Annotated in this window: 124 protein-coding genes, 1 tRNA gene and 2 pseudogenes (1 of these 127 cut by a window edge); 57 read left to right on the top strand and 70 right to left on the bottom strand. The window is 58.2% G+C overall.

Annotated features, from left to right (window positions below):
• The 6 genes from lepA to H5T64_05000 all read right to left on the bottom strand — a co-directional run.
• Positions 1-1,431: the 5' portion of an elongation factor 4 gene (lepA, locus tag H5T64_05025; GenBank protein ID MBC7263705.1), read on the bottom strand. 369 nt of this gene lie to the left of the window's left edge; only the first 1,431 of its 1,800 coding nucleotides appear in the window; its start codon is at positions 1,429-1,431; its stop codon lies off the left edge, out of view.
• 176 nt (positions 1,432-1,607) lie between these two features.
• Positions 1,608-2,459, bottom strand: a complete 852-nt coding sequence (locus H5T64_05020; GenBank protein MBC7263704.1) for a lysophospholipase — start codon at positions 2,457-2,459, stop codon at positions 1,608-1,610.
• 12 nt (positions 2,460-2,471) lie between these two features.
• Positions 2,472-3,623: an AI-2E family transporter gene (locus H5T64_05015; protein MBC7263703.1), complete on the bottom strand. Its 1,152-nt coding sequence runs from the start codon at positions 3,621-3,623 to the stop codon at positions 2,472-2,474.
• A 54-nt stretch (positions 3,624-3,677) separates the two neighbouring features.
• Complete coding sequence (locus tag H5T64_05010; protein MBC7263702.1) at positions 3,678-5,702, bottom strand: glycosyltransferase family 39 protein; 2,025 nt, start codon at positions 5,700-5,702, stop codon at positions 3,678-3,680.
• Complete coding sequence (locus H5T64_05005; GenBank protein MBC7263701.1) at positions 5,699-6,433, bottom strand: glycosyltransferase family 2 protein; 735 nt, start codon at positions 6,431-6,433, stop codon at positions 5,699-5,701. The genes H5T64_05010 and H5T64_05005 overlap by 4 nt, the downstream gene beginning before the upstream one ends.
• Before the next feature lie 18 nt (positions 6,434-6,451).
• Positions 6,452-7,585 carry a DegT/DnrJ/EryC1/StrS family aminotransferase gene (locus tag H5T64_05000; GenBank protein ID MBC7263700.1) on the bottom strand — a complete coding sequence of 378 codons (1,134 nt, stop codon included), beginning with the start codon at positions 7,583-7,585 and terminating at the stop codon, positions 6,452-6,454.
• Positions 7,586-7,960: 375 nt separating this feature from the next.
• Here H5T64_05000 and H5T64_04995 point away from each other — a divergent pair, with 375 nt between their 5' ends.
• From H5T64_04995 to H5T64_04985, 3 genes are all read left to right on the top strand, one after another.
• Positions 7,961-8,704 carry a hypothetical protein gene (locus H5T64_04995; protein MBC7263699.1) on the top strand — a complete coding sequence of 248 codons (744 nt, stop codon included), beginning with the start codon at positions 7,961-7,963 and terminating at the stop codon, positions 8,702-8,704.
• A 148-nt stretch (positions 8,705-8,852) separates the two neighbouring features.
• The gene (locus H5T64_04990) at positions 8,853-9,446 is read left to right on the top strand and encodes a GNAT family N-acetyltransferase (protein ID MBC7263698.1); all 594 of its coding nucleotides are present in this window, start codon (positions 8,853-8,855) and stop codon (positions 9,444-9,446) included.
• A gap of 133 nt (positions 9,447-9,579) precedes the next feature.
• On the top strand, positions 9,580-9,765 hold the full coding sequence (locus H5T64_04985) for a hypothetical protein (GenBank protein MBC7263697.1): 186 nt from the start codon (positions 9,580-9,582) through the stop codon (positions 9,763-9,765).
• Positions 9,766-9,822: 57 nt separating this feature from the next.
• On the opposite strand, the gene H5T64_04980 is transcribed toward H5T64_04985, so the two are convergent.
• Complete coding sequence (locus H5T64_04980) at positions 9,823-10,200, bottom strand: hypothetical protein (protein MBC7263696.1); 378 nt, start codon at positions 10,198-10,200, stop codon at positions 9,823-9,825.
• A gap of 128 nt (positions 10,201-10,328) precedes the next feature.
• Here H5T64_04980 and H5T64_04975 point away from each other — a divergent pair, with 128 nt between their 5' ends.
• The 5 genes from H5T64_04975 to H5T64_04955 all read left to right on the top strand — a co-directional run bounded on the left by H5T64_04975 (position 10,329) and on the right by H5T64_04955 (position 15,251).
• Entirely contained in the window at positions 10,329-11,231 is a 903-nt protein-coding gene (locus H5T64_04975) for a prenyltransferase (protein ID MBC7263695.1), read from the top strand.
• Between the two features lie 4 nt (positions 11,232-11,235).
• Positions 11,236-12,579 carry a radical SAM protein gene (locus H5T64_04970; protein MBC7263694.1) on the top strand — a complete coding sequence of 448 codons (1,344 nt, stop codon included), beginning with the start codon at positions 11,236-11,238 and terminating at the stop codon, positions 12,577-12,579.
• On the top strand, positions 12,576-13,550 hold the full coding sequence (locus H5T64_04965) for a polyprenyl synthetase family protein (GenBank protein MBC7263693.1): 975 nt from the start codon (positions 12,576-12,578) through the stop codon (positions 13,548-13,550). Before H5T64_04970 ends, H5T64_04965 begins: the two co-directional genes overlap by 4 nt.
• Before the next feature lie 270 nt (positions 13,551-13,820).
• Complete coding sequence (locus tag H5T64_04960; GenBank protein ID MBC7263692.1) at positions 13,821-14,813, top strand: M23 family metallopeptidase; 993 nt, start codon at positions 13,821-13,823, stop codon at positions 14,811-14,813.
• A gap of 12 nt (positions 14,814-14,825) precedes the next feature.
• Positions 14,826-15,251 (top strand): polymer-forming cytoskeletal protein, encoded by a 426-nt coding sequence (locus H5T64_04955; GenBank protein MBC7263691.1) that lies wholly within the window; start codon positions 14,826-14,828, stop codon positions 15,249-15,251.
• A gap of 316 nt (positions 15,252-15,567) precedes the next feature.
• Here H5T64_04955 and H5T64_04950 read toward each other — a convergent pair whose 3' ends face one another.
• Positions 15,568-15,801 (bottom strand): hypothetical protein, encoded by a 234-nt coding sequence (locus H5T64_04950; GenBank protein MBC7263690.1) that lies wholly within the window; start codon positions 15,799-15,801, stop codon positions 15,568-15,570.
• A 26-nt stretch (positions 15,802-15,827) separates the two neighbouring features.
• Between H5T64_04950 and recJ the strand changes: the two genes are divergently transcribed.
• The 11 genes from recJ to H5T64_04895 all read left to right on the top strand — a co-directional run bounded on the left by recJ (position 15,828) and on the right by H5T64_04895 (position 28,911).
• A complete protein-coding gene (recJ, locus tag H5T64_04945) occupies positions 15,828-17,531 on the top strand; it encodes a single-stranded-DNA-specific exonuclease RecJ (GenBank protein ID MBC7263689.1) in 1,704 nt (567 codons plus the stop codon).
• Between the two features lie 18 nt (positions 17,532-17,549).
• Positions 17,550-18,986: a tetratricopeptide repeat protein gene (locus tag H5T64_04940; protein ID MBC7263688.1), complete on the top strand. Its 1,437-nt coding sequence runs from the start codon at positions 17,550-17,552 to the stop codon at positions 18,984-18,986.
• An 11-nt stretch (positions 18,987-18,997) separates the two neighbouring features.
• Complete coding sequence (locus H5T64_04935; GenBank protein MBC7263687.1) at positions 18,998-20,182, top strand: MFS transporter; 1,185 nt, start codon at positions 18,998-19,000, stop codon at positions 20,180-20,182.
• Positions 20,183-20,227: 45 nt separating this feature from the next.
• Positions 20,228-21,592, top strand: a complete 1,365-nt coding sequence (locus H5T64_04930) for a winged helix-turn-helix domain-containing protein (protein ID MBC7263686.1) — start codon at positions 20,228-20,230, stop codon at positions 21,590-21,592.
• A 163-nt stretch (positions 21,593-21,755) separates the two neighbouring features.
• A complete protein-coding gene (locus H5T64_04925; protein MBC7263685.1) occupies positions 21,756-22,430 on the top strand; it encodes a PspA/IM30 family protein in 675 nt (224 codons plus the stop codon).
• 66 nt (positions 22,431-22,496) lie between these two features.
• Positions 22,497-22,718 carry a hypothetical protein gene (locus H5T64_04920; GenBank protein ID MBC7263684.1) on the top strand — a complete coding sequence of 74 codons (222 nt, stop codon included), beginning with the start codon at positions 22,497-22,499 and terminating at the stop codon, positions 22,716-22,718.
• Between the two features lie 170 nt (positions 22,719-22,888).
• Positions 22,889-24,073, top strand: coding sequence for a substrate-binding domain-containing protein (locus H5T64_04915; protein MBC7263683.1), 1,185 nt, complete (start codon positions 22,889-22,891; stop codon positions 24,071-24,073).
• Between the two features lie 10 nt (positions 24,074-24,083).
• Positions 24,084-25,748, top strand: coding sequence for a VWA domain-containing protein (locus H5T64_04910; protein ID MBC7263682.1), 1,665 nt, complete (start codon positions 24,084-24,086; stop codon positions 25,746-25,748).
• A 41-nt stretch (positions 25,749-25,789) separates the two neighbouring features.
• Positions 25,790-26,635: a hypothetical protein gene (locus H5T64_04905; GenBank protein ID MBC7263681.1), complete on the top strand. Its 846-nt coding sequence runs from the start codon at positions 25,790-25,792 to the stop codon at positions 26,633-26,635.
• A 55-nt stretch (positions 26,636-26,690) separates the two neighbouring features.
• On the top strand, positions 26,691-27,827 hold the full coding sequence (locus H5T64_04900) for a branched-chain amino acid ABC transporter substrate-binding protein (GenBank protein MBC7263680.1): 1,137 nt from the start codon (positions 26,691-26,693) through the stop codon (positions 27,825-27,827).
• A gap of 193 nt (positions 27,828-28,020) precedes the next feature.
• Entirely contained in the window at positions 28,021-28,911 is an 891-nt protein-coding gene (locus H5T64_04895) for a sugar kinase (GenBank protein ID MBC7263679.1), read from the top strand.
• On the opposite strand, the gene trpS is transcribed toward H5T64_04895, so the two are convergent.
• Entirely contained in the window at positions 28,886-29,866 is a 981-nt protein-coding gene (trpS, locus tag H5T64_04890; protein MBC7263678.1) for a tryptophan--tRNA ligase, read from the bottom strand. The genes H5T64_04895 and trpS overlap by 26 nt on opposite strands.
• 64 nt (positions 29,867-29,930) lie before the next feature.
• On the opposite strand from trpS, the gene H5T64_04885 reads away from it, so the two are divergent.
• Both H5T64_04885 and H5T64_04880 read left to right on the top strand, forming a co-directional pair.
• On the top strand, positions 29,931-31,112 hold the full coding sequence (locus tag H5T64_04885) for a phosphopentomutase (protein MBC7263677.1): 1,182 nt from the start codon (positions 29,931-29,933) through the stop codon (positions 31,110-31,112).
• Positions 31,113-31,238: 126 nt separating this feature from the next.
• Entirely contained in the window at positions 31,239-32,177 is a 939-nt protein-coding gene (locus H5T64_04880; protein MBC7263676.1) for a hypothetical protein, read from the top strand.
• Positions 32,178-32,243: 66 nt separating this feature from the next.
• On the opposite strand, the gene H5T64_04875 is transcribed toward H5T64_04880, so the two are convergent.
• Both H5T64_04875 and H5T64_04870 read right to left on the bottom strand, forming a co-directional pair.
• Complete coding sequence (locus H5T64_04875; GenBank protein ID MBC7263675.1) at positions 32,244-32,627, bottom strand: phage holin family protein; 384 nt, start codon at positions 32,625-32,627, stop codon at positions 32,244-32,246.
• Positions 32,628-32,751: 124 nt separating this feature from the next.
• Positions 32,752-33,750, bottom strand: coding sequence for a GNAT family N-acetyltransferase (locus H5T64_04870; protein MBC7263674.1), 999 nt, complete (start codon positions 33,748-33,750; stop codon positions 32,752-32,754).
• 261 nt (positions 33,751-34,011) lie between these two features.
• Between H5T64_04870 and H5T64_04865 the strand changes: the two genes are divergently transcribed.
• From H5T64_04865 to H5T64_04845, 5 genes are all read left to right on the top strand, one after another.
• Positions 34,012-35,085 carry a hypothetical protein gene (locus H5T64_04865; protein ID MBC7263673.1) on the top strand — a complete coding sequence of 358 codons (1,074 nt, stop codon included), beginning with the start codon at positions 34,012-34,014 and terminating at the stop codon, positions 35,083-35,085.
• A 256-nt stretch (positions 35,086-35,341) separates the two neighbouring features.
• A complete protein-coding gene (locus tag H5T64_04860; protein MBC7263672.1) occupies positions 35,342-35,578 on the top strand; it encodes a DUF4160 domain-containing protein in 237 nt (78 codons plus the stop codon).
• Positions 35,559-35,873: a DUF2442 domain-containing protein gene (locus tag H5T64_04855; GenBank protein ID MBC7263671.1), complete on the top strand. Its 315-nt coding sequence runs from the start codon at positions 35,559-35,561 to the stop codon at positions 35,871-35,873. Before H5T64_04860 ends, H5T64_04855 begins: the two co-directional genes overlap by 20 nt.
• A gap of 339 nt (positions 35,874-36,212) precedes the next feature.
• Complete coding sequence (locus tag H5T64_04850; GenBank protein MBC7263670.1) at positions 36,213-36,494, top strand: BrnT family toxin; 282 nt, start codon at positions 36,213-36,215, stop codon at positions 36,492-36,494.
• Positions 36,472-36,717: a hypothetical protein gene (locus tag H5T64_04845; GenBank protein MBC7263669.1), complete on the top strand. Its 246-nt coding sequence runs from the start codon at positions 36,472-36,474 to the stop codon at positions 36,715-36,717. Before H5T64_04850 ends, H5T64_04845 begins: the two co-directional genes overlap by 23 nt.
• Positions 36,718-37,238: 521 nt before the next feature.
• On the opposite strand, the gene H5T64_04840 is transcribed toward H5T64_04845, so the two are convergent.
• On the bottom strand, positions 37,239-38,420 hold the full coding sequence (locus H5T64_04840) for a deoxyguanosinetriphosphate triphosphohydrolase (protein MBC7263668.1): 1,182 nt from the start codon (positions 38,418-38,420) through the stop codon (positions 37,239-37,241).
• 71 nt (positions 38,421-38,491) lie between these two features.
• Between H5T64_04840 and H5T64_04835 the strand changes: the two genes are divergently transcribed.
• Complete coding sequence (locus H5T64_04835) at positions 38,492-39,664, top strand: DNA polymerase IV (protein MBC7263667.1); 1,173 nt, start codon at positions 38,492-38,494, stop codon at positions 39,662-39,664.
• 69 nt (positions 39,665-39,733) lie between these two features.
• On the opposite strand, the gene H5T64_04830 is transcribed toward H5T64_04835, so the two are convergent.
• Positions 39,734-40,360: an MBL fold metallo-hydrolase gene (locus H5T64_04830; GenBank protein ID MBC7263666.1), complete on the bottom strand. Its 627-nt coding sequence runs from the start codon at positions 40,358-40,360 to the stop codon at positions 39,734-39,736.
• A gap of 142 nt (positions 40,361-40,502) precedes the next feature.
• On the opposite strand from H5T64_04830, the gene H5T64_04825 reads away from it, so the two are divergent.
• The 3 genes from H5T64_04825 (at position 40,503) to H5T64_04815 (ending at position 43,611) form a co-directional block, all read left to right on the top strand.
• Positions 40,503-42,248 carry a proline--tRNA ligase gene (locus H5T64_04825; GenBank protein MBC7263665.1) on the top strand — a complete coding sequence of 582 codons (1,746 nt, stop codon included), beginning with the start codon at positions 40,503-40,505 and terminating at the stop codon, positions 42,246-42,248.
• Positions 42,245-43,117 carry a VIT1/CCC1 transporter family protein gene (locus H5T64_04820; GenBank protein ID MBC7263664.1) on the top strand — a complete coding sequence of 291 codons (873 nt, stop codon included), beginning with the start codon at positions 42,245-42,247 and terminating at the stop codon, positions 43,115-43,117. The genes H5T64_04825 and H5T64_04820 overlap by 4 nt, the downstream gene beginning before the upstream one ends.
• Before the next feature lie 74 nt (positions 43,118-43,191).
• Complete coding sequence (locus H5T64_04815; GenBank protein ID MBC7263663.1) at positions 43,192-43,611, top strand: GNAT family N-acetyltransferase; 420 nt, start codon at positions 43,192-43,194, stop codon at positions 43,609-43,611.
• A gap of 99 nt (positions 43,612-43,710) precedes the next feature.
• Here the strand turns inward: H5T64_04815 and H5T64_04810 are convergent, their stop codons facing one another.
• Positions 43,711-44,565, bottom strand: a complete 855-nt coding sequence (locus H5T64_04810; GenBank protein ID MBC7263662.1) for an MBL fold metallo-hydrolase — start codon at positions 44,563-44,565, stop codon at positions 43,711-43,713.
• Positions 44,566-45,001: 436 nt separating this feature from the next.
• Here H5T64_04810 and H5T64_04805 point away from each other — a divergent pair, with 436 nt between their 5' ends.
• From H5T64_04805 to H5T64_04740, 14 genes are all read left to right on the top strand, one after another.
• Complete coding sequence (locus H5T64_04805) at positions 45,002-46,273, top strand: PTS sugar transporter subunit IIC (protein MBC7263661.1); 1,272 nt, start codon at positions 45,002-45,004, stop codon at positions 46,271-46,273.
• A 102-nt stretch (positions 46,274-46,375) separates the two neighbouring features.
• A complete protein-coding gene (locus H5T64_04800) occupies positions 46,376-47,740 on the top strand; it encodes a 6-phospho-beta-glucosidase (GenBank protein MBC7263660.1) in 1,365 nt (454 codons plus the stop codon).
• 17 nt (positions 47,741-47,757) lie between these two features.
• Positions 47,758-49,005 (top strand): PTS sugar transporter subunit IIC, encoded by a 1,248-nt coding sequence (locus tag H5T64_04795; GenBank protein ID MBC7263659.1) that lies wholly within the window; start codon positions 47,758-47,760, stop codon positions 49,003-49,005.
• A complete protein-coding gene (locus H5T64_04790; protein ID MBC7263658.1) occupies positions 49,002-49,853 on the top strand; it encodes a carbohydrate deacetylase in 852 nt (283 codons plus the stop codon). Before H5T64_04795 ends, H5T64_04790 begins: the two co-directional genes overlap by 4 nt.
• A gap of 32 nt (positions 49,854-49,885) precedes the next feature.
• The gene (locus tag H5T64_04785; protein ID MBC7263657.1) at positions 49,886-50,209 is read left to right on the top strand and encodes a PTS sugar transporter subunit IIB; all 324 of its coding nucleotides are present in this window, start codon (positions 49,886-49,888) and stop codon (positions 50,207-50,209) included.
• Positions 50,210-50,231: 22 nt separating this feature from the next.
• The gene (locus H5T64_04780; GenBank protein ID MBC7263656.1) at positions 50,232-50,579 is read left to right on the top strand and encodes a PTS sugar transporter subunit IIB; all 348 of its coding nucleotides are present in this window, start codon (positions 50,232-50,234) and stop codon (positions 50,577-50,579) included.
• A gap of 70 nt (positions 50,580-50,649) precedes the next feature.
• The gene (locus H5T64_04775) at positions 50,650-52,098 is read left to right on the top strand and encodes an NTP transferase domain-containing protein (protein MBC7263655.1); all 1,449 of its coding nucleotides are present in this window, start codon (positions 50,650-50,652) and stop codon (positions 52,096-52,098) included.
• A gap of 13 nt (positions 52,099-52,111) precedes the next feature.
• Entirely contained in the window at positions 52,112-52,891 is a 780-nt protein-coding gene (locus H5T64_04770; GenBank protein ID MBC7263654.1) for a YhfC family intramembrane metalloprotease, read from the top strand.
• Between the two features lie 44 nt (positions 52,892-52,935).
• Positions 52,936-53,607: an SUMF1/EgtB/PvdO family nonheme iron enzyme gene (locus tag H5T64_04765; GenBank protein ID MBC7263653.1), complete on the top strand. Its 672-nt coding sequence runs from the start codon at positions 52,936-52,938 to the stop codon at positions 53,605-53,607.
• On the top strand, positions 53,604-53,963 hold the full coding sequence (locus H5T64_04760; protein MBC7263652.1) for a PTS lactose/cellobiose transporter subunit IIA: 360 nt from the start codon (positions 53,604-53,606) through the stop codon (positions 53,961-53,963). The genes H5T64_04765 and H5T64_04760 overlap by 4 nt, the downstream gene beginning before the upstream one ends.
• Entirely contained in the window at positions 53,960-55,228 is a 1,269-nt protein-coding gene (locus H5T64_04755) for a 6-phospho-beta-glucosidase (protein ID MBC7263651.1), read from the top strand. The genes H5T64_04760 and H5T64_04755 overlap by 4 nt, the downstream gene beginning before the upstream one ends.
• A 204-nt stretch (positions 55,229-55,432) precedes the next feature.
• On the top strand, positions 55,433-56,368 hold the full coding sequence (locus H5T64_04750; protein MBC7263650.1) for a site-specific DNA-methyltransferase: 936 nt from the start codon (positions 55,433-55,435) through the stop codon (positions 56,366-56,368).
• Positions 56,334-57,275, top strand: a complete 942-nt coding sequence (locus H5T64_04745; protein MBC7263649.1) for a hypothetical protein — start codon at positions 56,334-56,336, stop codon at positions 57,273-57,275. The genes H5T64_04750 and H5T64_04745 overlap by 35 nt, the downstream gene beginning before the upstream one ends.
• 127 nt (positions 57,276-57,402) lie before the next feature.
• A complete protein-coding gene (locus H5T64_04740; protein ID MBC7263648.1) occupies positions 57,403-58,347 on the top strand; it encodes a haloacid dehalogenase-like hydrolase in 945 nt (314 codons plus the stop codon).
• 23 nt (positions 58,348-58,370) lie between these two features.
• Here the strand turns inward: H5T64_04740 and H5T64_04735 are convergent, their stop codons facing one another.
• From H5T64_04735 to H5T64_04690, 10 genes and pseudogenes are all read right to left on the bottom strand, one after another.
• Positions 58,371-59,051, bottom strand: a complete 681-nt coding sequence (locus tag H5T64_04735) for an LON peptidase substrate-binding domain-containing protein (protein ID MBC7263647.1) — start codon at positions 59,049-59,051, stop codon at positions 58,371-58,373.
• Positions 59,052-59,147: 96 nt separating this feature from the next.
• On the bottom strand, positions 59,148-59,861 hold the full coding sequence (locus tag H5T64_04730) for an ABC transporter ATP-binding protein (protein ID MBC7263646.1): 714 nt from the start codon (positions 59,859-59,861) through the stop codon (positions 59,148-59,150).
• Positions 59,862-59,883: 22 nt separating this feature from the next.
• Positions 59,884-60,675, bottom strand: a complete 792-nt coding sequence (gene cbiQ, locus H5T64_04725) for a cobalt ECF transporter T component CbiQ (GenBank protein MBC7263645.1) — start codon at positions 60,673-60,675, stop codon at positions 59,884-59,886.
• A 54-nt stretch (positions 60,676-60,729) separates the two neighbouring features.
• Positions 60,730-61,664, bottom strand: a pseudogene (locus H5T64_04720) (energy-coupling factor ABC transporter permease).
• Positions 61,665-61,863: 199 nt separating this feature from the next.
• Positions 61,864-62,481: a flavodoxin family protein gene (locus H5T64_04715; protein MBC7263644.1), complete on the bottom strand. Its 618-nt coding sequence runs from the start codon at positions 62,479-62,481 to the stop codon at positions 61,864-61,866.
• Entirely contained in the window at positions 62,478-62,669 is a 192-nt protein-coding gene (locus H5T64_04710) for a hypothetical protein (protein MBC7263643.1), read from the bottom strand. Before H5T64_04710 ends, H5T64_04715 begins: the two co-directional genes overlap by 4 nt.
• Before the next feature lie 86 nt (positions 62,670-62,755).
• Positions 62,756-63,541, bottom strand: coding sequence for a DJ-1/PfpI/YhbO family deglycase/protease (locus H5T64_04705; GenBank protein MBC7263642.1), 786 nt, complete (start codon positions 63,539-63,541; stop codon positions 62,756-62,758).
• 11 nt (positions 63,542-63,552) lie between these two features.
• On the bottom strand, positions 63,553-64,761 hold the full coding sequence (locus tag H5T64_04700; GenBank protein ID MBC7263641.1) for an NAD(P)/FAD-dependent oxidoreductase: 1,209 nt from the start codon (positions 64,759-64,761) through the stop codon (positions 63,553-63,555).
• An 18-nt stretch (positions 64,762-64,779) separates the two neighbouring features.
• Positions 64,780-65,289: a ferritin family protein gene (locus tag H5T64_04695; protein MBC7263640.1), complete on the bottom strand. Its 510-nt coding sequence runs from the start codon at positions 65,287-65,289 to the stop codon at positions 64,780-64,782.
• Between the two features lie 183 nt (positions 65,290-65,472).
• Positions 65,473-65,910 (bottom strand): hypothetical protein, encoded by a 438-nt coding sequence (locus tag H5T64_04690; protein ID MBC7263639.1) that lies wholly within the window; start codon positions 65,908-65,910, stop codon positions 65,473-65,475.
• A 420-nt stretch (positions 65,911-66,330) separates the two neighbouring features.
• Between H5T64_04690 and H5T64_04685 the strand changes: the two genes are divergently transcribed.
• From H5T64_04685 to H5T64_04675, 3 genes are read left to right on the top strand one after another with little or no spacing between them, the layout of a single operon-like run.
• Positions 66,331-68,601: an ABC transporter permease gene (locus H5T64_04685; GenBank protein MBC7263638.1), complete on the top strand. Its 2,271-nt coding sequence runs from the start codon at positions 66,331-66,333 to the stop codon at positions 68,599-68,601.
• Positions 68,598-69,761 (top strand): efflux RND transporter periplasmic adaptor subunit, encoded by a 1,164-nt coding sequence (locus H5T64_04680; protein MBC7263637.1) that lies wholly within the window; start codon positions 68,598-68,600, stop codon positions 69,759-69,761. The genes H5T64_04685 and H5T64_04680 overlap by 4 nt, the downstream gene beginning before the upstream one ends.
• Positions 69,762-69,765: 4 nt before the next feature.
• Positions 69,766-74,094 (top strand): ABC transporter permease subunit, encoded by a 4,329-nt coding sequence (locus H5T64_04675; protein MBC7263636.1) that lies wholly within the window; start codon positions 69,766-69,768, stop codon positions 74,092-74,094.
• A 12-nt stretch (positions 74,095-74,106) separates the two neighbouring features.
• Here the strand turns inward: H5T64_04675 and H5T64_04670 are convergent, their stop codons facing one another.
• Together H5T64_04670 and H5T64_04665 are read right to left on the bottom strand one after the other, a co-directional pair.
• On the bottom strand, positions 74,107-74,676 hold the full coding sequence (locus tag H5T64_04670; protein ID MBC7263635.1) for a macro domain-containing protein: 570 nt from the start codon (positions 74,674-74,676) through the stop codon (positions 74,107-74,109).
• 53 nt (positions 74,677-74,729) lie between these two features.
• Positions 74,730-75,186, bottom strand: a pseudogene (locus H5T64_04665) (phage integrase N-terminal SAM-like domain-containing protein).
• Between the two features lie 250 nt (positions 75,187-75,436).
• Here H5T64_04665 and H5T64_04660 point away from each other — a divergent pair.
• The 8 genes from H5T64_04660 to H5T64_04625 all read left to right on the top strand — a co-directional run bounded on the left by H5T64_04660 (position 75,437) and on the right by H5T64_04625 (position 86,077).
• Entirely contained in the window at positions 75,437-76,072 is a 636-nt protein-coding gene (locus H5T64_04660; protein MBC7263634.1) for a hypothetical protein, read from the top strand.
• A 158-nt stretch (positions 76,073-76,230) separates the two neighbouring features.
• Positions 76,231-76,989, top strand: coding sequence for a hypothetical protein (locus tag H5T64_04655; GenBank protein MBC7263633.1), 759 nt, complete (start codon positions 76,231-76,233; stop codon positions 76,987-76,989).
• Positions 76,990-77,008: 19 nt separating this feature from the next.
• Positions 77,009-77,494: a ribonuclease HI gene (rnhA, locus tag H5T64_04650; GenBank protein MBC7263632.1), complete on the top strand. Its 486-nt coding sequence runs from the start codon at positions 77,009-77,011 to the stop codon at positions 77,492-77,494.
• Positions 77,475-77,705, top strand: a complete 231-nt coding sequence (locus tag H5T64_04645; GenBank protein ID MBC7263631.1) for a hypothetical protein — start codon at positions 77,475-77,477, stop codon at positions 77,703-77,705. Before rnhA ends, H5T64_04645 begins: the two co-directional genes overlap by 20 nt.
• A gap of 13 nt (positions 77,706-77,718) precedes the next feature.
• Positions 77,719-77,955, top strand: coding sequence for a DUF2283 domain-containing protein (locus H5T64_04640; GenBank protein MBC7263630.1), 237 nt, complete (start codon positions 77,719-77,721; stop codon positions 77,953-77,955).
• Positions 77,956-78,109: 154 nt separating this feature from the next.
• Entirely contained in the window at positions 78,110-79,351 is a 1,242-nt protein-coding gene (locus H5T64_04635) for a hypothetical protein (GenBank protein ID MBC7263629.1), read from the top strand.
• Between the two features lie 205 nt (positions 79,352-79,556).
• Complete coding sequence (locus H5T64_04630; protein ID MBC7263628.1) at positions 79,557-80,879, top strand: PQQ-binding-like beta-propeller repeat protein; 1,323 nt, start codon at positions 79,557-79,559, stop codon at positions 80,877-80,879.
• A gap of 479 nt (positions 80,880-81,358) precedes the next feature.
• Complete coding sequence (locus H5T64_04625) at positions 81,359-86,077, top strand: DEAD/DEAH box helicase (protein MBC7263627.1); 4,719 nt, start codon at positions 81,359-81,361, stop codon at positions 86,075-86,077.
• A 28-nt stretch (positions 86,078-86,105) separates the two neighbouring features.
• Here H5T64_04625 and H5T64_04620 read toward each other — a convergent pair whose 3' ends face one another.
• A complete protein-coding gene (locus tag H5T64_04620) occupies positions 86,106-86,624 on the bottom strand; it encodes a flavodoxin domain-containing protein (protein ID MBC7263626.1) in 519 nt (172 codons plus the stop codon).
• A gap of 245 nt (positions 86,625-86,869) precedes the next feature.
• Between H5T64_04620 and H5T64_04615 the strand changes: the two genes are divergently transcribed.
• The gene (locus tag H5T64_04615) at positions 86,870-88,591 is read left to right on the top strand and encodes a hypothetical protein (protein MBC7263625.1); all 1,722 of its coding nucleotides are present in this window, start codon (positions 86,870-86,872) and stop codon (positions 88,589-88,591) included.
• Between the two features lie 115 nt (positions 88,592-88,706).
• Here H5T64_04615 and H5T64_04610 read toward each other — a convergent pair whose 3' ends face one another.
• The 9 genes from H5T64_04610 to H5T64_04570 all read right to left on the bottom strand — a co-directional run bounded on the left by H5T64_04610 (position 88,707) and on the right by H5T64_04570 (position 95,861).
• On the bottom strand, positions 88,707-89,387 hold the full coding sequence (locus H5T64_04610) for a hypothetical protein (GenBank protein ID MBC7263624.1): 681 nt from the start codon (positions 89,385-89,387) through the stop codon (positions 88,707-88,709).
• Positions 89,384-90,331 carry a YncE family protein gene (locus tag H5T64_04605; protein ID MBC7263623.1) on the bottom strand — a complete coding sequence of 316 codons (948 nt, stop codon included), beginning with the start codon at positions 90,329-90,331 and terminating at the stop codon, positions 89,384-89,386. Before H5T64_04605 ends, H5T64_04610 begins: the two co-directional genes overlap by 4 nt.
• A 405-nt stretch (positions 90,332-90,736) precedes the next feature.
• Positions 90,737-92,515 carry a hypothetical protein gene (locus H5T64_04600; protein ID MBC7263622.1) on the bottom strand — a complete coding sequence of 593 codons (1,779 nt, stop codon included), beginning with the start codon at positions 92,513-92,515 and terminating at the stop codon, positions 90,737-90,739.
• A gap of 85 nt (positions 92,516-92,600) precedes the next feature.
• Positions 92,601-93,119 (bottom strand): PH domain-containing protein, encoded by a 519-nt coding sequence (locus tag H5T64_04595; GenBank protein ID MBC7263621.1) that lies wholly within the window; start codon positions 93,117-93,119, stop codon positions 92,601-92,603.
• Positions 93,120-93,258: 139 nt separating this feature from the next.
• Positions 93,259-93,966 carry a thermonuclease family protein gene (locus tag H5T64_04590; protein MBC7263620.1) on the bottom strand — a complete coding sequence of 236 codons (708 nt, stop codon included), beginning with the start codon at positions 93,964-93,966 and terminating at the stop codon, positions 93,259-93,261.
• A gap of 196 nt (positions 93,967-94,162) precedes the next feature.
• A tRNA-Arg gene (locus H5T64_04585) sits at positions 94,163-94,236 on the bottom strand.
• A 75-nt stretch (positions 94,237-94,311) separates the two neighbouring features.
• Complete coding sequence (locus H5T64_04580) at positions 94,312-94,695, bottom strand: hypothetical protein (protein ID MBC7263619.1); 384 nt, start codon at positions 94,693-94,695, stop codon at positions 94,312-94,314.
• 32 nt (positions 94,696-94,727) lie between these two features.
• Positions 94,728-95,000, bottom strand: a complete 273-nt coding sequence (locus H5T64_04575; protein ID MBC7263618.1) for a TMEM165/GDT1 family protein — start codon at positions 94,998-95,000, stop codon at positions 94,728-94,730.
• Between the two features lie 57 nt (positions 95,001-95,057).
• On the bottom strand, positions 95,058-95,861 hold the full coding sequence (locus H5T64_04570) for a TlyA family RNA methyltransferase (protein MBC7263617.1): 804 nt from the start codon (positions 95,859-95,861) through the stop codon (positions 95,058-95,060).
• Positions 95,862-95,973: 112 nt separating this feature from the next.
• Here H5T64_04570 and H5T64_04565 point away from each other — a divergent pair, with 112 nt between their 5' ends.
• Positions 95,974-96,843, top strand: coding sequence for a decaprenyl-phosphate phosphoribosyltransferase (locus tag H5T64_04565; GenBank protein ID MBC7263616.1), 870 nt, complete (start codon positions 95,974-95,976; stop codon positions 96,841-96,843).
• Between the two features lie 161 nt (positions 96,844-97,004).
• Here the strand turns inward: H5T64_04565 and rpsI are convergent, their stop codons facing one another.
• The 34 genes from rpsI to tuf all read right to left on the bottom strand — a co-directional run.
• Positions 97,005-97,397, bottom strand: a complete 393-nt coding sequence (rpsI, locus tag H5T64_04560) for a 30S ribosomal protein S9 (GenBank protein MBC7263615.1) — start codon at positions 97,395-97,397, stop codon at positions 97,005-97,007.
• 12 nt (positions 97,398-97,409) lie between these two features.
• Positions 97,410-97,850, bottom strand: a complete 441-nt coding sequence (gene rplM / locus H5T64_04555; protein MBC7263614.1) for a 50S ribosomal protein L13 — start codon at positions 97,848-97,850, stop codon at positions 97,410-97,412.
• Positions 97,851-97,872: 22 nt separating this feature from the next.
• The gene (truA, locus tag H5T64_04550) at positions 97,873-98,637 is read right to left on the bottom strand and encodes a tRNA pseudouridine(38-40) synthase TruA (GenBank protein MBC7263613.1); all 765 of its coding nucleotides are present in this window, start codon (positions 98,635-98,637) and stop codon (positions 97,873-97,875) included.
• A 23-nt stretch (positions 98,638-98,660) separates the two neighbouring features.
• Complete coding sequence (gene rplQ, locus H5T64_04545) at positions 98,661-99,002, bottom strand: 50S ribosomal protein L17 (protein MBC7263612.1); 342 nt, start codon at positions 99,000-99,002, stop codon at positions 98,661-98,663.
• Positions 99,003-99,062: 60 nt separating this feature from the next.
• Positions 99,063-100,049, bottom strand: a complete 987-nt coding sequence (locus tag H5T64_04540) for a DNA-directed RNA polymerase subunit alpha (GenBank protein ID MBC7263611.1) — start codon at positions 100,047-100,049, stop codon at positions 99,063-99,065.
• 69 nt (positions 100,050-100,118) lie between these two features.
• Positions 100,119-100,754: a 30S ribosomal protein S4 gene (rpsD, locus tag H5T64_04535; GenBank protein MBC7263610.1), complete on the bottom strand. Its 636-nt coding sequence runs from the start codon at positions 100,752-100,754 to the stop codon at positions 100,119-100,121.
• A gap of 28 nt (positions 100,755-100,782) precedes the next feature.
• Positions 100,783-101,175: a 30S ribosomal protein S11 gene (rpsK, locus tag H5T64_04530; protein MBC7263609.1), complete on the bottom strand. Its 393-nt coding sequence runs from the start codon at positions 101,173-101,175 to the stop codon at positions 100,783-100,785.
• 35 nt (positions 101,176-101,210) lie between these two features.
• Positions 101,211-101,594 carry a 30S ribosomal protein S13 gene (rpsM, locus tag H5T64_04525; protein MBC7263608.1) on the bottom strand — a complete coding sequence of 128 codons (384 nt, stop codon included), beginning with the start codon at positions 101,592-101,594 and terminating at the stop codon, positions 101,211-101,213.
• Between the two features lie 92 nt (positions 101,595-101,686).
• The gene (gene rpmJ, locus H5T64_04520) at positions 101,687-101,800 is read right to left on the bottom strand and encodes a 50S ribosomal protein L36 (protein MBC7263607.1); all 114 of its coding nucleotides are present in this window, start codon (positions 101,798-101,800) and stop codon (positions 101,687-101,689) included.
• A gap of 24 nt (positions 101,801-101,824) precedes the next feature.
• The gene (map, locus tag H5T64_04515) at positions 101,825-102,571 is read right to left on the bottom strand and encodes a type I methionyl aminopeptidase (GenBank protein MBC7263606.1); all 747 of its coding nucleotides are present in this window, start codon (positions 102,569-102,571) and stop codon (positions 101,825-101,827) included.
• Positions 102,568-103,242: an adenylate kinase gene (locus tag H5T64_04510; protein MBC7263605.1), complete on the bottom strand. Its 675-nt coding sequence runs from the start codon at positions 103,240-103,242 to the stop codon at positions 102,568-102,570. The genes map and H5T64_04510 overlap by 4 nt, the downstream gene beginning before the upstream one ends.
• A gap of 49 nt (positions 103,243-103,291) precedes the next feature.
• Positions 103,292-104,707, bottom strand: coding sequence for a preprotein translocase subunit SecY (secY, locus tag H5T64_04505; GenBank protein ID MBC7263604.1), 1,416 nt, complete (start codon positions 104,705-104,707; stop codon positions 103,292-103,294).
• A 31-nt stretch (positions 104,708-104,738) separates the two neighbouring features.
• On the bottom strand, positions 104,739-105,218 hold the full coding sequence (gene rplO / locus H5T64_04500; GenBank protein MBC7263603.1) for a 50S ribosomal protein L15: 480 nt from the start codon (positions 105,216-105,218) through the stop codon (positions 104,739-104,741).
• A gap of 34 nt (positions 105,219-105,252) precedes the next feature.
• Positions 105,253-105,444: a 50S ribosomal protein L30 gene (gene rpmD / locus H5T64_04495; GenBank protein MBC7263602.1), complete on the bottom strand. Its 192-nt coding sequence runs from the start codon at positions 105,442-105,444 to the stop codon at positions 105,253-105,255.
• The gene (gene rpsE, locus H5T64_04490; protein ID MBC7263601.1) at positions 105,437-105,991 is read right to left on the bottom strand and encodes a 30S ribosomal protein S5; all 555 of its coding nucleotides are present in this window, start codon (positions 105,989-105,991) and stop codon (positions 105,437-105,439) included. The genes rpmD and rpsE overlap by 8 nt, the downstream gene beginning before the upstream one ends.
• 56 nt (positions 105,992-106,047) lie before the next feature.
• Positions 106,048-106,419 (bottom strand): 50S ribosomal protein L18, encoded by a 372-nt coding sequence (locus tag H5T64_04485; GenBank protein MBC7263600.1) that lies wholly within the window; start codon positions 106,417-106,419, stop codon positions 106,048-106,050.
• A 36-nt stretch (positions 106,420-106,455) separates the two neighbouring features.
• A complete protein-coding gene (gene rplF / locus H5T64_04480) occupies positions 106,456-107,007 on the bottom strand; it encodes a 50S ribosomal protein L6 (protein MBC7263599.1) in 552 nt (183 codons plus the stop codon).
• Positions 107,008-107,035: 28 nt separating this feature from the next.
• Positions 107,036-107,440 carry a 30S ribosomal protein S8 gene (gene rpsH / locus H5T64_04475; protein ID MBC7263598.1) on the bottom strand — a complete coding sequence of 135 codons (405 nt, stop codon included), beginning with the start codon at positions 107,438-107,440 and terminating at the stop codon, positions 107,036-107,038.
• A 49-nt stretch (positions 107,441-107,489) separates the two neighbouring features.
• Positions 107,490-107,672, bottom strand: coding sequence for a type Z 30S ribosomal protein S14 (locus H5T64_04470; GenBank protein ID MBC7263597.1), 183 nt, complete (start codon positions 107,670-107,672; stop codon positions 107,490-107,492).
• A 31-nt stretch (positions 107,673-107,703) separates the two neighbouring features.
• Entirely contained in the window at positions 107,704-108,246 is a 543-nt protein-coding gene (gene rplE / locus H5T64_04465) for a 50S ribosomal protein L5 (protein MBC7263596.1), read from the bottom strand.
• A 23-nt stretch (positions 108,247-108,269) separates the two neighbouring features.
• Positions 108,270-108,647, bottom strand: coding sequence for a 50S ribosomal protein L24 (gene rplX / locus H5T64_04460; protein ID MBC7263595.1), 378 nt, complete (start codon positions 108,645-108,647; stop codon positions 108,270-108,272).
• 32 nt (positions 108,648-108,679) lie between these two features.
• On the bottom strand, positions 108,680-109,048 hold the full coding sequence (gene rplN, locus H5T64_04455) for a 50S ribosomal protein L14 (protein MBC7263594.1): 369 nt from the start codon (positions 109,046-109,048) through the stop codon (positions 108,680-108,682).
• Complete coding sequence (gene rpsQ, locus H5T64_04450) at positions 109,045-109,296, bottom strand: 30S ribosomal protein S17 (GenBank protein MBC7263593.1); 252 nt, start codon at positions 109,294-109,296, stop codon at positions 109,045-109,047. The genes rplN and rpsQ overlap by 4 nt, the downstream gene beginning before the upstream one ends.
• Complete coding sequence (gene rpmC, locus H5T64_04445; GenBank protein MBC7263592.1) at positions 109,293-109,505, bottom strand: 50S ribosomal protein L29; 213 nt, start codon at positions 109,503-109,505, stop codon at positions 109,293-109,295. The genes rpsQ and rpmC overlap by 4 nt, the downstream gene beginning before the upstream one ends.
• Positions 109,506-109,510: 5 nt before the next feature.
• On the bottom strand, positions 109,511-109,933 hold the full coding sequence (gene rplP, locus H5T64_04440) for a 50S ribosomal protein L16 (protein ID MBC7263591.1): 423 nt from the start codon (positions 109,931-109,933) through the stop codon (positions 109,511-109,513).
• Positions 109,934-109,981: 48 nt separating this feature from the next.
• Positions 109,982-110,653, bottom strand: a complete 672-nt coding sequence (gene rpsC, locus H5T64_04435) for a 30S ribosomal protein S3 (GenBank protein ID MBC7263590.1) — start codon at positions 110,651-110,653, stop codon at positions 109,982-109,984.
• A gap of 13 nt (positions 110,654-110,666) precedes the next feature.
• Positions 110,667-111,011 (bottom strand): 50S ribosomal protein L22, encoded by a 345-nt coding sequence (rplV, locus tag H5T64_04430; protein MBC7263589.1) that lies wholly within the window; start codon positions 111,009-111,011, stop codon positions 110,667-110,669.
• Between the two features lie 36 nt (positions 111,012-111,047).
• On the bottom strand, positions 111,048-111,332 hold the full coding sequence (gene rpsS, locus H5T64_04425) for a 30S ribosomal protein S19 (GenBank protein ID MBC7263588.1): 285 nt from the start codon (positions 111,330-111,332) through the stop codon (positions 111,048-111,050).
• Between the two features lie 28 nt (positions 111,333-111,360).
• Positions 111,361-112,197 carry a 50S ribosomal protein L2 gene (gene rplB / locus H5T64_04420; protein MBC7263587.1) on the bottom strand — a complete coding sequence of 279 codons (837 nt, stop codon included), beginning with the start codon at positions 112,195-112,197 and terminating at the stop codon, positions 111,361-111,363.
• Between the two features lie 2 nt (positions 112,198-112,199).
• On the bottom strand, positions 112,200-112,487 hold the full coding sequence (gene rplW / locus H5T64_04415; GenBank protein ID MBC7263586.1) for a 50S ribosomal protein L23: 288 nt from the start codon (positions 112,485-112,487) through the stop codon (positions 112,200-112,202).
• Between the two features lie 11 nt (positions 112,488-112,498).
• Positions 112,499-113,122: a 50S ribosomal protein L4 gene (rplD, locus tag H5T64_04410; protein ID MBC7263585.1), complete on the bottom strand. Its 624-nt coding sequence runs from the start codon at positions 113,120-113,122 to the stop codon at positions 112,499-112,501.
• 11 nt (positions 113,123-113,133) lie between these two features.
• Complete coding sequence (gene rplC, locus H5T64_04405; protein MBC7263584.1) at positions 113,134-113,757, bottom strand: 50S ribosomal protein L3; 624 nt, start codon at positions 113,755-113,757, stop codon at positions 113,134-113,136.
• Between the two features lie 169 nt (positions 113,758-113,926).
• A complete protein-coding gene (rpsJ, locus tag H5T64_04400; GenBank protein ID MBC7263583.1) occupies positions 113,927-114,238 on the bottom strand; it encodes a 30S ribosomal protein S10 in 312 nt (103 codons plus the stop codon).
• A gap of 66 nt (positions 114,239-114,304) precedes the next feature.
• A partial coding sequence (tuf, locus tag H5T64_04395) for an elongation factor Tu (protein ID MBC7263582.1) occupies positions 114,305-114,442 on the bottom strand: 138 nt, incomplete at its 5' end.

The raw sequence follows: 114,442 nt of genomic DNA, 5'->3' as shown, positions 1-114,442 counted from the left end.
CTCGGCGAAGACGTAGTCCAAGGAGGCATAACCTCGTGTGCGCGATTTCAACTGATCGTAGAAGTCCACGATGATCTCGGAGAGAGGGATGAAATAGGTGAGCAGCACCCGTTTTTCGTCCAGGTACTCCATTTTGTCGAACTCGCCGCGCCGGTTGGTCACCAACTCCATGATGGGTCCAATGTACTCGGCGGGGGTGAAGATGCTGATGCGCATCCAGGGCTCGGCGATTTCCTCGATTTCCCCTTCTGGTGGCAACTCAGCAGGGTTATCCACCTCGATGATCTGGCCATCGCGCTTGCGCACCCGGTAGGCCACGCTGGGAGCAGTGGCGATGAGGTTCAAGCCGTATTCGCGCTCCAGCCGTTCCTGCACGATCTCCATGTGCAGGAGGCCGAGGAAACCACAGCGGAAGCCGAACTTGAGGGCCTGGGAGGTCTCCGGTTCATAGACCAGGGCAGCGTCGTTCAGGCGCAACTTGGCCAGGGCATCGCGCAACAGATTGTAGTCCTCGCCCTCGACGGGGTAGAGTCCGGCGAAGACCATAGGCTTGGCCGGGCGATAGCCCTCCAGCGGCTGGGCGGCGGGCTGGTTCAGGCTGGTGATGGTGTCGCCCACCGAGGCCTCGCGCACGTCCTTGAGTCCGGTGGCCACGTAGCCCACCTCGCCGGCCGACAACTGCTCCACCGGCGTCATCTTGGGGCGGAAGACACCGATCTCCACCGCCTCCACCGGCACGTTGTTGGACATCAGTTTCAGCGGCTCGCCGGTCTTGAGGACGCCGTCCACCACACGCACGTAGGCCACCACCCCCTTGTAAGCATCATAGTGGGAGTCGAAGATCAGGGCACGCAGTGGTTCGCGGACCATGCCCCGGGGCGGAGGGATATGCCGGACAATGGCTTCTAACACGTCCACCGTGCCGATGCCCTCTTTAGCGGAGGCCCGAATGACCTGCGCCGCAGGGATGCCGATCAGGTTGTCGATCTCCTGGGCCACCTCGTCGGGGCGGGCAGCGGGCAGGTCTATCTTGTTGACCACCGGGATGATGGTCAGGTCGTGGTCGAGGGCCATGTAGAGGTTGGCCAAGGTCTGAGCCTCGATGCCCTGGCTGGCGTCCACCACCAGGATGGCTCCCTCGCAGGCAGCCAACGCCCGCGAGACCTCGTAGGTGAAGTCCACGTGGCCGGGCGTGTCAATCAGGTTGAGTTCGTATTCCTGCCCGTCCTGAGCGCGATAGAACATGCGCACGGCTTTGGCCTTGATGGTGATGCCCTTCTCGCGCTCCAGGTCCATCTGGTCGAGCACCTGCTCGGACATCTCGCGCGGACTGATGGTGCCGGTATATTCCAGCAGCCGGTCGCTGAGGGTGCTCTTGCCGTGGTCAATGTGGGCGATGATGCAGAAATTGCGGATGTGACTTTGATCCATCTCCACTCGCGCCGGGGCACAAGTGTTCTGGCCCCGGTGGAGCATAGTATACCGTATTTGGCGCAAAAGGGGGAAAATAAAGAGCGGTTTGAAACCCGCCCCTACCGTTTTGCGGGCCTATCTACGAGGGTCCAAATCGAACGAGGTGAGATCTCACTCAACAATTCCGCAGGTTGTTATCTCACCCTCTTCTCCACCCACGCTCCCACATCCCGCAGGACGGTTGCCTTCTCCACCTCGTTGAACAGTTCGTGGTAGAAGCCGTCATATACCTTGAGGGTCCGATCCTCCACCCGCAATCGGCCGAAGAATTCGACCGTGGCAGCGGGCAGAACCAGTTTGTCACCACTCGCCACCAGAAGCAGGATGGGGAGGCGGAAATCCCCAGCGTTTTCCACCACATCCGCTGCGGCACGCACGATCTCGGTGAAAGCGCGGGGCGTGATGGTATGGTGCACCAGGGGATCCGCCTCGTAGGCCCCGGCCACGGCCGGGTCGTGGGAGAGATAGTTGGGGTTCAGGCCATTGTGCATCGGCAGGGTCGGGAGAAGTGCGCTCAGGGGTTTGGCGAAGAGCGCGGACAGGAATCTCTGGACGGGGGGCAATTCGGCTGCGTTTGCCTCAATCCACGGCGAGGAGACGACCATGCCCCGCAGTCCCTCCGGATGGCACAGGCCATAGGACAGGGCGATCAACCCGCCCAGGCTGTGGCCGACCATGAAAGTGGGCACGTCCGGCTGGCTACCCTGCACCAATCCCACGAAGCGGCGCAAATCCTCCACGTAGTGCGCGAAATCCTGGACGTGACCGCGTGGGCCTTCCGAACGCCCGTGTCCGCGGAGGTCGAGGGCACAAATCCCATAGCCCCGCGGGACGAAATAGTCCACCACATTGCCGTAGCGCCCGCTGTGCTCGCCCAGGCCGTGGACGATGACCAGACGGGCGACCGGCGATCCGTCGGGCTGCCAGGTCTGGTAGTACAAACGCAATCCATCGGCGCTCTGAAAACTGCTCTCTTCGTGCTTCATTCGCATTCCTCCTCAATGAGAATTCTGTGCTGGCAGGTCAATGCCAGACGCGAGTCTCAGGGCCTGTTCGGGTGAGACACCCTCATCGGAAAGCCGGTGCCGGGCATAGCGTAACAGGTCGCGGGTCAGTGCGGTAACTGGCACGGCCAGCAGCAGGCCCCACACTCCCCACAACGCACCGCCGACGACCAAAACCATCATCACGATGGCCGGGTGCAACCGCACGCTTCTCCCCATCACTCGGGGCACGAGGATCAGGTTCTCCGCCTGCTGGACAATCAGGAAGGCGATGATGACGGCGATTGCTTTGCCCAGCGAATCGGGCAGAGCCGCAAGAACCGCCGGTATCGCGCCCAAGACAGGGCCCAAGTTGGGCACAAGTTCCAGGATACCCGCGAGGATGCCCAATAACAGGGCGAAATCCACATCCAGGATCACCAGGATGACCATCGCCATCACCCCTACCGATATGCAGAGCACTAACTGCCCGCGCAGGAACGAACTGAACGTGCGATCCACGAGTGTCTGGATGCATTGTAGATCTGCGCGATAGGCCGGGGGCAAGGCATTATAGATAGACCGGCTTATTCTCTGTTCGTCTCGCAGGACGAAAAACATCCACACCGGAACAAGCAGGGTGGCGAATACCACGCTGATCGTGGCCCGGAAGACGCCCGCGGCCCGCAGAATGCCCTGCTGCATCACCAAGAACAGGGTTTGGGTCAGGTTCTGCAGGTAATCTTGGAGGGATTTCTGGATATCGAGCGGGATACGCTTTTGATATTGTAACAGCCACTCCTGGCCATGCTCTTCCAAAAATTGTTGAAACATAGCAGCATAGAGCGGCAGGCTGCGCCCCAACAGGCTGATCTGGGCAGCGATGGCAGGGATGGCGAAGGCCAGCACTATGATAATCCCCAGCAAGATGATGAGGTAGGTAACCAGGATCGCCAGGTGGCGGGCATAGCGCCCTAAGAAAGGGCAAAGGCGCCCGATACCCCGGTGGAGCGCGTTCACCAGCGGGAGGATAATATAAGCAATGATTGCGCCAAAGAAAAATGGCAAGAGGGCCCCTCGAGCATTGTAGGCGATGAGAAACAGCCCAAGGAGCACTCCTACAGCCAGCAGAATTCGCAGCCGTCGCGTAGTCCAGAACTCAGCCACACTCACCTCCATCCATTAAGACGCATCACGCCCCACTCAGTTCCGCAAACCCCCTCACGGACCGACGTGGAACGGGCCCAGTGCCACGTGGTCTTCCATCGGGGAGCCCGCTTCATCGAGTACAGCGACCCGGGTTCCATCGCGTAAGGAGTACAGTCCCACCCACAGCCAGTAATCCCCTGGCGGTGCATCGGGGCTGACTGGGACGTCGTAGAACTGCGCCAGCACATCACCCTCGCGCCAGTCGGCGCTGGCCAGACCAAAGCCATCCTGCTGACCCCACTTCCGCCCCTCCGCATCCATTAGGTGATGGAAGGCGGTGTAGTCTGCCGCGCCGACTTCGCCGCTGAGCCCGCGAAATGTCCAATATGTGGCGAGCCGAAGGGTCTCCCCCGGCGTAACAACGTCCGGCCCATCATAGCCCATTAGCACCGCGCCATTGGCAAAGCGAACCCCCAGCGGGACGGCAGGCCGGGCTAAGATTTCCTCCAAGGGTTGGGCCGGGAGCACATAGACCGACAAAGCGCCAGCATCACCGGGCAGCGGCACCTGCGCGTTAACGTCGCCCCATGTCTCCAGCACCTCTTGGATAGCGCGGTCATCTCGCGTGGTCAGGTAAACGAGCGGCTGGCCCGCCGGAAGCAGCAAAGCGCTCACCCCACCCCGCCCCAAGAAGCGCGGCTCCACTTCCGGCCGCAACAAGCAATTCAGGATAGCGGGGCACTCTTCCCAATAGGGCACCGTGCCCTCGGTCACGACAGCCACCTGGCTCGCCCCAATCTCCTGCGCCGCGCGCAAGGCTGCCTCCCGCGCAGCCAGCCATGTCTCCAGAGGCACACCGAAGCCGCCGCTTGTGTCATAGGCGCGCACGTGGTCGTAGAGAGACCACACCGCGAACGCCTGCGTGCCTGCCAGCAAGAGGATTACGGCAAAGGTCACTATAGCCACAGCCCGAGAATGCCCGGCCACCCAGTCGGCAGCCAACCCCAGCACCAGAAAAACCGCCGGGAAGAGCACGGTCATATAATGCAGGTAAACCGGCGCCGGGCGCACCGTCAAGAGCAGGAGCGGGCCAAAGAGCCAGAGCAGGGCGATAAGGTATGCCTCCCAACCCTCTTCGCGCCGCCAAACCGCCCGGGCAGCCAGTGCCACGCCGAGCACCAGAAATGCAGATATCACATAATGGATATACAACAGGGCTTGAGAGACCCATGCGAATCGCCCCGCCGACACCCCCAGCAACGCCTCCAGGTTGAAGCCAGAAGCAATCCAGGTGACAAAGCGCCAGGCTTGGGCATCCACTTGCCACCTGCCACCCAGCGGGCTACGTGTTATGGCTGCCTGGGCGGCGGATACCTGCGAGAACATGTGTGCCAGATAGGGCAGCGATACCACGATGGCCAGCCCCAGGCCCAACCAGAATGGCCGTCCGGCGATGCGTTTACGGAAAACGAGCAGACTCAGCGCCGCGGCGGGGAGAAAGAGCACCGCCAGCAGATGCGTTTGTCCCTGGAGCCCGAGCAGGAACAGGAAGCCGGCGATTGCCCGGGACTGGCGCTGCTTCGGGCTCTGGAAAGCCCTCCCACATACGGCCTCGCACAGGAACCAGAGCATCAGGACGGTCAGAAGCGGCTGGACGTGCACCCAGGCTTTGCGCCCGTAGATCACCGCCCAGGGAGCGGCGGCATAGAAAAGGGCCGCGAAGAGGGCGGCCCGCCGGTTGAAGAACCGCTCTGCCAAAAGATAAGTGCCTGCCACCGCCAGCAGGTTCAGGCCAGCCACAAAGAGAACGGCGGCGAGGGGGTTGTCTGAGAACAGCGGGGGCAGAGCGTAGAGATACACGTCCAGCGCCGGGTCTGGAAGGCCGAAGGACATATTGCCGTCGGCCAGTGGAAATTCTTGCCCCGTCGCAATGCGCTGGGCATATGAGCACGCCTCGGCCTCGTCGAACTTGAACTCGGCGATGCCGGGCTGGCCGAAGCGCAGGACAGCAGCCAAAACGAGGATCAGGATCAGGGGCAAACATCGAATGGCGGACTTCCACGTAGAGGCTTCGCGGAGGGGCCGGGATCCTATCATGGCTTCGCAGTCTCGGCGGGGCGGCGCACAATACGCGAGCCGACCAGTTGCCACCACAGTCTGGTGAGATCTATCCCCACCCGTGCAATGCGCCCGAAGTTGAAGAACTGCGACTTGCCATAGGCGCGGTGATAGTGGTGCACGGGCACTTCGGCGAACTTGAACCCGGCATCCTGGATCTTCTTCACCATCTCCACGCAGATCACGCCGGAGTTGGATTCCAGTTTCACTTTGTCGAAGACGCGACGGCGTATGAGGCGGAAATCGCAGTCTACGTCGCGGACCTTGAGGCCGAAGGCGATCTTCACCGTCCAGTGATAGATGCGCCCGATGAGGGTGCGGTACCAGGGGTCGGAGCGGCTGATCTTGTAGCCCTGCACGATGTCCACATCGTCAGTCATCTTTGGGTAAAGGATGGCCAGTTCGCGGGCGTCGTATTGGGCGTCGCCGTCGGTGTAAAAGATGAGTTCCTTCGTGGCGTTGGCGAAGCCCGAGCGCAAGGCCCCACCGTAGCCACGGTTTCGCTCATGGGTGATGACCCGCAGTTCGGGATAGTGTTGCGCCAGTTCGGCCAGCACCTCTCCGGTGTAATCCTGGCTCCCATCGTTGACCACGATCACCTCGTAGTCATCGGTCAACTGGCGCAGGGTCATAATCGCGGTGAGCACCATACTGGGGATGGTGCCGCCATCATTGTAGGCCGGGAAAAAGACGCTGATGCTTTTGGACATATCGCTCCTGACTCCAATCTACGGGACCCAGCGGTGGATCACCTCGGCCACGTACTCCACCTGCTCATCGGTCAGTTCAGGGTAGATGGGCAGCGAGAGGATCTCCTCGGCCGCCCGCTCGGCCACCGGATAATCGCCGCGCTTGCCGCCCAGGAACCGGTAGCATCCCTGGAGGTGCAGCGGGATGGGGTAGTGCACCTGCGTGCCCACGCCGTGCGCCTCCAGATGGGCTTGCAAGCGATCCCGGGCGGGAGAGCGCACCACGTAGAGGTGATAGACGTGCTTGCCGTAAGCCATCTCCACGGGCGTGGTCACCGGGCTGTGGGCCAGCAATTCATCGTAGCGGTGGGCGATGCGCCGCCGCGCGTCGTTCCACTCATCCAAGTGGCGCAACTTGGCGCGCAATAAGGCTGCCTGCATCTCATCGAGCCGGCTGTTGATAGCCAGCATCTCATGATGATAGCGCTTCGACTGGCCGCCGTTGCGCAGGAGCCGCAGCCTCTCAGCCAGGGTCGGGTCGCTGGTCACGCACAGACCTCCATCGCCGTATGCCCCCAGGTTCTTGCTGGGATAGAAACTGAAGCAGCCGATGTGGCCGATGCTCCCCACCCGCCGGCCCTTGTATTCCGCCCCGTGGGCCTGGGCCGCATCCTCGATCACATACAGTCCACGGTGCTCCGCGATCTCCATGATAGGATCGAGATCTGCGGGCTGGCCGTAGAGATGGACGGGCATGATAGCCTTGGTGCGCGGCGTGATCTTGGCCTCGATCTGCTCCGGGTCCATGTTGAAACTATCGGGCTGGATGTCCACGAAGGTGGGAGTTGCGCCGGTGGCGGAGATGGCCAGGGCGGTGAAGCAAGCGGTCAGCGGGACGGTGAGCACCTCGTCGCCGGGGCCGATGTCGAGGGCCATCACTGCCAGTTGCAGGGCGTCGGTGCCGTTGCCGACGCCGATGGCATAGCGAGCGCCCACGTAGGCGGCGAATTCCTCCTCGAAGGCAGCCACCTGCTGGCCCAGGATGAACCAGCCACTATCGAGCACCTGCTGGAGGGCGGAGTCAATCTCCTCACGCATCGAGTCGTACTGCAAGCGCAGGTTGCCGAAGGGAACGTTGGTCACCGCCCACCTCCTCGCTAAAGTTAGCGTCATTATAGCCCAATCTGGGATATCAGGCAACAGCGAGATGTTTTGGTGGGAGAGAAGAGGGGGCGGGTCCGCAGTGAGGCGCCTTGGCAGAGCATCAATTGTCGACCCGGTGGATGAGGCTGTTGGTCGTTTGCATTGACCCAAGGGAGATTCTGTGATATGATCTATGTAAAGTCAGGGTGTAGAGATAGCGGTTTGCTTGATGATGAGCTGAAACCCCCAAGGAAAGATGAGCAATACCATAGCGAAGGGCACGTCAAACGCCCGCAAATGCGTATCAATGACGAATCGCCCAGATGGGTCATTTAGGAGTTCAGATGGACACCGCCTGCGTCCTGTTAGCCCCTACTCGATAAAGACGCAAAGGAGGCACGGGAAATGCAACTCTCGTCCAGTGACCAACTTCTTGCGAGTGCAGCTCGTTTCTTAATTGAGGGGCAGGAAGAAGATGCAGCTAGTGTTCTACTTTCCTGCTCCTTAGATGTTTGGGAGTCTGGTGACACCTGGTATGTAGGTGACGAGGTTCATTACGCTTTACACATCACTCTGACAGGCCCTCGTGCTGCTTATGATATCCTTTGCAACGACCACCACCCGATTACAAAGGCTATCACCCGAGCTCTCAACGCTGTGTTACCCGAAGATACCTACATAAAGCACTTCACTCCCAAAGCAGAACTCATTGACATTGATCCCGACTGGCGCAGTGAGTTGCTAGAGATCGCGCGTGGCAGGGGTGTGCACAATCAAGCCGTTGAGGCTATATCAGCCAGGATGTGGAGCAACTTGCGTTTCCGCTCCGAAAGCGAAATCCGAATCGCAAAGGCGCTCGATCAAGCAGGCGTTCTCTTCCTTCCCAACTGCAAGGCTCGCCTTGGTTCTCTCGAAAACCGACGGAATCGCGAAGCAGACTTCTTAGTTTGCTGCGAGGGCAAGTGGGGCATTCTGGAGGTGGATGGTGAGCCATTTCATCCTCCCTCTCGCACCGCTGAGGATCACGAGCGAGATCGACTCTTTCGTGCTCATGGAATACTCGTTGTCGAGCATTTTGATGCCAGTGAATGCTTCGAGAACCCGGCTGGCGTAGTGCAACGATTTTTGGAGATTCTAAAGAGGGCTTAGTGGTTAAACCACGCATTGGAGGCTGTTCTGTATTTTGCAGTCCGCCTCGTTCGCTCAAACTCCTTATACTTCGCAAAGCACAAAACTGCTGGGCATCATTTCAGGCAAAGCGAAAAAGGATTCTGCAACAAACCGTTTGAGAAAAGTCATGCCTTGTAAAACGCCATCGCCGCCAACTCTACACTTCCACCCCCTCACACCCGAGCGCTGGGCGGACCTCGAAGCCCTCTTCGGCCCCCGGGGAGCCTGTGGCGGCTGCTGGTGTATGTGGTGGCGGCTCACGCGCTCTGAATTCGAGAAGCAAAAAGGCGGTGGCAACAAGCAGGCGATGAAGACGATCGTGGATTCGGGCGAAGTCCCCGGCCTTCTCGCGTATGCGGATGAGCAACCCATCGGCTGGTGCGCTGTGGCCCCACGGGAAAGGTTCCCCGCTCTGGAGCGGTCTCGGGTGCTGAAGAGGGTGGACGATCAGCCCGTCTGGTCCATCGTCTGCTTCTTCGTGGCCAAGTTGTACAGGCACCGGGGTGTTTCGGCGAAGTTATTGCGGGCCGCCGTCGAATACGCCGGGGAGAATGGGGCCACGATTGTCGAGGGGTATCCGGTGGAACCGAAGAGGGCCAGCATGCCCGACGCTTTCGCCTACACTGGTCTGACGTCTGCCTTCCGCAAGGCTGGGTTCGTGGAAGTGCTGCGGCGCTCCGAGACCCGACCGATCATGCGCTACTATATCGCAGGGCGATAGAGCCACAGCACATTAGGCTCCTCGCGTGAATGCCCCAGGCCATAAAACAGCGAATTGCACAATCAGCGAATTCACGCTATACTCCCCTCAAACAACATTAGGAAATGTCAATCCAACGAGGAGGCATTCACACATGGCGGAGAAAAAAGACCTTCTCTCGGCGGGCAATATCGCCAAGGAGTTAGGGGTTCCCGAAGCCAAGGTCAAGAAGGCGATCAAAGAACTGGGGATCGAACCAACAGCCAAGAGAGGAGTGTGCAATCTCTACTCCCTGGAAGCGCTGGCGAGAATAAAGGAGGCCCTGAAAGCAGGGGGCTGAAAGCGCTCCTTCGCCATCCCGCTGAAGAGCAAGGCCACGCATCCAAGTGCCAGCCCATCATTCGAGTCCTTGCCTGTGACGGAGCAGTTCCCACATTTTGATGAGACTGCGAACCAGTCGCTCACCGATCAGACCGGACGTCCCGAAAGCCAGAGGGAACCATAGGGGGATGCCCAGGAGGGTGGGATTGGTATAGCGCCAGACGCCGAAGTGCACGAACACCACTTCCGCCAGCGATCCCAGCACGGCGATGACCAGGAAGAAGCACAGATCGTACCGGTCGTGCCAGAGAAGAAGTGCGGTTAGGCTCTCGACCAGCACGACTATGAAAAGAAGCGAGTTATCTTTCCACAACCACACAATGGACGCAGTCAATATAGAGAAGGCCGTCAGTTCCCCGAGAAGCCCACTCCACAGTCGTGTCGAACGCTTCATGACCATGCTCCACCAAACTGACCACTCTCGTTTCCTTCAGACTGCGACCATTCTATGAGAAAAGGCAGAGGTAGGCAAGTTTTCGTCCCGCGGGTGAAATCACTTCACTAGAGGGATGGGCATTTGTGGTGGCTAAGAATTTGCGTGCCTGGCTGGCCCTTTCCCGCCCGCCATTTCACTCGGTAGGCGTGCTACCATTTATCCTGGGCGGGGTGTTGGCCTGGCGACAAGGAACCTTTCGCTGGGATATCGCTGCCTGGGGCGTGCTGGGCGTGGTACTCGTCATGCTGGCCACTTACTACGCCGGAGAATACTGGGATTACGTGGAGGATTCTCTTGGCAGGGGGCCTAGCCGCTTCTCCGGAGGCTCACAAGTGGTGCAGCGTGGCCTCCTCCCTCGCCACGCCGCCCTGCGGGCGTCACTGGTGAGTCTGCTGTTAGCCGGTGGGGTGGGGCTGATCCTCCAACTGGGCTACCGGACGGGCCCGTGGACCATCCCCTTGGGTCTCTTGGGCATGGTGGGTGGGTTCTTCTATTCGACGCGACCGCTGCGCTGGGTGAGCAGGGGATGGGGAGAGTTGTGGATCGCCTTCTGCTACGGCTGGCTGCCAGTGGCGGTGGGCTACTACCTGCAAACGGGGGAGATAACACCGCTGATACACTGGTTGGCGGTTCCCATCGGCCTCACCATCTTCAACGTGATACTGCTCAACGAATCTCCCGATTATCCCGCCGACCTGGCGGCAGGGAAGACGAACCTGACAGTGCGTCTGGGGCGAGAGTGGGCTTCCCGCTTGTATGGTCTCGCCGGTCTGGGAAGTGGGGCAGCGGTGTTGTTTTCCCTCGGTCACGGCGTGCCCGCACGGGCTTTGTGGTTCTATCTGCCCGTTTTATTTCTCTCGCTGATCCTGGTCGTGCAGGTGATGCGCGGGCGCTGGCGGGATCGGTCGGCTCTGGAGAGGCTATGCGCCGCCAACCTGGCAGTGAATTTGGGCACCACGGCGGCTTATATCTTCACCTTCATAACCTGAGCACATGGACGAATGGTTACAAGAGTGGGGGAACAGGCCTGGGCGCAAGGTGCGCCCCTTCTGGTGGCCACCCAGCCTGATCCTCCGACAAGCAGCGAGCGCGTTATACGTAGGCACACTATCCCGCTGGCGGGAATTACCGCGCTGGTTCATCACCTACGGCTTCAAATGCCTCCCCGGGGCCGCCGGTTCCCGAGGCATGGGTTGCATTGGCTTCCCGGCCCACCCTGTCTGGGAGATGACCACGGCCTGCAACTTGCGTTGCATCCACTGCCACGCTTCGAGCGGGAAGCCCGCAGCCGATGAATTGACCACCGACGAGGCCAAACGCCTTCTGGATCAACTCGCCGAGGTGGGGGAGTTTCGCATGATGGCCTTCACCGGCGGCGAGCCGCTGGTGCGCCACGACCTCTTCGAGTTGTTGGCCTACTCCCAGGCCCTGGGTTTCACCAATACTATGGCGACCAATGCCACTCTCATTGACGATGCGCTAGCCCACAGCCTGCGTCGCTACGGTGTGGTGATCGCCGCCGTGAGCCTGGATGGCTTCGATGCCGCAACCCATGACTTCGTGCGCGGCCCACCCGGCGCCTTCGAGGCCGCTTTGCAGGGGATGCGCGCCCTGCGCCGGGCCGGCATCCTCCTGCACATAAACATCACGGCGATGGAATACAACATGGATCAGATGGAACCCCTGATGTCCCTCGTGGATGAGTTGGGGACAGGCATTCTCCTGATGTACCAACTGGTGCCTGTGGGGCGGGGCCGAGGCATCGGGGAAGCGGCACTAGACCTGGGCGCCAACGAGCGTCTGATCCGCTTCATGGCCCGGGCACAGCGCACTACTCGGGCCATCATGGAGCCTGTGGCCGGGCCCCAATACTGGCCCTTCTTGCTGCAAGGGGCTGGCATCCGCGGCGGCTTGCTCCTGCGTCTGGCGGAAACGGTCTTTCACGGCTGCTCCGCAGGACGTGGCTTCATCTACATCAAGCCTAACGGCGAAGTCTGGCCCTGCCCTTTCATTGAGGTGAGTTGCGGCAATGTGCGCCAGACGCCCTTCTCTACCATCTGGGCCACATCTCCAGTCCTCGAAGACCTGAGAGGGCGAGAGAAACGCCTGAAAGGACGCTGCGGTGAGTGCCAGTACCGACGCTTATGTGGCGGCTGTCGAGGGCGGGCCTTGGCCACCACCGGCGACTACCTGTCTGAAGACCCCTCCTGTTTCCTCCACTCATCCGATCACCCTTCGGTGGGTTTGGGGAATAACGTCGGGCAAGAATGTGCTCCCACACCAGGCTTGGTTGGTCCATCACGGCCATTTTCCAATCCGTGGGAGGGTAACGGATGAAAACCGCGTTAGCGCTCATTCCCTTGTTGGAACCCATCCGCTCGGAAATGGAGCGGGTGGAGCACTCATTACATGAGATGCTGGCGAAAGTGGAGGAGCCGCTGAACTCGATGCTCCGCCGACCGCTGGATGGCGGCAAACGGCTGCGGTCAGCGCTGGTGCTCCTCGTCGGGCAGATGTTTGCCTCTCCTATGGAGCCCTTCTACCGTCTGGCGATTGCAGTGGAGATGCTGCACACTGCTACGCTAATACACGACGACGTGGTGGATGAATCTCCCTTGCGGCGGGGCTATCAGACGCTCCACACGATCTGGCCAACGGGGGCAACTGTGCTGGCCGGCGATTACCTCCTGGCCCAGGCTGCCTTACTGATAGCAGAATTGGGACTTCCCTGCATCCTCAAAGTCTTTGCCGAAACTCTCTGCACGATGTGCGCTGGAGAGATAAAGCAAATGGTCGCCAACAAGGGGCGTTACAGCCACCGGGAAAACTATTACCGCAGCATCGAGGCCAAGACAGCCTCGCTGTTCGCTGCGACAGCGGAGATGGCAGGCATCCTCGCTGGGGCAGGAGAGCAGCAGATCGCCGCCCTCCGCCATTATGGATGGGAGTTGGGGATAGCCTTTCAGATGGCGGACGATGTGCTGGACTTCACCGGCGACGAGGCGCGATTGGGCAAACCCGCCGGCAGCGACCTCCGCCAGGGTCTGGTAACCCTGCCGGCTATCTACTACCTGGAAGAGGTCAAAGGTGATACAGTGGTCCACGCTGTTCTTTCTGGCCAGCGGGACGAAGAGAGCGTGCGAGCGGCAATAGGGGCAGTTTGCTCCTCGGGTGGCATCGAGGCCGCGTTGGCAGAGGCACGAGTCCACGCCAGCCAAAGTCAGGAGGCATTAGCCACACTGCCCGACAACGGCTCACGCCAGATACTGCGTTCTCTGGCCAATTATGTAGTGGAGCGAGGATACTAATAGAGCGCGCAAGCGCGCAATGCGCAGTTGACAAATCTGCCGGCTTGTAGTATAGTGGTAAGTGGCAACCTAAACTGACGTCTCGCCCGGCAAGTCCTTTTCACCAAATATCATATTTTCTCTGGAAACGGCCCGCCCGGCCGGCTGAGAGTCCGGAGGTTACCAACTATCGCACTCCGCAGAAAAACGAATCAATCCGTTACTCTCATTGTTGTGCCCCACTCTCGACGGGCACCCATCACCCTAAATATTCCCCTGTGGATTCTACCCGTGCTGCTAACGTTGTTTTTGTCGCTCGGCGTTGGCGGGGCTTTTCTTGCTGCCCGCTATTACGAGTTGGCGCACGACTTGCGGAAATTCCAGCGACAGGCAGAGATGGAGCGCGCCCGGGAGAAAGAGCTGCGCCTCACCATCTTGACCCAGCAGGAAGAGGTGCGTAGCCTATCGTGGCAAGTGGAAGATTTCCGCACCGAGTTGGCAGGAGTGGAAAGGCTGAGCGAAGAAATACGCTCTATTTTGGGCTTGCCAGAACTGTCTGTGGCACCGCTGCCTGTCCCCTCACCCACTCCAGCGGATGTGTCCATCCCGGATATTCGCTCCAACCGTCTTTCGGAGGTATCTGATCCCACTGCCGTAGGTGGTCGGACGGCTCTCGCTTTGTCGAACCGCAGCATGGCCGCCGCAATAGAGAGCAGCGAGGAACTCATTGGCATACAAGTTGCCCTTCCGTCCCGGCTACAGGAACTGCAAGCGCTGCGTGACGAAGTACTCCGGCGCATGGAAGCGGTGGACCCAGCGATGCGCCACGATCACGCCACGCTGGAGCACCAATTGCGCCTCTTGGCTGCAGCGCCGCATCCGTGGCCGGTCTCCAGCCGCAAGATCAGTTCCGGTTTCGGCTATCGGCGTTTAGACGGAAAACTGGAATTCCACAAAGGCATTGATATACCAGTGAATTATGGCACTGAGGTCCACGCCACCAAAGACGGGATCGTGACCTTCTCCGGATGGCGGGGCACCTTTGGCTGGGTCGTGGAAATCGAACACGAGATGGGCTTCACCACGATCTACGCCCACAATAGTTATAACCTGGTGGAGAAAGGGGACCGGGTCAAAGCCGGGGATGTGATCGCTTTATCTGGCAAATCCGGTCGGGCTACCGGCCCCCACGTGCATTATGAGATCCATTTGGACGGACAACCCGTGGACCCAATGAAATACCTGAAACTGTTCGATACACAACCCCTATACACCGTGGAGTAGGGGAGAAGCCGCGTGTTTGGAAGAGAGAAACCTGCGGCCTTAGCCGCAAGCGGGAAAATAGAGAACGTCCTGGGCCCCAACAGCACTTTCAATGGCCGATTGAAAGCCAAGGGCAACGTCCGTGTGGACGGTTTCTTTGAAGGAGCCATTGAGACGGACGGCAACGTCATTATTGGAGAGACGGCTAAGGTGCTGGCCGATATCAGCGCGCACGGCGTTCAGGTGTGGGGTGCCGTCAAGGGCAACATTGATGCTGTGGGGCGATTGGAGATTATGTCCACTGGTCGCGTGTGGGGCGATATCAAAGTTACCTCGCTCCTCATTGACGAGGGCGGGCTCTTCCGCGGCAAGAGCGTGATGGAAGGAGAAGAAGCCGAACCATTTATGCCCGAGGGCTCTGCAGGCGAGAAACCAGAAAGCGAGACGGCCGCCAGTTAAGGGCGGAGCCCTGGGGGCAGACGCGATTTTGGGGGACAGTGAGCACGGCTTGGCCATCCAGCCAAGCCGTGTTGTATTCGTACAAATCTCCCCTTCAGTGCGCTTAACAGTGTGCAGCAGAACTGCTACGCGCCCGATCATCGCCAAGTCACGCCAGCGCACACATCGTTCAGCGGCAGTTGCCAAAGCGACCTGCAGTGCAACTGCAGGAGAACATAAGGAGTCGTCAGGCCTCGCCAGCGCACCCATCGTTCAGCGGCAGTTGTACTGCCGCGCACCTCCACATCAGCGGCAGTTGCCAGGGCGACTCGCAGTGCTACTGCAGGAGAACATAAGGAGTCGTCAGGCCTCGCCAGCGCACCCATCGTTCAGCGGCAGTTGTACTGCCGCGCACCTCCACATCAGCGGCAGTTGCCAGGGCGACTCGCAGTGCTACTGCAGATGAGCATAAAGTGGTCACGCCAGCGCAGGCGCGCCAGAGACAACCCGCCCCGTTGACAGGCTCCCCCTCCTGACTTATAATCCCCACCAGCAAATGGACGTTCTGCATCTTTTGTCCCGGAGAGCACAGCGCTTATGAAGCAGACCCATCGCTGGCGGTTCTTGCCGCCCGCACCAGAATCTCATTTCGGTCGCTTTCCTGACCTGTCACCTCTCATCGTCCAACTCCTTTACAACCGGGGGATAGTAGAGCCAGACGATGTGCAGTCTTTCGTCGCCGGAAGGCTTCCAGACGATAATCCCTTCCGCCTGCCTGATATGAGCCAGGCCGTCACCTGCCTGCGCCAAGCCATCCGCACCGGCTCACCGATTGCTGTCTACGGCGACTACGATGCCGATGGCGTGGCGGCAACAGCCCTCCTGGTCCAGACCCTCGATGCACTGGGGGCCAACGTCCAGCCCTACATCCCCCATCGCGAACGCGAGGGCTACGGCCTGAACGACGCAGCGATACGCGAATTGGCTGACCGCGGCGTCGGAGTGCTGGTTACCGTGGATTGCGGCGTGCGCTCGGTGCGTGAGGTGGCTTTGGCAAACCGTCTGGGAATGAAAGTCATCATCACGGATCATCACGCTGTGGGCCCTGAACTGCCGCCTGCGGTGGCCGTGGTGGACCCCAAACGGACCGGTGTGCGCTACCCCTTCTCCCAACTGGCGGGGGTAGGATTGGCCTTCAAACTCGCCCAGGCCCTCCTGCGCGCCCATTCTCAGGTGCCTTTGCCGGGCGCAAGGCGGAAGATATCCGAGGAGGATTTGCTGGACCTGGTGGCTATGGGCACCATCGCCGACTTGGCCCCACTGGTAGGGGAGAACCGCACTCTGGTGCGCCGTGGGTTGGAACGCCTGAACGCCTCACAGCGCCCCGGCCTCAAGGCGCTTCTCGCAGCAGCGTCGCTGGTGCCAGGTCAGGTGGATGCCTGGACCGTGGGCTATGTTCTGGCCCCGCGCATCAATGCCGCCGGGCGGATGGAGGATGCGGTGGCCGCCTACCGGCTGCTCACCACCGAAGATCCAGAAGAAGCGGCCACGCTGGCGGCAACCTTAACCGAAGTGAACCGCCAACGCCAAGAAGTGCAGCAGATGCTCATCGAGCGGGCGACGGAGGAAGTGTTGGCCTTGCCAGAGAGCGAGCGCATCTTCATCCTGGCGGGACGGGAGTACAGAGCGGGCGTGGCGGGATTGGTAGCCGGGCGTCTTACGGAACAATTCTATCGCCCCACCTTGGTCCTCGAACAGGGCGACGAACTCAGCAAGGGCTCGGCGCGCAGCATCCCCGAGTTCCATATCACTCACGCCTTGGATCGCTGCGCCGACTTGCTCCTGCGACACGGCGGGCATTCGGCTGCTGCCGGCTTCACGCTGGAGAGCCGTCATCTGCCAGAATTCGCCGCCAGGATGAAAGATCTCGCCGCCGAGGCGCTGGCCGATGTGGATTTGCAACCGACATTGGATATTGATGCCCAGATACCCCTCACCAACCTGAATTGGGATACCCTGCGCCTGATTGACCAGATGGAGCCCTTTGGCAGTGGCAATCCGCGACCGCTTTTCCTGAGCGAGGGGGTTACCGTGCGCGAAGCGAAAGTGGTCGGCGAGTCGCACCTCAAACTCATCCTCACCGACGGACGGGTGGTGTGGGATGCGATAGCCTTTCGCCAGAGCGAACGGGCCGCGGAACTCGCGCCGCGGGTAGATGTGGTTTACGAGGCGCGGGGCGGCGAGTGGAACAACGAGCAGCGCATCGAACTTGTAGTGAGAGATATGCGGGCCGCTCAGTAGAGCCCGGAAAGGACCTCTATGCGAGAGAATCTGAATCTTGTGGCCGATGTGCTCACCCTATTGGGGGCCTTCACCCTCGGCTACATCGTGGGAAGAGCCTGGAGCCCCATTGCCGGTTTCCTGCGCAGCATCGGGACCTCACCAGGACGCCTGGCCCGCGGGGCACGGATCGCCAGCGCCCGTCTGCGCCAGGCCTTCAGCCTGCCGCCGGCTGGCGAGGAACCCGATCGCAGCACGTTCAAAGGCTTTATCGCCGGCACCCTTTCGGATATCCTCACCTTCCGCCTGCGCCGGGCGGATGAGCATTTTCGCCAGGGCATGGCAGCCTTCGATCGCGGCGAGTACGAGGCAGCGCGCGAGCTTCTGACCTCCGCCATGGATTGGGATTGGAACCAAGAACTGAAGCCTTTGCATGTACAAGCCCATCTGCGCCTGGGTTGGCTTGCCGAAGCCGACCACGCCTTCCGCTCCGCCAAAGCGCATTACGAGAAGGCAGTGCGCCTGGAACCAGACAACCTGCAGGCCACGGTAAGCCTGGCTACCGTCCTTTTCCAACTCGGAGAGACAGCCCCAGCCATCTTCCATTTTCAGCGCGCCTTGGAACTCGACCCCAACAACCTGGAAACACACTATTATCTCTACGCCATCTACCGCCGTCTCAAGATGGAGCGCGAGGCCATTGAGCAACTGCGCATCCTCAAGGCCGGGGAAAACGCGGAGACGCTGTCAGAACTTTTCTCCCGTCATGGCGATGACCACTTTCAACTCGACCGCCTCGACGAGGCTATTAGCGACTATCAACTGGCCATGCAGTTCTCCCCCCACGACTGCTCTCTCTACACACGCCTGGGTGACGCCTATTACCAGCAGGACCAACCCCGCATGGCGCTCGAGACTTGGTTGAGGGGCATCTGGTTGGGCTTTTCGTATGCCCTGGAGGAGCGGCTCTTAACGGTCTGCGCTGACCTGGGCGAATCGTGGACCGTCATCCAGGTCCTGCGTGACGCCGCAGGCCGCCACCCGAATGATGGCCGCTACAATCTGACCCTCAGCAAACTGTTCGAGATAGAGGGAGTGCAGGACGAAGTGTTAGCCCAAGCACAGGAGGCCGTGCGCCGCAGCCCTGACCTGCTGGAAGCGCATGAGCGCTTAGGCGCAATCTACGAGGCTGCCAAAGATTACCAGGCGGCACAGGACACCTATCGCACGGCACTGGCCTCTGCCCGTTCCCAAGAGACGGTTTACCGCTGTGCCGGGTGTGGCTTCATCTCCCGACAAGACCAGGATCACTGCTTCCAATGCGGGCGTTGGTATGGCTTCCAGGCTACCACCCGCGGTGAGGCGGGAGCCAAGGCACTTGTCCCTCGCCAACTGATGGACCAGACGAGTCAATCTATCCAGCGGGTGTGGGGCGATGTCCGGTCGCACATCAAGCGCCTGACCAGTGGTGTTTGAGAACAAAGGATATGGAGACCAAATCCCAAGGGCGTATGGCAGGGACCTCGATCTATGCCATTGCTCTCACCAGTTTCATACTGTTTCTGAGCACTCAGGTTGGAGTGCCCGTATTGCCCCATCTCTCCGCCCAACTGGGAGCAGACCAGGCGGCGATGGCCGCTACCCTATCGGCAGCGCTGATGACGTTGGTGCTCTTCCAGTTCTTCAGCGGGGCGCTGGCCGACCGCTATGGCCGCCGCACTGTTCTCGTGGGTGGGGCAGCGCTGGGTGGGCTATCCTCACTCTGCTGTGCGGTTGTCGGTTCGTGGCAGGGACTGCTGGCACTGCGCATCCTCGGCGGCGTAGCCGATGCCATTGCTTTGCCTGCCCTCCTGGGACTGACCGCCGAGATCTCGGCGGGGCGACACGGCACTTTCTTCGGTGTGCTGCGCTCCAGCCAGGGGCTTTCGTTCATTGTGGCTCCGGCTATCGGCGGTTGGCTATCGCTCTACGGGCTACGCATGCCGTTCGTGATAGATGCCATACTCTCCTTCTTGGCCTGTCTCGTACTTTATGCGAGTGTCCGTGCTGGGCCCGTGGCCAGTGTGACTGGGCGATGGCAACAACTAGGAGAACTTTTCCGCCAGCGACGGGTTTATGCTTTCGCCCTGTTCGGGGCGGTGGACAACTTCGCTTTCCCTATCCTGGCCTCCTTCTTGCCCACCAAAGCCCAATCCTTGGGCTTCGCGCCGTGGCAGATCAGCCTGATCCTGGTCGGAGAGGCAACGGCCTTCACCGCTGGCTCACTGCTGGTGGGTCGCTGTTCTGACCGCTGGGGAAGACGGCCCTTTGTCATTCTGGCACAGTTGCTGGTAATGTTATCCTGCGTCGGATTGGCTCTGTCAAATAGCCTGGTCGCGATGGTGGGCTGGTACACGCTATTTGGTCTGGGCGCTAGCGCCACTTTTCTGCTGAGTTCGGTGATGATGGCCGACATCACCCCACCGGAGAGCGCGGCAACGGCATTAGGAGCCTTCGACGCGGCCATTGACTTGGTGATCTTCGCCGGACCTGCGACGGCGCTGACGTTGTATCACGTAATGGGACGCATAGAGCCGCTTTTCATCGTGGCCGCCCTGCCCGCGCTGGCGGCATTGCCCGTAGCCTGGCGGACGCGAGAGACTCTTTGTCTGGACGCCGTTGGCATTTCGTGAACGAGGGACGTGCGAGGAGCCATCACTCGTAGGAGGATATAAGACATGACCTCCATCCATCCCATCCCATCCGTAACCCGCAAGGATGACATTGCCTACATTATGTCTTGTGTGCAAGAGGGTCATTGCTGTTCGATCGTGGGAGTGAGCAACATCGGGAAGTCGGCGCTCTTACGCAGCCTGTGCCGCCCCGATGTGCAAGCCACCTACCTGGGCCAATCTGCAGGAGAGTTCATTTTCACCTATGTGGACCTCAACTTTATGTTGGGCACGAGCGAGCAGGGGTTCTACGAACTTGTGTTGCGCGACCTCACTCGAGCACTTGAGGGTGCCGGCGCCGACGCATCGCTCGTAGAACGCATCCGCGATGCCCATGCCCAGGTGGTCAATCCCAGCAGCGAATTCGTGGTGCCCCTGCGATTCAACGAGAGCCTCCTCGCATTGGGCGAAGGATTGGGCCGGCAAGTGGTGTTCCTCTTCGACGAGTTCGATGCCGTTTTCCAGCAGTTAGATGCCCGCATCTTCCTGAACCTCCGCGCCCTGAAGGATCGCTACGCCCGGACCCTTTCCTATGTAACAGCGACAGCGTACCCGCTCCCCCAATTGCGTGCTGGACGGGAGACCGATGAGTTCTGCGAACTCTTCTCTCACCACACCCGTTATCTGGCTCCGCTTAGTGAGGGCGACGCTCGCCTGTACTTAGCCGATCGGGCTCGTCCGACCGACCCAAAACTCAAAGAACAGGACATCGCGTTCATCATCCGCACGGCAGGTGGTCACCCTGGGCTATTGGATGCAACCTATCAGGCCACCATCGCAGCCAAAGAGGAGGCGCGCCATATCCGTGGCACGGATGAGATCCACTACGAGGCCGTGCGAGAAAAACTGCACGGTGACATCAATGTCCGCACCGAGTGCGCCAAATTGTGGAGCGACCTCAGCGAGGACGAGCAATTATCCCTCTTGGCGCTGGTTATGGGGACCGGCGAGGCCACTCCCCAAGCAAAAGCCGCACTGCGGGAAAAGCATATCCTGATAAATGAAAACCAGACGCTTTCCCCGCTCTTCACTGCTTTTGTGGAGCGGCAAGGACTGGCCCGCCGCGATAGGCCTCGCGGGGTGCGCTTGGACGTGGAGGCCGGCGATGTGTATGTGGACGGCGAATTGGTGCCCCCGCTCACTGAATTGGAGTTCCGGCTGATGCTCCTGCTCTACGGCAACATGGACAAAATCTGTGACAAATACAGCATCGTGGAGGCGGTGTGGGGCGAGAGTTACATTGACCAAGTGGACGACGCCCGCATCGAGAAACTGATCGGCCGACTGCGTCAGAAGATCGAGCCCGACCCGCTCAACCCCAAGTACCTGATCACGATACGCGGGCGAGGTTACAAACTGGTCAGCCGATGAAGGAATGCTCTCCATTCAGGATGACGACCCCCGGCAAATGGGGGAAGACGGTCACTTGTCGGTTATCTGTCGGCTGGATGTCGTGAAACGAAAGGCGATCTGTGCTATATTGAATCGTGAAAAGGAGAGTTAATCTCCACTATCAGGTAAGGAGGAACGGGAAATGTCATCACTACTGGAAAGGGTCGGAACCTTGATTTCCGCCAATCTGAACTATCTGGTCAGCCGGGCGCTGCGCGCCAACAGCATGGCCGTGGTGGATGAATACATCCGCAAGGTCGAGGACAACCTCGAAGCCTTGGAGGATGCCGCAGCCACGGTAGGCGGCGAGGCCAAGACGCTCAAGCGGAAGCACGAGGAACTCCAGGCTCAGGCTAAGGATCTGGATGGAAACATTGACCTCTTCCTGCGACAGGGCAAGGATGACCTGGCCGCAGCAGCCCAGTATCGCCTGAACACCATCCAGAGATTGGCCGACACCTACAAGGCGCAGTGGCAGAGCACCGAGGCCGAATACCAGAAACTCCTCGATGCCAAACTCAAACTGGAGGCCAAACTCACCGAAGCCAAGCAAGAGCGATCCGAATTGCAGGCTATGCTCGACTTGGCCAAGTCCAAAGAACTCACCCACAAGGTCGTGGAGGGCGTGGGCGGTGTTACCGTGAGCGAGGCTGGCATCCAGGAAATTCGGGATGAGATCCAGCGCCGGTTGGACAAGGCCACCGCGCAGGGCGAAATTGACGCCAAGCGACTGGACAACCAGATGGCCGAGGCTTTGGAGAAAGACACTATCGATCGCCAGTTGGCCGAGCGCAAGACACGCCTGGGCCTCAAGTAAGGCTTGCACCCCGCGGAGAGCGTCCCATAGGCGGGCGCTCTCCGCCACTGAAACTGGGAGGAAACCATGTATCGTTCACCCGACTGGACGGGCACGTTCGGACTCTGCTGCTTTGGATTGCTCTGGCTCGCCTTTTTTGCGCTCATGATCGGCAGCACCCTGTGGGTGTACACTGATTCGGAGAAGCGTGGCAAGGCAGGATGCCTGTGGGCGCTGATCGCCTGGTTCACCTGGCCTTTCGGTTTATTGGCCTATTTCCTCCTGCGTGACCGCGAGGTACGTCTGTAGGTCTGATTTGACGTGGGACTTGGGCAAGTTGTAATATCTGCGCGAGAAGTGGCGCTTGGCTTTCGGCGCGTTTACCGAGGGGTCTGGTTGACCCGCTCTTTCACCAGAGCAGCCCATTGCGCACCTCGGTGACTTTTCCCGCCGCCGGAGCGAATGAAGAGGTACACATTATGAATAGAACGCGGATTATTTTCTTACTGGTGCTGTTAGTCGCACTTGGCGTTGTCGCCGTGGGGCTATACCTACGCCGTGCGGGCGGAGTAGAGCCTTTGATCCAGGGCCCTCAGACATTGGAGATCCGAGTGGTATGTGCTCTGCCTGTGGAGCCCTTTGTCACGGAAGCAGCCAACCGCTTCAACGCCGAAGGACACAAACTGGAGGGCAATCTCATCCGCGTGACCGTGATCCCCATGGACGGTCTGACCGCTATGAGCCGGTGGGAACGCGGGGAGATGGAGCCATTCCCCACAGTGTGGATCCCCGATAGCCGCTACTTGGTGGAGTTGGTCAATGCCACGTTCAAGGAGCAGCGCGGCCGGGATGTTTTCCTAACGGGCGGCGAGTACCGTACTCGCCCGATAGCCATCTCCCTCTTTGCCTGGGGAATTTACGCCAGTCGTGCGGATGTGCTCCGTGCCAAGTTCGGCGATATCAACTGGAGCGTCATTCACGACGCGGCCACTGCCAAAGGCGGGTGGCCAGAGTTGGGCGGGAAACCAGAATGGGGCTATTTCAAACTGGTGGTGCCAAATCCCAATAAGAACGTCGGCGGCTTGGTGGCCATGGTGGCAGCGGCGGGAGAATACTATAAGAAAACCAGCATCAACGTGGCGGACATCACCAACCCCCAATTCCAAAAGTGGCTCAAGGAACTGATGGACGCCGTCACGGACTTCAGCAGCCTGAGCGCCTATTCGGTAGAAAACCTGGCTCTCTTTGGCTACTCGATGGGCGACGGTGGGCAACTGCTGGAGAGCGATCTCTTGGTCAATATGGCTGGTATTCAGACCCGCTGGGCCGATCCGCTGGTCATCATCTATCCCGAGTACATCACTTGGTTCGATTTCCCTTACACCATCTGGATGGGTGAAGAGACCACCGCGCTGGAGAAGAATGCGGCGCTGGAGTTCGAGCGCTATTTGCTCCAGCCAGACATCCAGAAATTAGCCGTGCAACGTGGCCTGCGCCCGGCCAACCCCGATGTGCCGGTGACTGGTGAGAACAGCCTCTTCGAGCGCTGGAGCAGTCAAGGGGTCATGACGGTAGTCCCACGCACCACAGCGATGCGTTCTCCCGACCGCGAAGTCTTGCTGGCGCTCTTGCGCTGGTTTGACCTCAATGTGACCGAGCGTTGAGGAGGGACCGGTGAACCCACGAAGAACGCAAAGATCTGAGTGCGGTTGCCTCGCTGCTTCTCTCGTTGGCTTCGTGTCCTTGCTCGCTTTGATGGTAGCCGCTGGCTTTCTGCTATACAATCGGATCACCCCGAGCAGCGGGAACGAGGTCACACTACGGGTGGGTTACACCCCCGAGAAGGCAGCGCTTTTCGAGACCCTGGTTACTGACTTCGAGCGCACGAGACCACGCACCCCAGACGGCAAGCCGATCCGAATTCAGGCTACCAGGCTCGACCCAGATACTATGCTCAGCCAGGCTTTGCGCGGTGAGTTGGACGTGGTCAGCCCAGACTCTTCCATCTGGCTGAGCCAATTGGACGATGCCTGGTACGCCCAGGGTAACGAATTGCCCCTGGTCGGCGAAACCGTTCGCTATGCCGTCAGCCCAGTGGTGATCGCCATGTGGGAGGATGTGGCGCGTTCCCTCGGCTATCCCGACAAAGCGCTGGGATGGGGGGACATACTGGCCCGGGCCCAAAGTGACCCCCAGTTCCGGTGGAGTCATCCCAGCACGTCCTCAGCGAGCGGCCTTCTGGCCACCTTAGCCCAATTCTACGCCGGGGCGGAGAAAACCCGTGGACTGAGCGAAGAGGATGTTACAGCCCCAGCCACACTGAACTACGTCGGCGCGCTGGAGCGGACAGTACGCTACTACGGCGAGGGCGAATGGGCCATCATCGAACAAGTGCTCAGCCGGGGGCGAGAGTACCTGGACGCCTTCGTTGCCCAAGAGCAACTGGTCATCTATTTCAACCAGCGCAGTCGCGACAAACTCGTGGCCATTTACCCGATCGAAGGGACCATGTGGGAAGACCACCCCTTGGCCCTGCTCGAAAAGCCGGGGGTGACCATCGGTCAGCGTCAGGCTTTCCGCGTCCTATCTTCATTCCTGCTCTCCCACGATGTCCAGATGCGCATCTTATCTTTCGGCTACCGACCCACCGACCTGACCATCGCCTTAGACGATCCTTCTTCTCCTATCACCGCAGCGAACGGCGTGGACCCCACACAGCCTCAAACCACGCTGCAGGTTCCCAGCCCCGCGGTGGTGCAGGTCGTCCGCGATGCTTGGTACTACACCAAGCGCAAGACCAACGTGTACCTGGTGGCAGATGTCTCCGGCAGCATGGAGGGCGAGAAGTTAGCACAGGCCAAGGAAGGGCTCTTGGTCTTCCTGGATCAGATTCGCGGGCCAGAGGAACGGGTGGGCCTGATCAAATTCTCTTCCGAAGTCACGCATCTATTGCTGCTGGATGAGATGCGCAGAAACCGCGCCGCTTTGGTGGAACAAGTGCAGGCCCTCGAGGCAGGCGGTGATACGGCGCTATTGGATGCGGTTGAGTTCGCCTACTCGCAACTGCAAATGCTTGGCGATTCAGAGCGCATCAATGCCATCGTGGTGATGACCGATGGCAAAGAGAATAACTCCCGGTGGACGCTCCCCCGGTTGGTGGACAAAATGCGGAGGGGAAACCAGAGCGGGGTCCCCGTGGTCGTCTTCTGTATTGCCTATGGCGACGATGCGGACATGGCGACACTGCAGGAGATCGCCGAAGCCACTGGTGGTCAAGCCAGACGCGGCGATCCGGAGACCATCGGCCAACTTTACAAGATTCTGTCCACGTACTTCTAGGCTATCTTCCGGTGACACAGAGCAGGAAAAACGGAGTGATCATGAGCACCCTGAAGCAGGACGAACTCAGACAACGCACCTTCCGGGCTATGCTGGAGCATGCTTTCTTCCGCTGGGAGAGCGCGGTTACCATTGCCACGTTCATCGTGCTGTTCTTCCTGTTCCCACAGCCCCTCCCCTGGTGGCAACCCTGGTACTGGCTAGCGTTGGGAGGCGTGAGCGAATCCCTCATCGTCATCACCAGCCTGACCGACGAGCGAACTGGCCAGCAGGTGGTAGCCAACATGTTGCGCCAGCGTTTCAACCCCGCCGCTATCCGCACACCTGCCTACCGGGAAAAAATCGAAAAAGCCCTGCAGTATCGCGCCCGTATCGAGTCCTTTGTGCAGGGACGCAAACCAGGCGTGTTGCGGGACCATTTGCGTGATACCACGGCAGGCGTGACCGACTGGATCGCCAATATGTACCGACTCGCCAAGGGGATGGATGAATACCTGGCCGACACGCTGGTGCAACGCGATTTGGGCAACCTGCCCGGCGAGATCACTGCCTTGCGGATCCGTGCCCAGCGAGAGAATGACCCGGCCGTGCGTGCCCAGATCGAACAGGCCATCCAAGCCAAGCAAGGACAACTAGATAACCTTCGCAAACTGCAAGACGTGATGGAGCGAGCCGAGTACCAACTGGAAACATCCTTGAGTGCACTGGGCATGGTCTATTCCCAATTGCAGCTCCTGGGGGCGCAAGATATTGATAGTTCCCGCAGCAGGCGTCTGGCCCAGGACATCGCTGACCAAATCCAGGCCCTGCAGGATATCGTATCCAGTATGGAACAAGTATACCAGCACGGGACCCCTGGTCCCATCATAGTTTCCGGCGAGAATTGACCAAGGCCAATGGCACATCATAGGAGCCTTTGGCCAGTGTTCAGGGAGTAACACGATGTGGAAGCGAACAATCCTTTATCTGAGCGTTCTGATGCTGATCCTGATGCCTTCTTGTCAGCAAAAGCCCAAAGGGCAAGTGATCGTCTACGTAGCCGCACCCCTCTCGGGCTGGCAAGCAGATGGCGGCCAGACCGTGGTCGGGGGCGTGAACCTGATGGCCGACCACCTCAACAAGGCAGGGGGCCTATTGGGCTATGAGGTCAAGGTGATCGCCCTGGACGATGAGGCCGATTCCGATGTGGCGGTAGAAGTAGCGCGCCAGGTGCAGGAAGCCATCGACCGCGGCGAGAGGGTGATCGGAGTAGTGGGACATTACAATAGTGGCCAGACCCTCGCCGCAATGGAAATCTACAAAGACCTGCCCATCATCGTTGTTACACCAACGGCCAGCGACGTCTCCATCACCCAGAAAGGCTACACCAATTTCTTCCGGGTGAACGCCACCGATGCCGCCCAGGCCCCGGTGGATGCTCGTTTCCTGGTGGAGACCCTGGGCGCTAAGCGCATCGCCCTCGTCTACGCCAACAACGAGTACGGTCGTGGGCTGAAGGATCAAATGGTGTTGGCGCTGCGCAACCTGGGTATCGAACCGGCAGCGACCATCGAGATCGAAGAGGCCGCCCCAACTCAGGTAAAGGCGGTGCAACAGATCGCCCAACTGCAGCCCGATGCCGTCTTCCTGGCCGGATACGAGACCGAGGGCTACGTGCTCCTACCAGAGTTGCGTGAGGCTGGCTTGACGGCGACTTTCATGGCCAGCGACGGCTGCTTCCTATACGAATTCATTGACGGATCGGGGCGGGCAGCCGAAGGAGTCTATGTGAGTGGCATCACCCCAGACCCCGATGTCGTTGCCGACGCTCGATGGTGGAAGGACTATCAGGCTCTGGAGAAGCGCAACCCTGGCACTTACAGCATTGCCGGATACAGTGCGTTGGCGGTGATCGCCGAGGGCGTCCAGCGCGCAAAGACCTTCGATGCTGCGCGGGTGGCCGATGCCATTCGCAGCCTGGACTTCAACACCCTGGTGGGACATATAACCTACGACAGCAAGGGCGATTTGCGCGAGCAGCACGTGTACATTTTCAAGGTGGAGAACGGCGATTTCGTGCAGGTGTATCCGGCCCCTTGAGCCCGGGGAGTTATCAGCAGGCCCGCGCCATGCTTGGGGCGGGCCTTTTTGTTGTGGCTCCACTACCAGCGAACGCTCTCTCATCCCTTGGCTATCTCGTACTTCCCATTGTCTAGAGAAACTCATAACCCGGGTGTTTCTGCAAGTTGACGCCGGGCTGACGATACCCTATACTTGCCACCGGGGAAGGAATATGATCGTCGCGCTTGGGGATGCCCTGCTGGATATCGTGTGCCAGACCAGATCGCCTATCCGCTACGGCACCGATTGTTTTGTGCAAGCGACTATCTCACCGGGCGGTTCGGCGGCGAACTTTGCCGTTTGGGTGGCACGCTGTGGCGGCCAGGCCGGGTTGATAGCGAAAGTGGGCGATGACATCCTGGGCCGGCTGATCGTGGATGACCTACGCGCCAAAGGCGTCTGCACCGCTGTGGCGCGAGCCAAAAAGCCGACGGGCGTTACTATGTGCCTGGTGGACCAGACCGGTGAGCGGACTATGTTCGTGGCCCGGGGTGCCACCTCTACCCTGTGCCGAGACGATCTGGACTACCGCCTGCTCGACCAGGCAAGGCTGCTTCATGTCACCGCCTACTCCTTCTTCGAGGATGAGCCGCGGGAAGCGGCACTGACCGCGATGCGTTATGTCAAAAAGAGGGGCGGGTTGCTTTCCCTGGACCCGTCGTCTTACGGCTATCTCTCGGAGTTGGGGAGCGATGCCTTCTATCGTTTAGCGGCCGGGGTGGACCTTTTCTTCCCCAACCTGCACGAAGGACGAGTGCTGACCGGCGCAGAAGAGCCCAAAGACGTACTGGAGGCTCTCCTGGAGCGTTTTCCCTTGGTAGCCCTGAAGCTGGGTTCGGGAGGTGCAATCGCCGGGACGCGGACAGGAGTACATTGCCGCGAGGCAAGAAAAGTCCCGGTGGCAGATACCACCGGGGCTGGGGATGCGTTTGCCGCCGCTTTCATCGTCCAGTGGCTGGCCACAGGCGATGTGGCGGCTGCCCTGGAAGCCGGAGCCAGCCTGGCGGAAGGCGTCATTCAGGTTCCGGGCGCGCGCTTTATGGCAGGCCCACTGCCGCCTTGACCTGGGTTAGGGTCTCAGTGGCTATGACGCGGGCGCGCTTGGCACCATCGGACAGGATATCCCATACTAAGTTGGGGTCGCGGGCCAATTGAGCCCGGCGTTCACGGAAAGGAGCCAGAGCCGCGATCAGGCACTCGGCAAATTCCTCTTTATGCTTGACGCAGCCGATCCCGGCGCGGCGACAGGCCTGGTCAATCTCCGCAACGCGGGCGGCATTGGTGTATAATCTGTGCAATTGCTGTACGTTGCAAATCTCTGGATGACCGGGGTCGGTGCGGCGCTGGCGGGCCGGGTCGGTGACCATGCTCATCACCCGGCGGCGGATCTCATCGGGCTCGGCAGCCAGTTCAATGTGATTGTTGAGCGACTTGCTCATTTTATTCACACCATCTATGCCCAGCACGCGCGGTGTCTCGGTAAGCCTGGCTTCCGGTTCCACGAGCACCTCACCGAAAAGGTGGTTGAAGCGGCGCACGATCTCGCGCGTGAATTCCAGGTGGGGCAATTGGTCCTCACCGACTGGGACCACATTGGTCTTGTAGAGGGTGATGTCGGCGGCCATCAGCACCGGATAGCCCACCAGACCATAGTTCACGTTATCCGGTTGCTGGCGGACCTTTTCCTTAAACGTGGGTAGCCTGGTCAGCCAGCCTAAGGGTGTGACCATCGAGAGGATAGTGTGCAGTTCTGTCACCTGGGGAACATGAGACTGGACGAAGATGATGCTGCGCTTAGGGTCCATACCTGCGGCGAGCCAGTCTAACACCATGTCATAGGTGTTCTCTCTCAGCGCTTCGGTTTCACGCAGCGTGGTTAGAGCGTGCAGGTCCACCACGCAGTAGATGCAGTCGTAGTCCTCCTGGAGAGCGACGTAGTTCTGGATGGCTCCCAGGTAGTTGCCCAAGTGTTGGCGGCCCGTCGGGCGGGCACCGGAGAAAACTCGGCCCTTTTTCATCGATGCCTCCTCCCAAATTTGGTGGGAAGTTTACCACAAAAAGCAGCAGGTGCAAAGACGAAAGATGACCAAAGTCAGACGTGTGATATTCGTTGTGCTCGATAGCGTCGGGGTGGGTGAATTGCCCGACGCCGACCAGTACGGCGACGTTGGATCCAATACATTGGGGAACACAGCCAAGGCGGTCGGGGGTTTGCATTTGCCCAATATGGGCAGCCTGGGTCTGGGCAACATCCTCGAGATCGAGGGGGTGCCCCCGGTGGAGAAACCATTGGGAGCCTACGGGCGCATGGCCGAGGCCTCGGCGGGCAAGGATACCACCATCGGCCATTGGGAACTGGCCGGCCTCTACTCTCCGACTCCATTGCCCACATACCCGCACGGCTTTCCACCTCACCTCATCGCAGAGTTCGAACGTCGCATCGGCCGACCCACACTGGGCAACGTGCCCGCTTCGGGGACAGTGATCATCCAGGTCTTAGGGGCAGAGCACATGCGCACGGGTTGGCCCATCGTTTACACCTCCGCCGACAGCGTCTTCCAGATCGCCGCCCACGAGGACATCGTGCCCATCGAGGAACTATACCGCATGAGTCGCATCGCCCGCGACTTGCTGACCGGCGAGCACAACGTCGGACGGGTCATCGCCCGACCATTCGTAGGGCGGCCAGGTCATTTCGTGCGCACCGAGCGCCGTAAGGACTTCTCCGCACCTCCGCCCGGGCCAACCCTGCTCGACCATGTCTGCGAAGCCGGATTGGAGGTGATGGGCGTAGGCAAGATCGAGGATATATTCGCCAACCAGGGCCTCACACAGTCCAACCACAGCGGTAATAACATGGCCGCGATAGATGCGATTGTGGAATTTATGCGCCAGGACCAGGCCGGACTCATCATCGCCAATCTGGTGGACTTCGACATGCTATACGGCCATCGCAACGACCCGCGTGGCTACGCCGATGCATTGGAAGCGGTGGACCGTCGCCTGCCCGAGATCACGGGCGCGATGCACCCCGAAGACGTGCTGGTGCTCACCGCCGATCACGGCAATGACCCCACCACACCCAGCACCGACCACTCCCGGGAGTACGTGCCCGTGCTCCTGTATGGTGCTCCCATCCGGCCCGGTGTGAACGTGGGAACACGGCCCACTTTCGCCGACCTGGGGCAGACGATAGCCGAATTGTTGGGCGTCAAACCCCTGGGATTCGGCACGAGTTTTGCAGAGGAAATACTCCGGAAGTGAAAAGCGGAGGCCCGACCATGCAACTTTCCATGCCATCTGAGCGTTTTTACGTTAGAGCACAAAAGGTGGTAATATATGGCCAGCCAATGGGGTTCAATCTATCTGACGCGAGGATAAAGGACGAAGATGAGGGCAGTGTTCATCAAGCAAGAGTGTCTGCTCACCAAGCCAGGCGAGGGTCCGGCCCAGGAGAGCGTAGAGGCCGTGCGGCTTTTGTCGCAGAGCGGGCTTTTCTCCATCCTGCTCGACCCCACCCATCGCGGGCCAGACGGTGATGGCCAGAGCACCCGAGAACTACTGGAGCGCCTGTCGGCTGGTGGCGGCCGAATGGACGCGGTAGTCTATTGCCCGCATTCGGTTGAGGATCAGTGCGCCTGCTGGGGTACACAACCCGGCCTTCTCTCAGAAGCAGCGGAACAACTGGACCTGCGCTTGCCCGAGTGCTACCTGATTTGCGATCAACCCGAAGATGTGAACCTGGCTTACACAGTTGGGTGTCGGCCAGTCTTAGTGTTAGGCGAGCGCACGATGAGCGATTTATTCGGCGGACACCAGCCCGAAATCGGCGGGTTCCCGGTGGCCCGGGATATCAGGCATGCGGCTGACTACGTGCTGTGCGAAGAGGAAAACACCCGGCTCCTCGGGCACCCCTATCTGCCGCCCGTGATCGCTCCGGCAGAGAGGCAAGAAGCAGAGGCATTGGTCAAAGAAAGCGCCCTGTTGCCGCGGGTAGATGTACTCTCCCCCGTGCCCCGGATCCGGCGGATTGCCACAGGGAAAACGACCGCCCTGCTGCAGCAGTCTGCTCGATGGTTGGCCTTTTTCGTCTTGGGTGGAGTGTGGTTGAGTTTGGGCATCGCTTACTTGCTCACCCATCTCTACCGCGTGCAACCGTTTCCAGAGTTCGTATGGTATCTCACTCTGCAGTTCATCCCCCGGCCCCTGCGCGGGCTGCTCTTCATCCTGACCGGCGTGGCGGTAGTTGTCATTGCCATGCGGGGCTTGACCCGTATGCTCAACAACGGAAGGGCGAATGGGGGGTGGAAATCGCTCTTCGGCCGATAGGAGAGAGGAAGTACAGCCGGGATTCACTCCCGGCTTTCCTTTTGGCCAGCCACCAGCGACTCTGCCCTAATGGCGGCGCCGCTTTGCCTCTCTGTCTTCGCCAAACACCAGGCTGAGCACCACGCTCACAATACCCACTACCAACCCTCCCCAGAAAGCCGGGACGAATCCGTCCACATAGAAAGGTATATGGAGGGCTTCGGCGATCATCGAGGCTAAAAGGAGCAAAACAGCATTGATCACCAGAGTAAACAGGCCCAAAGTCAGGATCAGGAGGGGACACGAAAGCAGCGTCAGGATGGGACGGAAAAGAGCGTTGACCAAGCCAAAGATGAGTGCCACTGCTACTAAGACGGTCCAGTCTCCGCCGGCATGGATGCCCGGCACGAATTTCGCTGCCGCCCAGAGCGCCAACGTGTAGATAATCCACTGTGCCAGTACTTTCCGCATGATGGGAACTCCTTTCCCTGCCACGAATGTTCTTCTGAGTGCTATACGTGGGTCAGGCGTATCGGTTTCGGCTCTCTGCTCCCTGACAGTTGGGAGATGTCCGCAAAGGTCGCTTTGCTGCTGGTCAGAATATTTCCAGGGCCATCTGATCGAGGCGGCGGACTTCGCTGAAGCCCCGCCTCTTCAGTGCCTCCAGGGTTGCGGTATGACTCGCTGGCACCGTACAGGCAACTCGCGTGCCGGCCCACGGGCGCAGCCGACGCAGTGACTCGTCCACCAGCGCGCTTTCCAGGCTGCCGCATTCAGATGGGGCGACGAGCAGACGCAAGCGCTGCACCCCCTCCGATGTGGCGCTCACACTCAGGCTGGCTACGATATCGCGACCATCCCTCTCCACAACCAGCCTCCAGTGACCACCACCGGTCAACCAGTCGCCCAGAGCCTCCACGATGCCACTTCCCCAGGGCCGGCGGAATGCCCTTGGCGAGACCGGATGATATTTACGAAACGAGGGAGAGGTAGTAGCCAAATACAAGTCGTACAACTGCTGCCAGTCGCCCGCCCGCTCTGGGCGCAGAACGGTGCCGGCGGGGAATTCGGGCTTTGTTTCCATAGCCGGTATCTGGCCGGACAAATCTACCGTCGTCTCATAGCACGTGAAGCCCAGATGCTTATACAACGTCTGGGCAGCCTGGTTGTCACTTCGTACCTGCAAGAGAACGGTGTGTCCACCGCGCTCTTCAATGAGGTTCAGTGCCGCTTCCATTAGTTGACGAGCAATGCCCCGTCCACGGTATTCTGGGTAAACGGCCACGTTGCTGATCATCCATACGCCGCGCCGCTGTAAAGTTACCGTAACATTCCCGACCAAGCGCCGGTCCTCCGCCCACACGAACCCGTTGAGCATATCACTTAGAGGAGCGTTGAGAAGGTTGAAAACGGACAGGATGGGACCAAAGGGAGCCAGACTACGGATCTCGCGCGTGATTTGGTTGCCCGTCTGGTCCAGTTCGGCCCCAAAGGCGAATTCAATCAGGTCGGCTAAAGGCCTTAGATCCCGGCTCAAGTCCAATGGCCGTAATCCATCTGATTTTGAGGCCCCCGTGATGCGATGCGTAATCAAAGGCTCATCCTCACCCTAACAGTCCATTCGCACGTTCCTCTGCGAAAAGTGCCCCTCTTCGGGGTTATTCTATTGCAGCACTGAGTGCTTGTCAATGTAAGTTACCACCCCGGAATTCTCTGCTGTTGCCAACCTCGTGTTAGGAAGGTTACTTGCGTTCAGACCTGATTTATGGTAGAATATATGTGTCAATATCATAGTGGCAACTCACCAGTGGTCGCCGTGCTCTACGGCACAAGGGCAACATCCAGGAGGTGAATCGTGGGAACCAATGACCTGCTCAACAACATTCGCAGACGGATCACGACGGAGACCATCATCGCGTTCGTGTTGGGCCTGCTCATCGGACTCGTGGTTCTGGGATGGTGGATTTTCCCTGTTCAATGGTACAACACGGACCCATCTGACTTGCGACCGCGACACAAGATCACCTATCTCCAGATGATAGCAGACTCGTACGATATAACAGGTGACCTGGATGCCGCCCGGGCTCGCATCGCAGACTTGAAGGGTCCAACGGGCACCGATGCTGAGATTTTGGCGCTGCTGAACCAACTCGCGCAGGCCCATCTGGTAGCCGGAAACGCGGCGGCCGGGGCGCGAGTTCAGAAATTGTCCGGGGCCCTCAATCTAACAGCGGTCTCAGCACCTCAACCGACGGCGACACCTGGGGGGCCAGTACCCGGCAGCCTGGGGAGGACACTGGGTATATTGGTGATGGTGGTCCTCATTCTGTTGGGGCTGGCCATCCTGTTCACCATCCTGCAGCGACGGGAAGGCGAGCGTCGAACACGGATGCGCGCGGTTCGGCCCATGGAGGAAATCGAGGAAGCAGAGGAACTGGAGCCGCTGGGGGCGGAGATGCCCGTTCGAGCAAGGGAGGCTCTCGGCACCTTTGTCGCCTTCTATCGGTACGGTGACGACAACTACGATGACTCCTTCGACATCGAGTGGAACGGCGAATTCCTGGGCGACTGCGGCATTGCCATCGCCGAGACCATCGGCACGGGCACCCCGCGCAATGTGACCGCATTCAAAATGCTCCTGTTCGACAAGCACGGCAGAAAGCCCGAGGAGAGCACCACCCTGCAGAAGTTCCTGGTGAGCGAATACGCCTTTCGCGATGAGAACATCCGCGCTCGCCTGGGGACCAGGGGCGAGATGGTGCCCGTGAGCAAGGGGAAGGTCATCGTCCTGGAAGCGCCGGCCCTGCGCCTGGAGGCAGAAGTGCTCGACATGGAATACAGGACGGGCACCCCTGAGCCCAACAGCGTCTTCGATCGCCTCCAACTGCAACTCACCGTGACCAGGGCAGAGGAAGGCGCGGAGTCATAGCGCCCAACGTGATAATTCGGGACCACGAGGAGCCGAAATATCCCGCCGCCGGGGGAAAGGGTCACTATTTCTGGGTCGGCGTCCTCCTACACTTTATGTTAACTCTTTAGCCACCCATCTACTTGGGGGCGGGGTAGATACCCGCTATAGCCAGGAATATCGGGTCGCGGGAGAATCTCTTCCCAGTTGGATTCCTGACGCAATTGTTGCGGGAAGCGCAACGAAAATGTGCCGCCCCGCACAATAACGGAGAAACATGCCAACTGTCTTGATTTCTGGCCCTTACCGATTCTTCTTTTATTCTGGCGACCGAGATGAACCGCCTCACATCCACGTTGAGCGCGAAAGGAACAAAGGTAAATTTTGGCTTGACCCCGTTAGACTTCAGTATAGCAAAGGGTTTAGCCAAAGTGAGATCAACCAGATACAAAGGCTTGTAGAGGAAAATAGAGAATATTTCTTGGGGAGATGGGATGAATTCTTCAGCGATTGAAATACGGTTGGCCACCGCGCGACATGTTACTGTGACCGAAGACGCTCTGATGGTTGACCTTAGTGACGGGCGCGCAGTTTCAGTGCCTTTGGCATGGTATCCTCGACTTTTACATGGCACACCAAGGGAACGCAATAACTGGCGCCTGATTGGCGATGGAGAGGGCATTCATTGGCCTGATCTTGACGAAGATATAAGTGTAGAAAATCTACTTTTAGGAAAACCGTCGGGAGAGAGCCAGCGTTCGCTAAAGCAATGGCTGGAGCAACGTGCGGCTCAAGGCAAAAAATCCTGAGGAAGAGTGTGCCACCGTAAACACATGTCTTATGGCCATGCTTAACGCTCGGCGCAAGGCTCCAGCGTTTGCCGAAATCTACATGTGACAACTGGAGCGCTGGCGCGCAAGCGATCACTGATGAACAACTGCTAAACGTTCTGGAGGAACATTCTGAAGTCGAACTGATGCGAGCCTTCGTCGTTGTTGAAGCAGGGAGGCACAGGTTCAGGAACTTTGAGAAGAATTAATACGCGATGCGCCTCTATACACATGCTTTGTGCCTATGCCTCGCACGGCGCAAGGTTCCAGTGTTAGGCGACATTCCACTACAGTTCGGGAATCACTGGTTGACCACGTATGGAATTTGAATGGGACCCACAGAAAGCAGCAAAGAACCTACGCAAGCATAAGGTTTCCTTCGCTGAGGCAGCGACGGTGTTCGGTGATCCGCTCAGTGCGACTGTCTCTGATCCCGACCATTCAGACGAAGAAGACCGATACATCATTGTTGGTATGTCGTATCGCTTTCGACTTTTAATAGTGGCTTTTGCAGAGCGCGGCGATCGCATTAGAATTATCAGTGCGCGTGAATTAACACGCGCCGAAAGGAAAGCCTATGAACAAGAAACTTCAAAGTGAAATGGATGATGAACTTCGTTCGGAATATGATTTGCGAGAACTACTCAAAGGTGCTGTCCGAGGAAAATACGCGGAGCGATATCACGCTGGCACGAATCTAGTGTTACTAGACCCCGATGTGGCAAAAGCGTTTCCGACCGAACAAGCAGTGAATGAAGCGTTGCGTCTGGTACTTCAGTTGACCAAGATTCCAGAGGGTAAGAAGCGAGCAGTCAAGGCGTAACGAATTGAGCCCTGCCAAACACGCGCCCACCGATAATGCCACACACGCGACTCCCTGGTATTGGCGGTTGCACATGCGAAAATCGGCCTCTCGCGGGCAAGCAATTCAGTTCTGCTCAGAGCAGCCCACGAGCAAGGCCGAATTTTGTCACAAGGAGGTGATCAATACGGCATTCAAAGTGGTCTTCCTTGCCCATGCTCCTGACGCAGAGCCGGAGAAACACAAGGGCCTTATTGAGACTCCCAAGTACAAACTCTTTGTGAGGGTAGTTCAAAATCAGGCTCAAGCGGTCGAAGTGTGCCAAAATCTTGTCAAAGAAGAAGGGGTTCACGCCATTCTCCTTTGCCCGGGATTTACACACAAGGATATTGCGGAGTTAGCCGAAGCGGTCGGACAGAATGTGGGTGTTTTCGTAGCCAGAGGAGATAGCCCAAGCAACAGGATTGTGGCAGAGGTGATGCAAAGGGAGGGCTGGTTTTCAAAATAAGTTTCCCTTATTTATCTTAAAGTCTCCCACTACTTCACGCCCGGGCGCCGGCCTCGAACAGGCTGCGATACTCCTCGACAGCGAAGCGGTCGGTCATCCCGGCGATGTAATCGCAGATGACCTGCTCCAGTGACGCCGTACCGAGGCGCGCCTGGATGCCCGGCGGCAATTGCGTCGGCTCCCTCTGATAGGCGCGGAACAAGTCGGTTACAATGCGCTGCCCCTTCACCTGCATTCGCATCACCCGGTAGTGGCGGTAGAGATTCCGCAATAGGAAATCCTTCAGTTCGCGGTTCTCCGCGGTCATCTCATCAGAATGCCCGGCCAGCATCGCCTCTGCGGTCCGGACATCTTCCACCGATCGGATCCCCCGCGCGTCTAATCGCGCCGCAGTGGCTTGGATCACGTCGGTTACCTCTGCGTTCACCAGGTAGCGGACTACGCGCCGGCGGTCGAACTCGGAGAGCCCGTGGGTCATATCAATTTCCGTTGCTCGCACCGCCCGTTCCCAGAGAGACAGTCCCATCAGTTGCTGCGGGGTGATCAGTCCAGAGCGCAGGCCATCGTCCAAGTCGTGCGTATTATAGGCGATCTCATCGGCCAGGCTGACCAACTGCGCCTCCAGCGTGGGGTGAAGTTCCGGCTCATAGCCAGCCGCGTCGGTCGTGTCGTACTCAGTGACGTGTTTGACAATGCCCTCGCGCACTTCCCAAGTGAGGTTCAGGCCAGGGAAATCCGGATAGCGTTCCTCCAGCACCGTAACGATGCGCAGGCTCTGCATATTGTGGTTGAAGCCGCCCTGATCTGCCATCAGTTCATTAAGCGCCACCTCACCAGCGTGTCCGAAGGGGGTGTGGCCCAAGTCGTGGGCCAGGGCAATGGTCTCCACCAAGTCCTCGTTGAGCCCCAGTGCCCGGGCCATGGTGCGCCCGATCTGGGCTGCCTCCAAAGTATGGCTGAGACGAGTGCGGTAGTAGTCCCCTTCGTAGTGGATGGGATCACCCATTGCCAGGAGCGGGATGAACACCTGGGTTTTGTTGCGCAGACGTCGGAAAGCGGTGGTATGAATGATGCGGTCGCGGTCGCGTTGAAAAGCGGTGCGGTAATCGTGTTCGCTTTCGGGGTACTCCCGCCCCCGCGATTCCCTGCTCTTCACCGCGTAGGGTGCTAACCGCCGCTCTTCTTCCTCTTCGAGCATCCGTCGGTCCACATACATAATTGTTTCGTCCTCCTGCCGGCTTGACTCAGGTTCAGTTCTATTCTACCATTTCGGACAGGGTGGTGCAAGTGCAACGGACGATCATTCACTTGGATTTGGATGCGTTCTTCGCCTCGGTGGAAGAACTGCTCGACCCCAGCATCGCGGGCAAGCCCATTATTGTCGGCGGCAGCCCAAAGGCCCGCGGGGTCGTTTCCTCGGCATCGTATGCGGCGCGAGCCTATGGGGTGCGCTCGGCAATGCCCACCTCTCAGGCACTGCGCCTCTGTCCTCAGGCTATCCTCCTCCCTGGACACCGGTCAGAGTACAGCCACTATTCACGCCGGGTAATGAGAATCCTGCGCGAATACACACCCCTGGTGGAACCCATCTCCATTGATGAGGCATTCTTGGATTTAACGGGGACAGAACTGCGCTGGGGTCCACCAGAAGCCCTGGCGCGCACCATCCAAGAGCGCATTCAGCGAGAACTGGGGCTCTCCGCATCGGTAGGCGTAGCGAGCAATAAACTCGTGGCCAAGATCGCCTCAGGTCTGCGGAAACCGGGTGGATTGGTAGTAGTACCGCCCGGCCAAGAGGCGGCATTTCTCGCCCCTCTGCCGATTGAGATGCTCTGGGGCCTGGGCCAGGTGATGAGTCGTCGCCTGAGGGAACAGGGCATTGAGACCATCGGCCAATTGGCAGCACTACCGGATGAACAACTGAAGGCCCTGTTTGGCGAACACGGGCGTGACATCCGTCTCCGGGCGCAAGGTATTGACCCCCGGCCAGTGGAGACAACTCACGAACCCAAGTCTGTCAGCCACGAGTACACCTTCGCCCGCGATGTCGGCGATCCCGACGAGTTGCGGCGCACCCTGTTGGCCCTCAGCGATAAGATAGCGGCCCGCCTCCGCGCCGACAAGTTGCGCGCCCGAACTATCACCCTCAAGTTGCGCTATCCGGACTTCACTACCATCACCCGCAGTACCACGCTGTCCCAGCCAACTAACCTGGGCGACACCATCTACGAGCAGGCACGTGCCCTGTTAGAGAAAGTCTGGCAGCAGGGCACGAAAGTACGTCTCCTCGGCGTCGCTACCAGCAACCTGGAGACGAAGATGCGGCAACTGAGCCTGTTCGAGACATCGGAAAGCCGCCTGGACCGGCTGAGCCGGGCGGTGGACGAGATCCGCCGCAAATACGGCGAGGACGCCATCACTCGCGCCTCGCTGCTCCAGACACCGGAGGACGGCGAATAGCGTTGGTCCTCACCATCCTCCAAATCCAGGGAGATATGGGAGTGGGCGCGAGGGTGGTTCAGACTGTTCTCAAATCAAGAAGGGATTGTATCGTCGCTCCTGGCCGATGGTCGTGGCCGGGCCATGACCCGGGTAGACGACAGTTTCATCCGGCAGGGTGAGCAACTTGGTGCGGATACTATCCAGAAGCGTCTGACGGCTGCCGCCGAGGAAGTCAAAGCGCCCGATGCCCCCTTGAAATAGCGTGTCGCCAGTGAATACCACGCCCTCTTTCTCTTCGTACAAGCAGATGCCTCCCCGAGAGTGGCCTGGGGTGTGGATCACGCGGAGATGAACACCCCCCACATCCAGCACGTCGCCCTCGGAGAGCATCACATCGGCAGGCGGGCTTGGCTTCAGCACGCCGAGCAAGAATGAAAAAGCGGCCAGGGGGTTGGTCAACATCCCCGCGTCGGCGGCGTGAATGGCAATGGGGGCATTGGTGGCCTCTTTGATCCGCCCGTTGGCCAGGATGTGATCCACGTGCCCGTGGGTATTCACGATCATTTTGACAGTCGCGCCCAATTCGGCAATGACATCGAGTATCTTATCGGCATCACCGCCAGGGTCAATCACCAACGCTTCTGAGGTGGCCTTATCTCCCACGATGTAGCAGTTGGCCTGCAATGGACCTACGACGAGTGTTTCGATGAACAACGTTAGCCTCCAACGAAGGGAAAGTTGTCCGCCATTATATCTGAAAGGGGCAGGAGAAGCCAAATCCATGGTTCTCTTTTTGCACAGGGTCAGGAAATGAGTAAACTTCACTCAACCGCGAAGCAATCATGGGAGGGCAACTATGCGATTCTCCAGACTTCTGGGCCGTACACTCCGTGAGACGCCAGCGGAGGCTGATCTCATCAGCCATCAACTGATGTTGCGGGCCGGGATGATCCGTCCGCTTGCCGCGGGCATCTACAGTTACTTGCCTCTGGGGTGGCGCGTGCTGCGCAAGATCGAGACTATCATGCGCGAAGAGATGGACGCCATCGGAGGACAAGAAGTGAGCCTGCCCGTGGTCAATCCTGCCGAAGTCTGGATAGCCACTGGCCGCTACGATGCGCACGCTCCAGGCCCGGCGCTGGTGCGGTTCAAGGACCGTGCAGGTCGGCCAATGGTCCTGGCTATGACTCACGAGGAAGTCGTTGCCGACCTCCTACGCCGCGAGATACACTCCTACCGCCAACTCCCGCTGATGGTGTATCACATTCAGACCAAATTCCGCGACGAGCCGCGGCCCAGGGGCGGCCTGTTGCGAGCCCGAGAGTTTACCATGAAAGACGCCTACAGTTGCCATGCCGACTCGGCCAGTCTGGACGAATACTATCCGCGCATGTACCAGGCTTACACGAACATTTTCCGACGCTGCGCCGTAGAGACGATCGCAGTGGAGGCGGATACCGGTATTATGGGCGGCGCAATCTCCCACGAGTTCATGATCGTGAACGAGGAGGGCGAGGACACCCTCATCCTCTGCCCAGGCTGTGGCTACGCAGCCAACGCAGAGAAAGCCATCTTCGCCCTGCCACCGCAGGAGAGACAGCCTGAACAGCCAATCGAGGAGGTGGCCACGCCAGGGTGCGAGACGATTCAGAGTGTGGCCGAATACGTGGGGGTGCCCACTCGACAGACCTTGAAAGCCGTCTTCTACACCACGAGCGAGGGCCAGGTCATCTTTGTCGTGATCCGTGGCGATCTGGACGTGAATGAGGTCAAGTTGTCCAACGTGCTGGGCGGGACGGGACTAGAGCCGGCCAGCGATGAGGCCCTCCGAGAGGCCGAGATCGTAGCCGGATATGCCTCGCCGGTGGGCTACACAGGCAGCGCACGGGTGATCGCCGACCAATCCATCACCGCCGGCAGCAACTTTGTGGTCGGGGCAAACAGAGAGGGCTACCACCTCAAAAACGTCAACTATCCCCGCGACTTCACAGCGGATATGGTGGTGGACATCGCCTTGGCGCGAGCCGGCGATGCCTGTGCCAAATGCGGGAGGGCACTCACCGCGGTACGGGGCATCGAACTCGGACACCTGTTCAAGTTGGGGACCAAGTACAGCGAGGCGGTGGGGGCAACTTATCTGGACCCGAACGGACAAGCCCGACCCATTGTCATGGGCTCCTATGGTATAGGCACCGGGCGGCTCATGGCTGCGATCGTGGAGCAGCATCACGACGAGAAAGGCATCGTATGGCCAGCGTCTGTTGCACCCTTCCAGATTCACTTGGTCGCTCTGAGCACCAATGAACCAGAAGTGGTCGAGCAGGCAGAGAAACTGTACCGGGAACTGGAGGAACGGGGGTACGAAGTCCTCTACGACGACCGGGACGAGACGGCAGGGGTCAAGTTCAACGACGCAGATCTGATTGGCATCCCTTGGCGTCTGACCATCAGCCGGCGCACACTGGCCCAAGACGGCATTGAAATCAAGCGCCGGGATGAAGCGAGAGGACGCTTAGTGAAACGGGATGATCTCTTTGCAGAACTCGACGCAATGCTCAGAGCACCCAACAACGAATATTGCCCAAAGGACACTGCACAATGAACATCAGCGACGACCTGCGTGAAAGACTGCTGATTTATCAGAAAAATGAGATCACCGAGCATCACATTTACAAAAAGTTGGCTGGGCGAGTCCAACTATCTGAAAACCGACGGATATTAGAGGACATTGCCGATGATGAGTTGCGCCACTATCGCCAGTGGCGCAACTACACCCAGCAGGATGTAACCCCGAGCCAGTGGAAGATCTGGCAGTACTATTGGATCAGCCGGGTTTTCGGCTTCACCTTCGCCGTCAAACTGATGGAGCGGGGAGAGGAAGATGCCCAAGAACACTACGAGCAGTTAGAGGAAGTGATCCCCGAAGCACATGAGATCTTTCTGGATGAGAATCATCATGAGGCGGCGTTGCTCCAATTGCTGGACGAAGAAAGACTTCGCTATACCGGCTCCATCGTGTTGGGTCTAAACGATGCGTTGGTGGAATTGACCGGTGCGCTGGCTGGTTTGACCTTGGCGCTACAAGACACAAGGCTGATTGCCCTGACTGGTTCGATCACTGGCATCGCCGCTGCCTTATCTATGGCGGCCTCCGAGTACCTGTCCACGAAGGCAGAGAAGACGGTCAAGAATCCGGTGCGAGCCTCTATTTACACGGGAGTGACATATCTGGCCACCGTTCTGCTCCTCATCCTTCCTTACCTGCTGCTCACGAACTACTACCTGTGTTTGAGTTGCACGCTGGTCGGGGCCATCTTGATCATTGCCCTGTTCAACTACTATGTCTCTGTAGCCAAAGACGAACCATTTACTAGGCGGTTTTTTGAGATGGCAGGGGTGAGCCTGGGAGTTGCGGCATTCAGTTTCTTGCTTGGCTTCCTTATGCGCACCTTCCTGGGCGTTGATATCTGAGGGATCGGGCTGTCATTGACAACCAACCTGCTTGGTTGTACAATGTTAGCAAACGGTAGAAGAGGATGGTCCCCATGCGCATACGCGACTTTCGACTTGAGGATTGCGAAGCCATTGTGGAGATCCTCAAGGCCAATCTCCAGTACGGTGACCCTGAGAGCGAGGGCCCTGAGGCTATGCGCCGCGTGCAGGAGTGCCAGGCTGCCGTGTTCCTGGTAGCAGAGGAGGATGGCAAACCCGTCGGCATGAGCCGCGGCGTTTACGACGGCTCGAAGGCTCTCATCCACATCGTTTCCGTACATCCCGACTACCAGCGGCGCGGCATCGGCACCGCCTTAGTGCGCGAGACAGCCCGCCGTTTCAAGGAGCGGGGAGCCACCAGCCTCATGGTCACCGTGCCGGGCGATAACCTCGAGTTCTGGAAGAAAATGTCTTTCCGCCAGACCACCCGGGTGATGCTGGCCCATCCCATTGACAAAGTGATCGGCGAGTAAGCCTGAACCCGAGTGATGCCCGCATATAGAAACGTCCTCCCCATGGAGGACGTGGCGCTTATCACGAGAAAATCCCTTTATCAGAGCAATGCACCCTCATCACTGGGATCGAGCCTTACCTTTCTCCTTCCCCTCCTTCAGTTGGCGGTACAGAGCGATCAAATTCCCCCGGTGAAGTTGGCGCACGAGGCCATCCAGCGGGATGCGCGATTTGCCACACTCCTCGATATCAATGCTTCCCAGCGCCTCTTCAGGTTGACCCTTGTCCAGAACCCTCTTGACCGCTTGGTAGATGTTGGTCAGATAGGCGATGCTGGAATCCACCTCCTCGCCCAATTCGCCCCGCAGGATGATTTGCCCGTGACCTTGGATAACGCTGTCGGGTCTCAGGTTCTTGATGGTTCTGAGCGACTCGGCCATTTGTTCTCGGTCGCCCCAGACAATGTAGGGCACGGGCAGGAGCGCGTCGGCAGCGAAGAGGATTTTGTCGCCTTCGACAAAGACGCCGATGGAATCTGGGGTGTGGCCGGGCAAATGAATGAGGCGTAGCGATCGCGCCCCCAGATGCAGATACATCTCATTGTCAAATATCATGTTGGGAATGCGCAATTCTACCTCGGCCAGGGCAGGGGTCTCGCGTTTGGCTTCGGTCAGGCTCTGCTCACCCAAGCGCAGGAGTTTCTCCCGACAAAGGCGGTGGGATATGACCTCCGCACCGCTGAAAAGATAAGTGCCGTATGTGTGGTCGGAGTGATAATGGGTGTTGATGACGTAGCGAATGCCACCACTGCCATACTGACGGGCGAAAGTCAGCAACTCCCGCGTCTCCTGAGGGAAGGGCAGGGTATCAATGATGATCGTACCCTCCGAGGTGAGAATCACCCCGGCGTTGACTTGGGCGTACAAGTCGCTGGTGAAGACAAAGATGTCCTCCGCGATTCTCTCCCGTCTCATACTCCCCTCGTCCGATCTTGCCGTCCCCAACTACGGTTCACGGGCAAAGATAGCACAGATTAAGACGAAAGTCAAGAAAATAAGTGATTTTTCGAAGGTGTCAACAGCAATCTAACTTTACACTAGTCGCCTGAGAACATGAGAAATGCACAAAACCCTTGACAGAGACCCTCTTCAGTGGTAAAATATCAATTGCAAGGGTTAGGGTGGCAAAGTTGCAGGCGGGTCTGGCTCCAATCTTCTCCTCAATTGCCTGCTCATGGTGATGAGTTCACAAAATGGTGAACCACACTGCCTCAAGTAGCGCGGAAGACACGGCGATGAGCCACGGTGGCATCAAGCGCTAAAATTGGGCATAAAGGAGGTGAGAAAGAAACCAACAATTTGTTCTGCAGTGGACCATTTTCCTAATTAAATCAAGAAAGGAGTATCCGCAATGGCTGCTGTATCTGGGGAGAAGAAAAGTTGGGCTGACAGGCTGTCCGATGCAATGGAAGCGCTGGCCCCGTTGTTTGACCAGCCGCATCTGGCCTCCGTCCGGGATGGCTTAGCCGGTTTGATGCCCCTCTTGATCACTGGAGCCTTCAGCCTGCTCATCCTGCAGTTCCCCGTCCCCAGTTGGCTGGAGTTCCTCGATGCGAACCCCGAACTATCCAGCAAACTGTGGGTGCCCTTCAACATGGCTTATGGCTTGTTGGCCCTGTTCGCCTCCGTAACTATTTCCTACCACCTGGCACGACGTAAAGGACTCGACCCCCTGATGCCTGCCGCCCTGTCACTCTTGGCTTTCATCACTATTGCCAGTCCAATTCTGGGCGCGTGGGGTGAGCAGGGTCTGCCCGGCACCTATTTCGATAACCAGGGCCTCTTTACCGCCATCATCGTCGCCCTACTTTCGGTGGAGATCTACAACTGGTTCGTCAAGCGCAACCTGGTTATCCGAATGCCGGAAGGAGTGCCGCCCTCCATCACAGCCGCCTTCGTGGCCCTGATCCCCGCCATCGTGACTTTCCTGCTAGCCTGGCTCGTGCGCGTCGTACTAGGGATTGATGTAGCCCATGGGGTGGTCGTGGCTCTCTCCCACATCGTGCCTGCCGCTTCCTCTTATGTGGCGGCGGCCATCGCCGAAAGCATCCATGCTTTCCTGTGGACCCTCGGTATCCACGGCGACCTGACCATCGGCATCGTGCTCTCGCCCATTTGGACCAGCAACCTAGCAGACAACGCTGCGGCTTTGGCCGCGGGCAAGCCACTGCCCTGGATCTACACTGACCTCTTCCGCAGTTATGTCGTGCCTGGCGGCTCCGGTGCTACCCTGCCGCTGGCTATCTATCTCATCCGCTCCAAGTCCGCTCGGCTGCGCCGGGTGGGCTGGCTGGGAATCTGGCCCGGCATCTTCAACATCAATGAGCCCATCACCTTTGGCACGCCGGTCATCTTCAACCCAGTGATGGCTATCCCCTTCATTGTCATCACCTTCCTCAACACCACTGTGGCCTGGATCGCCCACGTGATCGGCTTTGTGCGCCCGACCGCTGTTGCTGCTCCCTGGACGCTGCCCACGCCCATCCTGATGTACCTGGCCACCGGCTACGACTGGAAAGCAAGTATCCTGGGGATCATCACCGAGTTCGTCATCCCGGGTATCATCTGGTACCCGTTCTTCCGTGCCTGGGAGCGTCAGGTGCTGGAGAAAGAGGGAGCGTAAGGATATCCCAGCCTACAACTTCGACCACCCGAGGGGAGGGTACCAGGTGGCACCCTCCCCTCTCCCTGAGACAAAGCGAATACATCACCGTGGGGTAATGCCTTGAAACTAACTATTATCGGCACCGCCGGAGTCCGCACCCCGCTCATGTTGCGAGGGGTAATACGCCATCAGCAAAAGTTGGGCCTCACAGACCTCTACCTGATGGATATCAACGCTGAGAATCTAGCCCTCATCCAGATGGTGAGCCAGCCCGTGTTGCGTGAGGGGAAAGCCACTTTCCGCACGATCTGGACGACCGATGCCCGCCAGGCTATCGAGGGCGCCGACTACGTGTTGACCACCTTCCGCGTGGGCGGCATTCGCTCCCGAGTAACCGACGAGCGCGTGCCCTTGCGCTACGGTGTGTTGGGCCAGGAGACGACCGGACCGGGCGGTTTTGCCATGGCCTTGCGTACTATCCCGGTGATCTTTCATTACGCCAAACTGATCGCCCAATTGGCGCCGCAAGCCTGGCTGATCAATTTCACCAACCCGTCCGGGCTGATCACCGAAGCCCTGTCCAACCACAGCGATTTCCAACGCGTGGTCGGCATCTGCGACAATCCGGCGGCTATGCATCGGGCCTTGGCTCACGCCTTGGGCGTGGCGGCGGAGGACCTTTTCTTAGAATACTTCGGGCTGAACCACCTGGGTTGGGTGCGAGCAGCATACCTCAATGGCCGAGATGTCCTGCCAGATGTCATCGCCAGCCTAGTCAAGGTAGGTAAACCCATCCCAGGACTTCCCTTTGACCACAAGTTCATCGCTGCGCTGGGTCTGATCCCCAACGAATACCTGTATTTCTACTATCATAATGCCCAGGCTGTACAACACATCCTTGCTGCCGGGAAAAGCCGGGGAGAGCAGATCCAAGAGCTGAACGAGTGGCTCTTCGCCGAACTGAAGCGCCTGCGTGATGACGGGGCAAGCGAAGAGCAGATTCTGCAGACCTATATGGCCTACCTGATGAAACGCGGCGAGACCTATATGACCGTGGAGACCGGACACAAGCCGGAAATCGAAGGGCTGGAAACGGCCCTGGAGGAAGAGGGATACGAGGGTGTGGCCCTTGGGGTGATAGAGTGCCTCTCGGGAGTACGTCGGGGCATCTCCATCCTAAATGTGCCCAACCGGGGGGCCATCGCCGGCATGAATGAACGAGACGTGGTAGAGGTCACCTGCTACCTGGGCAAGTCTATCGTGCGGCCCATTGCCATCGGCTCTGTTCCCGACCATGCCCTGGGGCTGATGAAGCAAGTGAAGGAATTCGAGCGCCTGACCATCGAGGCCGCACTCTCGGGCTCATACCAACTCGCGCTCAAAGCCCTGGCCCTACACCCGCTGGTGCCTACCTATGAGATCGCCAAACGCATCCTGGACGATTACATAGAAGCACATGGCGATCTTTTCCCGCCATTGCACTGAATGGGGAGGAGAACTCAATGGACTGGATTCGCATTCGCCTCATACCATCGTTAGTGGCCATCGCGGAACAACGCCACATGCGTGCCATCCGTGATGGGATGATGGGAGTAATGCCCATCATCATGGTCGGTAGTTTCGCCCTCATCTTCGGCATCTTCAGTGGTTTCATTGGCTTCGGCCAACAATTCTTCGAGATTTTCAACTTGACTATGGGTATTATGGGACTGGCCGCCGCCTTTTCGGTCGCTCATGCTCTGGCCAATGAGTATGGCTTAGACACATTAACCACCGCCCTTGTCTCAGTCTCCGCTTTCTTACTCTCCATTCCGGTGACCCTCCTGGGTAACCCAGCCGAGGGCCCGGTGACGGAGTACACCATCGCTTCCCGTTTCCTGGGCGGCGAAGGATTGATCGTCGGCATTTTGGTGGGCCTGCTCACTGTCGAAGTGACCCGCTTTTTCACGCAGCGTCGTCTGACCATCCGCATGCCGCCGGGAGTACCTCCAGGCATCGCCGCTCCTTTCCAGGCTATTGTCCCAGCGGCGGTAACGATCCTGATTATCTGGGTCATACGAGTCCTCTTGGGAATCAGCATCCATGACGTAGTACTTGCCGTTGTGCGCCCACTGCTGAGCGCTGCCGACACGTTGCCGGCTCTTCTGTTGGCCGTGCTACTGATCAACCTCCTATGGAGCGTCGGCATCCACGGGGCAGCGGTGGTCGGTTCCATCCTGTTGCCCCTTATCTTGCCCCTGCTGGCCGCGAACGCCGATGCTGCGGCGCGCGGGGAAGCAGTGTTGCCCCATATTGTCACCGAGGGGCTGGTCTACTGGTTCGTCGCCATCGGCGGCGTAGGTGGAACCTTGGGGTTAGTCATCCTAATGCTGCGTTCCAAGTCCGCCCGTCTGCGCCAGGTCGGACGTTTAGCACTGCTGCCAGCCATCTTCAATATTAACGAGCCGGTGGTCTTTGGCGTGCCCATTGTCCTGAACCCCGTTCTCTTCATTCCCTTCATCCTCGGTTCGCTTGTGACCACTACCATCGCCTATGCGGCTATGGCTCTGAACCTGGTGGGGCGGGTCTATGCCGCCATTCCTTTCGTTCTCCCCTTCCCCATCGGGGCCTATATGGCTACGGGCGATTGGAAAGCGATCCTCTTGGCAGCGATGAATCTGATTATCAATACTGCCATCTGGTATCCATTCTATCGGGTCTATGAGGCACAGATGATCAGGGTGGAGGTGCCAGCCGGAGGGGAGGAATGAAGCGGCAACTGATTGTCAATGCCGATGATTTTGGCCGCACGCCTGGTGTGACCGAGGGGATCCTGCGCGCCCATCGGGAGGGCATCGTTACCAGCACTACCGCGATGATGAATTTGCCCTACGCACGGGAAGCACTGCGATTGGCAGCACAGTATCCGAGGTTAGGAGTGGGGGTGCACCTGAATTTTACATTCGGGTCGCCACTGCAACCGGCAAAAGAGGTTTCCACGCTCGTGGATGCGAATGGCCAATTCTACAGACCTGAAGTGCAATTGATGCGCGCAGCGCAGGTGGACTTGAGCCAATTGCGTGCCGAGTGGGTGGCTCAGATCGAGGCCTTCCGCGCCTGCGGACGAGAACCAGACCACCTGGATTGCCACCACCCGGCCCACATTCACCCCCTCTTCTTCGGCGTTTACCTGGAACTGGCCGAGAAATACCATCTGCCATTGCGCATGCCTTTGCCCCCTGAAGAGTCTATAGAGAGCGCCCAGCCCCCAGCAGTGCTGGGGAACCAGATCCCCCTGGACATAATACGCCAGGTAGTGGCCCAGAATTGGCAATTGGTGCGCGCGCGCAAACTGACTTACCCCGATCACTTCGTGGGCGACTTCTATGGAGAGAAACAACTCACACTGGAGTGGCTACTGACTGCTTTGCCGCAATTGGCCCCTGGAGTTAGCGAACTGATGACCCACCCCGGCCTGGCCGACGAAGAACTGTTGGCTCACAGCAGTTATGCCCAGGAGCGAGAGCGCGAGTTAACTTTGCTCTGTGACCCCCAGGTGCGGGCCTTGATAGAGGACTTGGATATCGAATTGGTGACCTTTCGGATACTGTGCGAGTGAATATCTCGCTCAAGTGCCTTGAGGAGGAAAAGGTGGCCACTTACAAAGTATTGCTGGTTTGCGCAGCGGGGATGTCTTCCAGCCTGCTGGAAGCCAAGACCATTGAGGCTGCTCGCCGGTGTGGACACGAATTGGAGATCCACGCCATCCCAGTGCCACAGGTGACCACCTACAACTTCAAAGCCAATCCCGTGGACATGGTGCTGGTGGCCCCGCAGGTCATCTACAAGAAGCGTGCCATCACCCAGATGGCGGAACCGCTGGGCATCATTGTCCAGGGCATCGAGCCGGTTACCTACGGCATGGTGGATGGGGAAAAACTGTTCGAGCAAATCAGACAAGCAGTGAAAAAATAGTGTAGACGGGTGAGAGAATCATATGGAAGATCAGGAGAAAATCAAGGTTCTAATGTTCTGCGCCTTGGGGATGTCCTCCAGCCTGTTGGCAGCAAGAGCCACCGACGCTGCCAAAGCCGCAGGAATCGAACTAGAGATGGTGCTCTTGTCTGCTGCAGAGGTGGCCATCTATGATTTCGCAGCCAACCCCGTGGATATGGTGCTCATCGCCCCCCAGGTGCGGTTCAAGAAGCGCTCCATCACCCAGGCCGCTGCCCCCCACGGCATCCCTGTGGAAGACATTGAACCAGTCACCTATGGGATGGTGGATGGGCAGGCACTCTTCGAGCAGATCAGGCGCGCAGTGAAGCCCAAAGGGGCCGGGGTTTAGGGTTTGAGCCCAAAAGCCCTAAGGGCTGCCCTAACCCACGCTCCCTGAGCCGGAAAGGGGGATTTATACCTTGGAGACGGCGGTTATTCTGGCCCAAGGCGAGGGCACTAAGATCTGGCCTTTTAACAGCACCCGACCCAAGGCTGCCATACCTATCGGCGGTAAAGAACTCTTGCGACACCAGATTGAGAGCCTGCGGAGAGCGGGTGTCTCTCGCATCCTGATCGTCGCCAACAGCCGTTTTGCGCCCCGCCTGCGCCATCTGGCTTCGGGTGTGGGGTCACAGCCCCTCGGCGCAGTGGGTATACGGGAGGCGGACATCCCGCCTGTTGCTGAGGCCAAGATAGATGTGCTGGTCCTTGACCCCCCACGGGGCACCGCACCTGCCCTGCAACGCGCCCTGGAGAGCCTGGAAGACAGGTACATCCTCGCCCTGTACGGTGACGTGCTTCTCGATCCGGCCACCCTGCCCAATTTGCTGGCCGCGCACCGGGAGTCACCAGAGACATCCCTCGCTCTCGTGGTTCCGTTGGACCAATTGGAAGACCTGACCATCCACCTGGCAGTGAGAGTGAAAGATAGCCAGGTAGAAGAGGTGATCGCCCACCCCCGACACAGTGTCACACACCGGCTGGCGGGCGCTTTCGCCTTCGACCGCCAACAAGTGCTCCCTTACCTGCAGGCTCATCCCGGTTACGTGCCCTCCATTCCCTCCGGTGGCATGCCTCCACAGGACGAAGCCGACCTAGCGCAGACTTTGCAGATGATGGTGGAGGATGGTCTGACGGTGCGGACGGTGGAGCCGGCTGCTTTCGCCCTCGACATAGATAGGCCCTGGGATATTCTCATCGCCAACTATGTCTGGCTGGAGTTCTTGGGCAAGGCCCTCACGCAGGACCACATCCATCCCACGGCCCACGTCTCTGAACGGGCGGACGTGAATGGCCATCTGGTAGTGGGCGAGGGTGCAACCATCGGGCCGGGCGTGGTTCTCCGGGGCAATGCGTGGGTGGAGAGGAACGCCGAAGTCACCAGCGGCGCTATTGTGGGCGCCAATACTTACATTGGCCCACGGACATCGGTTCGAGACTACGCCTATCTGGGCGACCATACCAGCATCGGGCCGCGCTGCAAGGTCGGGCACTGCGCCGAAGTACATGGAGTAGTCTTCGGACGCAGTTCCATCGTTCACTATTGTGAATTGTGGGGGGTGTTGGGCGAGGCGGTGGACGTGGGGGCCGCTACTGTGTATGGCACCCTGCGTTTCGATGATCGCCCTGCTTCCCACAGAATCAAGGGACGCTGGGAGACCCCTCGCTTCGCTTCTGACGCCACTTTCATTGGTGATTTCTGTCGCACAGGGGTCAATGTGATCTTTATGCCCGGATCCAAGGTGGGGGCTTACTCTGCGATTGGCCCAGGCGTCGTGGTGAACGGGGATGTGCCGGAACGAAGCCTGCTCCTCCTCAAACAGGAAGTGATCCGCAAAGACTGGGGCCCTGAGAAATACGGGTGGTAGAAAGGAGACATTCTTGTTCGCCAGGGGATTACTCCTAAGTTCACAGGGCTTTCTCTTCATTCTCCTACCGGGGTATGTGATGTTCCTCATCCTGCGCCGTTCACCAGCGACCGACAGGACTCTGGTCTGGTGGGGAACGGGGGGACTATTGGTCGCCCTTCTGCCGATGAATTTCGTATCCAGTCTGGCGCGCCAGATACTGGCCTCCTCTCCCGGAGCGTATAGCAGAGCATTGCAATTTGTCATCCCCGCATTATGGGCCGGGATATTCGTAGAGGGGATGAAATATCTTGTTCTGAGATACAAGCGTTTAGAGGGCGCTGCGCTTGTACCCTCTGGTATAGCGGTGGGATTGGGCGTGGGATTGATCACCAAGATCTTCCTCGGCTTCGCCATGATAGGAGCGGGGATGAGATTGATTTTGGGTGACATCTCTACCCCCTTGCTGGCCCAGATGGCGGCTACTCCCCTCGCGGAATTGAGCCTGGCCGCAGTGGCCTCGCTGGTGGACCGACTGGCCCTTTTGCTTTTCAACGCCGGCTTGGGAGCATTGGTGGGTCTCTCTCTCCAGAGAAGGAAGTGGATCTTCCTGGGCTATGCCATGTTGATACATGCCGGCATCGAACTGACTTACAATCTCATCATGGTCGGCCTGGATGGTCAAGGGCTGCTGCCCACCATCCTGGCCCTTATTTTCGAGGGCGCACTCATCCTCATTGTTTGGCAGTATCTAAACAAACAGTTATCTTCAGCATCAGTGCAGACCAAGAGAAAACGGATGACGTCGCGGTGATCCGCATCCGGAGCGATACTTGAATCAAAGAGAGGACTATTGCGATGAGCACTGAACCACCTGCAGTCATTATCGGCAAAGATGGCAAGGAAATGATCTATATCCCGGCCGGGGAATTCCTGATGGGTGAGGAGAAGAAATCCATCTATGTGGATGCCTTCTACATTGACAAGTACCCGGTGACGAATGCCGAGTACAAGGCTTTTGTGGATGCCACAGGCTATCGTCAGCCAGACCACTGGCGTAAAGGCACCTATCCCCCCGATAAAGCCGACCACCCGGTGGTGCAGGTCAACTGGGAGGATGCCGCGGCCTACGCCGAATGGGCTGGCAAGCGGCTGCCCACCGAGGAAGAATGGGAAAAAGCGGCCCGGGGGACAGATGGCCGCACCTACCCCTGGGGAGACACGTGGGAGGCGAACCGCGCCAATACCTCAGAGTCTGGCATTTTGGATACCACTCCTGTAGGCAAATATTCTCCCCAGGGCGATAGCCCCTACGGTGTGGCAGATATGGCGGGCAACGTCTGGGAATGGACTGCCAGTGGCGTCAGCCGGGTCTACCAAATCATGCGCGGTGGGACCTGGCTGAACACCCGCGAGGATGCCCGCTGCACCTCCCGTCTGCAATACACACCCCGTCGTCGCAACCCATACGTGGGGTTTCGCTGTGCGCTCAGTGCCTCGAAGCAAACGGAGGCCGGAGGTGCACCTTGAGGGCGACCGCGCCAGAAATCTGCCCACCCGATTGGGAACAAACCCTGTGCACCATCATCCTCCATGCGGGTAATGCCCGCAGTGCCGCCAAAGAGGCAGGCGAACTCGCTGCCGCAGGTCACTGGGAAGAGGCCGAAGGTGCGCTCCAGAAAGCCGAGGAAGAGCAATTGGCGGCCCATAAGATGCAAGCAGAAATCCTGCACAAAGAGGCCCGAGGGGAAAAGGTTCCTTTTTCTATTCTCCTTGTCCACGCGCTTGATCTCCTCCTATTGGCGTGGGCGGAGATCGATTACGCACGGCAATTTCTCACCCTATACCAGCGCTTATACGCCCTAGAAAACGAGGCTCGGAAATGATTCGCATCGCGAAAGTCACTGTCATCGGCGGAGGGAGCACCTATACACCCGAGTTCGTGGATGGCTTCATCCAACGCAGAGATGTCTTATCCGTCGGAGAAATCAGCCTGTATGACATCAACCCCCAGCGCCTGGAATTGGTCGGCGGGCTCATCAAGCGTATGATAGCCCATGCCGGGCTGGAGACGCGCATCACCCTGAGCACCAACCGCCCTGCCGCCGTCGAGGGGGCAGATTTCGTCATCTCCCAGATCCGCGTCGGCGGCATGGAAGCACGCATCCGCGATGAGAGAATCCCCTTGCGATACGGCGTCATCGGCCAGGAGACCACGGGCCCCGGTGGTTTCATGAACGCCATGCGCACCATCCCCGTCACACTGGAAATCGCGCAGGATATAGCGCGATACGCCCCGCAGGCCTGGTACCTTAACTTCACCAACCCCTCCGGCATCATTACCGAGTGTTTGCTGAAGCACACGACGCTGAAGGTGGTCGGGCTTTGTAACAACCCGATCAATGCCATTCGCGCCGTCGCCCAATCGTTCAACGTGACAGATGACGATGTGTTTCTCGACTGGGTGGGCCTGAACCATCTGGCCTGGATACGCACCGCCTACGTTAAGGGTCGCCCCCTGGATATCGAGGAACTGGTGCAGTTGGCGAACAGCGAGCATTTTCCCTTCGAACCAGATCTGGTACGATTGTTGGGCATGCTGCCCATCGGCTACCTGGCCTATTATTACTACCACGACCTGGCTGTGCAGAAGGTCAGAGATGCAGGCAGGACCCGAGGCGAAGTGGTTCGGGAAGTGGAAGAGGATTTGCTGAGAAAATACGCGGACCCCAGCCTAACGGTCAAGCCACCGGAACTCAGTATGCGGGGCGGTGCACTCTACTCCGAAATGGCTGTGCGACTTATTGTCTCGCTGCTCACCGATCGCCGCGATGTGCAGATCGTCAATACCCGCAATGGAGGTAGCATCGCCGACCTGCCGGACGATGTTTCCATCGAGGCGCCTTGTGTAGTCGGTGCCCATGGCGTCACTCCCTTGCGCGTCGGACGCCTCCCACGGATCATCCGGCCCCTGGTGCAAGCGGTGAAAGCCTACGAAGAATACGCGGTGGAAGCGGGGATGAGTGGTTCGCGCGAGACTGCCCTCAAGGCTTTGCTCACCCACCCGCTCGTGCCCTCGTACCCGGTGGCCAAAGCCATGCTGGAGGAGATGCTGGAAGCGAACAAAGATTACCTGCCGCAGTTTATCTAGTCAAACGGGGACAACTATGATCAGAGGTTATCTATAGAAGTTATGAGTCTTAGCAACTTGTGAACGAAGCACCTTCGGATTATAATAATCACGCGTGAAATCCCTTTCTTCCATTCAGCTTGTCACATTCGTTTTGTTTGCGTGGAAAGCGGGAACTGGACGTTTTATGAAATGGTGGTTAAAGAAAGATAATGGTGAATTGTAATGAGCGAGAAAGCAAAGACATCACATAAACTGATATTTGGGGACAGCGAGAATATGAAAGAACTACAAGATGGTAGCGTCCGCCTTGTGGTTACAAGTCCCCCCTACTTCAACGCTCCTTTTGATTACCCCGATCTTTTTGAAAGTTACGATGCGTATTTGAGCAAAATGCGAAAAGTTGCGAGTGAATTGAAAAGAGTAATGGCACAAGGAGGCATTGTATGTATCGTGTGCGACGATACTCTGATACATGGCGAAAAGTTTCCAGTTGTAGCAGACCTTACAAAGATCTACATTGAGGAAGGATTTACATATCGTGACAAAATTATATGGGTGAAGCCAGAGGGCTACATTCGCATAAGTAGAAGAAGCGGGGTCGTTCTACAGCATCCCTATCCAATGTATTTTTACCCAGACAATATCCAGGAAACCATACTTATTTTCCAGAATGGCAAGTTCGATTACAAAAGCGTCTCCGAGGGAATCAAAGAAAATTCGAGAATTGATATCAAAGAGTACCAGAAAAACAAGTGGTATCTGACAATGTGGAATATAACCAATGTTCTACCGTTGAAAAATCGTATTGAGGAGGGCATTGCAGCATTTCCTGAGGAAATCCCTTACAGGCTTGTTAAACTTTTCTCATACACAGGTGAAACGGTTCTAGATCCATTTATGGGTTCTGGAACAACAAACAAAGTAGCAGCGATGTTAGGAAGAAATAGCATTGGCTATGAAATTGATTTGGAGTTATACGAAACCGTGAAGGAAAAAATGGGGTTGAAACAGAGTTCACTATTTGGGAATGATTACGAAGTGGAAATAATAATCAGAGATGATGCGAAACATCTCAGAACACATTTACAGAAAAAGATTAAAAACCAAAGGTCGGTGGTGCAAAATGCCAAAACAAAAACAGGAAAAGTTGCGAGATGAACAAGCAGGGAAGCTCTTAAGCATATTTGAGAATCAAGGGAAATCGAAATGGTTTGAGAGATGGAAAGAGCATATGGCTATTCCAAGTGGCTTAAATCCGCTATCTACTGAGAAAGAAGAGCAAGAAAAAGTATTAAGGTATTTACTTTTGAGGGTGCTGATTAACCAACAGGCAAAGTTTGAAAAGGTAAGAGAGATGTCTATCAGAATATCATATGAATTTACAGACACCCTATTATCTGAACCCTTCAAGATTTCAGAATCCGAACTGTTCAAAGTTTTCAAAGATGTTGCTGGTGAAAAGGGGGCTGCGCTGTATAGAGTGGGTGCTTTGGGAGGAATAAAGCCAATATCACTTTTTGCTTATCGATTTAAAGCATATGAGGGATTTATCAGATGGCTGAATGAGTACAGTTCAGACCTCACCAGTCTTATTGTGGAACACCTAAAGAAAGGAAACCCGATTGGTCTTTTCCGATTCCTCAATATGCATCCTGTCCTTGAAGCGGGATGGGTGGGAAACGATCCAAAGGCATGTAGAATGTTCGTTAATTGGGTTGTCTTTCTCCTTAATGAAGTATGGAAACGCAAAGTGACAAAAATGGAAGAGACCCTGATGATAGTTGACGGGCATGTGGGCAAGGTATTCTGTAGAACTGGTTTGTTAGGAGAGGTGCTATACGACAAGGGGCGACCATATATCATCCAAGCAAGCAAAATGAGGCCTTGGGTAGAGAGCATCGTAGCCGAATCTGGACTAACTCCATTCTACGTTGACAACGGAGCGTTTTATCTTTTTGAGGACGGCTACTGCACCGACATACATCCAAACTGCGGAGAGTGTCCTATAAGCGAAATTTGCCGCCGATACGTGATGTGGACGGCTTATCAGAAATGGGAGGAATGAATAACGACCACCCTGCATAACGAATGGAGCGCATCAAAAACCTTCGAACAGTGATGCCGTAGACGCCCGGTGCGCCGTTGAGTGTGAAATCTGCCGCAGACGTACCAGATATGTAAAAGGTCATGATATGACAAAGCGAATTCTCGACGCCACTGCCAGTGATTTCCGCGCCATGAGCAAGGCGGACCTGCTGGAGAGCATTCGCTTGGCCGAGGGACGGACGATCAACGCGGAGGTGGTCTGCACCACGCTGCCTCTGATAGACGGCGTGACCAACGCCGAGTTAGCCGCTGCCTGTGGTGCCGACCTTATCACTCTCAACCTCTACGATGTGCAGCACCCCATTGTGATGGGCTACCGCAAGGGAAATCTCCCCGCCCTCCCGGAGTTCCCCCTATTAGGAGCATTGCCCATCGGGTTTGGTGTGACTCTGAATGAGGTCAAGGCTCTGGTGGGCAGGCCAGTGGGCATCAACCTGGAGCCCGTGCCCCCGGAGAGGGTTACCGAAGCCTACCGGGGTCGGGTGGCTACTGTGGACAACGCTCGGCGGGCCGTAGAACTGGGCGCCGACTACTTGGTGCTCACCGGCAACCCGGGGTCCGGCGTCTCAGTCGAGGCCATCGAGCGGGCCCTTGGAGAGATCGCCGCGGCGGTAGGGGATCGGGTGATCCTGGTGGCCGGGAAGATGCACGGCGCGGGTCTGGGGGCAGCGGATATCGCCTTCCCCGAGGCAGTGAGCCGTTTCGCCGCTGCGGGAGCGGACATCGTCCTGGTGCCCGCCCCGGGCACGACTCCAGGGGCCACTTTGGAAACCATCAAATCCCTGGTGGACCTGGCACATCAGTTGGGGAAACTGGCCCTGAGCGCCATCGGCACTTCCCAGGAGGGAGCAGAGGTAGCGACGGTGCGTCACATCGCTTTGCTCAGCAAGATGACCGGTGCTGATATCCACCACATTGGCGACGCGGGTTACGCTGGGGTAGCCAACCCGGAGAACATCATCGCCTTTTCCATCGCCGTGCGGGGTCGGCGTCACACCTATCGCCGCATGGCCGCTTCCATCGCCCGGTAAATGGGCGTATCTCCGAGCAGCGCTCAATTCATCGAGAAGAAAAGGGTTATGCCGCCCTGGTAGAGCAACTTGTTGTCCTGGTTGGCGATGATCTGCTTCAACAACTGCTCCTCGCGGTCCAGGAGATAAGCCTCGCGGACCAGCATCTCTGGGACGGTGGCCATACTCAGGATATCCTGTTTCTCCTCCACTGAAACTTGCAAGGCCATGGCGATCAGGTAGGCGGTAGTGGTGATATCGGTGGGGACGTTTTCGATCTGGATGAGATTGCCCAACGCCTCGGAGAGAAGACGGATGTAGCGTACAAAGTAGGGCTTGATCTCCTTCATCAGGGTGCGAGAGGCCTCTGAATTGCCTTTCTCTGCGGGGAAAGGTTCCACTTCTGCTACCAGGTAGGGCATCTCGTGGTGGATGCGCCGGATGCGGAATCGCTCCAGCCCGATGGCCACGACGCTCATGTCCCCTTCTTCGAGGAGTTCCACCCGAGCCACACGCGCGCTGGTCCCTACCAGGTGAAGGACGGAAGTCCCTCCCATCTCCCTCCTCCCCTTGACGAGCACCACGCCGAAGGGCTCTTTGGCATCCATACAGCGGCGCATCATCTGCTTGTAGCGCTCTTCGAACACATGGAGAGGCAACACCATGCCCGGGAAAAGCACCGTGTCGAGCGCAAAAAGCGGCAAGTGCATTGTATCTTCGGACATCGCCTACCTCTGTGCATATTATACCGCATCTCGGGGAAAAGGAAAAGCCCGCCATTGCATCCAATGGCAGGCTATATGGCAGCCTCTTCTCCATCATCAGAGTGGCAATTCCAGGCCGTGCTCTTTCAGCAATGTAGTATCTTGTAGGATGTCGGCTGTTCTCCCGTCGGCCACGATCTTGCCCTGGTCCAGAATCACCGTGCGCTCACACAGGTCGCGCACCAAAAGCATATCGTGGCTGGCGACGAGCATAGTCTGGGGCAAAGCGGCGAGGAGGTCAATGAGTTCGCGGCGGGCGCGAGGGTCAAGCCCCAGTGAAGGTTCATCGAGCACCAGCAAGGTGGGTTGCATAGATAGCACGGTGGCGATGGCCACCCGTTTGCGCTCGCCCAGGCTCAGGCGATGGGGCATCCGTCCCTCGAAACCCGACATCCCCACTTGGGCCAGCGCCCAGCGCACCCGCTCTCGCACCTCGTGCTCTGGCAAGCCCATGTGCAGCGGCCCGAAGGCCACATCATCGAAGACGGTGGGCGAGAAAAGTTGGTCGTTGGGATCTTGGAAAACCAAGCCCACGCGGGCGCGGATCACTCCCAGGTGTCCGTCGCTCACATCCATGCCCAGGATGCGCACCGTGCCCTGCCCGCGCAGTACGCCGTTCAGGTGCAAACACAGGGTGGACTTCCCCGCCCCATTAGGACCGGTCACTGCGACCCGCTCGCCCTCGCTAACGGTGAGATTCACTCCTCTGAGAGCAACATGCCCATCCGGATAGGTGTAGTGTAAATTCATGATTTCGATCACGCGGTTCATGGCTCCACTAAAAATTGTTTGCTTACAAATTCGCCCATATTTCCACAACGAAGAGGAGTGATAGGAAGACAGTCATCAAAAGGAGGTCCTTGCGTCCCAAGGCACTCTCTTGGAGGCTTCGGATCTCACCAGCGAAGTTGCGGGACAGCATCGCCTGGTAAATGCGCTCGCTTCGCTCGTAACTGCGCATGAACAGACTGCCGATCATGCCACCGAGCACCTTCGCCTGCCAGATGAGCGCACCGCCGCCCTTGCCTCCGGGGTCCGCGCTGCGACTCGCCCGCGCCCGCTCCAGCCGTTCTGCTTCATCCAGCAATACGAAAAGATAGCGATACATAGACGAAACGATGTTGATGAGCACTGCAGGCAGACCCAAATGCTGCATGCCGCGCACCAACTCGGTGAAAGGCGTCGTGTACAAGAGCAAACCAACTATGAGCACCGAAAGCCATGACTTCAGCGCCACGCTGATAAACATCTCTATTCCCTCACTGGTAATCGGGAGCGTCCAGCGCAGGATCGAGACAGAAAAGAGGGCTTTGCCGCCCTGAGTGAAGGGAATGGAAACGAGAACGATGAGCAGGAAGGGCAGCGCGATCACAGAGCGGCGAAGGATAGCCACTGGCCCGATACGAGCCAACAATGTCAATCCCAGAAAGATGCCGAAAAGTACCGCGAATGCCCCCCACTCTCCGTTTGGCGTGGCCGTCACAGCCAGCACGAACGCCAATGTGCCGATGAACTTGATGCGCGCATCCAGAAGGTGGACGAGGCTATCTGTATCGTGGCAGTAATTCAGTGGCTCCACCAACATCCTGGCTCCTGGCAGGGGGCAGGCATAGCCCAGCCTGCCCCACACGAGTGCCGATTATCCGCTGCGTTTCTTCAGCATATTTGCCGCACCGAAGGTGACCACGAACACGAGCACGGTGCCGATCAGCCCGGCGACAATCGTGGAGAGTGGCGACTCACCCAGCAGAGGGACGGTGTAGTCCGGCAGGATCTCATAAAATGGCTCCAGCGCCCGGTCAATGAACCCCTGATCTTCGGCCACGCGCTCCAAACCGTCCGGCTCGGGTGAGGCCAATGGTGAAAGCAGCACCACGGCCAGCGCCAAGATCAACCCCACCACCCACCATCTGCTTTTCATAGTTACACCTCCGATTTCCTGGCGTGGAGTTGTAATAGATCGGGACGGGTGGCCATGAGGAAAGAGAGCACAGCCACGGTGATGATCGCCTCTCCGATGCCGATCAGGGCGTGCACCGAGAGCATCGCCGGAAGCGCCACACCGAGAGGCGATGTGCCGGAAATGGCTAATTCCAGGGCAGCGAACCCGGAAGCCACCACCACCGATAGCCATGAGGCCACAATAGCGCCGGCGAACGTGGCCGTATTGCTCTCGCGAAACAGCCGACGCACCCCAACGTAGGTGAAATAGCCTACCAAGACGCCCACGACCGCCATGTTAAACACGTTGGCTCCAAGGGCAATGATGCCACCATCTTGAAACGCCAGCGCCTGTACCACCAAGACAGCAGTAAGGGCCAGCATCGCCGACCACGGGCCCAAGAGAATGGCAGCCAGCGCACCTCCCAGCAGATGTCCAGATGTACCACCCGCCACTGGGAAGTTGAGCATCTGCGCGGCGAAGATAAAGGCTGCCATCACCCCCAGGAATGGCACCTCTTTCTCCCCCAGTTCCTTGTTCGTCCTCTTCACCGCGTAGGCAACCGCCGCCCCCGAGCCCGCGTAGGTAACGGCGGCCGTGGCCACATTGATGAAACCATCTGGAATGTGCATACCCTCGCTCCTTTCTACCCGACTCGTGGAATTTATTGCATATCTTTGTTTATGCAATTATTTGCAATTATACCACAGGTCGAGCGAATTGTCAAATCCCAGCGGTTCGCTCAGCAACAGGATACGAGGGCCGAAGGCGCGAATAGACTATCGCAGCGCTCATTCTAATTTATCGGGGAAATGAAGGGGATGCGCGTTACTACCTTGGCTTCAAGGGCACTTCATCTGGGTTAAGCCCTGCGAGTGCTAACTTCTCACCTAACGCGAAGGCCCTTCGTAGCACATCGGGGTATGCCGAGACTGCGCCCTTTTCATCTATTCCATTGATGAGCACATCACCGTTGTAGGTCGCATCCAGGGTATTGGTGAAAGCCCGCACGGTGGAAAGGGCACAATCGAATTTGGTTCGGGGTGACCCTGCCGTGGCGATAAATGCCGCCCGACGAGACAGTCCCGAGGACGTGGGGGGCAACGGTTGGCGGAGGACGTATTTCATCGCCCAGAGGCATTGGCAGCGGTCAATGAACGCTTTGGCTTGGGCGCTCACATTCATAAAGAAGATGGGCGCGGCCAATATCACCCCTTCATAGGCCAGGAGTTTGTCGTATAAGACCTGATAGTCATCCTGCACAGCGCAGCGCCCAGTCTGGAAACAGCGGTCACACTCGATACACGGTGCGATCTTCAAGCCCTGGAGCACAACCTTCTCGACCAGAGCGCCCTGCGACTCCGCGCCGGCAATGGCTTGGTCCAGGAGGGTCTCGGAGTTACCGCCGCGCCTGGGACTGCCCGCTACGGCCAAGATACGGATGTTCACTTCTCTCTCGGTTCGACGATACCTTTGGTGATCACGCTATCGGCGCGCCCGCCGCAATCCTTGGCCCGCTGAGCCTCGAATGCGCAGGCCTGGCAGCAATAGAGCTGATTGCCCCTCTGGATCGGCTTGGGGCCTAATACCTCCCCACAGTTGGCACATCGGGCTTTCTCTTCCCTCCTCCGTTTCATTGGCTCCCTCCTCATTCCGCAAGAAGACACAAAGACCCCCTTTTGATTTCCTCTGTGTCTTCACGGTTAACTCTCACCAGGGCAAACTACACTACTTCGCGCCAGATACCGTAGCGATCCCAATCTGGATCTGCAGTCAGGTGTTGGTATTCCTTGAAAATGATCTCGCGGTGGCGCTCCTCCTCGGCAGCCAGTTGCTTGAACATATTTTTGGCCGCCGGGTCCTTCGTCCGCCTCATTGCCTGGGTGTAGAAAGCCTTGGCCGACTCCTCAGCCCGGATGGCGATGCGCAACGCATCTATTGCCGACGTCTGCTCAGTGACCGCGGATAGATCGCCCGTCTCCGCCTCACCCAGAGCTGCGATGATCGCCTCGCCAAAGGCAGGCAGATCATCAGGCCGCCGCGAAGTAATGATATTGCCATCGCGCACTACCTCTCGATCCACAAACGTCGCGCCGGCGTTCACCAAATCGTCCTTGATCGCGCTGAAGCCCGTGACGGTGCGCCCCTTGAGGATGCCCGCCGAGATGAGCACCCACGGAGCATGGCAGATGGCAGCCACCACCTTGCCCCGCTCGTGCGCCCTTCTGACAAATGAGAGGACCTCTGGGTAGCGACGCATTTTGTCCGGCGCGTAGCCGCCAGGGATCACCACGGCGTCGAAATCCACGTCGGCCACATCGGCGACGGCTGCATCTACGTCAACGGGGCAACCATACTTGCCATGATAGCGCGAGGCACTCCCCGAACCGATGATCTGCACCTGGGCACCCGCAGCACGCAGCCGCAGCACCGGATACCACAACTCCTGGTCCTCGTACAAATCCTCCGCCAGAACTGCCACTCGTTTGCCCATCAAATTCATTGCCACACTTGCCTCCTTCACGCAATGGTGTTGAAATCAAAATCGTCATCCAATAAATGCTCGGCGTAGGCTGAGACATTTCTCCCCTCTTGGATCAGCCGACTGATAGGGCCAACCGGTCTCTTATCGCCCAAGAGAATGGTGCCCACGATCACACCATCTTGGAGCACCAATTTCTTGTAGATGCCCTTCTCTTCCCCTACCCTCCGATAAACCTGATAAGGCTCGCCCTCGGGATCAAATTTACCGATGGTGGTCAGGTCAATGCCCACGATTTTCAGCGTGTTGGAGGGCACTGTGCCCTGATAGGATGCAGAGTTGGGTGAGATCATATTCTGCCAGGCCACTCGCGCTTGGTCAATGGCCGCCGGGATGATGCCCCACACCTGGCCCTTGAATTCGGCCACGTCACCCGCCGCGAAGATCGCTGGGTCCGAGGTGGTGAGATGCTCGTCCACCACCACGCCCTTGTTCACCACCAGCCCGGCCTCCTTGGCCAGCGCCACATTCGAGCGCACGCCGGTAGAGATGAGCACGATCTCGCCGTCGAGCGTGCGTCCATCGGTGAGACGGATGCCGCTGACCGAGCCATTGCCGAGGATGGCCTCACATGATGCGTGCGTGAGTATCTTCAGCCCCAGTCCCGTGGCATACTTCTCGAAGACCGAAGCGCCCTTCGCATCCAGTTGGCGGGGCAGACAATAAGGGGCCGACTCGAGGACCGTGACCTCCAACCCCAGTTTGCGCAGGCCCCGTGCGGCCTCCATTCCTAATAGTCCCCCGCCGATGACGATGGCCCGGTGCACGTTCTGAGCGTAGGCCCGGATGTTCAGTGCATCTTGCAGCGTGCGCAGGACAAAGACCCCTTGCTGATCTTTCCCCTCAATGGGCGGGACGAAGGCATAGCCCCCGCTGGCCAACAAAAGCCGATCGTATGCCTCAGCGGGTTTGCCCTTAGGGAGCACCTGCTTTGCCGCCCGATCCAAACCCTCTATCGGAGTTCCCAGATGCACTATGATCCGCCTTTGCTCATACCACTCGGGCGGATAAAAGTACAGTTCCTCCTGTGCGATCTCTCCTGCCAAGAACTCCGGGAGGCGAGGGCGAGGATAGTAGGGGAACTGTTCCGCCGTGTAGATAATCACCTGGTTCTCCGGGCTATTCTCAGATAGGAAGCGGGCCACCGTGATGCCGGCCACGCCATTGCCCACGATCACGAATTTCATTGTCTTATCCCCCTTGTGCTAAGGACCGACGTGGATCAGGTCCATACCCACGTGAAAATCATCGGCGTCGTAGTAGCCGGGAAACCGGGTGACCATCTCGTATTCAGTCCTGAGCAGGTAATAATGGTCGCTTTCCATATTGCTCAGATAGCGAAGGGTAGCCCTGCCGCTCTCATCCTCCGACCTTTCGGCCAGGTCGGCATAGAAATCCCGCGAGGTCTCCTCGGCTTCCATCGCCAGTTCGAAAAGTTCTGGCACCGTCATGCTTCTTGTCACTTCTATGCTCATCTCGGGGTGCAGCCCCTTCTCCGGCAGAAGCAATTTCACGCCGGGGAAATTCCGGGCAAACATCTCCTCGAGCAGGCGGCGATGCTGCTCCTCCTCTTTGCGCAGGAAGGTGATTTTCTCAGATAGAGCGCGATTGCGTATCCTCTTGGCCAAGTGGTCGTACACGGTGGCCGCATCTATCTCGGACTTGATGGCAATTCCCAAGACTTCGGATGCGGTCAGGTCTGTGGCGATAGGCATTTCCCTTCCTCCTCAATGTAAACTGCCATCTCGATTATACTGGCATCTCGGGCTTTGGGCAAGCAGATAACGGTCGCGAGGTACGCACATTGCCGACCCATAAACGTACATCCAGCCGGTGTCTGGCACCGGCTGGATGTAACAGAGAGTCAGAGGGAGTTCTGACAGAAGACAACTTCGAACTCATAGATACCAGAGGGCATACAAAAGGCCGCCGCACAGTGCGTTCAACAGCCAGAGCACCCAAGTCACGCGCATCACCGTGCGGGTGTTTCGCAGCGATGGGGGCGCGAGCAGATTGCTCCGCGTCTTGATCACCACGTAGATGGCGAGTATTTCGGCCAGCGCACCCAACCCAGCGTGCCCCAATAGGAGCAGATTGACACCTGCGAGATTATGTCGTGCTGCCGGCAGTGCGCGAAAGAACGAGGGATTCATAATCCCGATGATCAAAATGCCATTGACTATCGCGAGGGTCGTCATGATGTTGCAGTGCAGAGACACAGCCCTCTGTTTGACACGAATGAGACCATAGAGAATGGCGAGCACCATGATCCCTTGCGCCACCAAATTGACGTCGGCTACCAAGCCGGCCTTAGTTCCCAAAAACCCTGTCGACAAAATCTACCTCCTTGGCACTAAGATAATCGCGCTTTATATAAGAAGACGTGCGATAGTCCGCCCTGGTTTCACACGACACGTTCTTAGTCGGGAAAAATCCGATGGCAGGAAACAAAAACGCCGCCAGCGGAGTGGGCAGGGCATCTCAACCCCGCCCACCAGGGCCCGCTGTCGGTTAAAAAGGAGGAGAGAGATTGGAAGGGCAGTGCTTCTCGGCCCAAAGCACTTGCCGTTATCTCGCCTTCATTGTATAATATTTTGCTTGCTCTGACATCAGTCGGATTACTAAATTTCATGTGGCTAAATGACGTAACTATTTGGTATCTAAATAGGCATAAATGCCTATGGCGCAGCCAAATGAACCAAACGGGCTTTGTACTTGTGTTAATATAGGAGCGAAATCCAGAAGAGAATAAAAACATGCCTTTTCTCCCAAACCGTTCCCGCCACTCTGCCCTGGCCCCCGACCTGCTGACAATCGTTTTGTTCCTCAGCGCGTGTTCCCTCCTCCTAACGGGGTCAGTCGCTGAACGATACCCGGCCGTAGAATCTCGATCCCGCGCGGAGGGCTATCCGATCACCATAAGTGCGCGTTCATCCTCGGCCACTGACAAAGATTATGTGATGCGAGAAGTGCGGCGTGTTGAGGGCGTGGCAGCAGTGGCCGCTACCATATCGGGTCAGTTTGCCAGCACGGACCTCCGTGGCCTGAACTGGACCACGGTGACTTTCTCCGGCACGGATTCCGAGTGGCCTGCCCGCTGTTATCCGCCCCCTAGCCCTGGCGTAGGTCTGGTGCAGGGCCGCCTCCCGGAGCCCGATAGCATGGACGAGTGCGTCCTAGGCTTCGAGTTGGCGCAACAGGTCGGACTCCGGGTTGGCAATTCCATCGAAATACAAGGCCATCCCTTCACCGTGGTCGGCATCTGGGGGCCATCGGCTATCCGGCGTGGCAATTTCGCCCAGGTGAGTTATGACGCCGCCGTCTACATCCTCGGCGCGTCTCCCAATCGCTACGACACTATCACCGCCTGGACGGCCCCCGGATATTCGCCCGAGGCTGTCGCCAAACGCATTTGGAGTGAAATAGACGGGTTGAACGTGGTCTCCCCTGATACAGAGTGGTCGGGAGTGCGCCGCGCGGTCCTCGTTACCTCGGCACTGACCGCCTTGGTGGCCGTACTCATTTTGCTTGTGGCGACGCCGGTGACGTTTGCCGTGGCGCACGCTACCGCAGCGCAAGGCGATGGGCTGTCTGAAACTTTGGTGCTATTCGGCTCGATCGGGGCAGTGGCGGGACTGGTGCTGGGCTGGATGGCCACGTTCGCCATAAACAATTGGGTGCGCAACAACTATGCGCTTACACCGTGCGTGGTAACGCCCCGGCTGGTTATCGGCTCCCTGGCTGTTACGGCACTCGCATTGACCATAGGGCTGGCTTGGGCCAAATGGCGCTGGGAGCGCGCGGGCTGGCCCGTGGCACTGGTTGCAGTTGTGGCAAGCGTAGTTTTGGTGGTGGCGGCACAGTTTGTGGCCGGATCTTGGGGGGAATCGTTGCAGGCGACCTTGTCCATAGCGCAGAATCTGGGGCGAGACCGAGTGTTGCTGCAAGCCCTGCGTGGTTCGCGCCGCCTGACGCACGAGTTGGGACGATTGCCCGCGGTGAGCGGAATAGTGCTCGAAGCCTATAGCGGCCCTGTCAACGAAGATGAACTGGGCTGGCAGTCTCTACGGCCGGCATCAGGCGTCCTCTACGGGCTACAAACCTCCACCGGATACCCCGGCCTCTCGGTGCTATACCCGGTTCACCTGGCCGAGGGGCGGACTCTATCGCCAGGGGCAGAATGGGAGGCGGTGGTCGGCTACGATCTGGCACAGCAGCGGGGATTGAGGATCGGCGAGACGCTGACCATCCGGGAGCGGGATTTCGTGGTGGTTGGCATCTGGGCGCGTGTACCGTATGGCTTCCCCCACGATGCCAATTTCCGCGTGGACATCCCACTGACAACTTTCCGCCAGATCATGGGCGACCCTTACGCCGTGGACAAGATAACTCTATTCGTGCCCCCCGTGACGAGGGCAGAAGATAGAGCAGAGTACTTGAATCGAGTGGCTGCTTTGGTGACGGAAGCCACCGTCCAACCCGTTGACTCGCTGCTACTGGAGGCTGTGGCAGGCTTCCCGGCGGCGCAGAGTGTGGTCAGAGAAACCCTGGATGTTGCCATCCTGCGTCTCCGCGTCGTGTATAATACTGTCCGCTGGGGCATTGGGTTTCTGGGGCTGGCGTTATCTGGCTTAGGCCTCGCTGCTGCCCTCGCGCTGACCGTCGCTTCGCAACGAGAGGGGATACGACTGAAGAAACTCGTCGGGGCCACCGAAGCGGATATTTTCGCCGAGTACCTGGGCTGGGCAGCGCTCCTGGGCGGGATAGCGGGACTGTGCGGTGCGTTTCTCGGCTGGGGGGCAGCCTCGTGGGTGAACAGCAGTTATATTTTGGTGCAGCAGGATATACCAGTGCTGGTGTCTACACCACGGCTCTTCATCACCAGCGTGTTGTTGGGCCTGTTCACGGGTCTGGCGGGAGGTTTCTACCCCGCCCTTCATGCTGCACGGGAGTTTCCAGGTGAGTACACAGCGCCGATTTCTGCGTCTGAACCATCTACTTTGACAGGATGGGAGGCGAGTCCATGAGAAGGTTGCTTTTGATCTTGGCAGTGGTCGTGGCAGTAGCCATTGTCCTCTACATGGTCGGACAATCGTTTGTCGCAAAGCAAGTGTCAGAGCCAACGCCGGGCACCTGGGAGCAGGGTCTTCCCACGAGTCCCTCGGTCCGCGCTTCTGGGGTTGTGGTGCCGGTGAGATGGATGGATCTGAGTTTCCGCACCGGGGGCGTGGTAGGCGAAGTGCTGGTGAAAGAGGGCGATACAGTACAAGCCGGACAAGTGCTGGCTCGCCTCGTGACCGATGATCTGCAACGTGAGGTGGACGCAGCCGCGGATGCTCTGGCGATCCAGGAAGCCCAATATGCCCAGGCCATGGCCACACCTACCCCGCTGGATCTCACCGTGGCTCAGGCCACACTCGATAGTGCCAAGGCCAACCTCGCGGAGTTGGAGGCAGGCCCGAGCCCTCGCGATGTCGAGCGCTACAAATTGCAATGGGATCAGGCCAAGAACAGCCTGTGGGCGGCTCAGGCCGAGCGCGACGGTATCGCCGGCTCGGAATCCCCAGACTATGTAGTGCAGGGAGCAAACGCGCGGGTCGCCTCCGCGGAAATCAGCGTGCGGCTGGCCGAGTTGGCGTATCAAGAAGCACTGGAAGGTCCATCCCCGGCAGCATTGGCTTCGGCGCGCGCCGCCGTGGCCCAGGCACAGGCGGCTTTGGATCGCCTGAAGCAAGGCCCAACCGCCGAGGAGAAAACCATCGCCGAGGCCCAATTGCGCCAGGCCCGCCAGCGCCTGGAGGCGGCAAAAGCAGCATTGGCCGCCGCGGAACTCGTGGCTCCCTTCGACGGGACGATCACCGCCCTGCACCTCCGCCCCGGCCAAATGATCAGCCCCGGCCAGGCAGCGATGACCCTGGCGGACCTGACCGAATTCGAGGTGGAGACCACCGACCTGGACGAATGGGACCTGAGTCAGATTCACCTGGATCAGGGGGTAACGCTCACCCTGCCGGGCTTGGGCAACCGACTTTTGCGCGGTCGGTTGGTGTACATTGCCCCAGCGGGGTCCACCCTGCCCTCAGGCGACGTGGTCTTCAAGGCCCGTATCGCCCTGGACCGGCAAGAGCAGGGCCTGCGCTGGGGTATGAGTGCGCGGATCGAGTTTATCGTGACGGGATTGAAATGAGATAATGCCTGCGCTCTCTGCGATTACGCTCACGAAAATCTATAGGGAAGGCGACCAGCAGTACGTCCTGATGCGCGGCCTGGACCTGACCGTAGAGCACGGCGAGTTCGTGGTCGTGACCGGCGGCCAGGGCAGCGGCAAGAGCACATTGCTGCGCATCTTGGGCGGCTTGGAGAAACCGACCGCCGGCACAGTGCACATCGAGGATCAGGATCTCACCCAACTCTCGCCCTGGGCGCGCGCCAAAGTGCGTGCGAACCGGCTCGGTTTCCTCTTCCGCCAACCACTCCTGCTGGAAGAGCAGAGCGTTCTGCAAAACGTCATGCTGCCCCTGCGCTACAGCAATATCCCTCGCGCGGAGGGCCGGGCGCGGGCCGAGAGGTTGCTGGCCCGGGTGGGCTTGGCAGATAAGGCGAACTTGCCAGCGAAATCTTTGTCTCTGGCCGAGAAGCAGCGCCTCGCTCTGGCGCGGGCGCTGGTGAACGGGCCTGCTGTGGTGCTTGCCGACGAGCCAGCGGGTGACCTCTCGGATGAGGAAGCCCGTGCGCTGGCGGATTTGATGCGTGCGCTGTGCGATGAGGAGGGCGTAGCCTTCCTCATCGCCGAGAGCGACGCGCGAATCAGCCGAGTGGCGGACCGGGTGGTGCGCATGGAAGACATCGCCCGGCCTGAACAGGGCTATGCCGTGGCTTGGTTACCATCGGAGTTAGCCTCGCCGCAACGCGCCCTCAGCGACGGCGAACTCCTCTCCCAAATCTACGAATCCGAACTGGCTGCCATCTTCAAGCCGTTCATGCCCTTGATCAACTTGATTGTGCGACCCATCGTCTTTGCGCTTATCGCCTCGGTGTTCATTGTCTATTTCTGCTTTTTCGGCCTGCGCGTCGCAGAGTACGGGCGCTACGGAGCATCGGTGGACGTGCTGGATACAGCAGTCCGGGCAGCGATCCACACCGGCCAGTATCTGACCAACGTGGTCACCAAAGGCGATTTCGGCTTGTATAACACTGGTTTTGGCAGCATCTACTACTGGCGTGAGAGTAGCGCCCGCCCCATCCTCGATTTAGTGCGCCCGACTGTGAGCAAGAGCCTGGCCCTATTGTTCCTTTCCATGCTGCTGGGGGCAGTGATTGGCGTGCCACTCGGGATAGGCGCTGCCCTGACTCGTCATGGGCGGCTGTCGCTCGCTTTCCTCGTGCTGGCCATAGTTGGCGTATCGGCGCCCAGTTTCTTCCTCGGCCTCCTGCTCCAGATCGTCGTCATCACCTTCTACAAGAGCACGGGTATCCGATTAGCACCGATTGGTGGCTTCGGGTGGGATGCCCACATCATCCTGCCGGCACTGACCCTGGCAGCCCGACCCATCGCCCAGGTGGCGCGGGTTTCCTTCGTCGCCCTTGCCGAAGTGCTGGAAACCGATTACATCCGCACCGCACGGGCTAAGGGACTCAACGGGCGCGCTGTTCTCTTCGACCATGCCTTGCGCAACGCGGGTGTGCCCATTCTGACAGCATTGGGTACCTCACTGCGCTTTTCTCTATCCAGCCTTCCTGTGGTCGAGATACTCTTCAACTGGCCGGGCATGGGCGAGACCCTCTGGGGCGCGATACGGCAAGGGCAAATCGAACTGGCAACGACGTTGATCCTTTTCCTGGGCGTGTTCTTCATCCTCATCAACCAGACCTTGGACATCTTGTATCGGCGCATTGATCCCCGGTTGCGCGAGGAGCATGTCCAACTGCGGACCAAGCGCAGTGGATTGGATATCTTAGCCAACGTTGTCTTCAGCATCCGCGATGCCTTCGAGCGCCTTTCCGAACGCCTACCCGGTGGCAGAAAAGCCCCCGAGTTCCGACTCGCACAACTGCTCAAAGGGAATCACGAGAAACATCGCCCACCAACTGCCGAAGAACTCCGCCGGGCCCAGGTCATCGCCGCCGAGCGCAGAAGGGCTTGGGTGCAGAGCACTCTGGGTAGCCTTTCCTTTATGCTGGGGGCAATTGTAGTCGTCGGGTTGGTAGTGGTTGTCGTCCTCGGCCCCCAATTAGCGCCCCACGATCCCTCTCAGACTCACTCTTACTTCGACATTGACGGAAAATGGATCGTGCCGCCACTCTCCCCAGGTCACGGCTACCCCTTGGGGACAGACCAACAGGGCCGCGACATCCTGAGCCTACTGTTAGTGGGGGCACGGCGCACCATGACCATCGCCTTCTTCGCTGTGCTCGCTCGTGTCCTGCTTGGGGCAGTCGTTGGCTGTCTGGCGGGTTGGTTTTCCGACAGCCTTTTGGACCGGGCGCTGATGAGCGTGACCGAGGTGATGGCTGCCTTTCCCACCCTGCTCCTGGCAGTCGTGATCATCTATGCTCTGGGCATCCGCCAGGGGTTGATGGTCTTTGTGGTGGCGCTGTGCGTGGTGGGCTGGGGCGAGACAGCCCAATACGTTCGCAGTCAGGTGATGAGCATCCGCGAACGCGACTATGTGGAAGGTGCATTGGCGGTTGGCTTGGGCGATGTGGCTATCTTATTGCGCCACGTGTTGCCCAACCTGCTGCCGTCGCTGGTAGTACTGGCCTGTCTGGAGATGGGCGGCGTGCTCATGCTATTAGGCGAACTGGGCTTCATGGGCGTCTTCATCGGTGGTGGTTTCACCACCTCTTCTATGAGTGACACTGGGCTGACCTATTTCGATATCCCTGAGTGGGGAGTGATGCTCTCCAACACCTGGCGGTACTTCCGCAGCGCCCCGTGGACCACCTTCTACCCCGCCCTGGCCTTCACAATCGCCATCCTGGGGTTCAACCTCTTCGGAGAGGGCTTGCGCCGCCTGACGGAGCGCCTCACCGTGAGCCTGAATCGCCTCTTCAGCCGCTATACCCTGGCCGCCGCGGCTGCGGTCGTAGCGCTCGTGTTCTTCACTGCAGAGGGCACAGGGCCCTGGAGGGTGTACGGCCCACAGGCCCAACAGTTCAATGTCGAGCGAGCGATGCAGGATATCTCCTATCTGGCCAGCCCAGAGTTGGATGGCCGGTTGACCGGCACCAGGGGCGCGCAGTTGGCGGCTGAGTATATTGCCAAACAAATGGAAGCCGCCGGCGTGCAATCCGCCGGAGAGGAAGTGAACGGCCAATGGACCTATTTCCAGACCATCCCCTGGGATGTCCGTGATCTGACCGCTGTGCCGTCGCTCCAAGTGTGGGACCGGGCAGGGCAGGAACTCGGCCCCTGGACGTACGGGCAGGACTTTTCAGAGACGTACGGTTCGCCCTCACAAGTGGGTTCTTTCGAGGGCGAGGTAATATGCATCGGCTTCGGGCCTGGTACGGTAACCTATCCCGAACAGGGTATGATTAGCTCAGTGGAGCTCGGGAATTTCGTGGCGATGGTGGACGCCCAGTCTCTGCAGCCGATCTATTCGCTGTTCCGCTACTATACTGCTTACAGCCCAGGAGCACTGCTGATCGTTGTGGAATCTCCACAGGCATGGGCCCGGCGCAACCTACTCTACCCACAGTCCGGCACAAATGCCGACGTGCCCTATCTCTACATCACTCCCGAAGTGGCGGATGCGATCCTGAAGGACAGCGGCTACACATTCCGAGAGCTGCAACAAACCTGGCAGCAATTGAGCGCCGGTCAGGGATTTTCTATGCACACCGGGGCGCGAGCCCGCGTTTCTATCGAGAGTGAGAAGCGAAGCGTCCCGGTGATAAACGTGTTAGGATTCATCCCCGGCACAGACACAGCCCTGGACGACGAAGCGATCATCGTGCTGGCCCCCTACGATGGACTGGGCCGCAGAATAGATGGCGTCCTCTATCCTGGGGCGAACGATAGCGCCAGCAGTGTGGCGGTGATGTTAGAGATCGCACGGCTGTGGAAAGACCTGGACTTCCGTCCCAAGCGCACGGTGATCTTCGTCGCCTGGGGCGGTTCAGAGCGACATTTGGAGCCCAGGGTGGACCATTTCTTGAGAGCGCGTCCCGGGTTCATCGAGTCGTATGGCATCATCGCCGTGCTGGACCTAGTTGGGATTGGCAGTGGCACAGGCAACGGGATCCACTTGCAAGAGAGCACCAGCGACCGCCTGACCGGCTTTTTCCGCACCGTGGGCAAGCGGGCGGGAGTGAATATCAGCACCCTGGGCACTGGGTTCACACCGCCCAGGGCGGACAAGAACCTCCCCTGGGTAAGGCTCACCTGGGATGGCAGTGTGTATCTCTCTCACACCCCCGAGGACACCCCCGAGAACATAGACCCCCAGAAACTCGGACAGGCCGGGCGCGCCCTGGCCCTGGCGCTGATGGTCTTATCCCGCGAGCCGACGTATTGAGCGCCAGCCCGGCTATTCCACGCCCTTAAACCTTTTCCGCGCTTCGGCGGCGAAGACCTTGGCCGTCTGTTCGTCTATATTGCAGAAGTTGATCTCGCGTATGGTCTGGGGGTGCTCAGCGAGGAACTCGAGGACGGCGTCGAACATCACTTCGGCGCAAAGGTCCTTCGGGAAGCCGAAGATGCCAGAGGAGATGCCCGGCATAGAGATGCTGGCAAGGCGGTGATCCTCCGCCATTTGCAGAGCGCTGCGCACCGCGCTGGCCAGTTTGGCCTTCTCATCCCCCGTCCCCCACACCGGCCCGACGGCGTGGATGATGTATCGGGCCGGCAGTCGCCCGGCCCCGGTGATGGCCGCCGTGCCGGTGCGCACCGGACCATGTTGGGCCACCCAGCGGTTGCTCTCCTCTTGGATCTCGGGCCCGCCCTTGCGCACGATCGCCCCGGCCACCCCGCCACCGTGAGCCAGATGCTCGTTGGCGGCGTTGACGATGGCATCCACCCGCTCTTCCGTCAGGTCGCCCTTGACCACGCGGATGACCTGACCACTCGGCAACTGGTGAACGAAGAGTACTTCTCGCATCTTCATCCTCCTGACGCGAAATATACCACAGAGCACGCTGAAAAACAAAAGTTCTAATCCAGCGGGCTGCGCAGCGCCAGGCCATCGCGATTCAGCACGCGAGTGTATCATGATGGTGTGCACATCCTTGCGGTCCCATTCCTGCACGATGCGGATATCGTAGGGGCGAAGCGCCGCTTCGCCCCTACAGAAGGTGGAGGGCGAAACCGTGGCGGAAGGTGTAACTACGGCCGTGTTTGGCGATGCCTGCCTTGCGAATGGCTTGTTTGACCGCGTGTTGGATGTCGTCTCCGTGAAGGCGGTGTCAGCGAATGACGCCTGTGCGCAGCTCGGCAGAACGATGACCGCCGGAAAGCGGATTCCGTCAGCGCCCATGTCTTTGGGATGACGTTTGTTGTGAAAGAGGATGAACTGTTTGATATAGTAGAGATACGAGTCTTCTGTGCTGAGGCTCATGTGCTTGAGCCGCATCACCTGACGAACCCGATTGAGAAACGGCGAGGAGGCCATACTTGACTCCTTTTCAACTCTTGGCATTAGCGCATCAGCGATGACCTCGGTTTGACAAACACCATGACTTATTTTATAGTATAGATGTCGATTTGCGGCTTTTGATGCGGTTAAGCCGACGGTTTAACAACGGCTTTCGGATAGTTAAACCGTCGCGCCCTAAATGTATTTTAAGCCGTTTCGGTTGAAAATATAGTTGGGCGGCTTATCTGCTGGAAAAATCACGGGTAGTACCTTTAAGGAGGACTGAATGCGTTCCCAAACTTTCTTTACCTTATTGGCGTTGGTCTTCATTGCGACGGCCTGTGCTGGTCGGCCTTCTAATCTACCATCCAGAGGAACTCCTCCTCCGGCCACGCTAACATCCTCTGTGCAATCTGTTTCCGGGCAACGGTTGAGTGCCAAAGAAGCGGTTGCATTGGCTTATGCTGCCCTACCGGCTGAGTGGAAAGCTACGGCGAGGCTGGCATTCGTTGGCCGCTGGTCGCAATTCTGCAATGTGGGATGTTCCCCTTTTGATGTTGAGGAAGATCCCGGTATTGGGTCGGATGGGCACCAGGCACACTGGGTCGTCATTTTCGCCAAAGATGAGACGTCCTCGACAGCCAACGTATACTATGTGGAAGGGGGGAAGGCAAGACTGGTGAAATCCGACATAGCGACGATCCGACCGGACGAGTTATTTGCTTTGGAAGGGTGGGTTGATTCAACGGAGATACAATTTCGCAAGTTGCAATCGGTAGGTCTGGAACTCAGAACGAGCGATCTATTTGAAGATGTAGACGCTGAATTGGGGCGCTATTCATTGCTCTGGCTGGCTGAGACATCCTTTGGCCACTTCGATGTTTATGATGCTACGACAGGGCAATACATCAAATCGCGCTGAGAGGTCCTGGCAAACCCCAACGATATAGCATCACCGGTTGCCTAAGGCCAATGTGGGGCCGCCCAACCCCTCGCTCCAGCCGACGCCGCCTTCGGCGGCGCGGCTGAGCGGCATCCCGTTAGGCGCGCTCGTCAGTTCTCCTATGGAGATGAGATACAATGCCTGTCGGTGAACCAAGCATATTTCAAAGTGTGGTATCGTTTCTTGAAAGACAAAAACTCGAATTCTCTGTCGAAGAAGAGCAATACTGTGACAAAATAACCGTCAGAAGCGGGGCAACAACCGCCTATGTGAGTGTTTACAATAGCGGCAAAATCGTTCTTGGGGGAAGAGACTCCCCCCTGAAGACTCTCCTTGCTGAGATGAAGAGCGCAATCGAGACAGGGGGAGCAATTCCTGGCCAAGCGTTACCATTCGAAATAGATAAGTTCCCCCAGACAATACAAGAGCGCGTGCCCGATTGCGACCCCGTGATTGTACGGTTTATCGATGAGTCCATTAGATGTGTGCGTTCTGATGCTTTGCTAGCAGCAGCATTCATGCTAGGTGCAGCCTCTGAGCGTGCGATTAATCTACTCATACATACATACGGGGACGCCATCCAGGATGATTCTAGTAGACAGCAGTTTCTGTCAAGAGTGAATGGGCGCTTTATATCCAGAAAATATGACGAGTTCATAAGGTCATACCAAAGTTGCAGGAGCAAACCAAGCGGCATCCTGTCCCAAGACCTGGATGTTATTATTGGGGGAATGTTTCAATTCTGTAGAATTACGAGAAACGAGATTGGTCATCCTCAAATCGTGCCCGATTTGGACAAGGGCGTTATACTTGCAAATCTTGGGCAATTCGTAAAATATATTGAGCGGATATACCAGCTGATAAATCACTTTAAGGAAAACGGTGTTGTTGTCTGAAGATGTTTTACCAGTCAAAATGAACAAGGAACTAAAACGAGTAGTGATTTACACAGACGGTGCTTGCTTGGGTAATCCTGGCCCTGGTGGATATGGGGTTGTATTGCTATATGGCAAACATCGGAAAGAGCTGTCGGGCGGCTTTCGATTGACAACTAATAATCGCATGGAAATAATGGCAGCTATAGTCGGGTTAAGTGCGCTCAAAGAAAGGTGTAAGGTAACCCTATACACAGACTCGCAGTATTTGGCTGATGCCATGATGGAGGGGTGGGCAAAACGCTGGAAATCGAATGGTTGGCGTAGGAATAAGAGAGAAAAGGCCTTGAATGCGGACCTGTGGGATAAGCTTCTAAATTTATGTGAGCAACATGATGTTGAATTTGTTTGGATACGTGGTCATAATGGGAATCCTGAAAACGAGCGCTGTGACAAGTTGTCTATGCAAGCTGCTGCGCAGGAGAACCTGCCGCCAGATATGGGTTATGAACATGAGCGCACCTAACAGCAGAAGCGTTATGGCTCGTCGACCCTATCTCAAGATGGAGTGGATTGAACACGTTCTAAAGAATCCCATGCGCACCGAAGTGCAGGCCAACGGACGCATCCGTTATTGGGGATATGTTGCCCAGATGGACAAGTATCTACGGGTCGTGACGGAACCAGATGGAGAGACCGTGCATAACGCTTTTTTCGACCGTCGCTTCAAGCCTTGATGGAGAGGGGACGATGATTTTCGAATACTATCCTGAAACCGACATGTTGTATATCAAATTGATTGAAGGAGTAAGTACCGAGTCAGAGGAGATCGCACCAGGGGTTGTGCTGGACTTTGATGAGCACAATCGTGTTATTGGGATTGAGATTGAGGATGCCAGCAAATTTATTGATCTATCAAAATTGGAGTTGAGAGCTCTTCCTGTCGTTAATTTGGTCCTGACGGAGAGGGCTCCTGCGCCAGCATGAAGTTTGGATACATCCTCAAAGAGCCGCCTAACACCCGCTGCAGCTGCCCGCCTCCGCTGCGCTTCGCGGCGCAGGTGAAGCGCAGGCCGTTGGGCGGCAGTACTCAAGCAAACAAGCGACGTCTCAGCCCAACGTCTCAAAGAGGTCCAACCCTATGTTTGCCAAGCCGTGGAAGTGCACATTGCCCCTCTTCATCCTCATTATGCTAATAACCGCTTGTGCGCTACCGGCCATATCTCCAACCACATCACCCCCCACCCCACTCCCAACCATTTCAGAGACGCAAACATTTTCACCTCGTGCTCGCTGTGGGGATGGGGTTTGCAATGGGCCGGAGAATCCCCGCAACTGCCCGGCAGACTGTGCCGCACAGGCTACCACGCCGGTACAGGCGCCGACTGCGACGGTTTCTGCGCCCTCCGAGGGTCAAGCAGTTCTGTACTTGGGAATCATGGTGCATCTGGAGGGCTGGCCGGATGGTGAGAATCAGGCTCGATTCAATGCCCATGCAACGCATGTGCGGGAATACGCTGACCTTTTTGAACGTTACGGGGCGCGCCTGACACTGGAGAGCAAAGAGTTCACCGACGGCTGTCTGCGTTGGAATGATAACGTCCTCAAGGAGATGGAACAACGCGGGCATGGCATTGGTGTCCATGCCGATATCGGCGGGGAGAGGAATTATGACTGCAGCCGCTTTGCCGCCGACCTGCGGGCGCGGAAAGAGCAACTGGAATCGCTGGGCGTGACCGTGCGGCACGTCTCTGGCATAGTCTCCCATTGCGACTGGGTGACCGCGGCCGCCGACGCGGGCTATCTCTTCACCAGCGGCCAGGTAGCCTATGCTGTGATGTCCCTGCCACCGGAAAAGCGTCCTCCGCAATTCCGCAATTGCCTCAATCCGGCCGCCTGTCACCAACCCTTCCCAACTGATCTCAGAGACCGCATCCACCCCTGGCGGATGAACAGCGGCAGCGACTGGTTGACCCACGATCCCAATGGAAGGCTAGCCCTCCTGCCGTCCAGTGGAGGGCTTGCCTGTATGCAAGAGGAGGCCTCTTCCCCTCAACGCTCTGTGACCAAATGTGAGTTCACGCAGGAGGATATTGATACTTTCATCCGGCAGTTGGAAGAGGCGTTATCGTACGCTGAACCAGATCAGGTCAACATCTACTACGTCTCCTGGAGTCTGGGCTCGCCTTTGGACATAATGCTCTTGGAGAGATGGTTACAGAGTATTCAGCCTTACGTGCAATCCGGCCAGGTACAATGGAGAACACTTCCAGAGATGTACGACGAGTATACTCGATGGGAACAGGGGCATTATCGGCCATCGGAGCCTCGACCAGCGCCCATCATGGGGTCGGCTTGGGCTATTGGTTTGGATATGAGGTAGGTGTGCCAAGCATGCCATTCCAAGTCCGCCTGCCGCTGGTGCTGCGCAACTATCCGTAGTCGGACTCGGGCTGGGGCAGGCGACAGTCCGCCCCAGCCCCCCAATCACTGAGTACTTGCATCTATCCTCGCTCCTATCCTGCTTGCCGAAAACCCGCCTCGCGGATAAAATAAACTCACTTTGCGCTGGAGGTTTCACCCATACAATGCCCAAGTATCCATCACTCATCGTGACCTTGCTCGCGCTCCTGGCGATAGCCGCGCTGGCCTGGGGGTGCTCCCCGGCCCCGCCATCTACGCCCACCCCGCTTCCCACGCTCACTCTTACGCCGGCCCCAACCATAGCCCCACCGGATCCCAACGCCGATGCCTGGCCCAACAGCGACGGCCTGGGACAGACGAACCACTTGAATCCGGGGTCGCTTATCCGCGCCCCGCTGCGCCAGGTCTGGGCTTGGCCGCGTGAAGAGGGGAAAGCGCTGGTTGTAGCCCTCGCCGGCGCAAACGGGAAGTTATACCTCCTGACCGACCAGGGCAAAGTGTACTGTGCAGATCAGAACACAGGGGACATCCTCTGGGAACAAAGCGTGTTCGATCTGGAAGTACCGAATTTAGGGCCGGTAACCGGATCTTTAGCCCTCTCAAAGGATATGCTGGCCATCAATTTCACGTATGCTCACGGTGCACCTGGCACAACGACCTCGCAGTTGCGGGTGTACGATGCGGTGAATGGTGCAGTACTCTGGCTCCTGCCCAGCCTCGACGACCGCAGTTACTTCACCTCATTGGCCCACGGGACCATGATATTGTTGGACCGCAACCTGACCGCCAGCCTGGAGATACGCTCCGGCAGATCCTATTGGATGTGGGACACCGGCAAGGACGAGTATCCCTTCTACGTCCTACAAGACGAGATGCGCATCTACCTGCTTAACTGCCAGCCTTCTGGTGGCACGCAGGTCAAGGTGGTAGACCCGGTGATGGGCATGCTGCAATGGGAGCGCGACCTCCCGCCCGCCGGTGAGTCTACCGAGTGGGCGCTCACCTTCGCCGCGCAGGATGCAGAGCGGCTTTACTTGGCGATGGCGAATGGTCTGATGGCATTGGACAAGGTGACAGGCGAGGTCATCTGGACACAGGAGGCGTACAAATATCCGCCGCTGGCATCCCCTGCCAATTCAGGTATGGCTGTTGCCTATGGGATGGTCTTCGTGCGCATCACCGATCGCCTCCAGGCGTTTGATGCAGCCGATGGGACGCTGCGTTGGGAGGTGCAATGGCCGCTGCCCACTTCCCGTCCGTGTCTGGCCGTGGCCAATGGCCTTGTCTTCACGATTGCCGAGACAGACGAGGGGGCAATGCTGGTGGCAGTGGATGCGCGTGATGGCACAAAAGCAGATGAAGTGCCCCTCGACTCTAACCACGGAGACCAGATAGCCATCGTCGGCCCGGCTCTCTACCTGTGGGGCCCGGAACGGGATTTCGCCGTCTACAGCACAGAGGACATCGCACCCATCCTGCTCCCTTGATCTCCGCATCAGGCGGACTATATAGCCCTCGGCTCACCCGAGCACGCCCCGAAGGGCACCATTTGCGACCCCGGACGCACTCCGGTCGAGGACTCGCAAGGGATATTTTGTGAACCCCGACTCTTCATCTCATTGGGCCAATTCCCAACCTATGGGGAAGGGAATCGCAGTCACAGCCCCAGTCGGGGACCTTTCAGACCGGTATTCCACAGACCGGACACGAGTGACCGGGGTTCGCGGACATCCGTGACGACACGGATGACGACGCCGGTGTCCGAATATTGATTATTATTGCTGCTGCTGGTGCACAGATCTAAGTTCACACCGCAACAGCAGCAGCATATTAATACTAATAATAACAGCCGGTCGTTCGCGAGTTCAAAACCGAGTCCGTCAGCGCCTTGGCTACGGTGCCCTTTTGCGCCTGCGCAAAGGTGTGCTATAATAGCATCCGAACATGTGTGCTAACAGGGGAGACAATGTCTGACCCACTAAGCGCTTTCATGCCCGCTGTCCGGGCATGGTTCGCGGAGACCTTCCGCCAGCCCACGCCACCCCAAGCGCTGGGCTGGCCGCCCATCCAGCGTGGTGAGCACACCTTGATCCTCTCGCCCACCGGCTCCGGCAAGACCCTGGCCGCTTTCCTGTGGGGTATCAATGCTCTCTACGAGAAGATGGCTGCCGGAGAGGAGCCAGAGGGGGTCGAACTGCTCTACGTCTCGCCACTCAAGGCGCTGAACAATGACATCGAGCGCAACCTGCGTGCACCATTGGCGGGCATCCGCCGAGTGGCGAAGGAGATGGGCACGCCCCTCCACCCGCTGCGGGTGGCAGTACGCACCGGCGACACGCCAGCCTCGGCGCGGATGCGTATGGTCCGGCAGCCACCCCATATCCTCATCACCACACCCGAGTCACTGTACCTCATCCTCACCAGCCCCCAAGCGCGGGGGATGCTGCGTCAGGTGCGCACCCTCATCGTGGACGAGATCCACACCCTTTGCGGCAACAAGCGCGGAGTGCACCTTTCTCTGAGCGTCGAGTTGTTGGCCCACCTGGCGAGCCATCCCATCCAACGCATCGGCCTCTCGGCCACGCAACGACCGCTGGAAGAGGTAGCGCGGTTCTTAGGCGGTCAGGAATGGGTTACATCCGCGGATGGTGAACGGCGGCTGGAGCCGCGCCCCGTCACGATCGTGGACGCCGGGCTGATTAAACCACTCGACTTGCAGGTGATCACCGTGGCCCGCGATTTCCGCGACCTGCCCGGTGGGTCGCTGTGGGCAGCCGCCATCCCCCGAGTGCTGGATCTAATACGTCGCCACCGCACCACACTGATCTTCGCCAATAGCCGTCGCCAAGCCGAACGCACCGCCGACCGACTGAATGAGCAGTATGCCGTCGAGGAACGAGAGGAACTGCCCCCAGGCACAACCGAGGCACTGGCTCCCGGCGGTGTGCCCAAAGGGGCAGGGTTCTTCGGCACGGGGGCAGTGGGCGGGCCATTCCGCGCACATCATGGCAGCATCTCCAAGACGGCGCGCCTGGAAATGGAACACGCGCTGAAGGAAGGCAGGCTGCCTGCACTGGTGGGCACAAGCAGCCTGGAACTGGGAATAGACATCGGCTCGGTGGATTTGGTGGTGCAACTGCAATCGCCCAAGGGAGTTGCCCGGGGCTTGCAGCGCATCGGGCGATCTGGGCACTTGGTAGGCCAGACCAGCGTGGGCCGCATTTTCGCCACGCACCGCGAGGATTTGGTGGAAGCGGCGGCAGTAACCCGCGCTATACTGGATGGCGACGTCGAACCGACGTACACTCCGCAAAACTGCCTGGATGTGCTGGCCCAGCAGATCGTGGCTGCTGTCTCTGTGCAGGACTGGGAGGCGAACGAACTCTACGAAGTCGTGCGCCAGTCTTACGCCTACCAGAAACTCACCCCAGACCTCTATCACTCGGTGCTGGATATGCTCTCGGGCAAATACCCGAGCACCGTGGCCCGCGAACTGAGACCCCGCATCGCTTGGGATCGAGTGTATAACCGGCTGGCCGCCCTGCCTGGCAGCCGGCTATTGGCCATCCGCAACGGCGGCACCATCCCAGACCGAGGCGCGTTCGGCGCTTACCTGCCCGATGGCAAGACCAAGATCGGCGAACTGGACGAAGAATTCGTCTACGAAACTCGCCCGGGCGATGTATTCACCCTGGGAGCGAACACCTGGCGGGTGATCGAGATCACGCAGGATCGGGTGATTGTGGCCGACGCGACCGGCGCTATGCCCCGCATGCCCTTCTGGAGGGGCGATCTCCCCCGCCGCGACTATCATCTGGGGATGCTCGTGGGTCGTTTCCGGCGAGAACTGGCCGAGCGAGTGCGCGACCTGCCGCCTTTGCCCGATGACCCCGAAGCCCCCTGGCCAGAGGAAGCCCAAGCCATCCTGGACTTTCTCCAACAACAGTACAAACTCGACGAGAACTCGGGCTACACTCTCCTACGTTATGTAAAACACCAATTGGATGTGCTGGGCGCAATCTCATCGGATCAGACCATCATTGTGGAGACCTTCACCGATGCCCTGGGCGATTTGCGCATGGTCATCCACTCCTGCTTCGGGGCACGAGTGAACAGCCCTTGGGCGCTGTCCCTGGCCCACGCCCTGCGCGAGCGCACTGGTCGCGATGTGGAAGTACAAGTCAACGACGATGGTATCCTATTCCGTTTCCTGGACGCTGACGGCGAACCACCCGTCAATCTGGTGCGCGAGATGGGGCCCAAGGAGGTCCGCGAACGTTTGTTGGCCGAGTTGCCCAACTCAGCGTTGTTCGGGGCGCAATTTCGCATGAATGCCGCCCGGGCCTTGCTCCTCCCCACCGCTGGGGGCAGACGCAAACGCACACCTTTCTGGCTGCAACGGCTGCGGGCGAAGGACCTGCTCGCCGTGACCAAGGGCTTCCCGGACTTTCCCATCATCGCCGAAACCTATCGCGATGTCCTGCGCGATGTGCTTGATCTGGCACATCTGGAGGAGGTGCTGGGCAAAATCCAGTCGGGCGATATCCGGGTGGTAACCGCCGAGACCATAGTGCCATCGCCCGTGGCCCAAGGGCTGCTCTTCGACTTCACAGCTGTTTATATGTATGAGTGGGATATGCCCAAGGCGGAGCGGCAGATGGCAACCCTATCCCTCAGCCGCGAGATGTTGGCGCAACTGCTCGATGAGGCAGCCTTGCCCGATTTGCTCAAACCAGAGGCCGTCCAGATTGTGGACCGCCAACTCCAGCGCATCGAGGAAGGTTATCGCGCCCGCACACCCGATGAACTGGCGATCCTTCTCTACGAAGCAGGCGACCTGACGACGGAGGAAATCGCAGCCCGCTGCTCCGAGGATGCCCGAACCTGGCTCGAGGGGCTCGCCGACAGCCATCGCGCTCTCCAAGTGGAAATAGCCACCCCCGATGGCCCTTGTCGGCGATGGATTGCATCGGAGCGCTACGCCCTCTATCGCGACGCCTTCGGGCTACCGCCGATCCCACCCGTCCCCCTGCCCGCTGATTTGCTCCGGCCGCAGCACCCGCTCGAAGAGGCCTGTTGGACTATTCTGCGCCGTTATCTCCAGAACCACGGCCCACTGACCCGCGCTGAGATCCAGGGGCGCTACGGCTTCCCCGGCGAATGGCTGGATGAAGCCTTGAAAGCGATGGTGGAGGCGGGCGATGTGGTCTCCGGGCGATTGACGCCAGGAGCGACGGAGGTCCAATGGTGCGACCGGCGCAACCTGGAGCGCATTCATCGCCAGACGCTGACCTTACTGCGAAAAGAGATCCAGCCGGTTTCCCTCTTCGCCTACGCCGATTTCTTAACTCGCTGGCAGAAATGTCACCCCGCAGAACGCTTGTCTGGGATGGGGGGCCTCACCAGCATATTGCAACAACTCCGCGGCGCACCTGCTCCCGGCCTGGTGTGGGAACGGGACCTACTGCGCTACCGTTTATGGGACTTCAATCCCGCCGATTTAGAAGAACTCTGCCAACGCGGAGAGGTAGTGTGGGTGGGTTCGGGCGGCAAGGACCCCCGCCGGAGTCGCATTCGCTTCCTTTTCCGCGGCGAGGGGGCCTATTTCCTGCAGCCGGAACCAGACCCCGAGGCCATTGCCGAACTGAGTGATCACGCCCGCGCCGTCTGGGATTTCCTCAAGGCGGAGGGAGCGTGCTTCACCACCGATTTGCAGGCGGGCCTCGGGCTGAAAGCCGAGACCCTGAGCAAGGCGTTGGTGGAACTGGTGATGGCTGGCATCGTCACCAACGACACGCTGACGGCCATGCGCGAGGTTTTGGCTCACGGCTCCGCTGGGGAGGCGGGTGAGCGTCGCCCGCTGAGTTCGTTGGAAGAAGAACTGGCCGAGTGGCGCGCCCGTCGCGAGCCCCGCCCACTGACGCGAGAACGCTACTACGCTGCTAAGCGCGCCGCTGCCCGGCGCACCCAAGTGGTACCCCGCTGGAGCGGCCGTTGGTCGCTGGTGCATCGCCTCGGCGTGTGGGGGAAAGACGCGTCGCCCGAAGAGCGGGTGTGGCGCCAGGCCAGGCAATTATTGGCCCGCTATGGCATCGTTACCCGCGAGAGCCTGGCGAACGAAGAGGGCTCATGGGATTGGACAGCGCTGTACCCGCAATTCTTGCTCATGGAGATGCGCGGGGAGGTGCGACGAGGCTATTTCGTGCGCGGGTTGCCAGGGGTGCAATTCGCTTTGCCCGAGGCAGTAGAGCGACTACGGCAGTGGAACGCGCCGGAGGCTGGAGGGTCAGAAGAGTTAGTGTTACTGAACGCGACCGATCCAGCGAATCCGTTCGGCCCGGCGCTGGCAGAGACAGGTGCTGCCCTGCCACCGGAGCGCAACCCGATGCGCTTCGCCCGCCTGCCTTCCACCTACCTCGTGTTGCGGCGCGGCCAGCCTATCCTGCTGCTAGAGAATGCAGAGAGAGTGACTACAATGCCGGGCATCGAAGAGGCGGTGATAGGTCGGGCGATGAGACTGTGCATCGAACATCTGACCGCACCCGGCGGCCTGGCCTCACGGCCACGACGCATTACTCTGACGATGTGGGATGGTCAGCCAGTGCTGGATAGTAGTGCCGCAACCCTCCTCGAATCACTCGGTTTCCGCCGCGAGGCACTGGCAATGGTGTGGGAAGAAATATAGGTTCTGCGTGCTTTCGCATCGCCAAGGGTTACGAGAACGCCCCCCTAAGCGCATCCGCGATGCCCGCAGCCCAAGAAATGATGGCATCCCAATCCCGAAAGTCGCCCACCGGTGCCTTGATACCCTTAACGATCAGTTTCTCAGCCAGACTGAGTTTGTTCATATCCAGCCTGCCATGGAAGAGGGCAACGTCGCGGGGTCGGATGCGGTCAGCAACGGGTTGCAGCGCCTCAGGGAAACGCCAGCCCTTCACCAACTGTACCGGGTCTCCCTTGCCGGTGGGCCCACTGGAAAAAAGCCACACCGGCCGCTCGGATAGCATCTTCTCATTGTTTTCCAGAAAGTTAGCCGCTTCCTTGCGCCATTGGCCCATGTACACTGCACTTCCCAGCACAACTGCCCGGTAGGCGGCCAGGTCGCCGACGCGATCTGCAGACAACACATCGGTGTGAAAACCCGCTTGACGAAGCACCTGACCGATCTTCTCGGCAATCTCCGCCGTGGCACCATACTTGGTCGCGTAGGCCACCAGGACCTGAATTTCCATATTCATTCTCCCCTCGTAGTAAGCGTTTGAACGCTTATCCCGGCCAAGTGGTCTGAGAGCAAAGAATTTTGCTGGCGACCCAGATTATACGTTGGCCCTCGGTCGCCGTCAAAAATTTCCCTTTTCTGGAGCGGAAAGAGAGTGGACATCCGATAGAATATATGGTATAATATCTACGAAGCTCCCGATTACGGTATTCACATTAGAGAGGTACCACCTGGGCGCCCAGGGAGGAGGAAGGACAAATGGGAATGCGAGGATCGCGCATAATCGGCGTGGTCCTGACGGCTTTTTGGATGGCCCTCCTGGGGCCTCAGGTCGCGATCGCTGAGCCACCGCCGCCAGGTTGTTACTGGGTGGAGACAGGGCGCTGGTATGAGGGTCAGTTACCCCCGCCCACAATTCGGGGCGTACGCATCAGCGTCCAGTTCTCCAATACGGAGCCCTGGTTCCTCACCTTCCGCGGCGAGCGGTCGTCCGACACCGGCCCCGTCAACATCCCCCTCGTTGTCCAGTCTGCCGTCTCCCCTTACGGCTACGGTGATCTCGATAACGATCCGCCATGTCTCAGCATCCGCACCAATTACCGCAGCACAGAACAGTGGGCCTGGGAAGCGCGACCTTCCCTGTACTTGGGACCTGGGCAGTTCGCCGTCGAACTCGTCTTTGACCTGCGCCGCCTTACCGATTGGACCGACATCAACTGGTGGGAATGCGGGAGCCTGCAGATAGATCTGTGGGCCATAGACCGCTATGGTGCCGGATGGGATTATGTCGAGTTGCCGGGCGGTCTGTGGTTCTCTGGGTACAACTGGCCAGAAGAATGTATCGCATGGACCCCAGTGCCGACGGACACTCCAACACCAACCGAGACCGCAACACCAACGCCCACGCTCAGTGAAACGCTGACGCCAACTGCTACTCCGTCGCCAAGCCATTCGCCCACACCCACGGAGACAGCGCTTCTCACACCGACCCCCAGCGTAACGCCCTCCGTCACCCGTACGCCAGGTCCTTTCTTCGTGTTCCTGCCCATTATTCACAAGGACTACTCACCACCTCTGCCGCCAGGATACGACCTCATGATCCGAGACCGGGAAGACGATGACGGCAGTGTATGTCAACCTGAACCCTGGTGGTCGAGCCCGGATGTGTGGGTGCGCCGCATCCAGGACAATGGGACGGAATACCAGTATCCACAGCCAGGGCAGCGGAATTACATCTACTTGCGAGTGCGCAATCTTGGGCCCCACGACGCTACTAACGTGCGCGTCTGGGCGGAGATGGCATTGGCGGCGATGGGCCTACGCTACCCGGAGGACACGACCTACGTCGGCGAGCAGATCATCCCTCTCTTCCGCGTCGGAGAAACGCGGATTGTAGTGATCCCGTGGGATGTGCCGCAGGTGACAGGGCACTTCTGCATCATGGGCCTGATAGATGCAGAATATGACCCGCTGCCTGGAGGTTATGGCCAGCGCCTGGTGCCATGTTCCAACAACGCAGCCATCCACAACGTCATCGTCGTGGCCGGCGAGATACCCATCGAATGCGGTCAGGTGGCGACCGGCTTCTACGAAGAGGCATTCTCTCTCTCCGTGGTGAACGGGGGCGTGGAACGCGCTATGAACCTGAACTTCATCGGTGAGGTCCTCGACAGCGTAGCAGTCATTATCGAGCCAGGGGAGTTGGCTGGGCGGTGGACGAGCCTGGAGAACATGGAATTGCAGGCCGATGGGACGTTGCGAGTCATAGCCCTGCCCGCCAGCATCGTGGGCGTACCTATGTTGCCCAACGAGCGGGCCACCCTCGTGATCCATCTGCGTGCACCTGCGGGGGCACGCTTGAGGCTACAGCTCGAACAGATGCTCGATGGCCTGGTAGTAGGCGGGAACGAAATCCTTCGCTCGGTGCCATACTGCAACTGGCTGGCGCAGATGATGCAGCCCTGGGTGCAGATCCGGTAGTGGAGCAATGAGCAAGGGGCCTGGCGATGCGGTCGCTAGGCCCCTTTTCTGTCCACTGCTGCAGCACCCTCCCGCAGGTTTTGGGAACCTGTGGGGGCTTTTGCACCTGTTTTTCTTACTCCACGCGCATCTCCAGACCTAATTCTCCCCCACTTACCACATCCGTATCCTCCCCGGCTGCACCCTGCCACGTCGCCCACCATGTGCCCGTGTTGTAAATGTTGCCGCAGACACCGTAGAGTATGTTCGTGGCATAGGTCCCTTCCGCTCGAGTGGGCGAGACGAAGCGCCCTGTGCCCGAGATGTTGCCATCCAGGTAGGTGCGGGAGAAAGTGAACGTCCCATCCGTGCCAATCGGAACGGCATTGGCGATCTCCCAAGTGGCTGTGCCGTAGCAAATCCAGGAATTGGACTCATAGACGTACGTCACCAAGTCCATCCCGGCGCGGATCTTCGAGCCGCCGCTGGCGGTCTCGAAAGCGATGGTTTGAGGGTGGTCGGGGTGGCCGGTGGTAGTGGTCTGGCCGCGCCACAGGCCATCGTTGGGTCGCCCGTGCCACTCGGGCGTGATAGTGCGAGTGGGGGTGGGAGTAGGCAGCGGAAATCCCTTGCGGATGATGGGCAAGAACATCTCGGCTGCGCCTGGCGGACGGGTGCGAGTGGGCGTGGGCGAGGGGCCTGGGGTAGCGGTACGGGTGGGTGTGCAGGTTGGAGTAGCCGTGCCAGGCGGGCCTGTAGTAGGTGTGGTCACGGCGGCGACGTCTTGTATCACCGCCACCTTATCGTCGTACGTCATCGGGCAATAGACCCGCCCCAGCGCCTCCAACACGCCAATGCTGGCATAGTTCCCGCATAACCCGTCCCTGGCACCCGCACAGTGCCCACTGCAGTGAGTGTGTTGGCATCGAAAACTCGCATGTCCTGTGACTTCCAACTGTAAACCCGCCTCGCACCACAGTTCAGTCCGATGATGCCCGCTACAGGGATCGAGCCCACGCGAGCCGCTGTGGTGCCATCGAACACGGCGATCTCATTCAGGCAACGGACGTACACGCGGTTGAGCACCGGATCAGCAGCGACACCGTGCGTGGCCGAGATGTCGCGCACCTGGTGTCTAATCTCACCGGTCATCACATCAAAGAAAACCAAGTTGGGCTGAGCGTCGTATGACGCGTAGCCCATGCCGCTTACCGCATTCACTGCTACGGCCACGTCGCGAAAAACGGTACTGTAACCGATTTCGACTCGAGCCACTCTCTGGAGGGTCCTCGTATCGTAGATGTTAACGTAGTCTGACACACCAATAAGCCCGCTCTCGTCACTGACCAACAGTCGATGCCGACCTGGATCAATTGCCAACTCCTCCGGGTGGAACACGCACTCGTTGATCGCTCCCACCTCATTGCCAGTGGCCGCATCGAGCACGTGAATTGGGCTGCACGACGCCACATATAGGCGGTTGGCAATGGGGTCCAGAGCCGCTCCAGAAATGTTGTAGGGCAGAGGAATGGTGCGGACGACGGTATTGGAATTGCCGTCCAACACGTAGATGGTGTCGTCATACTCACAGACGACATAGACGAGGTTGCGAAGCGGATCGGCGACCGTCGCACCGGGATTGTCGCCCACGTTCACAGTCCCGATGAGCGATTGGGCGATGGTCGAAGGAGTTAAGGGAGCAAGGGAGGCAGCGACGAGGGCAACGATGATCAGGCCCCCAACAAACCACAGGCGCTGCATCTTTTCCTCCTGCCCGCGTTTATGCGGTGCTCCTGTGGCACACAATAAACCCTACTCTCCCTGGTCGTTGCCTGGGGATGCAGTAGTGGAACTATTGCCCTTATTCAGGAGAAATATATTCTGGTTATCATATTATCGCAGATCAGAGCAGACGTCAAGGACAGTGGAAGGCTTGTTCAGAACTGTTGCGAAATCTGGGGGCAATTCTCCTACAGACGCTGGTTATTGGGTGCTATTCTCATTTCGGCAGACACAAAAAGGCCTGAGCCGATCTCAGGCCTTGCGGTGGGCGGACTATCTGGAAAGTCTCGCTTTTTCCCAACCGCCTGCTCATATTTTATCACAACCCAGCAGACTTGTCAATAGCGCTTCGAGAATTTTAAGGAAATACCAGTTATTTGAAAACTAACTATCCACCTGCTGGGCGACGAGTTCCCAAACCTCCACGTCGCCGAAAGACCTGACCAGTCGCAATCCCGCCACCGCCGATAAGTCTGGGGTTGGCCCCAGCCCCAGCGCAGGATACTCTCCTGGGTAGAAGAGTATGTAGCGCACACCCCAGGCGCGCAGCACCTCCAGACATACTTCTTCTGGGAAACGCTCCAATGCCCAACGGCGCATCTCCCACTCCGGCGGGAAGAATGCCCCGTAGCCATAGGCCATGTTCTTCCCGTGGGTCACCAGTTCATAGAGCGATGGCCCACAGAGCGCCACCTCTACTGGCATTTTCATTATCGCGAAATCACCCGGTTGCTCAGCAAGCCAAACCACAGCCGGATGTGGAGCCAGTGACTGCACCCCCCACATCCCTGGTGCCCAGGCGAAGTCGAACAACACTATCCCCAGGCAGAGAACCGTTATCAATAAGCGCCATCGTCTGCTCTCCACCCGTCGCAAGACATAAACCAACCCCACCGCCGCGAGGACGCAAACCCCAAACACCGTCAATAAGGCAAACCGATGCCAGAAACGCATCCCATTTCCGCCGGGGAAAAACAGATACACCAGCATTGCCGGCAGCGGGATATAGATCTGCCCGGGTACGCGCAACGTCCAGTAGGTAGCCGTGGCATTGAGCGCTAGGTCTCGGGATAAGATACCCATCCCCGCGGTGAACACTCTCTCTATGGCCTGGGGCACCGGGATATACAACCGACCGTTGGCCATGTGCAACGTCAAGCCCAGCGACAAGATGCCTCCCAAGAATGCCACTGCCAGATAGGGCCACATTTCTCGCCGCCTGCCCAAGCACCATCCCGCAATGGCCAGCAGTAACACCGGCAATCCCAGGTAAGCGTCGCCGCGACGGGTCAATGCATCGTACCGGGCCAGGAAAAATGATCCCCAGAGCGGATGGCGAGGGTTAGGATAGACGAAATCGAGGAAAGTAGTGCCCCAGTGATCGGCAACGGAGATCGAACGAGTCATCTCCGAGTGGGTGCGCCAAGCCATCACCAGGGCAGGGCTCACCAAAACGATGACCACGATGGCGAACAATCCTACCAGGATCACCAGCGTGCGATCCCACCGCCTCCTCTGTGCCCACAATCGGAACAGAAAATAGGACACCAGTCCTATCCCGACAATGAAAGCCATATACCAGGCTGATAAGGCAGCGAAAGCGTAGAAAACCCCCGTCAGGATCGCCGATCGCACATCACGGCGCTCCAGCATACTCTCTACGCCCAAAAAGGCGAACGGGAGCCACTGCACGCTGGCAATGCCTATCATACCCATGGCCAAGTGTGCCAGATGCGTCGGTGCGAAAGCGAAGGCCAGCCCCGCCAGCAGCCCGGCGACTGGTTCCCGTGTCAGTCTGTACACCAGCAGGTACATACCAAACCCGCTCAGAACGCAGGAGGCCACCAACAACGAATTGTATGCTATGATTTCGCCTGCCAAGAGCGCTAGTGGAGTTGCCAGCGTCAGATTAGCGAGGGTGGTCTCCGAACGGCCCAGGGCATAGCCGTAGGGGTAGAAAATGCGCGGGTGGTAGAAGGGCGAGACGCCTTCGCGGAATAAGGCTTGGTTGAACCACCAGATGCGGAAGATGTACTCCGAGGCATCGCCGGCCAGGTTGGCGGCGCGGTGGGCAAAATCTGCGAACAGGGGAGCCAGCATGAGGGCGGTCGCAACAGCGCTGACCAATAGAGGCAAGGCGACGAGGGTCCTCGTGTGCTTCATTTGAATAAACCTGCCGCATTATTCAAGCCGAAAGCGATGATTTCAACGCGCGGCCCGTAATGAAGTCTCACTGCCCGAAGTCCGACTACATTCTGGCCAGCAGCTCAGCCTTCTTTGCACTGAATTCTTCCTCTGTGAGAATTCCAGCGTCACGCAATTTGGCCAGTTTTTCAATTTGGGCTGGAATATCATCACTGACTTGTTCCAATTGGCTTTGCGTTCTAGCAAGCTGAATCTGCTCTCGTATCATCTTGACCGCAATATCAACCTCCGGATTCGGCATACTGTCAATTATTTCCTTCGCTCCTCCAAGGTTAAGGGTGACCTTGCCCAGCACAAGCCCCTTGCTTCCCTCTACGCTGAGAATGTCATTGTACAAAAAGGCTTCTGTGCCTCCGCCGAGACCGCGTGCCCACACAATCACGCGCTTGTCAGTAATTACCAGGCGACCCCGGAGAAGGCTTTTGTAGCCCCCTCGGTCAGCGCGCGGCTGGGCCGTGAACACTCCGAGCAGCTGCTCGTGCTCATCAAGTATTTTCGTCTTTATTTCTTCTAACATTTCCGGCTTCACGTTGAAACCGATAACGGGCTCTGGCCCATTCATGTGTTGCCTCCTTATTGCGCAAAGTGGCAATTACCAGCTGGTGATGACTTCACTGGACCCTGCGAGCATCTATATTCCATGCGGCGCATGCCGCTCACGTCGGTTGCGTACATATTTCGGTGTATTCACCGCACGGTTCCTATGGCACCAAATGAATTTCTTTTACACGATAGCACTCCACCCCATCTTTTTTCCATCTAGTGAGGATTAGAAAAGCACCTGGGTAAGTCCATTTTACAATAAACCCCTCTGCGTCAGTGCCTAACACCTCCGGTTCGCCTATTGCCTCACTCTTGGGATGAATTGCTAGCACATCGTCAGCAGGCATGCCAATATATACCCCCCGCCATTCGCTGACCGACCCACTTCCGGGGATCTTCCAGATACCGCGCTTCGCAGAGTTCGCCCAGGTTTGCCGTTGAAACAGTTCCTTCTCGTATTTAATATCCGGCGGACGTGGGTTTACTCGTGCATAGCCTCGCTGTACCAGTTCAGCATTGACCATGAGTCCACCCGCCCAAACATAGCGCAGCAGTCGTCCTTCCTTGTCCGTATCGCTGACGTCGCTTTCGAGGCGAATAGTTCTCTGTCCAAGTAACTCGGCATTAATGCGCCTGGCCTCTTCACCAAATGGCGCATCCAGCGCTGGCGCATCGATGCCCAGGTAGCGCACGGTATACTCGCGACCATCAATGTTCACTATTATCGTATCACCGTCGACTACCCGCACCAGCTGTATTTGCGGCTCAGGAGTTGGAGTCGGCGTCGATTGGGAGGCGCACGCGCTCGGTAGTAGCAAAACTACAGCCAGCATACAAGTCAATAGCCCTAAAGTCTTTACTTGCATTTGACCCTCCTACCGAAAAGACAGAAGTCGAAGAACCAGAAAGCCCATCCACCGACTTGCAATGAACGGGCTGCCGTGTTAGAATGTGATTGCTCCGGTATCCACTACACATTGTGTCTATGCCTTGTTGGCTCCCCATGTTTCACACCTGTTTGTAGCGGGCAGATATCCTCCGACCACCAATTATTGTGCTCAATGCGCCTGGAGGGACTCGAACCCCCGACCACACAGATTCGAAGTCTGCGGCTCTATCCACTGAGCTACAGGCGCACGGCTTTCGCTGAGACTCAATCTAAAGAAGTCTACACGATTATTATAACTTCCGCTCTCCCCATAGTCAAACACTCACTGCCTTGCTCCCACCATCCATGACACCAGCAGCATCTCTGCATAGGCAATGAGTGCGGAAATCCATATCAGAGGCCACTCTGCACCCGGCACGGATGGAAAGTTCCACCAGCAGATACTCACCCACATCAGGCTGTCCAAAATCAGGTTCACCGTCACAACCACGATGCCGAAAATCAATGCTGTAACCAGGCGGTCCTCCGGTGCGAAGCCCCTCAAGTGAACCCGAGTGAGTGACCCAATCACCACTGGTGTGCCCAACACTATCGCCGGTGCCCACCAACGGGAATGACCAAGAAAAGTCACGAGACAGAGCAAAACCACTCCGGTCAGAAATAGTACCAGACCCCAGCCGGCAGCCTGCCATTCTTTTTTCATCATCACTCCCTTCACGCGCCACTCAGCGGAATGGGTCAGAGTATCTTGAACCACATAAGCAATCCGAGTATTACGAACGCCGCCGCAGCGATGCGCCTCATACTCTCCTCTGGCACGATTTGGGCCACCGCTTGACCGCCCACCACACCGACGAGAGTTACTGTCGCCAGGGCTAGTGTAGCCCCCAAAAACACAGCCAGCGGCTTCTGGTGTTGACAAGTGAGGGAGATGACCGCCAGTTGGGTCTTATCTCCCAACTCGGCTAAAAAAAGCACTGTGAACGTCGAGAGCAGTACTTTCCAATCCAAGAGCAACCTCCGATGCATGAATGTAGTTTGTATTCCCTTTGTCGGCGTTCCTATGCCTCAGCAAGGTGAAGTGGTCGGCTGTTTTTCCTCACCACCCAGACAGCCCGCCACAAGCGCCCTCGGGTCACGGCTCTCCCCCACCCGCGCGAGGTGAACTAAGAACTCCTGGTTCCCCGCCGGGCCCAGGACAGGCGAAGGGATGAGCCCTTGCAAAACAAACCCCTGCTCTATGGCCCACGAAAGTAGTCCTTCGAGCACTGCCCGGTGCACTGCTGGATCACGCACTACGCCCCCCTTGCCCACCTGCCGGCGCCCGGCTTCAAATTGGGGCTTGATCAGGGCGATGACTTGTCCCGCGGGCCCGAGCAGACACATGGCTACTGGCAGGATGAGCCGCAGCGAGATGAAAGATACATCTATGGTCACTAAGTCCACCGGCTCCGGCAGGGCTTCGAGATAGCGGGCATTAACACGCTCCATCACCACGACGCGGGGGTCACGCCGCAATTTCCAGGCGAGTTGCCCGTACCCAACGTCAATGGCGTAGACTTTGGCCGCGCCCCGCTGCAGAAGGCAATCGGTGAAGCCGCCGGTGGATGCACCGATATCGGCAGCCACCAAGCCTGTGACATTTATGTCAAATTTGTCCAGGGCAGCCGCTAATTTAAGCCCACCCCGGCTGACATAGGGCAAAGACTCCACGAGGGTGATCTCTGCTGCCTCGGGCACGCGGGTCCCAGGTTTATCCACCACCTTGCCGTCCACGAGTACCGCCCCGGCCAGCACCAGGCGATGGGCTTGTTCGCGGCTCTCCGCCAATCCTCGCTCGAAGGTCAGCACATCCAGACGTCGCTTCGTCATTCTCACCCGATAACTAAGAATAGCCTCTTTTGCAGCGAAAGTCAAGGTTGACGGAATGCCCTCCATCAGGTATGATTGGAATCATCTCACTATCTACGAGGAGAACCACGGAATGTTGAAAGCATTGCTTAAGACCATGCGGCCCACTCAGTGGCCGAAGAACATCTTCATTGCCGCTGCCCTGGTTTTTGATCAGAAGATGTTTATTCCGTCTTTGCTTCTGAAGACCATTGGCGGCATGATCCTATTCTGCGGGGTCAGCAGTGCCGTTTATATCATCAACGACCTTGCGGACGTCGAAAAAGACCGGCAACATCCCGCGAAGAGGCTTCGTCCACTGGCCTCCGGGCAATTGGACCCCAGGGTGGCTCTCGCTGCGGCTCTCGTTCTGGCCCTGGCCTGCATTCCAACCAGTTTCGTGCTGGACAGACATTTCGGGATCATCGTGCTCGCTTATTTCATCAGCCTCGTGCTCTATTCATTCTGGTTCAAAAACATCGTGATCTTGGATGTGATGACCGTGGCCGCAGGATTTGTGCTGCGGGTGGCAGCAGGCGTGGTGATCGTGAAAGCGGAACGCTTTTCACCCTGGATGTATCTCTGCATGGGCTTTCTGGCGCTGCTCATTTCCGTCGGCAAGCGCCGCGAGGAACTGATCCTACTTCAAGAAAACGCCAACGAACACCGCAAGACATTTGATGAATATAACCTGCGCTTGCTGGAAGACATGCTTGGCTTGGTCACCACTGCTGCCGCGGTATCGTGGTCATTCTACACCTTCTCAGCACCCAATCTGCCGGCCAACCACTCCATGATGCTGACGATCCCCTTCGTCGTATACGGACTTTTCCGCTACCTATATTTGATTCACGTCAAACAAGAGGGCGGCGCGCCTGAGGAATTGATCTTCAAGGACAAGCCGCTCTTGCTCGATGTGATTCTGTGGGGATTGGTAGTCGTCGCTGTGATGTACATTCGGTAACGCCGGGCAACAAAAGCCCCTTCCTTGGAACAGGAAGGGGCTCTTGTACATACCACATGGTTTTCGCCCTTCTGTCCCAAGCCCTGCTCCGCAAGAGCGCAAAACAGATTCCTCGGCGAGATGCGCAAAGGTGTAGCAGGGCTTGGCCGTGAAGCCGACGATTAGCGCTTGGTGTACTGGGGAGCCTTGCGGGCGCGCTTGAGTCCGGGCTTCTTGCGTTCCTTGACGCGCGGGTCACGGGTGAGAAAGCCACCCTGGCGCAGTGTTGGGCGTAACTGGGGATCCACAGCCAACAGGGCTCGGGCAATGCCATGACGGATGGCACCTGCCTGCCCGCTGATGCCGCCCCCTTCTACGAGGGCCATCACGTTGTAGCGGTCGCCCATAGACACAGCGCGCAGAGGAGCAAGGATGGTGTCTCGGTCACGCTGGCGCGGAAAGTACTCCTCCAACGGCTTACCGTTGACCATGATTTCGCCTGTGCCTGGATAAAGACGCACCCGGGCCACTGATGTCTTTCGCCGTCCGGTTCCATAGAAATATCTGGCAGACATAACCGTTCCTTCTTAGCGATTTCCTATCTCAAGCGCCTTCGGTTTCTGGGCAGCGTGAGGATGCTCGCTGCCAGCATACACCTTCAGTTTCTTGATCAGCGCTCTACCCAACTTGTTATCCGGCAGCATCCCGCGCACGGCGAAACGAACGGCCCGCGCAGGGTGCAGTTGCAACAAACGCCCCAGCGTCATCGTTTTGAAACCCCCCGGATAGCCGGAGTGGCGGTAATAGATCTTCTGGCTGAGTTTGCGACCTGTGACTCGGATTTTGTCTGCATTGACCACGATCACGAAATCACCGGTGTCCAGGTGTGGCGAGAAGATCGGCTTGTGCTTGCCACGTAAGATCTTCGCCACCTCACTGGCCAGGCGACCCAGCGTTTTCCCCTCCGCATCCACAATATACCATTCACGTTGGATCTCGCTTGCTTTGACTGCGTACGTTTTCGTCATGATTACTCCTCGGCCCCAAACCTCAATAATTCACCCGCTCCAGACAGAGCCCACAGGGTGGCACTGCCGGGGCAGATAACCTCCGATCTCGGGCCTCCAAAATATCCCTGAATTGCTGGACAGACAATTCTCCCGTTCCCACTGCAATCAGCGTGCCCACCATCTTCCTCATCATCTGCCGAAGGAAACCATTGGCCTCCACTTCTACCCGGATGAAATCCGCCTGGCGGACACAGCGAGCCGCCAGAATGGTGCGCTCGGTGTTTGCCTCCAGCGCTGACCAGCCGAACGTAGCGAAGTCATGGGTGCCCACTGTCTGCTGCAGTGCTTCGGCCATCCTCTCGTGGTCGAGAGGTACCGCATAATGATAAGCGTAACGGCGCTCGAGCGGTGCACGAACAGGGCGATTGTAAATGGTGTAACTGTACACACGACTTCGAGCGCTGAACCGGGCGTGAAACCCAGCGGGGGCCTCGTCCAGGCTCAGGAAAGCGATGTCCAGAGGAAGCACTGCGTTGAGGGCGCGATGCAATTCAGTCAATTCGCGCGCCCAGGTGGTCCGAAAATGCACCACCTGTCCTCTGGCGTGGACGCCCGCGTCGGTCCGGCCAGCGCCCACCACACGCACTCGCTCCTGCGTCACGCGCTCCAGTGCCCGTTCGACTTCTCCCTGGATCGTCCTCCCACGACTCTGTAACTGAAAGCCCTTGTAATCGGTCCCATCGTATTCGAGAACGGCCATCAAAAGGCGAGCCTTGGTCGTTGGATGAAGTGTCTCCGCATCCATTGCGGCCACAAGAGCCGACCTCGCTACTCGACCAATTCCAAAAGCACCATCGGTGCCGCGTCGCCTAAGCGTGGCCCCAGTTTGATAATGCGCGTGTAGCCACCGGCCCGATCAGCGTACCGCCCGGCCACTTCACGGAAGATCTTATCCGCTACTTCTGGGTCATTCACCACAGCAGCGATCTGCCGCCGGGCGTGCACATCACCACGCTTGGCAAGCGTAATCAGGCGCTCGGCATCGCCGCGAATGGCCTTCGCCTTGGCTTCCGTCGTCCTGATGCGCTCGTGTCTGAATAATTCGGTGATTAGATTCCGGAACAGGGCACGACGCTGTCCTGTATCTCGATTCAGATGGCGGCCTGCCACCCGGTGTCTCATTGTGGGGGCTCCCTCCTAGTTGCATTCTTGTATTGCGGGTGCCACCCGCTACTCTGCCTCTTCTCCCTGGCCACTGGTCTCCGCTCCTGCCGCCTCCGTGCCGGGCCCTGGCTCAATGGGCCAGAGGCCCCTGGCCTGCAATTTCGTTTTCAGTTCTTGCAAGGACTTCTGCCCGAAATTGCGGATGGAGAGGAGCTCATCATCGCCTTTCTGAAGCAGTTCCAAAACCTCTCCCACCTTGACTATGCCCGCCCGCTTCAGGCAGTTGAAGGCGCGCATACTGAGATCAAGGCTCTCAATGGGCATCTCATAGACGTGCGACGGAATGGCGGCGCCTTCCACCTCCGTCACCAATTCCGCTGGAAGTTCTGAGACCCCAGCAATGGGTGACAAGTGATGGATGAGGATCTGTGCCGCCGTACTCAGTGCCTCGCCTGGGTTGATAGCACCGTCCGTCCAGATTTCCAATATCACGTTCTCGTAGTTGGTCATCTGACCAACCCGGGTGCTTTCCACGCGGAAATTGGCTTTGCGGATAGGGCTGAAAATGGCGTCTACTGGAATCTGCCCAATCGGCAATTTGCCCCGCTCCTCGGCAGGTGAGTAACCCCGCCCTTTCTCCACGACCAACTCGATCTCTAATTCGGAATCGGAAGAGTCCAAGGTGAGCAAATGCAATTCCGGGTTGATGATTTCCACTTCCGCTGGCGCATCGATATCGGCCGCAGTGATCTCTGACTTTCCGGCCGCATTTATCGTCAGGCGCACGGGACCTTCGGCATAGGAACGCAAGCGCAGTTGCTTGACGTTCAGCATCAGGGTCGTCATATCCTCCTTAGCGCCAGGGATCGGAGAGAACTCGTGAGCGACCCCGCTCACCCGCAACGAGGTTACCGCAGCGCCTGGCAGAGATGAAAGCAGAACCCTCCGCAACGCGTTCCCAATTGTAACACCGTATCCACTTTCCAGCGGCCCAATCACGAACATACCGTAGTTCTTGCTGATGGCCTCTGGTTCTATCCTAGGTATAACCATTTTGAACAATTCCCCACCTCCTGGCCCGCCCGCTCGCTTCACTGGTCCTACAAGAGGTGCGCTTTGTGTTTAACGAGAGTAATATTCGACAATCAGTTGCTCACGGATAGGCATATCAATATCTTCTCGGGATGGCAATGCGATTACCTTGCCCACCAACTGCTCCGCATCCAGAGAGAGCCAGTTCGGTGGCTTGACATGAGCCAGTTCCTTCACCCGGTCCCGGAAGTAGTTCCGCTTGCGACTGGCTTCGGACACAGCCACTTCATCACCTACGTTGACTAAAGCAGACGGGATATTGACTTTTTGCCCGTTTACGGTGAAATGCCCGTGCAGCACAAGTTGTCGTGCCTGTGCGCGCGAGGAGGCAAATCCAAGCCGAAACACCACGTTGTCCAGCCGCCGTTCGAGCATCTGCAGCAAGTTCACGCCAGTCATCCCCTTGGTCCGCAATGCGTAGCCGAAATAGCGGCGGAACTGGCGCTCCATCACGCCGTAGATGCGGCGCGTCTTCTGTTTCTCGCGCAACTGCAGGCCGTAGTCCGATGCCTTTCGCCGAAACTGTGCCTGTCGCCCGTGCATTCCCGGCGCGTAGGTGCGGCGTTCAAAGGCGCACTTATTGGAGTAGCAGCGCTCACCCTTTAAGTAGAGTTTCTCGCCCTCGCGCCGACACAACTTGCACTTTGGCCCTATGATCCTTGCCATACATCCTCCTGAAATATCGCCCTGCTGGTTAGACCCGCCGTTTCTTGGGTGGGCGACAGCCATTATGCGGGATGGGGGTTACATCTGTGATGGATCGCACTTTTAACCCCGCCGCCTGGAGAGAGCGGATCGCAGCTTCGCGCCCTGGGCCGGGCCCCTTGATGTAGATGTCTACCTCGCGGACCCCCAGGTCCATCGCCGCCTTGGCCGTGTTCTGGGCAGCCACCTGTGCCGCATAAGGCGTGCTTTTGCGCGACCCCTTGAACCCCGACGAGCCGGCACTCCCCCAGGTCAGGACATTGCCCTGCAAATCCGTCACCGTAATGATAGTGTTATTGAATGAAGACTGGATGTACGCACGGGCGTGCGAAACCACCTTGCGCTCTCGCCGGCCCGCTCCCCTTCTCGTTGTCTTTGCCATACCGTTACCTCAGATTCTAACCAACGTTTCAACAATTACTTCTTGGCTCGTGAGCGACGACGCCCGGCCACAGTTTTCCGGGGACCTCGCTTGGTCCGAGCATTGGTCCGCGTCCGCTGACCCCGCACGGGCAGATTGCGGCGATGTCGAATGCCACGATAGCAGCCGATTTCCGTCAGGCGCTTGATGTTCATCTGCACTTCGCGCCGCAAATCGCCTTCCACTTTATAATCGCGGTCTATGATCTCACGGATGCGAGCGATCTCCGCCTCCGTCAGATCCTTGACCCTGGTATCTGGGTTGACGCCGCTCTGGGCCAAAATCGCCCGGCTCCGCGTCCGGCCAATACCATAGATGTAGGTAAGTCCTACTTCCACTCGCTTATCCCTTGGCAGATCAACCCCTGCAATTCTCGCCACTTTTCACCTCCTACGCAACAGGCTCCGCTATCGGGAAGCCATTGCGCGTCAGACTATGCCGCCTTGCCAGAACGCCCGAGGCAGCGTAGTCATTAGCCCTGACGCTGTTTATGGCGCGGGTTCTTGCAGATGACGCGCACTATCCCTCGCCGTCGCACGATCTTACATTTTTCACAACGCACACGAACTGATGGTTTCACTTTCATCGTCAATCTCCCCTGCTTCTCTGCTCACAACAAAGTGAGTATTTCCGGTTCATCTTCTGTTACCGCCACGGTGTGCTCGAAGTGGGCCGATAGTTTCCCATCGGCAGTGACCACGGTCCAACCATCTTCGAGCACCCTGGTTTCCCAAGTGCCCATCGTGAGCATGGGCTCCAAAGCGAAAGTCATGCCTGGCTTCAGCAATACACCGAACCCGCGCTGTCCGAAATTGGGCACCTGTGGGTCCTCGTGCATCTGTCGGCCAATGCCGTGACCCGTGTATTCGCGTATCACCGAGTAGCCTCGCGACTCGGCGTACTCTTGTATTGCCGCCGAAATATCCCCCAATCGCTTCCCCGGCCGGACCTCGGCAATTCCCGCCTCAAGCGCCCCGCGGGTGGCCTCTATCAGTTGACGCGCCTCTTCTGAGATGTGCCCCACCCCTACGGTAATGGCCGCATCTCCCTGATAATCCTGGTAAATCGCGCCCACATCCAGGCTGATGATGTCGCCTTCTTTGAGAACGCGCTGGCCAGGTATCCCATGCACAACCTGTTCATTCACCGAGGTGCAGATCGAAGCCGGATAGTTCCGATAGCCCAGAAACGAGGGCTTAGCGCCATTTCGCGTGATCAGACGATAAGCCAGCGCATCCAGTTCCTGCGTCGTGATGCCGGGCCTCACCATCTCCTGGAGTTCGGCAAGCACTTGGGCTACGATCTGGCCTGCCCGACGCATGTTCGCCAGTTCGCGGGCGTTCTTGCGGATGATCATAAGCCCGCCTGGCCTAACTCCCGTCGCCGGGACTCAATAGCGGCCAACAACTCGGCCTGCACGCCGTCAATATCCTTTTCGCCGTCAATCTCCACGAGCAATCCGCGTTGGCGATAGTACTCTATCAGCGGCTGCGTCTGCTCAAAATAGACGTCAATGCGTTTGCGCTGCGTCTCCGGCGTATCATCCGCGCGCTGGTAGAGTTCGCCGCCGCACACATCGCATACTCCCGCCACCCTGGGCGGGTCAAAGAGCATATGGTAGACGGTGCCACAAGTCCGACACGTCCATCGGCCACCCAACCGCTTCAGCAACGATTCCACAGACACCTTGATGTACGGCACTAAGTTGACCGCCTGGCCGTGACGAGCCAACACCGCATCGAGGGCGTCGGCCTGTGGGATGGTGCGCGGGAAGCCATCCAAGATGACCCCATTCGCGCAATCCGGCTTCTCGAGTCGCTCGGCCACCATGGCGATAGTTACTTCATCCGGCACCAGTTCGCCCCGTTCCATATAGGAGCGGGCCCGAAGCCCCAACGGGGTTTCATCGCGCAGAGCCTCTCGGAAGAGGTCGCCGCTGGCCACGTGGGGCAACCCAAGTCGCTGGGAAAGGATCTCTGCCTGCGTGCCCTTTCCCGCCCCTGGCGCCCCAAGCAAAACGATGACCATAACTGCACCCCTGCTCCTTCGCTGTTGGCGATTGTCCGAGAGGTCAGCCTTATCGGATGAACCCTTCGTAGTGGCGCATCAACAATTGGGCTTGGAGTTGCTTCATTGTATCCAAGACCACGCCCACCACGATGAGCAAGCCGGTGCTGGTGACAAGCATCTGTTGCGTGCCCGTCACTCCTCGCGCCAGGAAGGGCAAAATGGCCACGACCCCCAGGAAGAGCGCACCCACCAGAGTGATCCGCTGCAGTACGCGGTTCAGATAGTCGGCGGTGGGTTTGCCTGGGCGCATGCCAGAGACGTAGCCGCCCTGCTTCTGCAACAACTCGGCCAGATTCTGCTGTTGGAAAATGACGTCAGTGTAAAAGTACGTGAAACCGACAACCAATAGGAAATACATAATCCAGTAAGCCACGCCGCTGGCGTTAAAAAGCGCGCTTACGGATCGGGCCACATTGGCCAACCAAGTGATCTCAGAATCCACGAAATAACTGGCCACCACGCCGGGCAAGAGCATGATCGAAATGGCGAAAATGAGCGGGATCATTCCAGCCGAGTTCACCTGCAGTGGGATGTAGGTGCTCTGCCCGCCATAGATACGCGTGCCCCGCACCCGTTTGGCATATTGCACCGGTATGCGGCGCTGTCCTTCTTGGATGACCACAATAGCCACGACAGTCACAACGGTGATCAGCATGAAAATTTGCAGTACTGCTTGTGAGATAACGAAATAGATCAGATTTAACCCACACCATGCCGCCAAGGCATAGTCCGCCCGGCGCGTCGTCGAATAAACTACATAGGCAATGACCACCAAGGCCACATTCACCAACAGGATCTCCAATGTATTCGGATACTGCGCCAACAGTTGACCAATCCGCCCGGGAATATCGGCCACAATGCCGCCGAAGATGATCAACGACATACCGTTCCCAATGCCCTGCTCATCAATCAGTTCGCTCAGCCAGATGGCGAACATCGTGCCCGCGGTCAAGGTGGCCAGCGTAGCCAGGGTTGGCAAGAGTGTTGGGCCCGATAGGCCGAAGTTTGTGAGAGCGCCACCCCGCTGGAGCAAGGTGCCCTGGCTGAACGCTTGCAGAAAAGCCAACGGGATAGTCAGCAGCAATTGGTATTGATTCAATTTGTTGCGGCCTGCTTCGCCTTGTTTCGCTAATTCCTCCAGCGCGGGGATGAGCGGCTGAAGCAACTGGAAGATAATGGACGCTGTAATATACGGGTACACGCCCATCGCCAGCACCGAGAAATCGGCCATCGCCCCGCCGGAGAACATGTTGAGCAGACCCAGCAACTGATTGGCTTCAAAGATGCGGCGTAACCCTTCCGGGTCGGTGCCCGGCACGGGAATGTGGGCTCCCAGCCGATAGATGACCAGTATGACCAGGGTGAAGATAATCCTGCGTCGCAGATCCGGCAATTTCAATGCATTGCGAAGTGCTTCCAGCATTTACCACTCTCCCACTTCAGTGGCCCGCGGGTTACGCCGACTTGGTAAGTCGCCGCACCTTAGGCCACTCCAGTACATTGACCGTACCGCCTGCCGCCTCGATCTTCTCGCGGGCAGAGGCCGAAAAACGGTGTGCCGATACGCGGAGCGGTTTATCCAGTTCGCCCCGCCCCAAAATCACCACCGGCTTCCGGGTGGATTTGATAATGCCAGCCGCAGCCAAAGTATCGGGATTCACCTCCGCATTCTTGCGAAACCCTTTCAGGCAATCCAGATTGACTTCGGTGTAGTCCACGCGGAAGACGTTCGTGAACCCGCGCTTCACAGGCATCCGCCGGACCAGGGGCAACTGGCCGCCTTCAAAGTAGGGGCGTACCCCGCCGCCAGTGCGTGCGTTTTGACCCTTGGTGCCGCGACCGGCAGTCTTGCCCCGCCGCCCTGCTGTTCCTCGAGCAGCGCGGATGCGTTTCTTGTTCGCTCCCTTTGGTGGGCGCAGTTCATGCAATTTCATGCCCTCAATACCTCTCGCTCACTATCTTCACCGTTTATGACGGGGACTCTTCTACCTTCACCAGATGGATGATGTGTTGAACCATACCCCGCACGATATCGCTGTCCTCTCGCTCCACAGTATCACCTATGCGTCGCAGGCCCAACGCTCGTGCCGTAGCCTTCTGTTTTTTCGAATAGCCGATAGGGCTTTTCACCAATGTGATACGCAATCGCTTCTCAGTCATTGGTGCGCCTCCAAGGCGGTAATAAGTCCTCCACCGGCTTGCCGCGCAGACGTGCTTCCACCTCCACATCCTTCAGTTGCTGCAAACCCGCCATCGTAGCCCGAACCACGTTCAAGATATTCGGGCTGCCCAGGGATTTGGTGAGAATATCTTTGATGCCCGCCGCCTCTACGACAGCGCGCACCCCGCCTCCCGCGATCACACCAGTGCCCGGCGATGCCGGCTTCAGAAGAATTGTGGCCGCGCCGTAACTTGATTGCACCTCATGGGGGATCGTTGTGCCGGCCAGGGGTATGCGCACCATGCTACGCTTGGCCCTCTCCGTACCTTTGCGAATGGCTTCGGGGACCTCGCGCGCCTTACCCACACCAATACCAACGTTGCCCTTGCCATTCCCCACTACAACGACCGCTCGGAAAGCGAAACGCCGCCCGCCCTTGATGACCTTTGCCACACGGTCAATATGGACTACACGCTCTTGAAGGGCTTCTTCTTCGGCAACTTCCAGTAATTCTTCTTCCTCTTGATCCTCGTCCTGCTTCGGCATCCATCCTCCTTACCCGACAAGCCCGCCCCGGGGCGATAAAACCGTTCGAGATGGCCTTAGAACTCTAGGCCACCAGCGCGGGCTGCCTCGGCCAGCGCCTTCACCCGACCGTGGTAACGATAACCACCGCGGTCGAAAACCACGGCTTTCAGCCCCTTTTCCACAGCACGCCGGGCTAACACTTCGCCCACAACCTTGGCCTGATCGGATTTAGCGGCCTCCTCCGGCATGCGCTCTCGTACTTCGGCATCGAGAGTCGAAGCCGAGACCAAAGTGTGGCCCATCGTATCATCAATGATCTGTGCATAGATATGGCGCAGACTACGGTACACACTCAATCGCGGGCGCTCTGGAGTTCCAAAGACCCTCTTGCGCACGCGAGCGTGCCGTCGTTTTCTGGCCAATCTAACATCCACTTCTTTTACCATCCTACATCCCTCTCACGTGATCCGAGACTAGGCTAATTAGCCTGCCGCTACCTTGCCCGCCTTACCAGCCTTCCGGCGGATTTGCTCATCTAAGTAGCGAATGCCTTTGCCTTTATAAGGATCGGGTTTCTTGATCGCTCGGATCTCAGCCGCCACTTTCCCCACTACTTCTTTGTCAATCCCGTCTACGTAGAAAATGCGTCCGCCCCGTTCCACCTCGAAAGTGATGCCTGGGGGAGGCGATATCTTCACCGGGTGAGAGAAACCAACTTGCAGGACCAAGTCCTGCCCTTGTAGCTCGACGCGGTAACCGACACCCTCGATCTGCAAGGCTTTGCGATAGCCCTGCGTGACCCCCTCCACCATATTCGCCAACAGAGCACGGGTCAGACCATGGAGAGCGCGATGGATGCGGGAATCAGTCGGCCGACTAACTATTAGTTGGCCGTTCTCCAGGCGAATCATGATATCGCGGTGAAACTCGCGGCTCAGTTCGCCCTTGGGCCCCTTTATCGTCACACGATTGCCCTGAATATCTACTTGGACTCCATTCGGTATGGGAATGGGCATCCGCCCTATCCTTGACACCTGTTTTCCTCCTTCGCCAGAGGTGTCATCACCAGATATAGCAGACCACTTCGCCGCCCAGCCGCATCCGGCGCGCCTGGCGGTCGGTCATCAGCCCTTTGGGTGTGGAGATCACCGCCACGCCCATGCCACTCAATACGCGGGGCAGTGCCCGGCGCCCGCTGTACACGCGGCGCCCCGGACGGCTCACGCGCTGCAGGCCCGTGATGACCGGCTTGCGGTCCTCGGTGTATTTGAGCCAGACACGAATTAATTCGTAAGGTCGCTCTTTGTCGCTGAGAACTTCATAGTTTTCGATGAAGCCCTCGTCTTTCAAAATGCGGGCCAGAGCGAGTTTCATCTTAGAAGCCGGAATCAAGACGAACCGGCGATGCACCCGGATGCCATTTCGGATGCGGGTCAACATATCGGCGATAGGATCTGTCATAACCATTATTAGGCCACTCCTTGGGGAAATGACTTCGTCACCGTCCCCTACTTCACTACCAACTGGATTTGATAATACCCGGGATCTCTCCTCGAAGCGCCAGTTCGCGGAAACAGATCCGGCACAATTGAAATCTTCGCAGATATCCCCGCGGTCGCCCACAGATCTGGCACCGGTTGCGCACCCGGATGGGATACTTGCGCCTCGTTTCGCGCACGATCATGCTTTTCTTTGCCACACTTCCTCCTGTTCTTGCCCGCAGCACCATTCTACTGCCGACTGAACGGCATGCCCATCAATTGGAGCAGCCGCCGGGCTTCTTCATCCGTCTTGGCTGTTGTCACAATGGTGATCTCCAGACCACGGATCTTATCAATGCTATCGTAGTCAACTTCTGGAAACACCAGTTGCTCCCGCAGTCCCAGGGTGTAGTTCCCACGCCCATCGAAGGCATCTGGCGAAACCCCGCGGAAGTCGCGCTGGCGCGGCAAGGCAATGTTCATCAACCGGTCCATAAAATCGTACATTCTCCGCCCGCGCAGGGTCACTTTGAGACCGATGGGGTTGCCCTGGCGCAACTTGAAAGTGGCGATGGACTTCCGCGCCCGTGTTATGATGGGGCGCTGACCAGTGATGGTCGCCAGGTCCTTGGCCGCAGCATCCATGGCTTTGGCATTCTGTAGGGCTTCGCCCAAGCCAATGTTCACCACCACCTTTACCAGGCGCGGTACTTCCATAATGTTGCGATAACCAAATTCCCGCTGCATTGCCGGTATGATCTCTGAATAGTATCTATCTCGCAACCTTGACATTACTTCTCTCTCCCAGGCGGCCATCAATCTATGAGTTCACCGCATTTCTTGCAGAGGCGATGCTTGGTCCCTTCGGCATCCACGTGTATTCCCACTCGGGTGGCCGCATTGCACTTCGGGCAAACAAGGGCCACGTTCGAGATATGAATGGGCGCTTCGCGCTCGATGATGCCCACTTGAGTGCGTACATCGCCTGTGCGTCGTTGATGTTTCTTGATCAGATTCACGCCCTGTACCACTACGCGGGTGCGATTCGGATCGTGTTCGGGGCGACGGATACCTTTGCTACCCAGGCGACGGACAGGCTTGCGACCAGGAAGTAACCGAATCACCTGGCCTCGCATCCCACGGTCATCGCCCTGAATCACTTCCACGGTATCGCCCTTTTTGATCTTCCTCATATCGAACCCCCTACAAAACCAACCCGCCATCGTCAAAGGACTTCTGGCGACAGCGAGACGATTTTCATAAACCCCTTGTCACGCAGTTCGCGAGCCACCGGTCCGAAGATGCGCGTGCCCTTTGGGTTATTCTGCTCATCCAAGATGACGGCGGCGTTTTCATCAAATTTGATGTAGGAACCATCAGGGCGACCGAACTCTTTCGCCGTGCGCACGATCACCGCCCGCACTATTTCGCCCTTCTTCACCGCCCCACCAGGCATCGCCTGCTTCACCGAGGCCACAATGATGTCGCCTACGCCAGCGTAACGTCGCCGGGTGCCACCTAAGACTTTGATGCACATGATCTCCCGGGCGCCGGTATTGTCAGCAACTTTGAGACGGGTCATCGCCTGGATCATTCTGCTCGCTCCAATATCTCCGTCACGCGCCAGCGTTTCTCTCGGCTCAGGGGGCGGGATTCCTCGATCCGCACCAAATCCCCAATCCGACACGCATTTTCCTCGTCATGAGCCTTGTAACGCTTCGACGTCCGCAACACCTTGCCATACAGAGGGTGGCGCTTGGTAGAATGGACCACCACCACCACGGTCTTATCCATCTTGTCACTGACCACGCGACCAGTTAGGGTTCTGCGACGGCTCTTCATGGTCGTCCTCCCTCCACACTCGCCAACTGGCGCTCACGCAAAACCGTCTTGATGCGAGCGATATCCCGCCTGACAATGCGAATCCGGCTCGTGTCTTCGAGTTGCTTGGTTGCAGCGCGGAACCGCAGGTTGAGAAGTTCCTGATAAGCCTCATCCAGTCGGCGCTGAAGTTCGTCGGTTTCCATCTCCCGCCATTCTTTGATTTTCACCACGTTCATTCACCTCCGAGTTCCTCGCGGGTGACGAACTGGGTCTTAATAGGGAGTTTGTGAGAGGCCAAGCGCATCGCCTCACGGGCCACCTCCTCACGCACGCCCGCGATCTCGAAAAGAATGCGGCCCGGCTTCACCACTGCTACATAGTGATCCACAGCGCCCTTTCCGCCACCCATGCGGGTTTCGGCCGGTTTGGCGGTAACAGGCTTGTGGGGGAAGATACGAATCCATAACTTGCCACCACGGCGCACGTAGCGCACTACTGCCCGCCGCGCTGCCTCAATCTGCCGGCTGGTGATCCACGAGGGTTCCAACGCTTGCAACCCGTATTCCCCAAAGGCAATCGTTGTGCCTCGGGTTTCTTTCCCCTTGAGCCTTCCACGAAACTGCTTGCGATATTTCGCTCGCTTTGGCATTAACATCGCATCTATCTCCTGAAAACACCGGATAAGTGCACAGAGTCCAGACCCCTAACTTGCGGCGGCTTCTTCCGTCGTTTCCCGTGCTTCCTCGGGCAGAAGATCGCCGCGATAAATCCAAACTTTGACTCCAATACGCCCCAGCGTAGTTAAGGCTTCGGCATGGGCGAAATCGATGTCCGCCCGTAGAGTCTGCAGCGGCACCCGACCTTCGCGCTGCATCTCACGCCGAGCCATTTCGGCGCCCGACAGACGACCACTGCACACAATTTTGATCCCCTTAGCCCCCGCGCGCATCGCCCGGCTGACAGCCTGCTTCATAGCGCGGCGATGAGAGATACGCCGTTCCAATTGCTCGGCGATACTCTGTGCCACCAAGGTTGCTTCCAGTTCTGGCTTCTCCACCTCGACCACATCAATTTTGACTTTCTTGCCGCCAGTGATTTTCTCCAGGTCGTCTTTCAACTGAGCAACACTGGCACCCTTGCGCCCGATAATAATGCCTGGCCTGGCCGAATATAACGTGACGATCACCTGCTTGGGGTAGCGCTCAATGCGAATGTCCGAGATAGCAGCGTGACGCATTTGCTCCTGGACCAATTTGCGAATTGCCAGATCTTCCTTGAGTAGTTCTTTGTAACGCTGGCCTTCAGCGAACCAAAGGGCTTTCCACTGCTTATTAAACCCCAATCGGAACCCGGTAGGATGCACTTTCCTGCCCAAAAGAAAACCCTCCCTATTCTGTTTCCGCCCTGGAGCCCAGGATGACGGTAATGTGGCTGGAGCGCTTCAGGATGGGCTTGACCCGTCCTCGAGCGCCGAAACGGAACCGTTTCAACGTGGGCCCTTCATCGGCGGTAATGCTTGCGATATAAAGTTCGTCACGCGAAAGCCCGTAGTTTTCTTCGGCGTTGGCCGCTGCTGATTCGATGAGTTTGGCGACTGGACGTGCCGCCGCCCGAGTGGTGAAGCGGAGCTTTGCCAGCGCCTCCTCCACGCCCATGCCTCGTACCGCATCGGCCACCAATTTCACTTTGTAGGGCGACATACGAATGTATTTGGCTACAGCCCTGACTTCCATTTCCATCCCCACCTTCTTACCAGAGCCACGACCAGGTTACTTCCCTGGGCGTGTGGTCCTTTCCTTGGCACTGTGCCCACGGAAGTAGCGGGTGGGCACGAATTCGCCCAGTTTATGCCCCACCATATTCTCCGCAATGTAAATCGGCACATGACGGCGCCCATCGTGGACGGCGATGGTGTGGCCAACCATCTGTGGGAAGATAGTCGAATCTCTAGACCACGTTTTGATGACCCGCTTTTCACCTTGCCGGTTCATCATCTCGATTCTTTTCAGCAACTTGGGGTCCACGTAGGGACCCTTTTTCAGTGACCGACCCATCCCCTGACCTCCAGAACATAACCACGGATTAGTGGCGTTTCTTGGCTCGCCGGTGTATAATCCATTTGTCGGTGTCTTTGCGACGCCGAGTTTTCTTGCCCAGGGTGGGCTTGCCCCATGGGCTCTTGGGCGAAGACATGCCCACAGGCTGGCGACCCTCACCACCGCCGTGAGGGTGATCGCGTGGCGTCATGGCAGAGCCGCGCACTGCCGGGCGGAATCCCAGCCAGCGCTTGCGCCCCGCTTTGCCCAGTTTGATGTTGCCGTGTTCCGTGTTGCCCACCTGACCGATGGTCGCCATACACTGCGCATGGATCATGCGAGTTTCTCCCGACGGCAATCGCACTTGGGCGTAATTACCTTCTTTGGCCATTAACTGGGCAGAGGTACCCGCCGAACGGACCAACTGCCCGCCTTTGCCCAAATGCAACTCGATGTTGTGAATCAATGTGCCCACCGGAATGTTGGCCAACGGGAGTGCGTTGCCGGGTTTGATCTCGGCGTTGGGGCCAGCCAGAACAGTATCACCTACCTTGAGTTCGAGCGGTGCGATGATATAGCGCTTCTCGCCATCCGCATAGGAAAGGAGCGCGATGCGTGCGGAGCGATTCGGGTCATATTCGATGGCCATCACGCGAGCAGGGATGCCGATTTTGTCCCGCTTGAAATCAATGATGCGATACATGCGCTTGTGTCCGCCGCCGCGATGCCGCACGGTAACCCTGCCCTGCACATTGCGTCCAGCCCTTTTGCGCAACGGTTCCAGCAAAGAGCGCTCCGGCTCTGTCTTGGTGATCTCCTCGAAAGTGGAGACACTCATTCCCCTCCGTCCAGGAGAGGTTGGCTTATAAATCCTGATTGGCATGACTACACACCTTCAAACAGTTGGATCGTGTTGCCTGGGGCCAGGGTGACGACGGCCTTTTTCCAGGCGGGCTTGTGACCCATAATACGGCCCCAGCGACGCGTCTTGGCCGGCACATTGATCATGTTGACCGACACGACCGTTACTTTGAATATCTCTTCCACTGCCCGCTTCACATCGTGCTTATTGGCGCGGCGATCCACTTCAAATGAATATTGTCTGAGTTTACCTGATTGGTAACTCGTCTTCTCGGTGGTGATGGGACGTTTCAGAACCTCATACGGATGCATCGCCTTCTCCCTCACTGTCCCAATATCCCCTCGATCACGCGCAGCGAGTCCAGCGGCATAATCAGATAGTCGTATCCCAGGATGTCGCGCACATTCAGATTGGTAGCGCGTAGCGTCATCACGCCGGGCAGATTGTCGGCCGATTTCTCCACGTTCCGCGATGCCTCAGGAAGCAAGATCAAGGCGCTGGAGTCCACTTTCAGATTATTCAGCATCCCGATCATCTCTTTAGTCCGCGGCTCGCCCATTTCCAATTTATCGAGCAGGATAATCTGATCCGCCTTGGCCTTCAGCGAAAGCGCCGAGCGCAACGCCAACCGACGCATTTTGCGCGGCATACGCTGTTCATAACTCCGTGGGTGCGGACCAAAAACGGTGCCACCTTTGCGCCAATGTGGGGCGCGGATGCTACCCTGACGGGCACGCCCGGTGCCCTTCTGGCGCCACGGTTTACGCCCCCCGCCTGAGACTTCGCCACGGGTCTTCGTATCGGCAGTGCCCTGTCGGGCATTTGCCAACTGGCGCATCAAAGCCTGGTGCATGACGGCTTCGTTCACGGGCACAGCGAAGATATCGTCACGCAACTCCACTTCACCCACTTGTTCGCCGGCCATGTTTAGTACACGCATTTGCATCTCCAATGCTCCTATGAGACCTTGCGAGCCTTGCGGATAAACAAGAGGCCGTTCTTCGCCCCAGGCACGCTGCCGCGCAGAACCAACAGATTGCGCTCTTTGTCCACTCTGAGCACGGGCAGATTTAGCACAGCGACGCGCCTGTCGCCCATGTGGCCAGCCATGCGCAGGCCCTTGACGATATGGCCGGGCGTAGTACCCGAACCGATGGACCCCGGAGCACGCAGCCGATCCGATTGGCCGTGGGTTTGAGGACCGCCCTTGAAGTGATGTCGTTTGACCACTCCGGCGAAGCCCTTCCCCTTAGAGGTGCCGATCACGTCCACCAGCATTCCTGGCTGGAAGATGCTGACATCTATCACTTGCCCGACCTGGTAGCGTTCCACATCATCGGTGCGCACCTCGCGCAGGTAGCGCAGGGGTGGCAATTCCTTCAGGTGGCCGCGCTGGGGCTTGTTCACCCGCTTGGCCTGGCCAAAGCCTATTTGAATCGCGTTGTAGCCGTCGCGTTCGACGGTTTTGATTTGTGTGACGTAGCAGGGCCCTGCCTCAATCACTGTGACGGGCACGACCTCGCCTTTTTCATCGAAGATCTGGGTCATGCCCACCTTGCGGCCCAACATCCCTTCTCTTATCGCCATTTTTCTTTTTGGGGCACGGGCAAGGAGACCAAGTTCCTGGCGTCTAGACTGGTTCCCTCACGCCCGGCGGCCCTCCCTCCTTCTTCTGTTTATCGCTTACTTCTGACCAAACGAATGGGGCGCCGATATCTTGTGAACGGCTCCCCATTCGAGATCAAAATCCTTACAGTTTGATCTCTATATCTACGCCCGCCGGAAGGTTGAGTTTCATCAGCATCTCAATTGCCTTCTGGCTGGGCTCGATCACATCAATCAAACGCTTGTGGGTGCGGATTTCCAATTGCTCACGGGAATCCTTATCGATGAAAGGTGACCGATTGACCGTGAACCTCTCGATCTTCGTGGGCAACGGGACAGGGCCAACAACGGCAGCCCCGGCCCTCTCCGCGGTTTCCACAATGCGCTTGGCAGATTGATCCAGAAGCCGATGGTCGTAAGCCTTCAGTTTGATTCGGATACGCTGTCGCTTGGCCATTCACATCTGGGACCGGACCTATTGGCCCTTTTGGGTCCCCCTCCTCCACAGAGCACAGAATACGAACTACTCGACGATCTTCGTGATCACACCAGCGCCCACAGTGCGCCCACCCTCACGGATGGCGAACCGCGAGCCCTGCTCCAAAGCCACGGGGACGATCAAGCGCACTTTCATGTTCACGTTGTCCCCAGGCATCACCAT

It is taken from the genome of Chloroflexota bacterium (assembly GCA_014360825.1).
In the GTDB taxonomy this organism is placed as follows: Bacteria; Chloroflexota; Anaerolineae; order UBA2200; family JACIWT01; genus JACIWT01.
Note: the sequence above shows the minus strand (reverse complement) of the source record. Positions and strands in the feature narration are given on the sequence as shown.

Coding starts and splice junctions, on each gene's coding strand:
- H5T64_04915 (MBC7263683.1), top strand. CDS start 22,889: ATGAATAGAACGCGGATTATTTTCTTACTGGTGCTGTTAGTCGCACTT.
- H5T64_04930 (MBC7263686.1), top strand. CDS start 20,228: ATGACCTCCATCCATCCCATCCCATCCGTAACCCGCAAGGATGACATT.
- rpmD (MBC7263602.1), bottom strand. CDS start 105,444: ATGACTGAGAAGCGATTGCGTATCACATTGGTGAAAAGCCCTATCGGC.
- H5T64_04885 (MBC7263677.1), top strand. CDS start 29,931: ATGACCAAAGTCAGACGTGTGATATTCGTTGTGCTCGATAGCGTCGGG.
- H5T64_04970 (MBC7263694.1), top strand. CDS start 11,236: ATGGACGAATGGTTACAAGAGTGGGGGAACAGGCCTGGGCGCAAGGTG.
- H5T64_04940 (MBC7263688.1), top strand. CDS start 17,550: ATGCGAGAGAATCTGAATCTTGTGGCCGATGTGCTCACCCTATTGGGG.
- H5T64_04670 (MBC7263635.1), bottom strand. CDS start 74,676: ATGCGAGAAGTACTCTTCGTTCACCAGTTGCCGAGTGGTCAGGTCATC.
- H5T64_04875 (MBC7263675.1), bottom strand. CDS start 32,627: ATGCGGAAAGTACTGGCACAGTGGATTATCTACACGTTGGCGCTCTGG.
- rpmJ (MBC7263607.1), bottom strand. CDS start 101,800: ATGAAAGTGAAACCATCAGTTCGTGTGCGTTGTGAAAAATGTAAGATC.
- truA (MBC7263613.1), bottom strand. CDS start 98,637: ATGGATGCGGAGACACTTCATCCAACGACCAAGGCTCGCCTTTTGATG.
- H5T64_04750 (MBC7263650.1), top strand. CDS start 55,433: ATGAGCGAGAAAGCAAAGACATCACATAAACTGATATTTGGGGACAGC.
- H5T64_04825 (MBC7263665.1), top strand. CDS start 40,503: ATGCGATTCTCCAGACTTCTGGGCCGTACACTCCGTGAGACGCCAGCG.
- H5T64_04920 (MBC7263684.1), top strand. CDS start 22,497: ATGTATCGTTCACCCGACTGGACGGGCACGTTCGGACTCTGCTGCTTT.
- H5T64_04685 (MBC7263638.1), top strand. CDS start 66,331: ATGCCTTTTCTCCCAAACCGTTCCCGCCACTCTGCCCTGGCCCCCGAC.
- H5T64_04765 (MBC7263653.1), top strand. CDS start 52,936: ATGAGCACTGAACCACCTGCAGTCATTATCGGCAAAGATGGCAAGGAA.
- rplD (MBC7263585.1), bottom strand. CDS start 113,122: ATGCAAATGCGTGTACTAAACATGGCCGGCGAACAAGTGGGTGAAGTG.
- H5T64_04570 (MBC7263617.1), bottom strand. CDS start 95,861: ATGACGAAGCGACGTCTGGATGTGCTGACCTTCGAGCGAGGATTGGCG.
- H5T64_04660 (MBC7263634.1), top strand. CDS start 75,437: ATGCGTTCCCAAACTTTCTTTACCTTATTGGCGTTGGTCTTCATTGCG.
- H5T64_04855 (MBC7263671.1), top strand. CDS start 35,559: ATGAATTCTTCAGCGATTGAAATACGGTTGGCCACCGCGCGACATGTT.
- rplP (MBC7263591.1), bottom strand. CDS start 109,933: ATGTTAATGCCAAAGCGAGCGAAATATCGCAAGCAGTTTCGTGGAAGG.
- H5T64_04965 (MBC7263693.1), top strand. CDS start 12,576: ATGAAAACCGCGTTAGCGCTCATTCCCTTGTTGGAACCCATCCGCTCG.
- H5T64_04630 (MBC7263628.1), top strand. CDS start 79,557: ATGCCCAAGTATCCATCACTCATCGTGACCTTGCTCGCGCTCCTGGCG.
- H5T64_04820 (MBC7263664.1), top strand. CDS start 42,245: ATGAACATCAGCGACGACCTGCGTGAAAGACTGCTGATTTATCAGAAA.
- H5T64_04565 (MBC7263616.1), top strand. CDS start 95,974: ATGTTGAAAGCATTGCTTAAGACCATGCGGCCCACTCAGTGGCCGAAG.
- rplV (MBC7263589.1), bottom strand. CDS start 111,011: ATGGAAGTCAGGGCTGTAGCCAAATACATTCGTATGTCGCCCTACAAA.
- H5T64_04815 (MBC7263663.1), top strand. CDS start 43,192: ATGCGCATACGCGACTTTCGACTTGAGGATTGCGAAGCCATTGTGGAG.
- H5T64_04790 (MBC7263658.1), top strand. CDS start 49,002: ATGAAGCGGCAACTGATTGTCAATGCCGATGATTTTGGCCGCACGCCT.
- cbiQ (MBC7263645.1), bottom strand. CDS start 60,675: ATGTTGGTGGAGCCACTGAATTACTGCCACGATACAGATAGCCTCGTC.
- rplW (MBC7263586.1), bottom strand. CDS start 112,487: ATGCATCCGTATGAGGTTCTGAAACGTCCCATCACCACCGAGAAGACG.
- H5T64_04985 (MBC7263697.1), top strand. CDS start 9,580: ATGGCGGAGAAAAAAGACCTTCTCTCGGCGGGCAATATCGCCAAGGAG.
- H5T64_04740 (MBC7263648.1), top strand. CDS start 57,403: ATGACAAAGCGAATTCTCGACGCCACTGCCAGTGATTTCCGCGCCATG.
- rpsD (MBC7263610.1), bottom strand. CDS start 100,754: ATGGCAAGGATCATAGGGCCAAAGTGCAAGTTGTGTCGGCGCGAGGGC.
- H5T64_04850 (MBC7263670.1), top strand. CDS start 36,213: ATGGAATTTGAATGGGACCCACAGAAAGCAGCAAAGAACCTACGCAAG.
- H5T64_04935 (MBC7263687.1), top strand. CDS start 18,998: ATGGAGACCAAATCCCAAGGGCGTATGGCAGGGACCTCGATCTATGCC.
- H5T64_04635 (MBC7263629.1), top strand. CDS start 78,110: ATGTTTGCCAAGCCGTGGAAGTGCACATTGCCCCTCTTCATCCTCATT.
- H5T64_04640 (MBC7263630.1), top strand. CDS start 77,719: ATGATTTTCGAATACTATCCTGAAACCGACATGTTGTATATCAAATTG.
- H5T64_04710 (MBC7263643.1), bottom strand. CDS start 62,669: ATGAAACGGAGGAGGGAAGAGAAAGCCCGATGTGCCAACTGTGGGGAG.
- H5T64_04655 (MBC7263633.1), top strand. CDS start 76,231: ATGCCTGTCGGTGAACCAAGCATATTTCAAAGTGTGGTATCGTTTCTT.
- rplN (MBC7263594.1), bottom strand. CDS start 109,048: ATGATCCAGGCGATGACCCGTCTCAAAGTTGCTGACAATACCGGCGCC.
- rplB (MBC7263587.1), bottom strand. CDS start 112,197: ATGCCAATCAGGATTTATAAGCCAACCTCTCCTGGACGGAGGGGAATG.
- H5T64_04580 (MBC7263619.1), bottom strand. CDS start 94,695: ATGATGAAAAAAGAATGGCAGGCTGCCGGCTGGGGTCTGGTACTATTT.
- H5T64_04620 (MBC7263626.1), bottom strand. CDS start 86,624: ATGGAAATTCAGGTCCTGGTGGCCTACGCGACCAAGTATGGTGCCACG.
- H5T64_04845 (MBC7263669.1), top strand. CDS start 36,472: ATGAACAAGAAACTTCAAAGTGAAATGGATGATGAACTTCGTTCGGAA.
- rplO (MBC7263603.1), bottom strand. CDS start 105,218: ATGAAATTGCATGAACTGCGCCCACCAAAGGGAGCGAACAAGAAACGC.
- H5T64_04645 (MBC7263631.1), top strand. CDS start 77,475: ATGAACATGAGCGCACCTAACAGCAGAAGCGTTATGGCTCGTCGACCC.
- H5T64_04990 (MBC7263698.1), top strand. CDS start 8,853: ATGCCTTGTAAAACGCCATCGCCGCCAACTCTACACTTCCACCCCCTC.
- H5T64_04860 (MBC7263672.1), top strand. CDS start 35,342: ATGCCAACTGTCTTGATTTCTGGCCCTTACCGATTCTTCTTTTATTCT.
- H5T64_04610 (MBC7263624.1), bottom strand. CDS start 89,387: ATGACGTACGACGATAAGGTGGCGGTGATACAAGACGTCGCCGCCGTG.
- H5T64_04900 (MBC7263680.1), top strand. CDS start 26,691: ATGTGGAAGCGAACAATCCTTTATCTGAGCGTTCTGATGCTGATCCTG.
- H5T64_04755 (MBC7263651.1), top strand. CDS start 53,960: ATGATTCGCATCGCGAAAGTCACTGTCATCGGCGGAGGGAGCACCTAT.
- H5T64_04925 (MBC7263685.1), top strand. CDS start 21,756: ATGTCATCACTACTGGAAAGGGTCGGAACCTTGATTTCCGCCAATCTG.
- H5T64_04805 (MBC7263661.1), top strand. CDS start 45,002: ATGGCTGCTGTATCTGGGGAGAAGAAAAGTTGGGCTGACAGGCTGTCC.
- H5T64_04730 (MBC7263646.1), bottom strand. CDS start 59,861: ATGAACCGCGTGATCGAAATCATGAATTTACACTACACCTATCCGGAT.
- H5T64_04745 (MBC7263649.1), top strand. CDS start 56,334: ATGCCAAAACAAAAACAGGAAAAGTTGCGAGATGAACAAGCAGGGAAG.
- H5T64_04735 (MBC7263647.1), bottom strand. CDS start 59,051: ATGTCCGAAGATACAATGCACTTGCCGCTTTTTGCGCTCGACACGGTG.
- H5T64_04590 (MBC7263620.1), bottom strand. CDS start 93,966: ATGCAAGTAAAGACTTTAGGGCTATTGACTTGTATGCTGGCTGTAGTT.
- rpsQ (MBC7263593.1), bottom strand. CDS start 109,296: ATGAAGAGCCGTCGCAGAACCCTAACTGGTCGCGTGGTCAGTGACAAG.
- H5T64_04995 (MBC7263699.1), top strand. CDS start 7,961: ATGCAACTCTCGTCCAGTGACCAACTTCTTGCGAGTGCAGCTCGTTTC.
- recJ (MBC7263689.1), top strand. CDS start 15,828: ATGAAGCAGACCCATCGCTGGCGGTTCTTGCCGCCCGCACCAGAATCT.
- H5T64_04810 (MBC7263662.1), bottom strand. CDS start 44,565: ATGAGACGGGAGAGAATCGCGGAGGACATCTTTGTCTTCACCAGCGAC.
- rplM (MBC7263614.1), bottom strand. CDS start 97,850: ATGACGAAAACGTACGCAGTCAAAGCAAGCGAGATCCAACGTGAATGG.
- H5T64_05005 (MBC7263701.1), bottom strand. CDS start 6,433: ATGTCCAAAAGCATCAGCGTCTTTTTCCCGGCCTACAATGATGGCGGC.
- rpsE (MBC7263601.1), bottom strand. CDS start 105,991: ATGCCGAAGCAGGACGAGGATCAAGAGGAAGAAGAATTACTGGAAGTT.
- rplE (MBC7263596.1), bottom strand. CDS start 108,246: ATGTCAAGGTTGCGAGATAGATACTATTCAGAGATCATACCGGCAATG.
- H5T64_04485 (MBC7263600.1), bottom strand. CDS start 106,419: ATGGTAAAAGAAGTGGATGTTAGATTGGCCAGAAAACGACGGCACGCT.
- H5T64_04510 (MBC7263605.1), bottom strand. CDS start 103,242: ATGGTCATCGTTTTGCTTGGGGCGCCAGGGGCGGGAAAGGGCACGCAG.
- H5T64_04605 (MBC7263623.1), bottom strand. CDS start 90,331: ATGCAGCGCCTGTGGTTTGTTGGGGGCCTGATCATCGTTGCCCTCGTC.
- H5T64_04540 (MBC7263611.1), bottom strand. CDS start 100,049: ATGGTTATACCTAGGATAGAACCAGAGGCCATCAGCAAGAACTACGGT.
- rpsS (MBC7263588.1), bottom strand. CDS start 111,332: ATGGGTCGGTCACTGAAAAAGGGTCCCTACGTGGACCCCAAGTTGCTG.
- map (MBC7263606.1), bottom strand. CDS start 102,571: ATGATCATCCGCAAGAACGCCCGCGAACTGGCGAACATGCGTCGGGCA.
- H5T64_04795 (MBC7263659.1), top strand. CDS start 47,758: ATGGACTGGATTCGCATTCGCCTCATACCATCGTTAGTGGCCATCGCG.
- H5T64_04950 (MBC7263690.1), bottom strand. CDS start 15,801: ATGCAGAACGTCCATTTGCTGGTGGGGATTATAAGTCAGGAGGGGGAG.
- rpsH (MBC7263598.1), bottom strand. CDS start 107,440: ATGGTTATGACAGATCCTATCGCCGATATGTTGACCCGCATCCGAAAT.
- H5T64_05020 (MBC7263704.1), bottom strand. CDS start 2,459: ATGAAGCACGAAGAGAGCAGTTTTCAGAGCGCCGATGGATTGCGTTTG.
- H5T64_04700 (MBC7263641.1), bottom strand. CDS start 64,761: ATGAAATTCGTGATCGTGGGCAATGGCGTGGCCGGCATCACGGTGGCC.
- H5T64_04840 (MBC7263668.1), bottom strand. CDS start 38,420: ATGTATGTGGACCGACGGATGCTCGAAGAGGAAGAAGAGCGGCGGTTA.
- H5T64_04695 (MBC7263640.1), bottom strand. CDS start 65,289: ATGCCTATCGCCACAGACCTGACCGCATCCGAAGTCTTGGGAATTGCC.
- H5T64_04595 (MBC7263621.1), bottom strand. CDS start 93,119: ATGAATGGGCCAGAGCCCGTTATCGGTTTCAACGTGAAGCCGGAAATG.
- trpS (MBC7263678.1), bottom strand. CDS start 29,866: ATGAAAAAGGGCCGAGTTTTCTCCGGTGCCCGCCCGACGGGCCGCCAA.
- rnhA (MBC7263632.1), top strand. CDS start 77,009: ATGAACAAGGAACTAAAACGAGTAGTGATTTACACAGACGGTGCTTGC.
- rpsK (MBC7263609.1), bottom strand. CDS start 101,175: ATGGCAAAGACAACGAGAAGGGGAGCGGGCCGGCGAGAGCGCAAGGTG.
- H5T64_05000 (MBC7263700.1), bottom strand. CDS start 7,585: ATGACGCTAACTTTAGCGAGGAGGTGGGCGGTGACCAACGTTCCCTTC.
- H5T64_04980 (MBC7263696.1), bottom strand. CDS start 10,200: ATGAAGCGTTCGACACGACTGTGGAGTGGGCTTCTCGGGGAACTGACG.
- H5T64_04600 (MBC7263622.1), bottom strand. CDS start 92,515: ATGAAGCACACGAGGACCCTCGTCGCCTTGCCTCTATTGGTCAGCGCT.
- H5T64_04880 (MBC7263676.1), top strand. CDS start 31,239: ATGAGGGCAGTGTTCATCAAGCAAGAGTGTCTGCTCACCAAGCCAGGC.
- rpsJ (MBC7263583.1), bottom strand. CDS start 114,238: ATGGCCAAGCGACAGCGTATCCGAATCAAACTGAAGGCTTACGACCAT.
- H5T64_04680 (MBC7263637.1), top strand. CDS start 68,598: ATGAGAAGGTTGCTTTTGATCTTGGCAGTGGTCGTGGCAGTAGCCATT.
- rpsI (MBC7263615.1), bottom strand. CDS start 97,397: ATGTCTGCCAGATATTTCTATGGAACCGGACGGCGAAAGACATCAGTG.
- H5T64_04675 (MBC7263636.1), top strand. CDS start 69,766: ATGCCTGCGCTCTCTGCGATTACGCTCACGAAAATCTATAGGGAAGGC.
- H5T64_04615 (MBC7263625.1), top strand. CDS start 86,870: ATGGGAATGCGAGGATCGCGCATAATCGGCGTGGTCCTGACGGCTTTT.
- rplX (MBC7263595.1), bottom strand. CDS start 108,647: ATGAGGAAGATCAAAAAGGGCGATACCGTGGAAGTGATTCAGGGCGAT.
- H5T64_04895 (MBC7263679.1), top strand. CDS start 28,021: ATGATCGTCGCGCTTGGGGATGCCCTGCTGGATATCGTGTGCCAGACC.
- H5T64_04780 (MBC7263656.1), top strand. CDS start 50,232: ATGGAAGATCAGGAGAAAATCAAGGTTCTAATGTTCTGCGCCTTGGGG.
- secY (MBC7263604.1), bottom strand. CDS start 104,707: ATGCTGGAAGCACTTCGCAATGCATTGAAATTGCCGGATCTGCGACGC.
- H5T64_04905 (MBC7263681.1), top strand. CDS start 25,790: ATGAGCACCCTGAAGCAGGACGAACTCAGACAACGCACCTTCCGGGCT.
- H5T64_04625 (MBC7263627.1), top strand. CDS start 81,359: ATGTCTGACCCACTAAGCGCTTTCATGCCCGCTGTCCGGGCATGGTTC.
- H5T64_05010 (MBC7263702.1), bottom strand. CDS start 5,702: ATGATAGGATCCCGGCCCCTCCGCGAAGCCTCTACGTGGAAGTCCGCC.